Source organism: Nitrospira sp. CR1.1 (assembly GCA_014055465.1).
GTDB lineage: Bacteria > Nitrospirota > Nitrospiria > Nitrospirales > Nitrospiraceae > Nitrospira_A.
In genome coordinates, this window is the sequence record WIAF01000003.1 from 288358 (window position 1) to 403700 (window position 115343).

Consider the following 115343-nt stretch of genomic DNA (forward strand, 5'->3'; position numbering starts at 1 on the left):
CCGCGGCTCCGGAGAATTGGGCAATGTTTTCGGTCCCATCATGCTGGTCTGGTTTGCGACGCTGGCCCTGCTGGGTCTGCACAGTTTGATCCAAACCCCCGCGGTGCTGCTCGCCGCGAATCCGCTGTACGCCCTCGGCTTTCTCGTGCAGCATGCAGGCATCGGGTTTTTGGTATTGGGCAGTGTGTTTCTGGTGCTCACGGGAGCCGAAGCCCTCTATGCGGACATGGGTCATTTCGGGCGCCGCCCGATACAACTCGGCTGGTTCGCCGTGGCGCTGCCGGCGCTTCTGCTTCAGTACTTCGGCCAGGGCGCGCTCCTGATGCGGAATCCGGCGGCTCTCGCCAACCCCTTTTATCATCTGGCTCCCGAATGGATGCTCTATCCGCTGATTGCGCTGGCAACCGTGGCCACCATCATCGCGTCGCAAGCCATGCTGTCCGGCGCCTTTTCCCTCACCTTACAAGCCGTGCAACTCGGCTATCTCCCGCCGCTCCGGATTACGCACACCTCCGCGGAACAGCATGGCCAAATCTATTTCACGGTCCTAAACTGGCTGATGTTCATCGGCACCGTGGGGCTGATCCTTTCGTTCGGATCGTCGACCAACCTGGCCGCGGCCTATGGCATCGCCGTCTCCGGCTCCATGATCATCACCACGCTGCTCATGTACCGCGTGACCCGCCGGCACTTGCGGTGGAGTGCGCCGCCGGCGGTCATGGCGGTGGGGGTATTCCTGTTCATCGACCTCGCGTTTTTTCTCGCGAATGCCCAAAAGATCCCTCATGGCGGATGGTTTCCGCTGCTCCTCGGCGCGGCAATTTTCACCGTGATGAGCACCTGGGCGCGAGGCCGTGCCATCGTCGCCGAACACCTCCGTGTTCAGTTTCCTCCGTTGCGTCAATTTGTCAGCGAAGTCTTGCCGACAGTGGAATGCCGGACCGCAGGTCGCGCCGTGTTCCTCTCCCAACAACCGGACATCACTCCGCCGGCGTTACTACAAAATGTTCGCCACAACAAATCGCTCCATGAAGAAATCTACCTCCTCACAGTCCGCACAGAACATGTGCCGTTTGTTCCGGCAGGGGCGCCCTTGGAGATCACCCCCATCCAGGACAATCTCTTTCAAGTGATCGCCCGTTGCGGATTCATGGAAACCCCGGACATCCCACGCGTCCTGACGCAACTTGCCGCGCATGGGCATGCGCTCCCCATACAGGACACCACGTTTTTCCTGAGCAGGATTACGTTTTTGGCGACCCCGAAGCCGGGCATGGCGATCTGGCGGGAAAAACTGTTTGTGATGCTGTCACGAAATACCCAGCGCGCCAGCTCCTATTTCCATCTGCCGTCCGAACAGGTGGTTGAAATCGGACTGGTGCTGGAGATTTGACGATCAGGGGGATGCTGGCCAGGCACAATCCACCCGGCCCGGCGATGGCCACGGGAAGGACTCGAGGGACATCAGACGCACTGTCCGAACCCGGCCTGCCGCCACGCTTCATACAGCACAACCGCGACCGAATTGGACAGGTTGAGGCTGCGGCTGCCTGGCACCATCGGCACGCGGATGCGGTGCTGATCGGAGACGCTGCCAAGAATCTCCGCCGGGAGCCCCCGACTCTCCGGCCCGAAGACAAACACATCGTCCTCTGCGTATCGCACCAGATCATAGCGCTGCCTGCCCTTGGTCGAGACAGCAAAGAGTCGGCGATCCGCGAAGTGCGTGAGACAGGTTTGCCACGTCTCATGCACCGTGATCGTGGCAAACTCATGGTAATCGAGCCCAGCTCGCAGCAGCTGTTTGTCTTCCAACGTAAAGCCCAGTGGCTTAACGAGATGCAGTCGAGCCCCGGTATTCGCACACAGCCGGATGATGTTGCCGGTATTGGGGGGAATTTCTGGTTGATACAAAATGACATCAAACATGATGACTGAAGGATGGATTGAGGTGTGCTGTCCAGCAGCAAGCGGAGAGAGTAGCCGGCCGGTCATCCCGACAAGGCCCCCCTTCCGCCGTTCGCCGTTCAGGAACGAAAGGCCTGCACCTCGCCGGATTTGCGCAGCATCTTATTCACTTCATCGAGATGCAGTTCCTCGCCCACGATCATCTCACGAGCAAATTCCTCCAACAGGACAGACTTGCCCTCCGCCAGCTTCAGCAGTTCGTAATAGGACGCGACGGCCGCCTTTTCATGCTCCAGGCTCTCTCGCAAAATATCGCCGATGTCGTGCTTTTCGGTTTCGAGCAATGTCCCGATTTTCAGCGATGGATGTCCGCCCAGCAGCGTCACCAGTTCGCCGGCCTTGTGCGCATGGGCCAAGCTTTCATCCGCATTGCTCTTCAGCCACGACACGATCGGAATCCGATTGTACCCGTAAATCATGAGCGCATAATGCGTGTACCGCACGACCCCGGCGAGCTCAAGCTCCATGATCCGATTCAAAATCCCCACTGCGCGCTGCGTATCTTGTTCATTCATCGTCACTCTCCGATCAGGCAAAAAATTTCTACCTCATACCACTGGTCTTCGCGACAGGCTAGACGTTGAACCGGAAGTGCATGACGTCGCCGTCCCGCACGACGTACTCTTTGCCTTCCAACCGCATCTTCCCCTTTTCCTTCGCGCCCGCCTCGCCCTTGCAGGCGATGAAGTCGTCGTAGCCGATCACTTCCGCGCGAATAAACCCCTTCTCAAAATCGCCATGAATCACGCCGGCGGCCTGGGGTGCAGTGTCGCCGATGTGGATGGTCCAGGCGCGCACTTCTTTCACGCCGGCCGTAAAGTACGTTTGAAGCCCGAGCAATTGATAGGCCGCGCGGATCAGGCGATTCAATCCCGGCTCCTTCATCCCGATATCGGCCAGGAACTCCTGCTTTTCGTCGTCGGAGAGGACCGCGATTTCCGATTCCAGGGCTGCGCAAATCGCTACCACCGGCGCCCCTTCCTGTGCGGCGTACTCCTCCACACGGGTCAACAGCGGATTGTTGGTGAAGCCTTTTTCCGACACATTGGCCACATACATCACCGGTTTCATCGTCAGCAGGCACAGCGGTTTCAGCAAGGCCCGCTGCGCCGGATCCAGCTTCATCGTCCGCGCAGGCTTGCCTTCATTCAGACAGGCCGCCGCCTGCACGAGTACGTCCCCCAGCTTCACGGCATCTTTGTCGCCCGAGCGGATGAGTTTCACATTCCGCTCTTGCGCCTTTTCGACGGTGGTCAGGTCGGCCAACGCCAGCTCCGTCACAATGGTGGCGATATCGGAAATCGGATCAACCTTGCCGGCCACATGCACGACGTTGTCATCTTCGAAACAACGCACCACGTTCACAATCCCGTCGGTTTCACGAATGTTTGCGAGAAACTGATTGCCCAACCCTTCCCCCTTCGAAGCTCCCGCTACCAACCCGGCGATATCGACAAACTCGGTCGTGGCATATTGCATGCGCTGCGGTTTGACGATATCGGCCAGCGCCTGCATCCGCGCATCCGGCACTTCGACAATCCCGATATTGGGTTCGATCGTGCAGAACGGATAGTTCTCCGCCGCAATCCCTGACTTGGTCAGCGCATTAAAGAGGGTGGACTTGCCCACATTCGGCAGCCCGACGATTCCACATTTCACACTCATGACGTTCCCTTCCTAATCATGGCTCTGTTGGTTCGGTCCGCTGTCCCAATACATTCGGATTGAGAGGAACGCGTGAACCGAAGAGGCGCATTCTACGTGTTCGAGGCTGGCGCGGTCCACTCCCACGTAACAACTGGTGGAGGAGGCCTGGCCTCACCTCACATTCGAGTTTTCACTTGCCGCTATGAGGAGAAGGGAGGAGACCTTCGAGGGCGATCACACAGGTGCCGGAGCATGAGGGAGCGGATGCAGGCGCGGCAGGCTGAAGAGGCGGCACAACAAAGCTGGACCATTCAGACGAGTTGAGTCTCAGCCATAGTGCGGAGGACTCCTGCGCGTAACGCTGCGGGGTGAGCGAGGCGGTTTACCTACGTATTATACCGAGGTGAGAGCAGCTGGAATAAGCAATTCGCTTGGGAAGCGCTCCGATTCGCCCTACACTGGCATGACGAACAGACACGTCTTCGGAGAGGAGCGCCTATGAATACGGCACGAACCAACACCGTCCGATCGATTCTTCTCTCATTCACGAGTGTGATCCTGCTTCCGGCCCTGACGGGAGACTTTTCCGCTCTGGCCCTGGAAGCCGATGCTCGCACACTCGTTTCACACCCGAACGGTGAGGTAGGACTCACCATCGATCTCGCCGGCTTCACGATCGAACGGGATCAACTCAAGCCGGACGGGCGCCGCTACCTCATGGCATCACAACCGGCAACAGGCATCAATGTCGCCATCGCATTGGAGCAAGTGGCCGGACGGGCTTCAATCGGCGGATGCATCGAGCACCTCCGGCATCTCAAAAAAGGGCCGGCGGTACGCCGCGGAATAGACGTCTCCCTCTCGACCACCCGCGACATACCAACGCTCGAATATACCCTGCACCGTTTCCAGGGTGTTCGCCTCGACCAAAAAAGCATGTACGCCTGCATGGCCCACGCGAACGTCTACGCCAACATCCATGTGTCGAAAGTCCAATATACCGATGCTGATGCGTCGCGCTTTCAGCAGCTTCTGACAACCCTCCGTTTACAACCGGACCAATCAGCCCGGATCACGGCGCGCCAGCCGGAAACCACTGCACCGCTCTTTTACCTGGAGACCGTACGATACGAGCCGAAACGCGGGGATAAAACCGGCGCTCCATAATCGACGTGGATTTCTTCAGCCCCTACCTGGGCGCCGAGAGCGCGTCCTGAGCCGTATGACCGCTCAGGGATTTCTCCTGGATGTTGTGCTGGATTTCAAGGGCGATGACCATCGCCAGTTGATCCGCTGAGAGCGCCCCCATCGGCAGGCCTTGTGTCTCCCGATAATACGGATCATCCGGGGCGGCAGCTCGATAGACGTTTACCAGAATGGCAGCCGGTTGAATGCGCTGCCCCCGTTTCCCCACCACCACCGCCTTCTCCTCAGCGAGCACCCTGGTGCGGGTAGCCCAATCCCGTTGAGCGATGTTCACACAGGCGACGTTCCAGACCTTGCCGTTCAAGAGACTGCGGACGGCCTTGGGCGTCTGCTCCAGGAAATACGGTTCCCGCACGATCTTCTGCAGGGCTTCACGAATGCGGATGTCATACAGTTTCGTCGTTGAATCCGCGTGAGTGGGCGGAGTCGGCGTGCGGCTGCCGACGTCGTACAGCGGTTGTCCGGCGAGGCTCTTCTGCTCATCGACCGTTCGCAGATAGGTATCGAAGAGGTGCTGCAGGAGTCGCGCGCGTTCATCCGCAGACAGACCCGCAATCTCCTCGTCCGTGCGTATGGGCGCCGCTTGAAGATCTCGTTCCACAGCAACCGTTTTCGCTTTGGGCGCGGTATCAGCCTTGCTGACCACCCACTGAAACTCCCTCGCCAACACCGGGAGCAGAGTATCCGGGTGATTCAGATGCCCCTTGTCTTTAAGGGATGCGGCGCTGATGAGGAGGGTGACCAGACCTGGTTCTTTGGTGCGGGCCACCAAAAACGGAAAGGCTTTCCCTTCATCGTTTAGCACGACTGGTTCGATGACGACCCGCTTGAGCGCCTGTTTGGTCAGGCTTTCGTCGAAGCGCGGATACTCGGCCCGATGCTGCAACATGATGCTGAACGCGTCGACTACAGTCTGGACAGCCGCGTCGAGATCAACGGCATCCAGTCCGGCGGAACCCGCTCCGGTGCCTGTGCTCAGAAAGACGCGAAACGGCGCGCCGGAAATCTCTCGCCCCTCCCCTATCACGGCAGGGTTCTCGGGTTCCGCGTGGGTCGCGTGGCCCTGGTGATTCGCCTGCGTTTCAGGCACGAAGAGGATCACACAAACGACCAGACCTGCGCCAAGAGCCCGTACGACAGGCAACCAGAAGGTGATGAGCAGGCCTGCTTGCAAGCGATCTCTTGTGAGTCGATTCACCATCAACAATCCGCCTCAGCCCGCATACCCGTTCGGATTGTGCTGTTGCCAGCGCCAGGCATCGGCACACATCTCGTCCAGCCCGCGAGCGGCGCGCCAGCCCAACGATTTCAAGGCATACCCGGGATCGGCGTAACAGGAGGCGACGTCGCCGGGACGTCGCGGGGCAATCTTGTACGGAACCGCCTTGCCACTGGCCTTCTCGAAGGCACGAACGATCTCCAGGACGCTGTACCCGTTCCCGGTGCCGAGATTGACCGTTAAACATTCCCCCGGCCCTTCCAAGCGCGCCAGCGCATCCAACGCCTTGAGATGCCCCAGCGCTAAATCCACCACGTGAATGTAATCCCGCACCCCGGTTCCGTCAGGAGTGGAATAATCGTTGCCCCATACACTCAAATGTTCGCGCCGGCCAACCGCCACTTGGGCCACAAACGGCAGGAGATTGTTCGGCATGCCCTGGGGATCTTCCCCGATCAGGCCGCTGGCATGCGCCCCGACCGGATTAAAATATCGCAGGATGCCGATGCGCCAGGAAGCATTGCTACGCTGCAGATCACGCAAGATTTCTTCGACCATCAACTTCGTCCGTCCATAGGGATTCGTCGCGGACAGCGGATGATCCTCGGTCAGCGGCAGGCGTTGCGGATCTCCATAGACCGTGGCGGAGGAACTGAAGACGAGTGTGGTGACGCCGCACTCTCCCATGGCTTCCAGAAGACGCAGGGATCCCGCCACGTTGTTGTCGTAGTAGGACAGCGGTTTCTCCACCGATTCACCCACCGCTTTCAAGCCGGCAAAATGGATAACCGACGTCGCTCCGCTCTCCCGAAGCGCCGCGACCAGCGCCGCTCGATCCCGAAGGTCGCCGCGCACCAGGCGAAGGGATTTTCCCGTGATGCGTTGCACACGCGCCAAGGCTTCTGGATGGCTGTTGGAAAAGTTGTCGAATACCGTCACCGCCGAGCCGGCATTGAGCAGTTCCACACAGGTATGCGACCCGATATAACCGGCGCCCCCCGTCACCAAGATCATGCGCATCACCTCCGCTGAGATAAGAAAAGATCCGTGTCTCCAGGGCCTACGATACACCGCCTCGAACGCTCGCACAATGGCACGCCGGGAGGAAGCGCATCGCTCATTTCAACCTAGCAGGCTGCGGAAAAACTCATTTTTTGCACACTACGCCGCGATCAGCTCTCGTGGCGTGTTGGTATCAGGATAGTACGCAGGATGCGCAAAAAGGCCATCCAGCAAGGCCGCAGCGAGTGAGGCGGCGAATCGTACTCGTGTCGTACGTTGAGCCGCTGAACGAGGCGAGAACGCCGCTGGTGGACTTTTTCCGCATCCTGCTAGCTGTTTCCCGTCGCACTCCGCTACACTTCGGCCACGCAGGAACACACAATGCAGCACACACGCAGCACCGACTACTACGCTACCCTGGAACTTTCGTCAGACGCGACAGAGGCCGAGATCAGGCGCGCCTGGCATGAACAGATGCAGGTCTGGCATCCCGATCGCTTTGTGCATTCACCTGCGCTGCACAAGAAAGCCGAAGTCCGCACCCAACTGATCAATCAGGCCTATCAAACGCTCAGTGACCCGGCCGCCCGCGCCCGTTACGATACCGGAAGACACCATCCCTCTGCGCCGCCCCCTCCGCCGCGGCCCTCTCCGGCGGTTCGCCCGCAACCTGCCGCACGTTCGCGACAGGAGTTGCGCGGACCACAAACGATGCTGAACGTCACCCGGTTCAGTCATCCGAAAATCATGGTGCCCGCCATCCATCTCCTCGTCGATGTACGCGAAACACAGCCCTATGAATTCAAGGGGCTCGTACGGATCGCCGGAACGCGGAAACAGGCCCTGCCGGTAGGGGACTACGCCATTGCGGAAGCGCCCGAGATATTCTGCGTCGAACGCCGGCGCACGGAAGAACTGAATACCATCTTCTCGAATCCGTCAGGCAATCGTCTGGAATTTCTCCGCGAACTTGAACCGCTTCTCGCGATTCCGCATCGGTTTCTCCTCATCGAAGGCGCCCTTCAAACAAATCGAGGCGAAGGACGATTGGGACAGTATCATCGCAATGGGTTGATAGACTTTCTCGATTCCCTCACAGCGCGATTCGGGATTCAGATTGTCCAGGCAGACACTCGCGAGGAAGCCGAAGAACGGGTCGCGAATCTGGCCGCTATCCATTACGCGTACTCTCTCGCCGAGCAACAAGGCCTCGGTCGATGCCTCACGGAAAACGACGTCTAAGTTCAAAGAAACAACTGCCTTGCCAGAATATCAGGACGTAAGATATCCTTACTTCATAGCGAGGTCCTCTATGTTGGCAAAGAAGACATCGAAGAATCAGGTAACATTGCCCAAGAAGGCGTTGGAAGACATTCCCGAAACGGAGTATTTTGATGTCACGGCAAAAGGCGGGGTGCTGATACTGAGGCCGGTAACCATGGCGGAGAAGGGTTCGCGCCTCGCAGCGGTTCGCCGGAAAATCAAAGAGCTCGGGATTGAGATGAAAGACATGGACCGCGCCATTGCCTGGGCAAGAGGACGCCATCGCCGGTGATTCGAGCGGTTCTTGACACGAACGTCGTCATCTCGGCATTGCTATTCTCTGGCCCGCCATCACAACTTGTTTCTGCCTGGCAATCGGGCCGGTTTTGCCCCGTCGTATCCGCGCCTATCCTGGACGAATATCTCCGTGTTCTTGCTTATCCGAAATTCAAGCTGACAAATACCGAAATACGAGGCTTACTGGAAGAAGAGCTGATTCCCTTCATTGAAACCGCTCAATCTGGGTCAACGGACATTCCCGGCATACGCGACCCTGACGATGCCAAGTTCATCGGCTGCGCCATGGCCGCCGAGGTCCGCTGGCTCGTGAGCGGCGACGACGATCTCCTGAGCCTTCGTCACGTCGAGTCGGTCGACATCCTTTCGGTCACAGCCTTCCTTCAACAACTGAAGCGGAGGCTATAGTAGGCGAGAACTGGATTTACGAACTGATCGGAAATGGCTTGCAGCTTCGAGGCAGCACGGACTGTCGAATTCCCTATCTCCCTCGACACTCTCGCTATCATCCAGGGATGACTATCCTGGGATGACGGAACTACCTGGCTCGTCCATCTTGAGTCGCCTTCGCCACTCTTGAGGAGTATGCGTGAACGTTTTGGTAGTCCGTCCGTGAGAAATCATGATGTCGTAGCCATACGAAACCACTATGACCACTTGCCCAACATCACCCACCCCGGACGAAGACTTGAACATCGCCATTGCAATGTTATCCGCCACTCTTTCGAAATCTTCCGGCTTTATAGGCATCTCCACACGCACCTGAATCCATGAACCAGAACTCTGCACATTTGCCTGAGTCATCATCTTGGAGGTTCCACGCGCTATTGAAACATGAGCATCCGGTACCACCGACTGAGCAAGTCGTCGCGCCTCAGCAAGTGGTGGTGAAAAATCAGGCGGATCAGATGTGTAAGGCATCAGCACGACCACCAGCACCAGGGCACTGAGTGCGCCGGCAATCGCGAGATGAGGCGTCCACATCTGCAGATGAATCTCTGAAGTGCTTTCCGCATCCCTTACAAATGTTCCAACCACTATATCGTGAAGGGCTTGACCTGTTCGCCGATTGCAACAGTAGAGATAGGCCTGTGCCACACCCACACCAACGATCACAATACTGAGTACCATTCCCACAAACTGTGCATATGGTCCTGGAGGAGTGGCTGTGCCATTCAGTGCCACTGGCACGAAGAAGATCGTTGCACGGAACGCTGATCGGGGCAGGCTCATCAGCGCGCTCTTAGCATCTGTCACTCGGATGTTCGCGAGACGTTTGCCGAGAGTCTGCCCCTGACCAATGTGACTATTCAATATGGCGAAATACACCAATGCAATTGCAGCACCAATGAATCGACCCGTTCGTCCAAGTGCGGCCAGCTGATCGAACCACAGGAAACCAAGACACGCTCCAATCGCTCCAAGGATCAACGCATCCACCACTACGGCTCCGGTTCGCCGCCAGAATGGAGCAATCTGAGTTGCCTGCGCTTCATCGTCTCTGCAGGGATCTGGCACATCAGAGGTCATGCGAATTCCCTTCTAAAGATGTCTCCTATCGCGCGAGTGTTACCTGACGGAAAGCACCTGTCAATTTGATCCGCACAATACGAATACGATCACCAGTCCGCCCCACTACGTACCATCAACTCCTGGCCCTGCGCTCATGTTTCCACCGTCGTCTCAATCATCCCTTTGCTTGGTGAGCTGTGAACCTCGTGGTAGCATGACACTCCTATGGCCCTCTCCACGACCGTGCATGATCTCCGCACCTTGATCCGCTCCTCCCACCCGCTCATTGTCATCGAGACCGTGGAAGAAGACCGGGTGTTGACCCTGCTCCAATCCGTGGCCGCCCAGGAACGGATGCCGCTGTTCGAGTGGTCGATTACGAGAGGGCTCACCAGGCCAGAAGAAAGACAGAGCCTCAGCAAGTTGACCGCCACGCCCCTCGCCGTCCTTCAACATCTCCATGGATTGACGGTTGAAGGCATCTTCTGGCTCAAGGACCTCGCCCCGCACTTGCAGGATGCCGCCGTCGCGCGCCAACTGCGCGAGGTGAGCCAGCACTTCAGCCGCTCACGCGCGACCTGTCTCGTAACCGGTCATCCCATCGCCTTGCCGCTCGACCTCGATCAGATTGCGGTGCGACTCGACCTCCAACTACCCGATCGACAGGAATTACAGACCATGCTTCAGAGCGTCCTGCAATCCCTGAGAACGAGGACGTCACCCCGTCGCCCAGCATCCACCACCGTGGTGCAGAGCCTCCTCAATTCCATGACCGCGCCGAAGACGGCGAACACAGGTCCCTCCGATCAGGACTGTGACGCGATCCTTCGCGCCTTACAGGGACTGACCTTGCATCAAGCTCGACAGGTCATTACCCAATGCGTCGTCGAAGACGGGGTGCTCTCCGCCGATGATGTGCAGACAATTCTCACGCGCAAGGTCCAGGCGATCAAGGATGGCGGCTTGCTGGAGTACTACCCGCTGGAAGACAACCGGTTCGAACTCGGTGGATTCGTGAATCTGAAATCCTGGCTGGAGCGGGCGAAGGTGGGATTCACAGCCGAAGCCAAGGCGCTCAACCTGACCCCGCCGCGCGGCATTATGCTGGTGGGTGTGCCGGGATGCGGCAAATCGCTGGCGGCCAAAGCCATTGCGCGCGAATGGCGACTACCGCTGCTCAAATTGGATGCGGGCCGGCTATTCGATAAATTCATCGGCGAGTCCGAAAAAAACTTTCGCAAGGCCATCGAGATGGCAGAATCACTGTCGCCGATCGTGCTCTGGATCGATGAAATTGAAAAGGCCATGGCGGCGGGCGGTGGCAGCGGCGATGCGGATGCGGGCTTGAGCCGCCGGCTCTTCGGCGCGTTCCTCACCTGGCTGCAGGAAAAGAAGCAAGACGTCTTCGTCGTGGCCACGGCGAACAATCTCTCCGCACTCCCGCCGGAGTTATTGCGCAAGGGACGATTTGACGAGATTTTCTTCGTAGACCTGCCGGACACAGCCGAACGCACGGCCATCTGGAAGATCCATCTCAGCCTTCGCAAACAGAACAACGCGGGGTTCGATCTTCAGAAAGTCGTGGACGCCAGCGAAGGATTCAGCGGCTCGGAAATCGAGCAGGCCGTGGTCGCTGCGCTCTATCGCGCCCTGCACCGCAAACAGCCGTTGACAACGGATCTGCTCATTGAAGAAATTTCCCACACCGTGCCGCTGTCGGTGACTCGGCGGGAAGACCTCGATCAGCTGCGAGCCACCGCCCAAGGCCGTTTCGTCAACGTACGCTGAGTACAGTCCAACCCCCTCTTCCTTCTGATCACGCCGATTCTTGCGACGCCCGTCCCGCATCACGATCGGGTGAAGGGCCTTGCCTGAAGGTTCCTTCGCAGGATCAGGCATTCATACAGTAAAATGAATCCTTGCGTCTCAGCGCGCTTGAGGACACGAATCCTTCACTCTCCTCATGCCTCTAATGGTTTCGAGGAAGGCAACGGCATGGCTACAACACGAGAGACACGCACCATGATGACAGATAGACCCCTGATGGCTTCTCTTCAAGGCCGACATGTTCGCCGGAATGGTCACCCACGTGGCCTGCTGCTCATTCTTTTTCTCACGCTTGTCACGGGAGGGATTTCCAACGTCTTGGCCAGTGACACTCCGCTTCGCTCGGAGGGCCAGATTGCCCAACGTGCCAAGACCGCCTGGGAACAGGGCACGATCGATCTCGCGCTCGGTATCCTCGAACAGGGCATCCAGGACCATCCTCAGGCCCTCGCGCTCCATCAACTTCGCGGCGACATGTTCGCCACCTCCCGTCGAACCGAAGCCGCCCTTGAGGCGTACGACACCGTTCTGGCACATATTCCCGCTGCGCTTGATGTGCGATGGGCCAGGTGGAGCGTGCTGGTGCGGTCGGGACAGGTCGAAGAAGCGGTCGCCGAGCTTCAACGCATCGCCGGACTTGATCCCCACAACCCGCTCATCCACTTGCGTCTGGCGCGCGAACTGCGAAAACTCGACCGCCTGGAGGACTCCTTCGAGGCCTACAAGAAAGCCGTCGCCCTTGGGCCGGACATGCTCAATTGGCGATTGGCCATGGCCCGGGCGCGTTTCGATATTCTGGATTATGAGGGCGCTGAACGCGACGTGCACTTTGTCCTGGATCGAGTCCCGGCCGGTTCGCCGCTTCATCTGTCGGCTAGGAATCTGCTCTCGCTGTTCTTCGGCTCGACGGAACGGGGCCGCCGCTTTGCACCGGTCATGACGCCGGATGTCAGTTCACAACAACTTCGCGATTGGTCAATGATTCGTGCGGAAGGCTACCGCCTCTTCGAGGCGGGCCGGTTTCGTGAAGCTGAACCGGTCTATCGGGAACTTTTGCGCTTAAACCCGATGGATCCGCTCGCCGGCCGGCACCTCAGTCTCATCCTCATGGGGCTGGGGCGCTGCAAAGACGCGCTCGCCGTGTCTCAAACGGGGTCTGAGTTCGACCCGACCGATGAAGAACACACCACGACGGCATTTCGTATGGGTCAATGCATGGTGGAACTTGAACGCTGGGAAGACGCGTACATGCAGTTCAAGACGCTGTACGATGCGACCGTCGAGTTCGAGAAATCGACCAAGGAAGTCCAACTCCCCTCAGGCACCAGGGTATTGAATAAGGGCGCCCTGACGCAATGGTTGGACAAGATTCGTCCGCACGTGCTGGAGTTTGCGCGACAAGTCGAGGCCGAAGCGGCAGCCAACGCGGCTCAAGCCAAAGCAGCGGCGCCGGCCACCCCGCCGGAGGCGGAACTCGCGGCCAAGGCCATCGACGCCTTGAAGCCGCAGAACACGCTGGATGCTGCGGCTTCCCTCGTCGGCCGGGACGCTGATTTCGCCTGGTTCCGCTTCGTCATTCCGGCCAAAAAAGTGATGCGGGACGATTCGCCGACCGGCGCGCACGACTTTATCCCGCTGGACCCGGGAATCACCTTCCCCGCCAATCAGCAGGATATTTACCTGGTCTTCAGCCTGGTCACCGCCTCGTACGATGAGGTACCGCTGGCTGCACGCTGTTTCAAAGAGACCACCGAGTTGGCCGGAGCGCAAGCAGCCGTCGCGCAGGACCGACTCATCATGGCCACGAACGATCAGTCCGGCTATTTCGTCCTGCCCCGTCCTGCGGCTGGATGGACTTCCGGCCTCTACCGGTGCGGACTTTTTGCGGGGGAAGACACATCGGCCTATACCCAGGTCGACGAAGTGCGGTTCCGCATCATCGAGCCGACGAGGCCTTCGTAAGAGTATTCAGTCGCAGGACGTTGTCAGAGGATGCCCGCAAGAAGAGCGTCTGCTCGCTGGTTGGACCTGATCAACTCGCGCGTACTGTTACCCGGTAGGAGCCGGTGAACGTCTCGCCGGGAAGCAATCGTTTCAGCCCCCAGTCGGGGTGATTAAAGGCATCGGTCGCGCAGGTCATCGGTTCGATCGCCAAGGCACGGCGGGGGGCCTCCGCGATAGCATCCCCCGTATAAACCACAAGTGCGGAAAAGGCGCGATCCATCACCACATCAATGGCGCGACCACGTTCCTGATAGCGCAGCGACGCCGTGGCCATTCCCGCCGCATCGCGCTCCAACTCCAGATAACAATGGTTGAAGCGGCGCGGGCCGATGGTGCGAAATTCCCGATAATCCCAGTCCGTTCCCTGTGCCGCCATCACCTTGCCGGTCGGCGCCAACTGCTCGTTAAATTCCAGATACCCCGTCGCAGGAATTTTTACCTCGGCCTCATCCACACGCCCGGCGCCGACCGTGAAGTAGGGATGGAAACCCACCCCGACCGGAGCCGCCATCCCGCCGACATTCCGGACGGAAAACCCGCAGGACAATCCCTGAACATCCAGGCTGTAGGTGACACGCACGGCGACGGAAAAGGGATAGCCGCGCGAGCCATATTGGGCGGCATCCAGACTGACATCACAGGTCACGGCATGAGCGCCAGCCTGCTGCGTCAACCACGGAAGGCTTCGCACAAATCCATGGATCGCATTCGGACCTTCCTTATCATTCCGCTCAAGCTGCAGCGCCTGGCCGTCAAACGAGTACCGTCCTCCCGCCACCCGCCCCGGAAAGGGAATCAGCACGTCACCCTGCCCGCCCTTTTTCTGCGCGCCGCCGGAATATCCCCAGACGATGTCGGTTTCTCCGCCGTGGCCGTCTACGAAAAAATAGCGCCGCAAAGAGGCCCCCCAGGGCGAGACCACCGCGCGCTGGTTCTCAAAAACCAAAGAGATCTCCGTGTCAGGCGTGACAGTCGGTGTCATGGGATGTGAGCCCTTCACGCATCGTGCCCCATCAGATACTCGAACCGTTTGCGGAAATCATCGGCGGCCAATCCGGCTGCGGTCGCCAATCGAACCACGTTCTCCGGCTGACTCAAATCCTCCGGCGAGAGTCGAATCATGTACCGGCGGGCAATCGCGTAGGACTCGGACTCAACATCCACCATGCGCACACGCGTGCGGCCGGTGGCCGGGTCGAGAATGTCGCCGAACGGAATCGGGATAAATCGTCCGTTTTGAATCGATACCATGGCCGCGCTGCCGCCCTCCAGGAGAAACTGGGCCGCGCAATAGCCCAGATCCCGCGTGTATTCCATGTCGAATGAAATAGGGTCCGCGCAGCGCAATTCATACCCGATGTTTTTATCGACGATGGTGGTCTTGATCCCGAACGCGCGCAGTTCCTTCTCCACCGCCCGCTTGAGCACAAAACCGAAATTGATCTCCGCTAACCGCACATGTCCGTGCTGATCACGTTCCACATCCTCCAACCCATTCAAGTCCTGCTGGTCGAGGATTTCGACCAGGCCTTCGGCCAGGACCGCGACCCCGTCCGACCTGCCGGCACTGAGCCGCTTGATGAACGCGGCGACGAGAATATCGACCAGCGTCCGCAGACGAATGGGTTTCTGGCGAAACTCTTCCGGAATAATAGTCAAGGTGGCGCCGGCGGCCTTGCCGATCCCGAGCGCCAGGTGTCCGGCCTTGCGGCCCATCGTGACCACGAAATACCAACGCGAGGTGGTCTCTGCATCGACCATCAGACTTTTCACCAGCTCGACCCCGATATGACGGGCCGTCTGGAATCCGAAGGTGGGAATTCCGTGCGGCAGATCAAGGTCGTTGTCGATGGTCTTGGGCACATGCGCCACCTGAAGCCGGCCGCCTCCCCGTTGCTCCAATTTCAATGCGGAAAACGCCGTATCATCTCCGCCGATCGTGATCAACCTGGTCACCCCCAGCTTGTGCAGACTCGCCAGACAGGTATCGAGATGCTCGGTTTTCTGCGTGGGATTGGCGCGCGCGGTTCCCAGACAAGAACCGCCGCTGAAGTGGATGCGGCTGATGTCTTCGATCGACAAGCGCCTGACCTTGCTGGTGTTCCCTTCCATGATCCACTTGAACCCATCCTGAATGCCGATCACCTCGCATCCGCCGAGAATGCTTCGAATCGTCGCGGCCCCGATCACACTGTTGATGCCTGGCGCCGGCCCTCCGCCGACGAGAATGCCCACGACCGGTCGCGGTTCACGTATGGTCATATTCTTCCTGCTCCTATCGGGCTGAAATGATTCGATCCGTCGTATCTGCCCCAAAACGTCCCCAAGGGCATAGCCGTCCGGCTGCTACGCGAGCAGCTCATTGTGTGCGACCCTACACGGAGGCGAAATGTGGGTCAAGGATGAGCGAACGATCTCCTGGGCCTTCAAGAATATCATTCGCGAAACATCGGACATATGTTAGCCTGATACCAACGGCCTTCTGCTCCATTCGAACGAGGTGCTCCATGATTGAGATTCTCGTCGTCGATGACAACCTGCAGTTGAGAGAGATCCTGCGAACGATCTTGAATACACGACCGGGGTTTTGCGTCACCGGTGAAGCAGCCGACGGCATCGCCGCGTCTCAACTGGCTCAAACTCTTCGGCCGCACATCATCCTCATGGACGTAGGCATGGGCCGCATGGACGGGATCGAAGCGACGCGCCGGATTCGAGCCCTCTTACCGGACACAGTCGTGATTGGAATGTCCTGCCATAACAGCAGGGAGGTCGAGGGAGCGTTGCGTGCCGTCGGGGCGAATGCGTTCCTTCCCAAAGAACTGGTACCCGAGAAAATCTTTGACGTCATTGCCCAGCAACTGTCGCACGACCAGCCTCCACAGTGATGTCGGAGGAAAACCGTTTCCGCGCTCGCCCGTCAGGAAGCACCGCAACTCACATCGGCACCTTCTCCTCTCGACCCTAATGGCCCGCTGAGAGCCGCCTCGACAATCGCCCGGCACAGCTGCCCTCCGGCGCTTTCCTTGGTGAGATACCCGTACGCCCCCGCCTGTTTCATGCGAGCCACGATATCGGGGGAGTTGTGCATGGAGAGCGCGATGATTTTGATACCAGGGAATTCCTCCGTGATCCGTTTAGTGGCCGCCACGCCGTCGCAGCGAGGCATGTTGACGTCCATGACGACGACGGCCGGCTTGAAGGTGCGGGTCAGCTCGATGGCTTCCAGGCCATCGCCGGCTTCGCCGACCACCTCCAACCCGGGATGTCCGTTCACGATGGTCCGAAGGCCCTGGCGCAACATCCGGTGATCGTCTACCAACAAGACCCGGATCTTCGGCGCGGGGAGAAATGAGGCCGCTCCAGGCAGCTCCGGCAAGCCGGGCGCCGCTGGGTCGGAAACCGCGGCGCGAATCGTCTCACCCGCGCCAATTTCCTCCCCCGATGCCACACCTCTGGCGCCTGGCTGATCAAGCGGCAACTTGAGGATGGCCGTCGTTCCCTGTCCCGAAACCGATTGCATATCAAACCCTCCCCCGAGGGCCTTCATCCGCTCGCGAATACTGAAGAGACCGAAGCCCGGTTCACGCTTCGTCTTCGCTGCGCCGGCATCACAGCCGATACCTCTATCCGACACGGTAATGCGCAGGACCCCGCCGGTTTGTGTCACGGAAATCCTCGCCTCGGCAGTGCCCGCATGTTTCACGATATTCATCAGGAGTTCGCGGACCGATTGAAACAGCAGCACGGATTGCTCCTCGGAAAGGGGAAGCACGTCGTTCTCGAACTCCAACTTCACCGTGAGCTCCCGCTGCATTTGGCCAGCCAACCATCTCAATGCCATGAGGAGCCCGAACTCATTCAAGATGGGTGGGCTGAGTTGTGCCACCAAGGTCCTGGTGTACGCCAAGGCCCGGTCCATCACCTCTTGGACCTCCGTCATCGCCTGCCTCGCCGACGGCGGCACCTCTTCCAATTTAGCCTGCCCTAATTTGATCCGGCTCAGGACCAGGAGTTGCGCCAGATAATCGTGCAAATCGGTCGCGAGCTGTTTCCGGATACGATGTTCCGTCAGATTCAAATCCGTCGTCAGTGCGCGCAACTTGTCCTGCGTATCGGCCAACTCTCTCGTCCGCACCTCGACACGCTGCTCCAGATTGTCCGCGAACTGCCGCAATTGAGCTTGTGCTTCTTTCCGACTCTGAATGTCCTGGACAATGGAAATGAAATGTTGCGGGGAGCCCTGAACATCCCGCAGAAGCGAGACGGTCAGATTCCCCCAGATGAGCGACCCATCTTTCCGGATATACCGTTTCTCCATGGAGAAGGTTTCGATCTCACCGGCCAGTAGCCGGCGGATGGAAGCCCAATCTTGTTCGATGTCCTGCGGATGGGTAATCTCGGTAAACGTCTTGGTCAGCAATTCTTCGCGGGAATACCCCGTGAGGGCGCACATCGCGTCATTGCAGCGTAGCCACCGCCCGTCCAATCCAACGTGCGCAATACCGACCGCCGCGTTGTCGAACGTGGCGCGATGTTGCGCCTCGCTTTCACGCAGCGCCTCCTCTGCCATTTTGCCGTCGGTGATATCTTCGGCGAAAATCACGATCCCGCCGATGCCGCCGGCTTTGTCCCGCCACGGACGAGTCTCCCATCGGATCCAGTAGACGGTCCCATCGGAACGCTCGAACCGGTCTTCCTCCGCGCGCATCACCTCTCCAGCCAAGCCCTTTTGATACGCCGTTCGCCACTGGTCAGGAATATCAGGAACGATCTCGTAATGACTGCGCCCCAATACCTCTCCTTCGAGCGCATAGTCCGCCAGCCACCGCCGGCTCACCGCCACATACCGCATCTGCCGATCGAACATCGCGATCGCCGCCGGCGCATGTTCGATGAAGAGACGCAGACGTTCTTCACTTTCCCGCAACGCAGCTTCGGCTCGCTTGCGTTCGGTTATGTCATGAGCGACTTTGGACACTCCGACGATTCGTCCCTCGTCATTGCGGATTGCCGATACTGTCAACGCAATATCAATCAGCGTGCCGTCTTTCCGCCGCCGGACGGTTTCATATTGCTGAATAGCCTCCCCCCGCTTGATCTGCGCCAGAATGGGAGTTTCTTCTTCAAGCCGTTCCTCCGGGATGACCAGCAACACGGATTTACCGACGGCTTCCTGCCGGCTATATCCGTACAACCGCTCCGCGCCACGGTTCCAACTGGTGATGATCCCATTGAGGTCTTTACTAACGATGGCATCTTCCGACGATTCGACGATGGCCGCGAGTGTAGCGCGCGCCTGCTCCGCCTGCTTGCGGTCGGTAATATCGACGATGGCGGCAATGAACCCCGTCACGATTCCGTGTTCGTCCCATTCCGGCGCATAGGTGACCTGCAGGAGATGCCCCGTGGAGGCCGTACCCAGAAATTGCTGGTCAAACTTCACCTGCCGCCCCGCAAGCGCCTCCTGCATGAAGGGCGCGGCCTGCCGATAATCCTCTTTGCTCAACACATCACGTGGATGCAGGCCGATGAGGGCCTCAGGTGTCCGTCCAACCAAGTCGGCATATTGCCGGTTCACGAAACGATACCGGCCGTCCGTTCCACATTGAGCGATGAGGACCGGGGCATGGTCCGTCACGAACTGCATTTGACGCTCGCTGGCGCGAACCGTCTCCTCCGCTTTGCTTCTTGCCTCAATCTCAAGCCGCAATCGCTGTTCTTGGGCTCGCGCCAGAGACGCCTCCGCCTGCGCGCGAAGACGAGCCCGCGTGACGGCTTCCGATAGTGACACGATGATGACGCTGGCCGTCATGAACAATGCCAGGGCCATCTGTTGCTCATTCGCCGAGGCCTGGATGTCGAGAAAGAGTCCGATAGACAGTGCCGATGAAACCAAGATCGCCACGATGCCATGGCGCCAGCCATTGACCACCGCAATGAACATAATGGCGGGATAGTAGGTGATGAAGGTGTAGCCCGACCCCCATAACGGTGTCAGGGCCATGCGCAGGCCGGTCGCGATGGCGAGCGTGACCACCGTGAGCAGCGAAGGGTTCCATTCGGCGAGGCGAGACCACCAGGAACGTAAACCCTGCTGGCTTTCGTTCGGAGGCACGGAAACTGGAGGAGGCGGGTCGGAAACCATAGGCTCCATCGGCAAGGGCTGGATCGGCTCTCTATGCAGGTGGCGATCTGAATGATCGTGCGCGGCCTGCGCAGTCTCTTCGGCCAAGGGGCTTAGTGTACAGGAATGCATCGGGAGACACCACATCTCGCCATGGATGACTCCGATCGGCAGCCGCAAGGCCTCCCCCCCCCGGAGCCGACAACTTCCTGCAATCAGTAAGAAATGCGCTTGGAGAGATGGCGCGATAATCGGCTTGTGGATGAGTCTTGACGGCAGACGAGCGCGGCCGGACGAGCAATAAGAGCGAAGCGGGTACGTTAGTTCTCCTGGAGTGGAGTGGGCGGCGAGGCACTGTGGCGGTGACGTTTCTCAAGCCACTCGATCAGTTCCATGCGTAATGTACGGTTCAGGCGTTGCTGAGCCTCAAGAGGCATACGAACGAACTCCACGCCGAATTGATTCCCCCTCACCCATTTAATGGTCCCGAGTTCAACAGGCAACGCCGGCGGCTGATGATGGAGGAGCATACTCACTCGTACCTGGCTCCCGCAGAGCACCTCCCGATCACAGGTCACCGAACAGCCTTTTAATGAAAGGTTGGTCAGGACCCCTTCACCGACAAAGGGCGCTCCACCGAAAATAACCGGATAGTTGAGCGGAAACCTGTAGTAGGTTCGAACATACCGACGAGGTGCCATCACAACCTCCCTGTGGGCGGATCCTACCGAGGCTCATCGGTGAGGCGGTATCCTACCTTGGGAGGGGAACCCGGCAGTTAGGCTCCCGCCGATATCGGCGATCTCTGTCCCGTCTATCTCGTGCTTGTATTTCGAGAGGGACCTGGGTAGGGTTCGGCCGCATGACGCCATAGAAAGGACAGTATGCGCAAGTATGTGAACAACGTGTGTTGGATTGCGGCGATCGTGACGCTTCAAGGCTGCGTCGGGCTCGGCGCCTGGACTCTCGGCACCCGTAGCGAATCCAGCGATCACCCGCAGATCGGCCAGGCCAGGGGCGCCATCGACATACGCAAGGCAAGCACGGAAGCAGATCTCAAGACAGCCGCGGACCTGCGAACGCAATGGGGTGAGCCTGACCGCATCGAATCACGCGACGACGGAAAGGAAGAGTGGATCTATACAACCGGCGGCTTACGATGGTCCGGGATGGTGCTGTATCTCGTCGTTGTCCCCCTGCCCGCCATGATCCCCGTCGGCGCGCAATATGTCTCCGTTCTCATCCATGATGGGCACATCGAGCAAGCCACGCGTAGAGATTGGGCCTTCAAGGCCGGAGCCTACTGTGGATTTTTCGGGATGATGTACGGAGGCCTGGGGTGCGGAACCGGCACGTTTGAAGAGGAACAAGAATCGGCCCCCCAGCTCAACCGGACGCCTCTTGATTGAGCGAAGACCTCGCTTGTAAGCTGGGGGCCGCTCGGTATGACCATCGACCGCATGTGTCTTCCCGCCTCTCGAAGGAGGTGTACGATGGCCCGTCTCCTCACCATTCGGTTCGCCATCTTTCTGACGGCTTGTTACCTGCTCCACGCCCCAGTCACTGCGGCTGCCCTTTCCTCCAAATCCCTGACGCCCTATATCGAAGGCCTGGATGCACTCAACGAGGGTCGCTGGGCCGCTGCGGTGGCAGCCTTCTCGCGCGCATTGGACCAGTCCGGCGACGATCCTAACATCCTGCTCGCGCGCGGGGTGGCACAGACGTTGGCCGAAGACTTCCCGCGAGCGCAGAAGGATCTCAGCCGGGCTCAGCGACTCGGGCTGACAGGCCGCGAGGCCCAGCTCTGGATCTATGCCACAGAAGCGATGAGCGGCATCATCGTCGTCCCGGACCATGCGCTCGGCGGCGGTCCCCGAGGTGTGCCGTCAGGGCGGCCGGCAGTCGTCAGCATCCCCGGCCACATCGCCCAAGGTCAGGATGACTATACGAGCGAGTACGGTTCATTCATCGTCTATCGGCTCGCCATGGAGTATCAGAAATACCGCCTGCCGCGTGACTCCGGCGGATCCGGAAATCCCGACGGGATCAAGAGCCCCCAGATGCGGCAAGCCATGCTGAAAGCCGGTCAGCTTTTTGCCGAGAAACAGTACCGCCGTCCCGAACTGGCCTCTCTCAACGTGTCACGAGCCAAACAAGCTGCCGGCGGCACTGCGGCCGACGGACCGCTCGCCCACGTGGAGCGTGCGCTCGTCTCGAACCCCGGCGATGCCGACGCGCATTACGAAGCAGGCAAGGCCTGGCTGGATGCCGGGAGGCCGGCGAGTGCCAGAAAGGAATTCACCATCGCTCTGACGCTAAAACCGGATTTCCCCGAGGCCTATCTGGGTCGGGCGACGGCTGCCGCTCGCCTGGGCGACGTCAAACGAATGGAAGCGGATCTCTCTCTGTACAAAAAGGAAGGGTGGCTCTCGACCAGATCCACCCGCTCGAGCGTGGAAGAGGAATTGAACGGCACAAGGGTGAACGCGTCGGCCGAAGCGCTCTTGAAAGAACTACAGGAAGCCGCGCATCGCGGGAGACCGATGGATCACCTGATCGCCATCGCCGCGAAACTTCACCGCGCCATGGGACATCAGCGGCTGCGTTATGACGAGATGTATCAGGAACACCTGCGGACCCTGGACGAATCGGTGCGAGAGAATCCAAAAAATGCGGACAACCTTGTCTCCCTTGCCACCTACCTATTCGAAGAGGCGGATAACCGTGGCGAGAAGGTCGAACCGCGCCGTGAGCTTCAGCTCTACCGATTTCAAGAATCTCGCGAAAAGGACTTGCAGCGTGTGATTCAGACCGCCGACCGGGCGCTGGCCCTCAATGCCACACATGTCGGCGCCACGATGCAGAAGGCCTTGGCGCTGACGGCCCTGAAACAATACAACCAGGCCGACACATTGGCCGACCAGGCTTTGAATCTGTCCGGAAACAATCCGGATGCCTTGCGGCTCTACGCGAAGTTCCGCGCCCTGAGGGCGAATCAGCTCTCGAATGAAGCCGTCGGCCTGCGGCAGGAACGATGTTCAAGTTCATCGCACGACGACCAGAGAAGCGACGGCGTCTACCGGGTCACCACGACGACCTGCTACCCGCCCTCGCAGCAGGATTTGAACCGAGCCGCGCAACTCGATGCCATGGCAGCCGAGTTACGCCGCCGGGCGAAGACCGCGCTCCAAGCCGCCGCAAAAGTGACGAAAGGCACGGTCGATGGCTACCTCATTCTTGCGGACATCGCCCTATGGGACGGCAAGACCGGCGAGGCTCAGGGCTATCTCGAGCAGGCTGTGAAGCTCGCGCCAAAGTCATTAGAAGCTCACGATCGCCTGGTGCAGCACTATGCGCAAACGGGACAGCAGGACAAGGCAGAAGAACAACGGCTGATCGCAGCCAATCTGCTCCAGACCACCGTCGCTCCACTACTGAGGCAGGCCTGGAAGCGCATGGAGAAAACCGCCTGGCAGGGGGCGAAAGAGTATCTTGCTCGCGCCTTCCCGATTGATCCGGAAGATGCCCGCATTCCTGCCTACCTGGGCGTGATTCACGAAGGAGACGACAAATTCGATGAGGCGGCGGCCTACTACCGTGTCGCCTTAGCCTTGGAAGAGTCTCGTCTGCAACTGGACGAACTGAAGGGAGATGCCGGCTCGTCACTTGGGCGGGATGCGATGGAATTTGGCCTAGCCATTCAAGGCCGCTTCCATCTCGCCAGACTGGCCGAACAAACCGGCAGACAGGCGGAAGCCCTGGGTCACTACCAGGCGGTGCTGGGTTACGAAAAGCGGATGCAGCGAGGCTTCGAATCCCGGCAGATGTTCACGGCGATGTGGCCCGATCAGCCACCGGCCAAAGGCGCTGTGGTCATGGCGCCGAACAATGCCGCCACCCTTGTCGCCGATGCGCATTTGAAAACGGGCAAGCTGCTGGCGGCGATGGGACAGCATGACGAATCGGTGCAGCACTTCAAAACTGCAGCTCAGTATGGCCCCTTGCGAATGGCCGGCATGCCGCAGATCGGCAACGGCAGAGGCGACAGCAACTTCGGAGGTCTTGCCTCTGCGCCGGCCGCTGAAGCTCAGTTCTACTTGGCCAAGGAACTGATGGCCAAGGGCGATCTCGAAGGCGCGCAACAAGCACTCTACGAAGTGGGCCGTCATCTTCCCGACGACCTGCGAGGACAACTCAACGAACTCAACATGGCCATGGGACGCCTGCATGCACGCCGCCCACGCGATCCTTCTGCCGGGATAACCGGTGAAAAGCAGCCTTATGTGGAGACGCAGCTGCAGCAGGATCAGGAACGCTCACGCATGGCGGTCCGTCAACTGGCGCCAAGAGCCCGCATCGTGCCGGAAGTCGTGGGCAAGTGGCAGATGACGCCGAACAATCAATTTCTACCGAAAAAAACTCTCACCATCGCCAGCGACGCTCGTTATACCTTGGCCTCGACCGATGGCTCGACCTCAACCGGCAAGCTGAACATACAGATCGGCCGTGATCCGGTGCGAGGGAGGCCCGATCCCTCACGCGGTCAAATGATGCTATATGACGAGACCTCCGGACAGATCGGCACCATGTGGTATGAATTCACCGGAGAAGGCGCGATGGAAATTACCGAGATGGACAGCACGACGTACACCACGAAGCGGCAGCCGTAGACGATGACTGTCCGCACGAGGCATTTCTTCTGCGTTGCTTCGTTTCTGATCCTGCCTTTTGTCGTCCCTGCTACGTCTGAGGCTCAGCCGACATCCGATGTTTTCAGTTCGTCCGGCGAGTACGACCGCTTCGCCGTCGGCGGGGCCCATCGATGGTTCGACAATCATACGGCCGACTTTAAAACGAAGGGACGTCACTGCCTTACGATTCTCGATCAGGCGAAGATCGATCAAGATGAAGCGCTGGCGCTGTATGAGCAGACAAGACAACCGGGAGTCGGCAATGCGACGGAGTTAGTCCGGCAGGCCAATCAGAAAATTCAGCTGCGTGGAGACAAGCTGCGGGCCTTCACCGATTGCGTGAACCAGTCGAACCGCCGGCCGATGCTTCAAGGCCGGATCGAACAGGATGAGCCTTTGCCGGACCAACAACCGGACGATGACACCAAGACACGGACACCTCAAAACTCGCGCAAGCCTGCGCCACCCCCAGCCCTCAAAAGCCCGCCTCCCGGGGGGGCCGGTCCCGATGATCCGACCGCCTTCCCGGTCCCGCGGCCACCCTCGTCCCCGCCCCAGCCACCATCAGGCGCAACCTCGTCCTCCTCCCCTGGCCCTGGCCGCTATAAATTCGGCACGCCGGATCCTCCGTTCATGTTTGCCGATGGCATATCCAAGGGAATGGGTGATTGTTTTGCCGAGAATCTCCCGAGTGATCTCGCCACTGCTCCCCTGGCGGTGATCAAGCGGTTGGAACGGCTCAGAAAGGCTATCGAGATCATCGGGAAGGCGGGGTCGATTTATGCGATCTATGAAGACATCAAAGCCTATGATCCCACCGCCGATCCCTATGAAACCGGAAAATGGCTAGGCAAACTGATTTGCGACGGCAAAGATCTTCGCGAGGCGGTGAAGCAAAAGAAGAAGGGTGATGCGAAGAAACAAAAACCGACTGACACCCGACCGGATCAGCCAGCTCAAGACCCCGGCGACCAGAACCCGGCCTCCCACAAACAAGCGCCCTCAACCGATGCCGGAGGGTTCACACCCAAGACACATTTCCCTGAAGCGCCTGATCCACTCAAACGCGGCATGCCGCTCGAAGATCACAAGCAACTCCGTAGGTTTGCCGTCGATGAACACAAGATCATCGTGGTACGGGATTCAAACCCCTGGGCCATGCGATGGGTCGGCCGATCGAGACACCTCCCCAAACCCCAGGATCTCAAGGCCAAGACCATTCCCTATGACCCCGCCAAGTCGGCGAAGGAAAACCAATTTGCCGGACTGGCTTCGGCGCAAGGACTGTCGGATGCCGATCGAAAGGCGCTCCTGGCGAAAGGTTACACCATTCAAGGCGAGTCCCAACTTATCGTGGATCCGAAGGGGAATCGTCTCTACAGTGATACCGATCTGCATGGGATTTACAACGAGGATGGAACAGATGCCTGGTCGGAAGGAGTCCAGAAGAGGATGAACGACTCGTTCCTGGAACAGATGATCCAGCATGGTCCGCAGGATAATTGGCCGGTACGCAACGACCAGGCGGCGGCCGGCCCGAATGCCGGACCGAAGCCTCCCGTGACGGCCTACCTACCGGATGGTACGACGCAGCACATGCAGAGCATCGAAGAGATGAAGCAGTTCTATCAAGCTCATGGAATGAATTGGCAGTCACTCTATCCTGGCTATTAATCGGATGGAATGACCGCCGATCAGGTGGTTCACATGGTTGAGACGCATCATGGTCACTCCTACAAAAGGAGTGACGTTCACCACCTAACATTGATGCGGCAGTGACCTGCTCCGGATTTCTCCGGATGGACATCGATGACGCTACCGGCTTCATTCAACTCAGCCCGGACACGCGTGCCGTCCTTGATGGAGGACGAACGGTCCTGCTTTTCCATCGCAAATTGCTGCTCCCCTTTCGGGTGTACTTTGAGCGCCATCTTGTTTTTGCCGATGACGACCGTGACTCCGTCTCTTCCCCTGGGCAGCGCGTGGCCATGACGCTTGGCATTTTCCCCGAACATCCGCGGATTGTCTCTTCTCTGACCTGACGCGACACGTAGCCTGGGAAGCTCTCGTCAGATGCGGAATGGTGGGCGTGAACGGTGTTGACGTCGGGAAGTGCCGGCAAGTGAATGCGCCTGGGCTCCCGGTAGGCCTGCGCTACGCGTCCTTCCCTGCCGCTGCAACTCCGGTATCACCTATCCTTCTTCCGAACCATGCGCTGCCCCAGGCCAAGACACCCATCACTCCGCCGATCCCGATGATGCTGACAACGGAACCGAACGATTCCGCCACCCACCCGAAGGCGCTCATGCCCAGCATGGAGGTTGCGGTGGCCATGGCCGTGTACACCGCCATCACCCGTCCGACCATTCCGGGCGGAGCCACTTCTTGAATGATGCCCCAGGCGATGGGAGTCCACGTGCCAAGACCGATTCCAATGCAGACGACATAGGCCGACGCCATGCCAAAACTTCCGGTCCACGTCAGGCCGACCACCGCCAGACCAGCAAGCGCGCAGGACACCGCAATCGCCAGGAGCCGCCGGTGAAGATCCCAGGCGCTCAGCCGGAGCAGCCCGATCGATGAGAGAAGCAATCCCACTCCCAGCCAGGACCAGAGGTACCCGACTTCGACCGGCCCGAGACCGAGCAGTTGACGCCCAAAGACGGGAAACAGTGTGGTGAACGCGCCGCTGCCGAAGGTGTAGATGGATGCCAGGACGATCAGGAGCAGCAACGTCCGATGCGTCAGAAAGGCATAGCGCAGGCCTTCAAGCAGATGCCGGATGAACGGCCTCCAGCCCGCGCTGTGATCCGCCGCCTGTTCCGTTGTTCGCAACCGGATCGGCAACAGGCAGGCTGCAGAGGCGAAATACGTGAGCGCATTCAGGCAGAGCACATCCTGGGATCCCGAGAATGCGATACCGATTCCGCTGACAGCCGGCCCGATGATGATGCCCAGACTCGTCGTGCTCTGCAGGAGCGCGTTCGCCGCCGTGAACTGCGGACGAGCGACCATGAAAGGAACGGCGGATGACAGCGCCGGTACGAATACGGCTGTGGCCACGCCAAACAGGAAGGTCAGAACATACAATGCTTCGACGGTGAAATTCTCAATCGACACCAGGCAGGGAATGAGGCCGATCAACACCCCCCGCGCGACATCGCTCCCGATGAGAATGACTTTTTTGGGAAACCGATCAACAATGACGCCAATAAACGGGCCGAAGAGAATCGGCGGCAACGTCTGCAGAAGCCCGATGACGGTCGTCTTCAGCGGTGATCCGGTCACCGCATAGACGAACCACAACAGCGCCAGCTTGCTGATTCCTTCAGCAACCTGGGACAACACCTGACTCCACCACATGAAACTAAAATCGCGGGTCAGCAACCACCGATGGGCGTGAACCATATCACCAGTATAAAGGTTTGCAGCCGCGGCGGAATCAGAAAGCCTGAGGGGGGTGAGAGGTGTCCCGCGCATATATCCTTCCGCCGGCACAGGTGTGATCGCCCTGTCTCATTGCGTCCCTTTCAAGCGGGAAAGGCAGAGATGCTGAAATGGGAAGACGGTCATGCATGCGCGACCGGCATAGGGCAGGTTCTCCGCACGCAGGCGACAGCCACTGCTGCCGTCAGTAACAAGACGAGACCAAGCGCTATCAGGCTCGCGGCCGGCCCTGCCACATCGGCCACCCACCCGAAACCCGTCATCCCGGCCATCGCTGAGGCCATGGAGCCGACGCTGAAGGTGGTCACGACGCGACCGATCAAATGTCTTGGCGTCAACTCCTGCAAGAGCGCCCAGATAATCGGATTCAGGACGGCCGTGCTGCCCCCCACGATGATGACCATCCCTGCCGCAATCAGAGGCGTTTCCAGCAGGCTCAAACTACACACCGCCAAGCCGCCGATCGTCATGCCGCTCACGACGATGCGTAATCGTCCCCGCATATCACTCTGTTGTTTCCATGCCAACCATGTGGAGGCGGCCAACATGCCGACGCCCAAGGCCGACCACAACCAGCCCAATTGCACCGGGCCAACCTGGAGAAACTCCTTGGCATACACCGGCAAAATAAAGACGAACGCGCTCACTCCGAGGTTATAGAGCGACGAGATGATCACCAGCGTCAGCACCATGGGCTGTTGCCCGACTATGAACCGGAATCCCGCCTTGAGCTCCTGCCATACGGACCCGGAATGCGCCTTGGCCCTCGCAAAAGATGAAGTGAAACGAATCGGCATGAGGCAGAGGGCGGAAATCAGGAACGTCGCGGAATTCACGAACAACACATTTTCGGCGTTGATCAGAGCGATCATCATGCCGCTGATCGCCGGTCCAAGCAACATCCCGATATTGGTGGTGCCCTGAATGAGCGCATTTGCGGACATTAATTCGGAAGGTCGAACCAATAACGGCACAGCCGACACGAGGGCGGGACCGAATATCGTGGAGACAACCGATGTGAGGAAAATGAGGCCGTACAGTCCTGTGATCGACAGCATATCCAAGGCAAAAAGCGTCGGAATGAGTAGTGTGAGCAAGGCGCGAAGCACGTCGACCCACACCATCACAGCCTTTTTTGGCATCCGATCCAAATACACTCCGATCAGCGGACCAAACACCAACGGAGGAATGGTCTGGAGGAGGCCGACCATGGTCATCTTCATGGCCGATCCAGTCAGTTCATAGACAAACCACAGCAGGGCAACCTTGTTGAGTCCCTCCCCGACCTGAGAGGTCGTCTGCCCCCACCAGAGCAGACCGAAGTCTCTGGTCTTGATAAGAGCCCACCCGCGACTGGTATTGGAGGCTGAATCATCTGCTGACATGATGGACAATCCTCCTGGAGCTGCCGACTGTCGGAGGCGACATGTGTGTGCGCTCTCAGCGTCTGGACGTATGCTATCCATCTCCGCTCGCCAACCGCCCCTAGGAAATGCCCTGGAGGCACATCGACAAATACCCTGCAGAGATCCCGCATTTATCCAACCGCTCTCGGCCATCCGATACTGGAATTTTTCTCCGCCTTCTCTGGAATTTCTCCCTACCTTTCCGCCCGAGCAGGGTTGAGAGAGACCCAACCGTATACAGAAAGGCTCCCCCTTTCATAGCGCTTTCAAATGGTTACATGAGTACCTTCTATTCTAAGTGAGGCTAGGCACAGTTCCTGCTGTACTCACATGAGATGCCTACCTCTCCCTCCATTCTCTTGGTCGACGACAGCCCGGGCGAATGTGAATTGTTTCGCCAGGCCCTCACCCAAGCCGGCTATACAGGCCGTCTGAATATCGTCGAAGGGGGCCGCGCGGCCATGGCCTATCTGAATGACCATCAGAACGATGAGCCGGCGCTGATTCTCCTCGACCTCAAGTTGAGAGGCGAACGGGGCGTGGATGTGCTGAAGCAATTCAAACAGGAGGCGCGCTTGGCGCAGATTCCTGTCGTCATTCTGACCAGTTCAGACGACGCCACGGACGTTCGTGCTTGCTACCAAGCCGGAGCCAATGGGTACGTCGTCAAACCGGGACAGTTCGATGATCTCGTAACGCTCTCGCTTCACCTCTGGAAATTTTGGCTGGAACACAACTGCACCCGACGGATAGCCACGCCATGCTGACGCGCGCCGCGCTGAAAAATCCCTACGCCGTCTTCGCATTGTGCATGATCGCCCTGATTCTGGGCGGCGTGTCGTACCAGAAGATGCGTGTGGACATTTTTCCCGAAATTAAGCTGCCCTCGATTCTCGTCACGACGTTTTATCGTGGCCTGAGCCCGGGTGAAATGGAAGGCGCGATCACGCTTAAGATGGAGCAACGCTTCGTCGAAGCGAGCTATGTCGAACATATCGAATCACAATCGCTTGCGGGAATGAGTTACATCAAAGTCTTCTTTCAACCGGACTATGGCATTGATGCGGCACAATCCGAATTGACCAGCCTGGCCTACAGCATCATTCGCCTGTTGCCGCCAGGCGTCTACCCGCCGTCAGTCTATAAGTTTGGGGTATCGAGTCTTCCCATCGGATACTTGTCCATCTCCAGTGAGACTCTTGGTCCGAAAGAAATTCGCGATCTGGCGTACTTCAACGTGCGCAATCAGATCGCAACCATCCCCGGCATTTCCTTTGGTCCTCCCTTGGGCGGGAAGGTCAGGCAGATCACTGTCTTTCTGGATCAGCAGCGGCTGCTGGCGCGCGGCATCTCGCCTTCCGACGTCGTCAACGCACTGAACCAGCAGAGCGCCATCATCCCAGCAGGCAACATCAAGATCGGCGACCTTGACTATTACGTCTATTCCAACAGCCTCGTGGACATCGTGGACAAGATCAACGACATTCCCATCAAAGTCGTCAACGGCACGCCGGTGCTGATCCGCGACATCGGCACCGCCGCTGACAGCGCCGCCATCCAGACGTCAATCGTACGGGTGAACGGCCGCGAAGCGACCTACATTCCGATCACTAGACAGGAAGGCGCCAATACGCTGGAAGTCACCGACGGCATCCGTGCGAAGCTTCACAAGCTGACGGAGATTCCACCCGGGACGGCCATCAAGTTTATTTACGACCAGTCGCTCTACATTCGTCAGGCCATCGCCAATTTGCAGAAAGAAGGCCTCCTGGGCGCCGGTCTCGCCGGCCTCATGATTTTCGTTTTTTTGGCGAGCGTGAAGGCCGCGCTCGTGGTCGGCCTGGCCATTCCCCTCTCGCTCACCACCGCGCTGGTCGCCCTCTATCTCACGGGCCAAAGCGTGAACATCATGACGCTGGGCGGGTTGGCCCTCGTCATCGGCACCCTCCTCGACAACAACATCGTCGTGCAGGAAAACCTGCACCGGCATTTGGAAATGGGCAAAGACGGGCGCTTGGCGGCGGAAGACAGTGCGACGGAACTGACGCTCCCGATTCTCGTCGCCACGATCTGCATTCTGATCGTGTATCTGCCCATCGTGTTTTTTACCGGCATCGTGAAGTATCTGTTCGTGCCGCTGGCCATGACGGTGGCTTTTGCGATGCTGGCTGACTATGTCGTGTCTATGTCGGTCACGCCGGTCGTGCTGGCCTGGCTCTACCAGGCCGGGCATGGCAAGGGTGCCGAACATGGGGCCTCGGCCGATGAGGGCTGGTTTCGCTATGTGCTCGCGATCTATGAACCGCTCTTGCAGGGAGGCCTGCGCTTCAAAGCATTGGTGATCGTGATCGCGACGTTCGCGCTGATCGCCACCGGCGCATTCCTGGTTCCCCGCCTGCACACCGAATTCTTCCCCAAAGTCGACGCGGGCAACTTCGCGATGTCGGTCACCGCGCCGGAAGGTTCCCGGATTGAAAAGACCACGGCCATCGTGGGGCAGATCGAACAACTGGTGCACGACACGATCCCTAAAGACGACCTAGAAGAAGTCATTTCGAACACAGGGCTTTACTACGGCGATGCCGCGCGCTTTGCACCGAACACGGGTAACCATACGGCATTCGTGCTCGTCAATCTGGTCACCGCTCATAGGGGACACACAGAGGACTACATCACAGACTTGCGCAAGCGGATCAAAACCTCGTTGCCGGGAGTGGAAATCGCTTTTCAAACCGGCGGCATCATCAGCGACGTGTTGAATTTCGGCTTGAAAGCTCCGATCGATATTCAGGTGAAAGGTCCCAGCCTGGACGTGATCCGGCCTGTGGCGGAGCGGATTCAACAGCAGATCGCCCAGGTGCCTAACACCGTCGATGTCCGGATCAAGCAAGGCAAGAGTTATCCCGAACTGCACATCGATGTGGACCGCACAAAGGCCGCCTACTACGGCATCAACCAGAACCGCGTCGTCGTGGATGTTATTACCGGCATCAGCTCGAACCTCGCACTCTCACCCAACTACTGGCTTGACCCGAAAACCGCCAACGGGTATTTTCTGCTCGCCCAGTACCCGGAGCAATCGCTGACCACGACGGAAGATCTCCTGAACATACCGATCATCGGTGCGCGCACGCCCCTCCTGCCCACTTCGAGCCTCACGGGAGGCGGCATACAAGGGTCCACGCTCGCGTTGCAGAATACCCCCTTCGCGGGAAGACAGATGGAGATCGCGGGCGGCTACTACACGTCCGGCGACGACCGGCGCGGTCCGCCGGTCATGCTGCGCGATGTGGCCCAACTCAACTTCAAGACCGGTCCCGATTCGGTGGACCACTACGACCTCTCACGGTTGATCAACGTGCTCGTCACGCCCGTCGGCAACGACCTCGGCCACGTCGCAAAGGATATCGAACAGGTGTTGGCCGGCATCCAGCTGCCGAAGGACGTGACCGTGCAGCTGCGCGGAGAAGTGGCCAACATGCGCAGCGCGATTCAGAACTTTGCCTTGGCGCTCCCATTGGCCGTGGTCTTGATTTATCTGGTGATGGTGGCGCTGTTTCGCTCCTTTATCGACCCGCTGATCATTCTGGTGGCTGTCCCGCTCGGCTGGATCGGCACGGTATTGACGCTGTACGTGACCAACACGTCGGTTAACGTGGAGTCCATGATCGGGACACTCATGATGATGGGCGTTGTGGTGTCGAACAGCATTTTGCTTGTCGATTTCGCCAACCGCATGGTTCGCAACGGAGCGACCGCGGCGCATGCCGTGCTGGAAGCCGGGCGGCGGCGGATCCGGCCGATTCTCATGACGGCGCTTGCCACGATCCTCGGCCTGTTACCGCTCGCCCTAGGATTCGGCGAGGGCAACGAAACCATGGTCCCTTTGGCCCGCGCGGTGGTCGGAGGATTGGCGGTCAGCACGATCATGACACTGCTGGTCGTGCCCGTCATGCACAGTCTCGTGTTGATTCGACGAGAACGCGCGCCGGTGCCCACCACCGCTCCCGCGACTTCAGAGGGTATGTAATGGACGAATCGTCAACGACTCTCCGCCCCGTCAGGGCCACGCGCCGGAAAATTCGCTGGGTCGCGGCCGCCATTGTGCTCATGCTCGTCGTCGGCGGGCTCCTCTATTGGCGGGACATCCAGGAAGTCGGCCATCCGGCTCCCCCTGCGTCCTCCGCGGTCCCCGCCCCGCCACACCCGCCCGGCGAATCCGCTGCGGTACCGGACAGCGCGCCGGTAGATGTGCAGGTGACGAAGCCCACCCGGCGCGATCTGGTGTATACCGTCAAGCTTCCCGCCAATGTGTCTCCCCTCTATCAAACCACGCTGTACGCCAAGGTATCCGGCTATCTCAAATGGATCGGACCGGACAAGGGTGATGCAGTGAAGAAAAACGACATCGTCGCCGTCATCGACGCGCCGGAAGTCGAAGAGCAGTACCAGCAGGCGGTGTCGGATTACAAAATTAAAAGGCTGACCTACGAGCGGCTGGCCAAGGTATGGAAGGAGTCGCCGGACGTCATTGCCAAGCAGGACGTGGACGTGGCGGAAGCCGCCTATCAGGGAGCCAGGCACTTGATGGAGCAGCGGGTCGTCATGCGCGATTACACCAAAGTCCGCGCGCCGTATGATGGCATCGTGACCGCGCGATTCGCGGACCCCGGAGCCTTGATTCAAATCGCCACCTCTTCGGCGACGAACGCGATTCCCCTCTTTACGATCATGGATCTGAACACGGTTCGCATCTACGCCAACGTGCCGCAAGACGACAGCCCCTGGGTGGTGCCGGGAAAGACTCAGGCGACCGTCAAGGTGACCGAACTGCCGGACCGCTCGTTTAGCGGCGTCGTCACTCGTTCCACCATGGCGCTGGATCCAGCCACGCGCAGTCTGCTCATAGAAGTCGATTTGCCCAATCAAGACCATGCACTTCGGCCAGGAACCTTCGCCGAAGTGGCCCTCGGCCTGCGTGAAATTCCACAGGCTCTCGTGGTTCCTCCACAAGCGGTGAGCAGCACGCCTAAAGGGAAAACCCTCTTCATCGTCGAAGAAGGCAAGGCAAAACCGGTTGCGGTGCAAACCGGCATCAGCGACGGCCGTTGGATCGAGATCACATCCGGGTTACGAGGTGACGAAGATGTGGTGGCCGTGGGCAAACGCCGGCTACTCGAAGGCCTGCCGGTCGTCGCCTCGCCGTTCAACCTGCCGGATGCGAAACTGTCCCAACAAAAATTTGAGCGGCGTACGCCTGGCGGCACCCCTCCACCGCCGACCGCCGCGCCCACACCAAACAGAGCGACACAGACACAGGGAGTTCGCCCATGACGTATCGATTGCCACGCAGGACCTTCCTCATGCTGGCCGCCCTGTTATCAGCGGCAGCTGCTGCCCCCGCCACCCATGCCGCCGATACGGACCGGCCGGTCTCGTTGTCCCGAGGCAGTTTTCTCGGCGTGCAACAGGCCGTAGAGATTGCCGTAAAAAACCACCCGATGCTGATCGAGGGGCAGGCAAACTTAAAAGCCTCGGAGGCGCGCACGGAACAGGCGCGTTCCTTGTACTATCCCCAGGTTTATGCCAACGCCAACACCGTCGCCGGCGCCGGCGTGACCAATCCGCGTTTCCTGATCGGCGGAGGACTGCTGCGCGAAAATCAAACCACCTTCACCGGCGGCGTGATCGCCAATCAACGCCTCTACGATTTCGGCTATACCAGCAATCTCGTGGAGTCGAACAAACTCGCCGAACGTGCCCAAGGGCAGGATGTGAACGCGCGACGCGCCCTGGTGCTGCTGTATGTGCAGCGCGCGTACCTGAACAGTCTGAAGCGGCATCGCCTGGTGCAGATTGCCGAAGAGACGGTTCGTGAGCGCGGAATCATCGCCGGCCAGATCGAAACGCTCTATCGCCAACAACTGAAATCCAAGCTCGACTTCGACCTGGCCCATGTCGAGCTCGTGAACGCCCAATCCCTGCTGGTGCGGAGCCGCAACGATCTCAGAGCCAGTTATGCCGATCTAAACCGCACCATGGGCATTGCTGGAAGCGACGACTATGTCCTCGAAGATATTTCCGTCGCCGTTCGCCCGCAGAAGACGCTGGAGACCCTGATCAGTGAAAGCCTCTCGCACCCGGAAGTCAAACGGGCCAAGGAACACACGGCATCCGCCGATGCGCGACTGACGGCCGCCAAACGTCAATACCTTCCGACTGTTTCCGCGATCGCCAGCGGCGGCACCTTCGATCCGTTCGATCCGCGCCAGAACCAGCAAACCGGTGGGTGGTGGATGGCCGGCGCCATGGTCTCCATGCCGCTGTTCACCGGCTTCCTGATCGAGAACCAGGTCGTGGAAGCCAATGCCAATCGGCAGGCCGCCTCGGCCGCGACCAGCAATATCGAACAGGCCTTGACGCAGCAGGTGACCAATGCCTATCTCGACACCCTCACCTTCGCGCAACAAATCACGCTGGCGGAAGAACAGGTCAAGACCGCCCAAGAAGCCTTACAGCTTTCCAAACAGCGCTACAAACTCGGGTTGGGCACGGTGGTGGAAGTCACGCAATCAGAGGTCGCACTCACCGCGGCGCAAACGCGACTGGCGGATACGCAGTATGACTATAAGATCGCGGAAGTCACGCTGGCCTATACCTCGCAAGGTGACGACACGGGCCGCGTTCTTCTGATGAGCCGCGCGGCGACTGATTCCCGCCCGCCTGACACAATGCGCCAGCCAGAAGGACCGCCCCCGGCGGCATACTAGCCCGCGTTCATGAGGCATGTAGGCACGCGGCCATGATGACTCACGTTTGAGTATCCGTGCGTCAGGAGGGATGCACGTGGGGGGTTTACGGGATACGTTTCACGAATGATGGAAAGATCAGATAGTCTGGCCGGGAAAAACAATGGCGAGGTCGATGACCAATTCGTCCTTCGTGTTGGCGAGGAGCCCGTCCCAGATGCTCGTCGTTTGAGACACCAGGGCCTGATCAAGGTCAAAGAACAAATCAAACCCTTTGGAGATAATGGGGTTCATCGGGTACCGTCGATCGTAGATCATACCGTAGGCCGGAATACCGTACAGCGTCTGCCAATTTCCCAGAATAAAATGCAGTTCAGTGCCCCGGATGTACAGGCCCCCCGACGTGATCGTACGCTTCACCGACGTTTCCGGCTGACTGAGGTAGTAGGTCACCCGCTCATTTTCTCGCGCTAACCGTAACGCCTGGACCACCTGCGGCACGAGGATCATGATCTCCGCATCGCGGAACATCGGTACCCGCCGAGAGTCGCCGCCGATCCAGCGCTGCACCATGGTCCGGTGCTCCTGAACCGTAAGGCCCATCAGTACTCGCCTGACCTGCTCGTGAGAAAACTGAGCAGGATGCGTGAAATGCCCGGGCGGCCATTCCGGCAGCACATTGGCATCCAACTCCAAACGGACAAAATTGACGGGGTCTTCGTACACAGTCCGAGACGGGACCTGAGGAATGGCGCAGCCTGCAGCGAGCATGCAGGTCAGCGCGCCTCGTAAAACGTGAAACGTGAAACGTGAAAGGATGATCCGGGCATTCCCTCGCTTGCCGCTCATCTCTTACGTCTCGCACTATTCCGTAATCGTCACGGCCATTTCGACTCGTTCCAATGGATTGTCGCGCCCATCACGCTTGGCACCGACGACCTTGTCAACCACATCGAGCCCGCTCTGCACTTCCCCGAACACCGTATATTGCCAATCCAGGAAGTTGGCGTCATTCACGCAGATAAAGAACTGAGAACCGGCGCTGTCCGGATCATTGGCGCGCGCCATGGAGAGGGTTCCCCGCTTATGCGGCTTGCTGTTGAACTCCGCCTTCACGTTGTGGCCCGGACCGCCCATCCCGTGTGATGCACGGTCCGGATTCTTGCTGTTAGGATCGCCGCCCTGAATCATGAACCCGGGAATCACGCGGTGAAAGGTGGTACCGTTGTAAAAGCCTTTCTTCGCCAGGTCCGTAAAGTTTTTGACGTGATTCGGCGCGACGTCCGGGAAAAAGCGCAGCACGATCTGGCCCCAGGACTCATTCTTGGATGTCACAGTGATAATCGCTTGTGGTGAACCGGTTTGTGCCGTCATCTCATGTCCTTTCCTACTCAGTTAAACTTGAAGGGCGCGACGCTCTCGCCTTCCAACCCCTGGCTGACCGCCGTCCAGGTGAGACCATCGTCATCGCTGCGAAACACACCGGAGCTGGTTCCGGCATAAAATCCGCCCTTCTCGCCCTCGATCAACACCTGCACCGAGAGATTGCTGAGGCCCTTGTTCAAGGGCATCCATTGCCGTCCCTTGTCGACGGTCTTAAAGATTCCTCGCCCCGTGGCAACATACACACCGCGCTCGTTGCTGATCAAGCCGCGAATGGAATCGTTGGGCAAGGCCCGACTGATCGGCAACCAGGTTTTGCCGCCGTCTCCGCTGCGGAACACCCCGCCGTCGAACGTGCCAGCATACACGCCCTGTTCCTTATCGACGGCCAGCACGCGGATAAAATTCTCCACCAATCCTTCGTGGTCTTTCAGCCCCTGCTTCAGGCGCGTCCATCCGGGTGAGCGTTCCTTGTAACTATGCACGCCTTTGCCGGAAGTTCCCGCGTACAGCGTGCCATCGCTGGTTCTGACTAGCGCATGCACCAGCACTTCATCCAGCCCGGTCGTCACGACTTTCCATTGATCCTGCGCCGCATTCAACAGGTATACCCCGTCGCCGGTCCCTGCATAGAGCCCCTTGGCATCCATCAGCAATGCTTTGATTTCCAGACGCTTCAGGCCTTTGTTGATGGCCTGCCAGGTTTTGCCGGCATCGCGGGAGCGGAACACTCCGCCACGAAACGTCCCCGCATAGATGGCGCCATCTTTGCCGGTGGTGAGACAGAGCACGAAGGGATCGTTCAATCCCTCGTTGGCCGACATCCAGGTGCCGCCCCGGTCGCTGCTTCGAAAAATGCCCATGCCGAATGATCCAGCGTAAATCACGCCACCGGCGCCTGAAGCCAAGGCCTGAATACTGGTGTTTCCGATATCAGCAGGCGCGGAAGGGTCCTCCCCCGGATGTCCCTGTTCCAATTTCGGCGGCCCGCCGCCCTCGTTCCCGACTGGCAGGGATTCGCCATATCCCATTCCCTGCAGACTGCCGACCGCCAGCGCCGTCCACACCAACATGTGACGCAGCATAAGACACTCACCCTTCGAAAATTGTGAACGCCGGGTCATCGCACACGATGACCGGCGGTACCGACGGGTATATCTGGGTCGAGAGGCAAATTCATGTCTGGCGCCGGGCCCGAGGACCGCCCGAAGATCTTCGCGCCGATAATCCCGATCTCATAGAGTATCATGAGCGGAACAGCCATCAGCAACATGGTGAACAAGGTGGCGTCCGGTGTCACGATAGCTGAAATGATCAAGGCCGCCATGATCGCATGTTTGCGGTAATGCGCCAGCACCGCCGCCGAGACCACACCCACCCGGGACAAAATGGTCAGCACCAGGGGCAATTCAAACGCACAACCGAAGATCAGCAGGAATTTGACGTTGAAATCGATATAGGTGCCGACACCGAGCGCCGGCGTGATGTCGCGATCCATCCCGAAGCTGACAAAAAAGTCGATGACCAGCGGCAGGATAACAAGATTACAAAAAATCAAGCCGAGCGCGAACAGGAGCGCGGCCAGCAGGAAAATCGGAATCGCCCAGCGCTGCTCCTTGGGAAGCAACGCCGGCGCGATGAACTTCCAGAATTGATAAAACACGATCGGCAGGCTGAGAATGAGGCCCGCCAGAAACGACACCTTGATCGAGGCAAATAAGGCTTCGGTCGGTCCGTAAAAGACCAGCTGATTGGGGAACGGACGATTGAGCCAGGCGACCATCTCGGTTGAGTAGGCAAACGCCGCCGCAAACGCGACCCCCAAGGTGACCGCGATAATCAACAGCCGCTTCTTGAGCGACTGAATATGGGCGGCCAGTGGTGCGAGCATTCCCGGTCTGAACCAACGCCTGGGCCGTCCGTTCCCCCTTGCCGCTCACCCGCGAGGGGCTTGCGAGAGGTTCCCGGAAGGCCTTCCCTCCCGCCCTCGTTACCGTGAGGAGCGGATGAGTTCGGCGATCTTATCCTTCGTGGCTAGCTTCTCTTTTTGCAGTTGTTTCTTCAGGACTTCTTCCGCCGGCGTGAGCACATGCCGTCGTTGCAAATCGGCCAGCTCCGCGTCGAGGCGATGGTGAGATTCTTCAAGGGCACGGAATTCTGTGTTGGATTGCCGTAACCGCTCAGTGATCGCCGTCTCCGTCTGCATGTCGCACCTCCTGGTTGACTACATACGTTCGTGGATGACCGTCGTGTTACCCGGCTCCCGGAACTCACGCTCCAGGCCGCCTACACACCTCACTCACCTGCAGCGGCGCCATTTCCATGAGCACCGCATCCTCCTCGGGATTGACATAATACCGTGCCCGCGTCGCCGTCTGACGAAATCCCAGCCGGTAATAGAGCGTCTGCGCCTCGTGATTCGAGCCCCGCACCTCCAACATCGCCCGCGTTGCACCGCGTTCCAGCCCGGCTTGCAGAGCATTGCACACTAACCTCGTCGCCACGCCCTGCCGTCTGAACGGCGCCATCACCGCCAGGTTCATCAACCGCACTTCTTCAAAGACGATCCAAAAACAAAAATACCCCGCTACCGCAAGGGAGCCAGACTGAGGGTCGGGACACTTCGCGACCAAAAAATGTGCGAATGGGTTGCCGGACAGTTCAGCTGCCAACATTTTGCGCGTCCAGGGGGCTGAGAAGCAAGCCTGTTCGATGGCGAGCACCTCATCGAGGAGGCCGGAGGTCGCCGGTTCAATCAGGATCGAAGGTGATGTCATGTCAGAGGGAAAACTCCATGGCATGCGTTATGTGGTACGTCGTGAATCAGCGCTCTTAGGAACAGCTCGCCGTCGTCCCTGCGTCAGTTTGCTCGCCACCCGCTGGCGCCGCCGCTCCAGCGCAGACACCCCCTGCTGCTCGTCGAATTTGACTTCCGCTTCCGTGCGTTGGACATACCGAGGAACCAGTTCCTGTTCCGCAAGCTCCCCCTCATCCAGACGCTGTCGTCCGGCGAGCCCTACACTGACGGCTGAAGGATGTTGCTGCTCCGGGCTGACTTCCAGGATCTGCCCGCCGGCTGACTCAACGGCTTCCCGGATGTCCTTCCCATACGCCTGCCATCCGTCGCCAAAGCACGTGCAGGTTTTTGCCGCCTGTACGGCCCGCGCCACAGAAGCCGGAGGTCCAACTTGTTCGGCGATCAGGGTGCGCAACCCGGATTCCGGCAGCCACTCATAGGCAGCCCAGTACACTTCATTGTGCCGACTTTTCAGCACAGGCACCAGCAGGCCCTTCACGTCGCGCAGGTTCCAAGCCATGGCTTCCAAGGTCGGCACCGGTGCAATCGGTAGACCCAACACCGCACGAAACCCTAACATGGTCGCGAGCCCGACCCGGAGTCCGGTAAAAGAACCGGGCCCGATCGACACCGCCAGGCTCTGAAGTTCTTTCAGCGTGATACTCCCCTCGCGCAGCACACGATCGATAGCGCCCATGAGCGAGCGCGCATGCGACCCATCGGCGTCCTGCTCGACCAGGGCCAACACCTTGTCGCATTGAAGCAACGCCACGCTTTGCCAGGCCGTCGCAGTATCGATTGCTAACAAATAATGATCCGGCTGCGGCCTCATACACGTCCCAGTTCACCCGGCTTGATTGGCTCATTCGGAACCAATTCATGAAACGTCACCTGCAGACTGCCGGATCCCTGCCCATCAGTCATGCGGATGGTAAAGGGACGCATGATACGTGTGCCGGCCTCAGGAGTCTGTCCACTGGACGCTAGGATAGCCGGCGGCAAAGGACCAACTGGGCGATAATCGTCGAATTGCATCGTGGCTTCAACCTCGCCGGCGGAAGTCAGCCGCTCCTCCTGAATCACCAGCAAATTCCGGCGATCAAACCAGATGCGCCGACTCACCTGAGGAGCCGCGCCGTTCATCCCCGGTGCCGTTACCACATCCAACCGGTAGCGGGCGCCTTCCTCCGACAAGCGGACCTGTTCCTGCGGCCCCACAACCTGCGTACCCATAATGCCGCTCATGGCCCACACGCTCAACTGAAAGGGACGCGTGAGCTGCCCCAGTTGATCGGCCTCAGATGGACGACCGGTCACTTCACGCCCCATGGTTGGCAGACGAAGCTTGAACTGATCTTCGATCTGCACGAACTCGAAAATCTCACTTCCCACCGCCGAGAACCCGCGCAGTCTGATGGCGTTGGGGCGTTGATAAAACACCGTGCCCTGGACGCGTTGGCCGATGGGCAGGATACCGCCGGTGATCTTCGCGCTGAAGAGGCCCTTGATCGTACGCACTTCTTCCGCCCGCTCCTGCAGCAGCGCGGTCAATTGTTCCGCCGTCGCCTCTTTCAGTGGAATGGTCTCCGCGGGGCCAAACAGCGCGCAGCCGGAAACGGTGAAGACACAGAGCAGGAGGGCGCAGATCAGCCGCCGCGCTCGTTCCTCGTGTTCCTTGTTACTTCCCACGTTTCTCACGCCAGCACTGCGTCCAAGGCGTCTCCGACTTCACGAATGCCGATCATTTCGATCCCGTCAACCGGATCGAGTTTCGCCACATTCCGCTCCGGCAACAGGCAACGCTTGAAGCCCATCTTTGCGGCTTCGCGAATCCGCAATTCCGCCTGGCTGATTGCCCTCACCTCGCCGCCCAGTCCGACTTCACCCATCACCAAAGTCGTGAAATCGATCGGGCTCTCGCGCAAGCTCGACGTGACGGCGGCGACAATGCCTAAATCGATGGCCGGTTCGTCGATATGGATTCCGCCGACCACATTGACGTACACATCCTGACCCGAGAGATGCATGCCCAGGCGCTTTTCCATCACCGCCAGCAGCAACGACAAGCGATTCGGTTCCACCCCGTTGGCCATGCGCTTGGGCATGGGATAATTGGTGCTCGACACCAGCGCTTGCAATTCGACCAGAATCGGCCGCGTTCCCTCCAGACTGGACACCACCACAGAGCCGGTGCTGCGTTGCGGCCGCTCGGCGAGAAACAACTCGGAGGGATTGCTGACCTCTTCCAGTCCGCCGTCTTTCATCTCGAAGACGCCAATTTCGTTCGTGGACCCGAACCGGTTTTTCACGGCGCGCAAAATGCGGAAACTGTGGCTCTTGTCGCCTTCGAAGTACAACACCGTATCGACGATATGTTCCAGCAACCGGGGGCCGGCAATCGCCCCTTCCTTTGTGACATGCCCGATGATGAACACGGGGACATGGTTGCGCTTCGCGAACCACATCAACTGCCCGGCCACTTCCTGCACCTGGCTGATACTGCCCGGCGCCGATGTCAGTTGCTCGGTATAGACGGTCTGAATCGAGTCCACAACGACCGCCGCCGGCTTGATTTCCTGAATGGCTTTGAGAATTTGTTCGAGGGAGGTTTCTCCGAGAATGAGGAGGTGCTTGCCGCCGATGCCAAGCCGTTCGCCCCGCATCTTGATCTGCCGGGGAGACTCCTCCCCGGAGACATACAACACCTGCTCGCCCGCTCCCGCCAGCAGGGGCAACGCCTGCAACAATAACGTCGTTTTGCCAATGCCCGGGTCGCCGCCGATCAACATCACAGAGCCGGGCACCACGCCGCCGCCCAGAACCCGGTCGAACTCGCTCATTCCCGTGCTGTGCCGGGGCTCGCCCACGATTTCGATGTCGGAGATGGGCATGGCAACCGCCATTGGCGAGGCTGGCATCCCCTGGCGACCTTTGGGAGCGGCCGGCAGACGCTCTTCCTTGAGCGTATTCCAGCCGCCGCAGTCGGGGCAACGTCCGAGCCAGCGCGGCGCCTGATGGCCGCATGCCTGACAATGAAACGTCGTCTTCGCCTTCATTCGAGTTCGCCTCGGATTGCAACCCCTGCTTTACGGCATCGTAAAGGAAACGGGAGAGAAAAAGGAAGGAGGCGCAGTACGCGATGCCCGGCAATACTGGGGAACGTTACAACAGGAGTCGCCCAGATGATCGGCAGGGCACTGCAGACCGATGCACTCACCCGTGAGCGGCTTCGGTCGACAGTCCGGCGAAGTGGAACAGGGTAATGGCGGCGGCGGTCGCGGCGTTCAGGGATTCAACCCCGGGTTTCAGTGGGATGGTGAATCGGACTGTGGCGGCCTCAAGAATAGCGTCAGACAACCCCCGACTCTCACTGCCAATTGCAACGATGGTGCGAGCCGGAATAGTCTGAATGGATCGAATGGGGACGCTGTGCGAATGATTCCCGACATCGGCCGCCATAATGGTGCAGCCGAAACTGAGCAGGTCTTCCAAACTCGTGCGGGAAAAGATCGGGAGTTGAAAGAGGGTGCCGGCGGTTGCTCGCACGACTTTCGGATTAAACACATCGACGGAATGAGGCGCAATCCATAAGGCACTCACGCCCAGCCCCGCCGCCGTTCGAATAATGGTCCCAATGTTCGCCGGATCTTGCAGCATGTCGCCGTACAGGCCGAAGATTCTGGGCTGCGCCAGAATGGTGGCCTGATCCCAGGTGGGTTGATGCACGATGGCGAGGACGCCGCTCGACGTTTCGACATCAGACAATTGAGCCAACTGATGCTCGGGACACGTGTGCACGGTACAACCGCTGCGAACAATCTCCTGCACCACCTCCGGTGACTGACGTTCGAGAAATGTGGGAGCGATGACGAGACAGACGATCTGGTGAGGCGCCGACCGCACCAATTCAAGGATGGGTTTGGCGCCTTCGAGCACAAAGACCCGCTCGCGGTCGCGCGTACGTTTTGTCTTGGCGACATCCCTGATATGGGAAAGAAAGTTGCGAGAGACAGTGCGGGATGAGAAGGTCAACAGGTACCTGGCGGTCGCGGCACTACTGCGAGGAGGGGTGCTGACTAGCACCACCTCCCCGCTATCAATCTATTTGCGTTTCTTCCCTGAAGCAGCTTCAGCGGCACGGATCCGTTGGGCGCGCACCTTGGCTCGTTTGAGAGCCGACAGCTTGCCGCGTGTGCGGTCACGTTCAGCCTTCAATCGCTCCAATTGAGCACGGAGATGAACGCGTTCCTCTTTATAGATACTGGCACATTCGGCGGGAGATAAGTTCGTCCAGTCTCCGGTTCCACGTGCCCGCTTGATCCGGGCTTCCAGGGATTCACGTAGCAGCCTCTCGCGCATCGACATCAACGACTGCAAGGCTTCCTGCCGCCGCTGGACTTCTTCCTCTTCGGCCATAATGCCGCGAATGTCGGTTCCTAACATCGGCTGATCCTCCTCGCTGGGGATATCAATAAGAACGCCTCATTCTACCCGATTTGGATGCCTTTGTTCTACCTAGGAGAATGGGACGTAACATATTGATGTTACAGACAAGTATTGAACAGCGCCGAAAAAGTCACGTTGCAGGGCCGGAAAGGGATGCAGTATGATCGGCGCCATGCCACACATCGGAACCCTGGTTCGCGCTTGGCGGGTGTCTCAAAAATGTTCTGAGCAGGCTTTTGCTCAACGAGCCGGGATCGCCCCGACTCTCTTGGAGTCGTTGGAGTCGGAACAACTCGATCCCACCGCCTCGACCCTGGAAGCCTTGGCGGATGCATTGAAAATTCCCCTCCCCTGGCTCTTCATCCACCCGACAGAATTCGACCTTCTCTGCAAAGACGACGAAGAAGAGCCGGCTCCTCTGTCCACATTAACCGGAACAGACCCGGTGCTGGAAAGACTGCTGCTGGCAGCCGGGCACGATCGAACGCTCTTCGTGCTCCTCACCGCACTCATGCAGAGTGGAGACCCGAAACTGCTCCGCGCCGCCGAAGTGAGCCTGCGTAGTCTCGTGAAACAATCCAAACAGGCCACGGTCCCCTGGCAATCCCGGCCGCCGGGCCATTTTGAACCACCCAGCGATTAACGCCCTACCTCATTCACGCCGCATCATGTTTTGCTATGGGTTGCGTGAACATGTTCGGAGTCTCCTTTGGCTTGAGCCGCCCGCACCAGGAAGAAACCGACCAACGACAATGCGACAAGCCCCGGCCAGCCGCCTAACGGCGGATCGGCGAATAACTGGAACGGATCTCCTCCCAACGACGGCCAGACAGAACTCATGGCGATCGGAAGCGCCAGCAGGATACCAACCATCGCTTCACCGGTCACGAGCCCGGCGGCGCATAGAAGCCCTCGATCGGACGAAGATGTCTCAGGAGCCAGTCTCCCCCTCCGCACATACTCTGCCAGCAGCCCGCCAAACAAGATCGCAGCCGACAATTTGAGAGGCAGGTACATACCAAGCGCCACGGCTAGCACCGGAAAACGAAGCAGGGCCTGCCGTCGCGCCTGCCATTCGTCCGCTCCGATAATGACCACACCGATCACCATCCCGATCCCGACCAAGTTCCAGGGTAACGATCCGCCGAACACTCCCTTGGCAAGGTTGGCCATTAACGTCGCCTGCGGCGCGCTGAGGGGGTGGGCATGTTCGACAGTCGCCGCTCCAATGCCGTATTTCACCTGTAGCAGCGACAGCACCGGCACGATGACGGCCGCACCTGTCGCCACCCCGATGACCTGCATCACCTGCTGCTTCCAAGGCGTCGCCCCGACCAGGTGTCCGGTTTTTAGATCTTGCAGATTGTCGCCACCCATGGCGGCGGCGCAACAGACGACCGCCCCCACTAGCAAAGCTGCCGCCGGACCAGCCGGATGTTCACGCCCCAGAATGCTTAATAGCAGCAGCGCCGCGAGCATGATCGTCGCGATGGTCACGCCAGACACCGGGTTGCTCGAACTCCCGACCAGGCCCGCCATATACCCGGCCACGGCAGAAAAGAGAAAGGCCGTCACCACCATCAGTACCGTTAATCCAGCGCCAGCGACAACACGTTGATCCAGCAGGTGGGAGTACAGGAACAGCATGGGCGCCAGCGAGGCCACGGTCAGACCGAGTAACCAGAACACGCCGGCATCCCGATCAGTGCGCAGCGCCGAACCGGCACGATTGTCCCCACGAGCCGTATAGAGCGAGACCAACTGCCGGAGACTCTGCAGGATCGGGCCTCGAACCTGAATCAGGGTCCAGACTCCTCCCACCAGCATGGCGCCGATGCCGATGTAGCGAATCTGCCCGCTCCAGATGGTCTTCGCCGCCGCCACACCAGTCAGGCCGTCCGGCGCCCCCACGAGCGCCTGATACAAGGGCAGGAGCACCAACCAACCGAGCGCCCCGCCGAGAAACACAACCAGCGCCGTATTGAGACCGATGATGTAGCCGACCGCCACGAGCGCCGGCGAAAGGTTGAGTCCCCCATAGAAGGTCACGCGGCCAAACTCAAGCGCCCCTTCGAGCGCTTCGCTCCAGAGCTTCAACCCGCCTTCGGCAAACTTCAACCCGCCTCCCAAAGCCGTTGCGCGTAATAACAAGCGAACCCGGCCGCCGGCATGTCCACCTGAGACAGCGCCGATCTTCAGCACCTCGGCCGTGGCGACCCCCTCGGGAAAACGAAGGCGGGCATGAATGATCAAGGCGCGGCGCAATGGAATCGTGAACAACACCCCCAGCACCCCGCCAACCAGCGACACAGTGAAGGTTTGCCAATAATCGAAGCTCGTCCAATAGCCGATGAGGACCAGACCCGGAATGGTAAAAATCACACCCGCCGCCAACGCTTCACCCGATGAGGCGGCGGTTTGCACGATATTGTTTTCAAGAATATTGGACTGACGAAAGAGCCGCAGCACCGCCATGGACACGACGGCAGCGGGAATGGAGGCGGAGACGGTCATCCCCGCAAACAGACCCAAATAGGCATTGGCGCCCGCCAAGACGGCGGCCAGCAGGACCGAGAGGACGACCGCTTTGGGGGTGATTTCCGGCAGCGACACAGAGGCTGGCACGAGCGGCGCATCCACAGGCTCCCCAGGCCCCTCATGCTCGCGCATCATCGCCTCACAGCACCTGGACGATGAAACATTTCAGGTACCGCGTTTCCGGCATCCCCGCGAGCACCGGATGGTCCGGCCCCTGCCCGCGCTGTTCGAGCAAACGGATCTGACGATTGGCATCCCGCGCGGCCGACTGAAGCATCTTCCAGAAATCGTCATCGCTCACCGGCTGCGAGCAGGAACAACTCACCAGGACGCCCCCCGGTTGAAGAAGACGAAGACCTCGCAGATTGACGTCTTTATAGCCGGCCAGCGCATGGGGCACGGCCTTTTTGCTCCGGGCAAAAGCAGGCGGATCGAGAATGACCAGACCATACCGTTGCTGGTTCCGTTCAAGCACTCGCAATTCTTCGAAGGCATCGGCCTGCCGATAGTCGCAGATGGAGACAAGATGGTTCTGCTCGGCATGCGCCTTGGCCAAAGCGACCGCCGCCGCGCTGACATCCAACCCTTCGACCGATTGCGCCCCCGCCAAGGCCGCTTGCACACCGAAAGCGCCGGTATGGCAAAAGGCTTCCAACACGCGCTGCCCCTTGGCATAGGCGGCCGCCGCCAGCCGGTTTTCGCGTTGGTCACAAAACCATCCGGTTTTTTGTCCCTCCGCAATGTCGACCGTAAACTGGGCCTTGCCTTCGTAGATGTGTACCCTCGTCAGTCCTCCGCCGCGCAGGAATCCTTTCGACAGGGGCAGCCCCTCCAGCGTCCGGCTCTTGGCATCATTTCGCAGGTACACGGTCTTCACCCCCGCCTCCTGCACCAAGAGGTCGCCCAATAATTCCTTTCGCAGATCCATGCCGTATCCAAGAGCCTGCATCACCGCCACATCGGCAAACCGGTCCACCACCAGCCCCGGCAGCAGATCGCTCTCGCCATGAACCAGACGACAGGCATTGGCATGGGGCGTGACGGTGTGACGAAGCGCGGCCGCAGCGCGGAGACGCCTGGCAAAAAACGCCTCGTCGATCGGTTCCTCGTGAAAGGTCAGGAGACGAATGCGGATTTTGGAATGGGGGTTGTACCACCCGCGGCCGAAGAATCGCTTCTGATGGGTGTACACGTCGACGAGATCTCCCGCCGCCGGCGTGCCGAACACTTCGGCCACATTGTTGTCGAATACCCAGAGATGACCGTAATAACGCGATCCTCCTCGCTCGGCGGTCAGGCGGACTCTCGCAGTGGAACCGGTGACGGGCTGTGTCATGAGAGGGATATATCCAGAGTACAGGTGTTCAATGCCATGTTGCCGAAGTGGCAAACGGCTCACGAGGGTGCCTGAAATCACGCCACGAAGCAACCGTGCGCGATGATTGTGTCCACGCTTGACCTTACCAGGCGCCTATGGTTTGCTGCGAGAAGCACGCGCAGCAACTCTCCACCCCCTTTACGGAGCGGCTGACACCTATGACCACACACACGATCGGCACCGCCGTCCTGGATCGGCTTCATCGCCTTGGCGTCCGCCATATGTTCGGCATTCCCGGCGACTATGTGCTGGGCCTCTATAAATTGATGGAATCCTCGCCGATTCAACACGTGGCCACGACACGAGAGGATTGCGCCGGTTTCGCCGCCGACGCCTATGCTCGGATCAACGGCATCGGCGCCCTCTGTGTCACATACTGTGTCGGAGGACTCAATACGGTCAACGCCATTGCGTGTGCCTATGCGGAGCGCTCGCCGGTCGTGTTGTTGACGGGGTCGCCAGGACTATCCGAACGCGCCCGCAACCCCTACCTTCACCACATGGTGCGCGAGTTCTCGACCCAGCGTGAGGTGTTTGAAAAAATGACGGTGGCGGCCGTCAGCCTGGAAGACCCGGTCACAGCCGAGCGTGAGATGGATCGCGCGTTCGCGGCCCTGCTGCGGTATCGACGCCCCATCTATCTCGAAATCCCGCGCGACATGGTCCATGTGCCGCTGGCCTACACATCCCATACAACCAGCATCGTGGACGAGCCGACCGACAAAGCCGCCTTGAGCGAGGCTCTGGCCGAAGTGCGCGCGATGTTGGAGTCGGCCAAACGTCCGGTAATTTTAGCCGGCGCTGAAGTGGGACGGTTCGGGCTCCACGACGAGCTGACGACACTCGTGGAACGATTGAATGTGCCGATCGCCTCCACCCTGCTCGGGAAATCCATCATCCGTGAAGATCATCCGCTGTACGCGGGCGTCTATAGCGGGTTGGTGGCCCGCGATGAGGTGAAGGAATTCGTGAACCAAACCGATTGCCTGCTCATTCTCGGATCGATTCTGTCGGACGTTGAGGATTTGGACGCCCGCAGTGCCCTATTTTCCGACGGCCACACCATCCATGCCACCGCGGATCGTATCGCCATCAAACACCATCGATACGATTCCATCCGGTTCGAAGATTTCGTCAAAGGACTCGCCAACGCCTCGCTGCCCTCATTCCCCAAACCGCAGTTGCCGACGCCGCCTGTTCCCGAAGAGCCGATGCCCCCGGCGCAAGCCTCGGTCAGCCTGCATGGGGTATTCCGGCACCTGGATACGGTACTGGAAGAACAAACCCTGGTCATCGCCGATGTGGGCGAATCGCTGTTTGCTTCCGTGGATCTGCACGTCCACCGGCGTTTTGAGTTTTTGTCGCCAGCCTACTATACGTCGATGGGCTTCGCCGTCCCTGCGGCGATCGGCGCGTCGTTCGCCGACCCGTCCTTGCGACCGATTGTCCTGGTGGGAGACGGCGCCTTCCAGATGACCGGCTCCGAACTATCCACCGCCGTACGATACCGGCAGGCCCCCGTCGTGATTGTCCTGAATAACCATGGATATTCCACCGAACGCGAAATCCTGGAAGGCCCGTTTAACGACATTCAAGAATGGCGTTACGAACGGATCTGCGAACTCATCGGCGGGGGACAGGGCTCGCGCGTCGCCACCCACGGAGAATTCGTCGAAACCCTGGCCAAAGCGCTGGCCGACCCCAGCCAGCCGTATGTCATCAACGTCCTGCTCGATCCATCGGACCGTTCTCCAGCCATGATGCGCCTCGCCAGACGGCTGGCCAAACGACTCTCCACCGACCGCCCGTGACGACTCTTCCCACCCTCTTGGCTAGCCCCGAAGCGAGAGAAGTGGACAGACGCAGTCAGACATCTCCCCCACAGGATGCGCAAAACGATCGTCCAGCAAGGCCGCAGCGAGGTCCACGGCGCGAAGCATAATGACCGCCACGTTTGTGGACGCCGGCGAGATGGTGCGCCGGCGGTCTTCTAGAGGCGAATCGTACCGTCCTTGTGCGGTGAGCCTCTGCCTCCGAATGAAGCGAGAACGCCGCTGGCGGTCTTTTTCCGCATCCTGGCCAGCCCTGTTTCACGCTGATACAGTGCGGGGTTGAGCCCCATCCCCCCATTGACCCTTCATGGACAAATGTGGTCTCCTAAGACCGGACTTGTCGAATTGTCATTTGCTGAGGAATTCGCCACTATGTCGACTAAGATGCCGGACGGAAGGACGATTCGAGACGGTCAGACTGCTTCCGCACGACTCAACAATGTCGTGACCACAGAGCGGGAATTCGACGACCTGGTCACGAAGTCGCTGCCGGAATTGTTGGACCGCGCCACCAGTCAGACCAAGCGGTTCCTCCGTGAAACGAATCAATGGGGCGACGACATCACCCACGAAAAACTGGCGCTTCGCTGGGGCTATGAATTGGTGGAACGGTTTGTCGTCTTCGGCCGCACCGAAGTACCCTGCAGGCCATTTTTTCTTCTGGACAGCCTGATCGCCAAATCCTTCAGTCAGCCGGACCCCTTGTGCTACCACAAAGAGCTGCTGACACCGGTAGGAAGGTTCCTCGATGGCTTGGCCTCTCGCGCCGTCGTCAGCCGCGATGCCCTGATCGCGCTGTTCTACCACTTTTACGGGTTCAGTCAGGCCCATGTCGTAAAGCTGCTGGGCTTCGGACAGGCAGAAAGCCAGCGGGTTTATAAGAACTTTGAGCGGTGGCGCCAATCGGGCTGGCAACGCACCATGAACGAAACCGGGTTGAGCGGCCCGGACATCGACGTACTGGAACAGGAATTACGCACCAGGCCAGACCACCTCAATCACGAAGTGGATCGTCTGATGCCCGTTTTGCAGTCGCATTATCGAAAGAGCGAACCGGAACACTATCCCTGCTTGTCGGAACAGAAGTGGGGACAACTATTTCACGATGACTACGGCCACGACTACCGCGTTTGGCATCTGGCGTTTTGCCGCGATTGTTTTCTGGAAGTCGCGGATCGCCGGCAAGCCGAGGTCAGCAACGGGTTGAAGCCGCAAGTTAATCTCCATATACATCCGCTCAAAAAGGGAGGCGTCCTGGCTCTCTTTGGAGGCGATCGGGGGGGACGGCACCATGGAAGCACCAGAGCTCAACGACTATCGCACACATCTGCTTGACGCGCTGGATGACCAGCCGCGCCGCGCGGCGGAAGAACGCCCCGGGTTTCTCCAGGTCCTGGTCAATCACGAGCGCGTCGGCACGTTGAATTGCGCGCAGACCGATCCATCCTTCGCCTACACGGCACGCGAACGCAGCATTCAACATCTCGAACTCCGGAGCGAGTCCGGTGTGCTGATCGGAGGCTGCGTGGCTCCCGAAGCCGGTCAAAAGAGCGTGCGTGTTCCCGTCGGCAAAGGGAGCCTCACCCTCTCTGTTCAAAACCATTTCGATGGCGGTTCGCTGCGAGTACAGTACGAGGTCGCCCCCGGATGGTGGTCTCACCTGGCAACGGCGATCGGCCTGCAACCGGGCGCTGCCTCAGGTTCGAGACAGAGCAGCCCGGTGTGGACCGTGACGACGGCCTTCGCGCAAATCGTTCTGGCCGTGGGCGTTGTCGTACTGCTGGCTGAACGCATTCCGGCGTGGGTGGGCTCAGAGGATCGTGCGCATCAGCTGGAAGAAGAGCAGGCCGCGCGGCAATCCACGCAGGACCAGATCGATCAGGTCCACCACCAGTTGGCGCAGCTCGTCGAATCGCAAACGGCGGCGGTGGCCGTCTCGCGCGCCGAGCAGGATCGACTTGCGCAATTGAATACCCTTATCGATACCGTCGCTCATACCCAGCAGCGCCTCAACGCCCAAGTCGTCGCCGTACAGGAAGACCTCAAGACCGTGAAAACCGATGTCGCGCAGGAAGTGCAAACCGGCATGCGCGTGGCCGTGAGTGCGGTCGAAGCTGACCGCGAACTGGTGCGCCAGGATCTCCAGTCGGTGAAGTCGGTGAATGAAACGCTGGTGAAACAGGTCGCATTGCTGGAAAGCCGCAATCGAGAGTTACATGCCCGTCTGGCCGTGACCTCCCTTGAAGTCGCCAAAGCCAATGCGTCGTCCAAACCGGTGGTCGTGGCCAAAAACGACCCGCCGAAAGAGACACTTGCGCCGGCCGTGCTCCCGGTGTCGGATACTCTCCGCGAGGCTGACCGCCAGGCCTTCATGTTCTGGGTTGCCTTTCAAGATGGCACCACGGAAAAAAGCATTGAAGATTTGGTGCAGGAACTCAACGGGATCAAGAAAGGGCCGATGAAGTCGGGATGGTATTCCGTTGAAGTGAATCTGCCCAATCCTGAACCACCGGACCGCTTTCTGGAGTCTGTGAAACGAGCCAAGATCGTAAAGTCGGTTGTGACAAGCAAAGCCATGCCTCCGGCGCAGTAACCACGATCTCCTCTCAGCACCGTTACCTGCCCGGCACGGTCGGCGCCCGCCTTCCAGCGATGGAATCGCTCCCTGCCTCCCGGGGCTGTGCTATCACTCATCGTCTCCGGACCCTGTACAGGAGGAATCATGTCGGATTTTCATCAGAATGGTCTCGTGACCGTCTTGCACCGCCTCGGCGACCCCAATCTTGAACAACTGGAAAAAGAACTCGAGCGGCATGCGGCGTCAAACCCGATCGCCCTCGTCCTCCCCTCGCTCTATTCCGAACTTGAAAACCCCGCGCTGAAACATATCGTCCAGGTGCTGAAAGACATCCGTTACGTGAACGAAATCGTCATTTCGCTGGATCGCGCCTCGGCACTGGAGTTCCGGCTGGCCAAACAGTTTTTTTCCGTGCTGCCGCAGAGGGTGCGAATCGTTTGGAACGACGGGTCCGGGATTCAGGACATCCTCAAACTTCTGGCCCATGCGGAACTCGACACCGGACTGCAGGGAAAAGGCCGGGGCTGCTGGATGGCTTTCGGATATGTCCTGGCCCGTGGAGAAAGCAACGTGATCGCGCTGCACGACTGCGACATTCTCAGTTACAACCGCGAATATATCGCCAGACTCTGCTACCCGATCGTCAACACCAATCTCGGTTACGAATTCTGCAAGGGCTACTACAGCCGGGTCACGAATCGCCTTCACGGCCGCGTCACGCGGCTGTATTTCACCCCCCTGATTCGAAGCCTCCAACAGATCGCCGGCGCCCATCCGCTCCTGACCTTCCTCGACAGCTTCCGGTATCCGCTGGCGGGAGAATTCGCGATGGTGCGGGACCTCGCCTGGATCAACCGCGTGCCCGGCGACTGGGGACTGGAGGTGGGTGTCCTGTCCGAGATCTATCGTAACTGCGCGCTCAGGCGGATTTGCCAGGCCGATATCGCCGACGCTTACGAACACAAGCATCAAGGATTGTCGGCGGATAATGCCGAGCAGGGACTTCAGAAAATGTGCGTGGACATCACGAAATCGTTGTTCAGGAACCTCGCGAGTGAAGGCGTCGTGTTATCGGAAGCGGTGCTCAAGACGTTGCGGGCGACCTACCTGCAGGCCGCTCAAGAAGCCATCACCCGCTATCAGAATGATGCCGCCATCAACAGTCTGCAGTTTGACCGGCACGCGGAACGGATGGCGGTCGAAGTGTTTTTGAAGGGCATGAAAATCGCCACCGAGGCGTTTCTGGAAGATCCGTTGGGCGTTCCGATGATCTCCAACTGGAGCCGGGTGACCGGCGCGATCCCGGATATCTTCGAACGTCTCATCAGCGCCGTCGAGCGGGACCACGAATGGGACCCGATCGGAGACCGGGTGTAACCATATCGGGGCTTGCTCTTCCGGCCGTCGTTCACCACATGTCCGCCTGACCATCACTTTTCAAGAGATCCACGGCGTTTTTCGGCATGAGTCACGACTCGACTGACGCATGCGCGGCTCGGCGATGACCGGCAGGGATTTTTTCTCCCACCTACCGCTTCGTCCGCAGGCCGAGAGGCGGGAGCCGTCCGCATTACGCGTCACCATATCGATGCCATGCAACGGCTGATGGAGAAACGATTCGCCGTTTCAGCGCCGAACCGTCCTTCTGACGCTCACCATGTCCGCGAACCCGTTAAACTGAAAAGACCCCACCGCTACATTCGTTACAAGCGCAATTCCCCCACCCGCATGCACCGCAATTCGCCGAACCGCTTGCAGCTAGACGGGAATCACGTCTGCCGTCCGCTTGACTCCCAACACCAATAACACCAGTGAGCGATCCGTGAGGAGGTACTGCGTTCCCATCTTAAAGGTCTGGTCCTGAGGGCGTTCCGGCAGATTGGTATCAAGCAGGAGTGACCATTCGGACGCACCAACGCAGGTGGGCAATGTAAACTGAACAGGCTCATGGTGGCCGTTGACGAGAACCAGTACCGTCATCTCCTTCCCCGGCTGACGGCGCCCGGTTGTCGGCGCCCGCCCATCGAGCAGCATCCCAAAACAATGGATCGTCGGGTCGGTCCAGTGATGCTCTTCCATCGGCCCGCCATTGGCGTTAATCCAGGTCACATCCCGAACGTCGGAGTCCTCGACAGACCGCCCGGTCAAAAAAAGATTGCGCCGTAAAATCGGATAGCGGTGACGGAAGGCGATCAGTTGTTGCACGAATTGAAAGAGGGATGACCGGGTCTCGAGCAGCGTCCAATCCACCCAGCTGGTCTCGTTGTCCTGACAATAGGCGTTGTTGTTGCCCTGTTGCGTGCGCCCGAATTCATCGCCCGCCAGCACCATGGGCGTCCCCTGAGAGAGCAGCAAGGTCGCCATGAGGTTGCGCATTTGGCGGTCGCGCAACGCGTTGACCGCGGCATCCTCCGTCGGCCCTTCGACGCCGCAATTCCACGAGCGATTGTTGGAGGAGCCGTCCTGATTGTCCTCCCCATTCGCCTCGTTATGCTTTTCGTTAAACGACACCATATCCTGCAGCGTAAAGCCATCGTGGGCCGTGATAAAGTTGACGCACGACCAGGGCCGCCTGCCTTGATGATTAAAGACCGACGCCGAGGCGCAGAGTCGATCCGCGAGGGCGGTGGCAGCCAGTTCGCCGCGCCAGAAATCGCGCACATCATCCCGAAACTTGTCGTTCCACTCGCCCCATCCGGGAGGAAAACCTCCCACTTGATACCCACCCGGGCCACAGTCCCAGGGCTCGGCGATCAGTTTCACCGTGGCCAGCACGGGGTCCTGCCGACACACTTTCAAAAACCCGCTTTGATTGTCAAAGCCATTCGGCTCACGTGCGAGAATGGTCCCGAGATCGAATCGGAACCCGTCCACGTGCATCTGTTGCACGGCGTAGCGCAAGCTATCGGCCACCAGCTGAATGACGCGGGGGTGGCTCAGGTTCAAAGTGTTTCCGGTCCCCGTATCGTTAATATAATAGCGTGGTTGCTCGGGCTGAAGACGATAATAACTGGCATTGTCGATGCCCTTGAAGCAGAGCGTGGGGCCGAGTTCATTCCCTTCGGCGGTGTGGTTGTACACCACGTCCAAGATGACCTCCAAGCCGGCGTCGTGCAGCCGGGCAATCATTTCCTTGCATTCCCGAACGCTCTCCGGTCGATTCGCGGCATACCGCGGATCCGGCGCAAAAAAACCAATACTGTTATAGCCCCAATAATTCGTCAGCCCTTTTTCCAGCAGGTAACTGTCATTGACAAAGGTATGGATCGGGAGCAGCTCAATGGAGGTGACCCCCAACGATTGCAGATACGTCAGCACCTCCTTGGTCGCCAGCCCCTCATAGGTGCCCTGGAGAGCTGGCGGCACCGCCGGATGACGCTTCGTAAAACCTCGCACATGCATTTCATAAATGATGGTGTCGTCCCACGGAACGGCCTTCCGATCTCGAGGCCCTGACCAATCGAAGTTCTGATCGACCACGGTGCACTTGGGCATGAACGGCGCACTGTCACGCTCATCAAACGTCCGATCATCGCCGGACTCCATCTGATAGCCGAACAGCGCCGGATTCCACTGCAACTCGCCCATATGGGCATAGGCATACGGATCGAGCAGCAGCTTATTCGGATTAAAGCGATGCCCGGTTTCAGGGTCGTAGGGGCCGTGGACTCGATACCCATAGGGCGTCCCCGGATGGATGCCGGGCAGATACCCATGCCAGATCTGATCGGTATATTCAGGCAGAGTCACTCGTTCGATTTCTTTTTCCCCGGTCGCGTCGAAGATGCAGACCTCCACTTTCGTCGCGTGGGCGGAGAACAGGCTGAAATTGGTTCCCTGCCCGTCCCATGTGGCACCCCGTGGCGTAGAACGACCTTCAAGCGCTTCCGTCATGTTTGTATACTCCTTGTGCAAGGTACTCGAACGATCATGCAGCGGACTTGGCCAATACAGCGGGAGCCCCTGTCAGCATCTCCAACGACGCGGATCGTCACCGCGAAGATACCATATTACTTAGCCCCCAATGCCTGTCTGTACGCCAGTGACACCCTTTGCTCGATTCACCCGGATGTCCGCCATCGATCCCCAACGCCTACGGATATTTTAACGACACAGCGAGCCTCCCGCTCACCTCTGCCGGATACGTGCGAGTGACAGCGCAGAATCAGGCATCACACGCGCGCCCGCCAGTCACATGATGAGAATGACCAGCCTGATATCAGGCATGGCGCTCTCCTTCTCGAGAACTGTGTCCCAAGATACAAGAAAACCAAGGGGGACAAAGACTGGGGATTTCCCTTGTAGAGACGTTACTACGCCCAGCGGAACATCCGAGATTGTCGCGCGAGACGGTTTCATGCTGGTGAGTTACTCCTATGCGGCAGCAATCGGCTGACCGATGTGGCTTGAAGGAGAACCCAGGAATACTGAGGCGACAACGACCAGACTAATTGCCTTGTTGGGAATGACAGACGTTCACGGCGCGAAGCGGAAATAGTTGAGGAGAACCGGCAGTCAAAATTCGGCGCCACCCAGGCCAATGAAGCCGCCCAAGGTTCCAATAACTGCTCCCCGTCCAATCGCGGGGAGGACTAAGGCCTGCCCGCTTCATCCTTACCGAAAGTTTGCACGGGCATTCGGGGGGATCACCTTAACCACAGAGTGTTCGTCAAGCAGGTATCTGACGCGACGAGTCATTGTGCCAAGGCGGGTACGGTGTTCGGAAGCAGAGTTGGACTACTGGTTTGTGAAGGAGTGAGACTGCTCCACCGTCTGTATCCCGGTCGAACAATTCAATATGCGTTGCTGCGGCATGCGAGTACGAACGGCTAGGCCAGCGTATCTGCCAATCCTTGTAATTTGCCTGAATGAGTGGCGTAATCTTTGGGCACATGCACTATCGCATATTTCTCCGGAGCGATGGCGGCGCATGCTGCCGCAGTGTTATCCCAAGTACACAACGGTGCATCGCCTATCCCAGCGGGGTGCGAACGCGAGATGTTGCGGGAGATTCTCACACAGTCGGCGAATACGCCGCGTGAAGACGGCGCGATTGATGACCGGGAACGCTTTTCGACACGGCGTCGAGGTTTTGCGTCCGTGCCGGAACAACAAGAACCCAGCGACGAGGCGCAGCAGCGTATAGACCAGTGGCTGAAACAATCGCATGAATGTCGGCATCTCTGTCCCTTCCAGCAGGTTGGTGGCGTGTGCGCCATCCTGATGCCTGTCGCGATCATTCATTATTCCCGACTGTCGGGTTTGCGTCAACTCACAGATCCTTGGCGCCGCTATCCTGAGTTCAAGCGTGTCATCTGTTTGCCACCGGCCGCCCGACACATCATCGTCGGCCAGCCGGACGGTGGATTTCCCGCAGTTCCTACTTCTTGAGGCAGGATTTTTCTGTGGCGCATTCGTCATTCAGGACCGCCATGCCTTGGATTTCGATCTTCATACCCGGAATGGCGAAGTTCGAGATGGTCAACGCTTGACTGGCCGGGTAGTTGCCGTCGGGAAATACTTCCTTGCGCACCTTAAAAAACTTGTCGCCGTACCGCGGATCATTCATGGTGACCGTCATCAGCACAAGGTTTTTCTGGAGCGTGCCGCCGAGCTTACGGAGGGTCTCGTCCATCAATTTGAAAACTTGTCTCGCTTGCGCTTCAACATCCTCTGCAATCGAGTTGCCCTGGTCGTCCTTCAAGGCGAATTGCCCGCCCATCCAAACGATGGTACCGCCTTTAGTCAGCACGGCCGGCGAGTAGCCGAAGTGCTGGCCCGCCTCGTCTTTGAGATATTCCAACGCCTGAGCTGGACGCGCAATGCCGATGGCGCACAGGACGCCGATGATGACGCTCACGATCGTAGGTTTCAGCATGGTGGCCCTCCTTTGCGATTGAACATTCCTTTGCGTTGTGGATGCACATGGTTTCTGGAAAGTCCGCGGCCCGATTCCAGCCGTCCTGCACGGTGAACGCTGGCCTTCGCCCGGCATGTGGTCTGAATTCCGGCTCGGCTCACGGCGCACCTGCGTGCGCGCAGTGAGGTCCCGCATGAGCGGGGAAGCTCAGCACCCTCATCATTAAGAGCGGTGGATGCTATATGATCACTATCCAAAGTACAAGTTAGGAGGTTATTGAGACGGTTCGTCGTGGTGAAATGAGTACATTCTAGAGGGGAATCGTGAACACATTGCGGAATCTCTAGAAATATTCTGGTGGATATCATGGGCCTCGCGCATGGGCGACCTTGCTGAATTCCGCAATTCGATTGCGAGATAGCTGCCAGTCAGCTGGTCAATCTGTGGGCCTATCAACATCAGGTGGAGATCGATGTCTCACGACCCGGGAAGCCAACGGACAATGCCCACGTGAAATCCTTCAATGCCACGTTGCGATGGGAGCGCCTCAATACGCACTGGTTCGAGTCCCTGTCCGATGCCAAACACGCCTCGAGGCCGGGCGGTGAGCGCAGAACGAGAGCCGCCCTCACCGGGCGCTCTAGGATCGAACACCAGCACAAGCGGTCGATAAGCTGGATACATAAAAGTCAGTTCGGGCACCGTGACCAACGCTCATGAAAATTCCTAAGCCTTGGATTTTTGAGCGAAGACCGTGGCATCGCAGGCGATGTACTTAATCTGCTTCATCGGCACAATGATGACCTCCTTGGCCGAATCCACTTCGAGCACTTCCATATCTTCGCTGATCGTATGACGAATCGCATCTTTCACCAGCAGTTCCTGATTGTCGGCAAACACGACTTTCACCCAATATTGCACGAGACTCGCTCCTTGTTAGAGATGATGGCTCTCCGCCTTGCCCAATTCCTGTGATCGTCGCGTGGCCGCTTCCACGGCCGAGATCAGGGTCGCCCGCAACCGCCCCTGCTCCAGTTGAGACAACCCGGTAATTGTGGTCCCACCCGGCGAGGCGACTCGATCTTTCAACAGAGCCGGATGCTCGCCCTGCTCCAGCACCATGCGCGCTGCGCCGGCCACCGTTTTCGCCGCCAGCTGTTGCGCGGCCGATCGAGGTAGACCGGCCAAGACTCCGCCGTCTGCAAGTGCTTCAATCATGGCGAACACATAGGCTGGGCCGCTTCCACTCAAGCCGGTCACGGCATCCAGCAGTCGTTCCTCTACTATGACCACCTTGCCCACGGATTCGAACAGACATCTTGCCCAGTCCTGATCCCCGGACGACAATCCCGGCGCGAGACTCATCGCCGTCACGCCCTGGCCGATTGTGGACGGCGTATTCGGCATGGCCCGGACTAATCTGGTCGCAGTAGTGAGACGATCACGCATGCGAGACAAGGGATAGCCGGCAGCGACTGAGATCAACAGGGGGTGCGCTTCAAGCGAAGACGCGAGTTCGGCAAGCACGTCATCGAGCACTTGCGGTTCGACACAGAGCACCACGATGTCAGCCCCCCGGACTGCTGTCTGATTGTCGGCCGTCACCACGACGCCAAAGTTACGACCCAACAGTTCGCGCCTGGAAGCAAGCGGATCGCTGACAACAAGGCAGCCCGGCGTGGTCAGGCCCTCTCGCAACAATCCCGCCAACAATGCCTCGGCCATATTGCCGCCGCCGACAAACGCGATCCGCCGTCCAGTCAACATGGCGCGATTATACGGACGCCGTTCAAGCCGGCGCAACTTGCAACCGCCGGGAGGGGTTGTTATAGAGTGATCTATAGTATTGCGATCATCGTCCTTTTCAGCAGAACGGAGCCGACATGAGATGCATCCTCTCGCTTGTCATCCTGGGGGTCCTGCTGCTTTTCGGCGATCCAAGCTGGGCCCGCCGCGAAGCCCTGACCGCCGACCAAAAGAGTCAGATGGAACGAATCGACCGTGTGTTGATCACAGTCATTGCGCTTTCGGACAAGGGCGCGATCGATGCCGGCCCGCTCATCGAGGTCGCAGCCACTCGCATGAAGGAATTCGGCTATACCCCGGTGACAGACCCGACGCAGCCGCACGATGTCGAGCTGAAGATCAAATGCGAGCAAAAAAAGACCTGGGAAGGGACGACCACGATGGGGAGCGATGCCGATCTTCCTGATGCCCCGTCGCGCATTTGGAAAGGGCCGGCCTGCCAATTCGGGTATCTGCTCAACGGAAAAAAAATGGCCTGGCGCAAGGAGGTTCGCACAGACTTCGATGATGCCCAGGCTGCGGCGACACTCGCGAAGGCCGGCGATCCCACCGCCTTTGCCATGACCAAGTTACAAGCCCGCCTTGAAGAGTACGATTTCCCAGCCCTCATTACGGCTGAATGGGGACAGGAAGCACGCCTGCTCCGTCTCTACGACGATCCGAACACGCCGGTGGCCCGCAAGGTCAAATTGGTGGCTTTGTTCGGCGACCTCTTCTCCGTGAATGCCATCCCGCGCCTGCTCGACGGACTCAACGGGCCTGATCGCAGCATCGCCAAAGCCTCGGCACTGGCCCTGGGCAATATCGGCCAGAAAGACACGATTCCCGTTCTCATCAAGACGATGAAACACGGCGCGCCGGATCTACGAGCGCCGGCGGCAAAAGCCCTGGGAATCGTCGGAGCCCTCCATGGAGACTTCACCATCGTGGATCCCTTGCTTGAAACCCTGAATACCGACGATGTCGCCGTCAAAACCGAAGTCGCCTGGGCATTAGGGAAGTTGCCGGACATGCGGGCTTACGAACCGCTCTTCGCCCTCCAGAAATCGCTGTACCACGTCCATGAAAACGATACCGATCCAAACCTTGTCAAATTGAAGGAAGCCGTCAATTGGAGCATCAAGCAAATCGATACCTGGGAACACGTACAGTGAGGAATGGCATACACATCGGCCGGTACGAGCATTGCCTCGCCGCATCAATCCTCAGCTTCTCCATGCTGGTGGCCGCGGCCGGAATCGGACAGGCTCAAGTGGTCGGTGAAGAGGCGGAGCTCGACCGGCTGCGAGCCAAAGCTGAAGAGGCGATGGGGAATGACGATGCCGAAGGCGCAGCCATGAACATGGGGCGCGCGGCATTGATGGCGGCCCAACTCGGGAAACGTCAGACTGAACCGGCGTTGCGGCGGGCGTTCAAGGCTACGGAACACCTCTATCGATCGCAGGAGCATGGCTATCGGGGGCTCGCCCTGTTTAGGCGGGCCGGTGGAGAGCTTCCCGCGTCAGCCGGCGTGTGCGGAAGCCTTCAGCTGGCACAGCTCGAACTCCAGCATGCCCAGGAAACCCTTGTTGAGTCGACGTCTACAAACCGATCTGACACTGCCTCCCCTCGGCTGCCAGCCATCCGGCAAACGACAGACGATTGGACGATCGTGTTGTCATCGATGATGGGCGAGTTTCGCTGCCCCAACTAGCTGGTTGTTGAAAAAGACCGCCAGCTTCGTTCTCGCATCGCTCCGACGCTCATCCGCATGAGCACCCTGCGAGAGCAATCATTTCGCCCGCAGGATGCGCAAACAGCCTGTCCGGCAAGGCCGCAGCAATGCGAGGAAGCGAGGCGTACCCTTGCGGTACGTTGAGCTCTCTGAGCGATGCGAGAACGCCACCGGCGGGCTGTTTCCGCGTTCTGCATCCACTAGTCGTCTTCCGGATTGATGATGTGTAGCCCGGCGGGACGGCAGGCGGCCAAAAGCTGCTTGTCTGCGCTGACGACCGTCAGCCGAAGCGGTTTCAGTTCCAGGGCTAAGGCCAGATGCAGGAGCTGCGGCGACCGCAGCGCCGGGTAGTCCAAAATCAATTCCTTCGCCGCCAGATGGGTCTCCATGGTGGGCGCAATAAATTGGAAGAGCCCTTGCGAGGCTTCCATCTCGAACTTGTACAAGACTGAATAACAATCGTCCCGCGTAATTTCTCCCTGCTGCGCGCGAACGGATAACGCCGAATAAAAATCCGTGACGCTCCACATGGGGAGAATGGCGACTTTTCCACGCTTCACCATCAGCTTGTTGACGATGCGCGTCCCTCGCTCCATGCTGTAGCGCTTGACCAGCGCCGTGGAATCGAAATAGTAATACGGCATGCTACCCCCTCCCCTTCAACAGACTGTCGGCCAGCGGCGACTGGAGCTTGGAGAGGCGATCCTGCAACTCATCCAGCGGTAATTCCTCATAGTAGCCCTGTTTGCGAAAGATGCTCACGATGTCGCTCTTCAGCACCTGCTGGGTATCGGCGGTCAGCCGTTCACGCAAATGTTTTTTCATCGCCTGACTGGACATCCGGCGTCCGCCGCCGGCTTCTTCTCCCGCCTTCCGGGTCCCTGTCTTTCCCATTCCCTCTCCTCTCTCCTATGGTGAATTCGCAGCCGTTAACGACTGAGCGGCGGCTGAGTCGCCTCTTTCGGACAACCCGACGGCGCAGCAGATGACACTGATAACTCCCTCTCTCCGTAAATATGCGCGGCCACCGCATGGGCCAGATCTAACGAAAACTCCTGCTGCATGACACGAACGGCTTTGGCCGCAGCCTCGCGTTCCGTCACATGTCCTTCTTTGCCGCCTTTGGACACTGCGCCGATGACCCGGCGGGTCGAGACTTCTTCGATCACGGCATCCGTACACCACCGCACATAGCGGAACTGCGGGTCAGGGACTTCGATCGGCCACATCCGCACGGTTCCTTTGATCAGCAATTCTGCCGTACCCGCTCCTGTTCCATGACCGACGACGGAGAAGCCTTCCTGCGTGAGGCCCTCTACGAGCGCCCGTTCGAGCGGTTCCGCCTGCTCGCCCGAAACGTCCACAGCCATCTCCAAATTCGCGGCGAGAAACTGTTCCAATTCAGCGGTCAATTCGGCCACACGATAGGCGGCCTGATGCCCCTGTCCATTCGAGCGGATCGTGCGCAGGTCGGTGTTGTAGGCTTCGCGGAGGACCAGATTCCTGGTAGCCCGCTTCAGATTGCGCACGTGTGAGAGCTTATCCTGAGACTGATGCGCTTCCGTGACTTCCGTGTGAATCGACCGATCGAGGTCTGCCAGACGTTCCAGCATCGCCGATTCGGCCTGCGCCCGGTTCATGCCTGCCAGAGCATAGTACTGTCGCGCCTTTTGGTCAAACCAGGTATCGAGGACCTGGACATTCTCCAGCACCTTGGCCGTCGTGACCCGCGTGACATGGTCCAGAATCAGCTTGCGTTCTGTGTTCGTCTGCCCGCGGGATTCCACCACCAGGTACGATTCCCAATCCTTCGCCTGCGCGGTAATTTCCGCTTTGAAAATCCGCGACACGGCCGCATAGGCCTGTTCAGTCGCTTGTGGACGCGAATCGGCCTGGCCGACGCCAACCAGATACTGCGTGGAAGGAAACTGACTGCTGCTGCCGTCGATCCAGGAAGGACGGGAAGCTCCGCCGACCCACCCGCATCCGGAGCACAGGAGCACCGCCAGCATTGCCAGGGCGATCCGTCTGCCTCGATCCCATCCCATGCCTCTCACTGCCCTCATAACATCACTCGTTCAATCACGAAGAGTGTTTGTCCCGCCCGCAGGACGAGAGGACGCGGCCCTTCGACCTGCGGCGTTCCGCCACCTCGAGTCACGGCTTGAATCCGGCTGTCGTATTCGCCGGGCGGCACCCAGAGGCGGGAAATCTGAATCTCGTCCGGCAAGGTGCGCCAACTTCTGGTATCCGCGACTTCCGAGGCCACTGCCAGCCCATGCGCGAGAACCCCCACCAGTAATCCGACCCACGGCGCGTCGCCCTTACTGACCGCATGCTGTGATCCGCGTGTGGCGGCTTCGGCTGCGGCAAATTTCACGGCCGCCCGGGCAAGCGCCTTCGTCGTGATTCCAGGGAGGCGATCAGAAAGGGACCGCTCAGCCAGCGCCGTGCCATTGTAGACCAATTCGGATGACGCGGAAATCGGCGTTCCCTCTCGAGGCGTCAAGGTCACCGTCTCATGCACCACCTGCGTTTTCTGCGGTATGAGTTTGGGCAAGGCCACCCGTACGACGCGGCCATTCAATCCGTACAACACACTGTCCGCGACCCGACGCTCCTGACGATTCGACGCATGGATGACACCCCGATTCAACAGCACCAACTGGAGCGCGCTCAGGCTGATAGGAATGTCCAGAAACGCGTCTTCCTTGCGCGGCGCGCGGCCATTATAGCCGATCACGACGACCTGGGCGAGGTTCTGGCGCTCGGGTCGTGGCATCCAATGCGTCTCAGGAAACAGGCGCTTGTATTCCTCGAACTCGGTCGTCATATGCAGAGCATCGGTGGTCCGGAGCAGATCCTCGCGCAGCATCGGCGGTACAGGCGTTCGCGCCCAACTCTTCGTCGCTTCATAAATGTCATAGGCTTTCCGGTAGGCGATGAAGGCATTATTGAGATCGCCGGTCGATTCATACAACACGCCCGTCAGATAGCGGGCAAAGGCATCCTCACGGTATCCGTCCTTTTCCTTGGCAGTATCGGACAAGACATTCAGCCGATGGTCGATCTGCCGAGCCTCAACGACAGCTTCCGTCAGCTGCCCCATCGCCGCGTAATTCAGCGCCTTGATACTGTTGATCATCACATGTTCGTAGGGATCGCCTTCATACGGTAGCACGTTGTCGTTGGTCAGGAAGGCGGAGGTCTCCGTCCTGATCGTCCTTGTATACAAGCGTTCGACTTCCTGCGCCGCCGATTCAAGCTGCGCATTGCTCTGCACGTATTCGCCGGCGAGGTGCAGCGTCATTCCCCGGTCCATGCTGTAGAGGAGACGATTGCGCGGTCCATAGTCGGACTCAGTCTGCACCATGATGGCATCCGCCCCTCGAGTGTCATGCGCCGCCAGGCGTTGATCGATGAGAAGATAATGGTTGGATGACAGGCCGCAGCCGGATAACACACACACCAGGCCCCAACACATCGCGGATAACAAGGGCCAAGAAATGAAACGGCCTCCCCGAAGGGAGGCCGTAGTCGATGGGAAGTGGAATCTCAACTGAATCCGTCTGGCTAAAAAATCGTGCGTTTCTTTTCGATGACTTTCTTGATCTTCTTCTGTCCAAACCAGGATTTGACATTGTTCTCCAAATCGACCATTTCCAGATCGACCTGATAGAAGACCGCTTTGGCTCCGTCCTGCTCGTCGAGAATCGTGGCGATACTCCCCCGCATCATATAGTCCGCGCCGATTTCCTTGCCGGGTGCTTTTTGCGTGTCCTCGCGGGCGTGGACAGCCTGTTCGCGGCGTTCTTCCCGCACCTCATCACGCTCCCCTTTGGCGGCAACGAAGGTGACTTTCTGCGAATTGGTCAACTCACGCTCCAGATCATTCACGAACGTCTGCACGTTGATATGCTCATGGCTCTTGTTGAGCACCGTCCCTACGATGACGACAGGCTGACGATTCTTTCCCTTGGTAAAGTTGCCAAGCCAGGGATTCGCAAGGGCTTCCTTCACCATGGCCTCGGCGACCATTTGGGAGTCCGTATCGTTCCAACGCCCGCTGAGGTCGGTCACGGTGCCTGTATCGACACGTGTTACTTTGGTCTCGTGCCCGCACCCGCTGACCACGGCAGCACATCCCACTAGCAGTACCACGGCACATGCCCGCAACCCTGAACGCTCCCGCCACTCGATCATGCTCACTCCTCCCGGCCACAGGCCCAGAACGCGCCTCGACTATTTCGTCGCCCGCTTGTCTTCTTCCTTCTCCAGACGATCGAACAACCGGTCGGCATTTTTGCGCACGAAGTCACGGACCTGGCTATTGAGTTCCTTGGCCTGCTCCAGATTATTCTTCATATCTTCGAGGCTGAGCTTGGTGAGGACATAATACGTTCCGGACTTCTCATCCTTGTACCGATCCATGGGCTTGACGCCGTTCAGCGTAACCGCGGAGAAGGTCTTCACCGCCCGCTCGATATTCTGTTCTTCACTGTTACGGGAAAAATCACCCGCCGTCGTGGAGGCCGCGTAATCGCGCATCAGATAGGCGGTATAGGTTTCAAAGGTCTTGGCGATTTCCGCCCGGCTGCGGTTCTCCGCCGTATCCCAGGCTAACGGTTCATTGCGCACACCCACCACCGAGCCCACACCGTAGAAGGATTTATCGCTTTTTTCATTGAACGCACCGGACCCTTTCTTGACCCAGTTCGGCGGACCACCGCAGGCCGTCAGCCCGATGAGGAGTACCAGCGCCAGCGCGCTCCCGGTGAACTTCGAAAAAGCTCCCTCTACTCTGCTCATACGCTTCCTCCTTGGTGTGGCACCTGTAAGATCCGGCGGCTCGGTTATATGCGGCAAGACGATGGAAGATCGACGTGTGTGGTTCACTGGGCGACGAGAGACGATGGCGCGAAAAAACGAGTTTTTATGCTAACATGCACCCCCAGGACTGTCAACGCGGAACCGGTCTTGCGGTTGACCGGCCGCACCCCCAAAAAGAACATTGTACGTAGCGTGCTCGAAGGAGATGACACAGATGGCCGACGTTCAAATTGAAGACGGTATCATTCGGGTGGTTCAACTTGATATCCAGGATCCGAAGGCCGCCGCTGTGCTGGCAGAATATCCGCAGGTGCGTTGGCCGGAGATTACACGCCGGGCGTTGAAGATCGGACTGGGATATCTGAAAGGCGGAGGCAAAGACTAGCCGTGGATTGAAAAACGGCGGAGCGCAACACTACCCCTGACTGGGCGAAACAGTTCATCGGATCTGAGATGGTGCAGGCTGGCCAGGAGTTCCGCTACGGAGCGGGTTTCTCACCCGGAGCGCGATCGCCATGGACGGCGCGGGTGGCACGCTCACTCTGGCCGCCCAATTCCAGATAGCGGCGAAACGCGTCGATCGACTTCTGCGGTTCATTCAGGTGATCGGCGTACAAGGCCCCCAGCGAAAAATAGACGTCGGTGTAGGCGGGATTAACGGCCAGTGTCTGCAGCATCGCTCGCTCGGCCTCCTGGTGCTGGCCTTTCTTTTCGAGGGCCAGCGCCAATGAGTAATGGGAGTCCGGATTCTGCGGCGCGTGCTGGACCGCCGCTTGCGCCGCCGCCAATGACTCTTCGAGATTGGGCAGCACCTCCAGGCGGATATAACTCTTCAACACATAGGCGTCTCCGAAGGATGGATCGTAGGTAATCGCCCGGTTGAGCCGTTCCAAAGCTTCCTCTGCAGACTGCTGCTGCTGCAGCAGGGCGAAGGCCTGTTCATACTGTACGCGAGCCTCCTTCATCCGGTCCGCTTCGGTGCTCGGTTCCTTCCCGACCGAAAACATTTCCTTCCGGCCCTCGACGAGGATGACATCGCCGTTTCCCTCGAGTTGAAGGAACTGCGGATGTTGCGCGCCCTTGGTCTCACGCTCGACGTCCTGCTTCACCTGGGCAGCGAGTTCACTCGCCATGACCCACCCGTTGTTATTGAGATCCGCCGCACCCTTCAATCCGGCGACCAGCGCCGTCACGAAAGAACTCTGCCCCGGAACGCGGCCGACGGATTCTTCCTTCCCAGCCGCCGTGAGCACTTGAACGGAACGTTTCTCGGTGTCGTCCTCCGGTGACACACGCCCTTCCAACGAGAGCGGTTGCGGAGCCGTGACATCCCAGCCGCGCAGGTTGGCATCGAACAGCATGAGGATGTGTTTTGAGGCCGATCGCCGGCTAAACTCCTTGAGCTGATCCAAGGTAATGGCTTTGGCGGGATTGTTCAGCTGCGCGTCCCAGGGAACCACATAGCCCAGATCAGTCGATTGAGAATCCTGTGTCACTCCGGCATGTCCGGTAAAAAAGAAGACGACACGATCCTGCCGTCCTACTTTGCGCGGAAGGTAGTCGTTGAGGATTTGGAGCAGGCGTCTAGAGCTGGCCTCCTTGTCCTGCAGTTCGATCACCTCATCAAACCCGAGCCCTCGCAACGCGACAGCCACCGCATGCGAACTCTCCAGCGCACCAGGCACCTTCGGCGCGACGAGATAATTTTCGACCCCGACCACCACAGCCCACGACTTGTAATAGAGCGCGTCCGGCTTTCCGACCTGGGCAACCGAGCGCTCGGTCGCGATTCCCGCGACGCACAAGGCCGTTAGGCAGGTGATCATCCGGGGGAAACTGAGTGATCTCGGCGAACGCATCAGGAGGATGATCCAGTGAAAGGCAACGGGCTCAGCCTACCCTCGCGTCGTCCTGACTGTCAAGAAAGGCGCGCCGCGTCGGCCCTTGTCCCATGCGGCCATTCTTTGCTTTCCGGCCGGACCTCTCCGCGGCGCGAGGGTTGCAGTTCCTTTGCCCCATCCGCATAATGCCGTAGACGATTGAACCGCGCACCGGACAGGCCCGCGCTTTGTGGAGGGATGACTCTCATGAGCGAGAAGATCGATACGCTATTGAAAGAAGGACGTGTCATTCAGCCGTCCGCCAGGACAAAAGCGGCGGCGCATATTCAGGATTATGACCAGGCCTACAAGGCCTCGATTGCCGATCCGGAAGCCTTCTGGGGCGGCGTGGCTCAGGAACTGGATTGGTTCTCGCCGTGGAGCCGGGTTCTCGAGTGGAACTACCCCTGGGCGAAATGGTTCGTCGGCGCGACCTGCAATATCGCCCACAACTGTCTCGATCGCCACGCCAACGGTTGGCGCCGGAATAAAGTCGCCATTATCTGGGTGGGCGAGAACGGTGAGGAACGCATCTTCACCTATGGGGAGCTGCTACGCCAGGTCAACCGCTGCGCCAATGCGCTCAAGGCACTGGGACTCAAGCAAGGCGACCGCGTCACGATTTATCTCCCGAAAATTCCCGAGCAGGTCGTGGCCATGCTGGCCTGCGCGCGGATCGGCGTGATTCACAGTGTGGTGTATTCCGGGTTCAGCGCGCCGGCGCTTGCAAGCCGCATTCAGGATGCCGAGGCGCGTCTCGTCATCACCGCCGACGTCGGCTACGACCGCGGGAAAACGATTCCGCTCAAACCCGTGGTGGACGCTGCCGTGCAGGCCTGTCCCTCCGTGGAGAAAGTCGTGATGGTGCGGCGCGATGCCCTCAGCGTCGCGCTGACCGCGCCGAAAGAAATCGATTGGGCCGACTGGTTGAATGAACAGAGCGCCGTCTGCGCGGCGGAACCGCTCGATGCCGAAACGCCGCTGTACATACTCTACACCTCCGGCACCACCGGCAAACCCAAAGGCGTCGTGCACGTCCATGGCGGCTACATGGTCGGCACCTATATCACCACGAAATATGTCTTTGATCTGAAGGAAGACGACGTCTATTTCTGTGTCGCCGACCCGGGCTGGGTGACGGGGCACAGTTACATCGTCTATGGGCCGCTCCTGAACGGCGCAACCATCCTCATGGCCGAGGGCAAGCCCGATTACCCCAACCCCGGCCGCTGGTGGGATCTCATCGCGCGGTATGGCGTCTCCATTTTCTACACGACACCGACGGCCGTGCGGTTGTTGATGAAGTACGGCGAAGACTGGCCGAAGAAATACGATCTCTCCACGTTGCGCATTCTCGGAAGCGTCGGCGAGCCCATCAATCCCGAAGCCTGGGAGTGGTTCTATCGCGTGACCGGCAGCGACAAACCCATCATGGACACCTGGTGGCAGACGGAAACCGGCGCGATCCTGGTCACTCCCCTGCCTTCGGTTCCCCTCAAGCCCGGTTCGGCGACGCGACCGTTTCTTGGGATTGAAGCCGACGTGGTGGATAAAGAAGGACACAGTCTGCCGAGTAATGCCGGCGGCTTCGCCGTGATCAAGAAACCCTGGCCGGCGATGATGCGCACCATTTACAAGGACCCTGATCGGTACAAGGTCTACTGGAACACCATCCCCAATTGTTATACCGCAGGCGACGTCTGCCGCAAGGATCAGGACGGCTATATGTGGTTCATGGGCCGCGCAGACGACGTCATCAAGGTCGCAGGCAACCGCATCGGGACGGCCGAAGTTGAAAGCGCGCTCGTGAGTCACGATGCCGTAGCGGAAGCCGCGGTCATCGGCAAGCCGCATCGCACGGCCGGAGAAGCGATCAAGGCCTTTGTCATTCTGAAGCAGGGCTACCAGGATTCAAAGGAGCTGGTGCAATCGCTTAAGGACCATGTGCTGAAGGAACTGGGAAAAATCGCGGTGCCGCAGGAAATCGATATCGTGCCGTCATTGCCAAAAACGCGCTCCGGCAAAATCATGCGGCGGGTGCTCAAAGCGAAGGAGTTGGGACAGGACGTGGGCGATATTTCCACGATTGAAGACTAAGTCGAGCCGCAGTTAGTCGAGCATCTTCTTTCACGATAGGCATGGCGGCCGGTCATGCCCGATAGTTCCAACGAGGAATGCGTAAAATCGGTCGAGAACAGTGGGGAGTTGCTGCTTAATGAGATAGATGCGGATATTGGTATCGAACATGACCTTCAGGAAAATGGACGCGTACGTTTCTGCGCCGCCGGTTGTTTACGGCCCTTCTCCATGAAACCCTTCGTAAATTTTCCCAAGCTGTCAGCCAGGAGAGACCACGATTTCTTTTTTGGACGTCGCACAAGCGTAGCGCCCTTATGCTCTAGTTCGATTTCATCTCCTTCGACATGAAATTCTCTGGGGATTCTGACTGCCTGGCTGTTTCCGCTGAACAACACACGTGTTGTTTTTCTATCACGACAATTCCCTTCCGCTGAAGTAGATACGCCAGGACAGAGGGAGAGACCTGGGCTGTCAGTCTTCACCGAAGCCGGCGCCTAAGATTTAACAGGATGCGGAAAAAGTCCACCAGCGGCGTTCTCGCATCGTTCAGCGGCTCAACGTACGACAAGAGTACGATTCGCCGCTTCACTCGCTGCGGCCTTGCTGGATGGCCTTGTTGCGCATCCTGCCTACTATCCTGATACCAACACGCCACGTGAGCTGATCGCGGCGTAGCGTGCAAAAAACGAGCTTTTCCGCAGCCTGTTAGATCAATCCGCGGCGCTGCAGATAATCTTTGTCGATGATCGGTGTGGGTTTTGGCGGGAGAAGTCCGCGGTCCTGCAGAAGTCGTTCGACATATTTTCCGATCAGGTCGGACTCGAGATTGACCTGGTCGCCCACCTGTTTCAATCCGAGTGTCGTGACCTTCGCCGTATGGGGGATGATGGCGACCAGAAACGACCGTTCGGTCACCTCGTTGATGGTCAGGCTGATACCGTCCACCGTGATGGAGCCCTTCTGAACGCAGAGGCGCAGAATGTCTTTGGGCGCTTCAATTTCCAGGACCAGGGCATTGCCGTCCTGATGCCGGCTGCGAATGGCGCCGATGCCATCGACATGACCGGAGACCATGTGCCCGCCGATCCGCTCGTTCAATTTCATTGCCCGCTCCAAGTTGACGGGTGAACCGGTAGTAAGACTGCCCAGCGTCGTGACGGTGAGAGTTTCCGGCGAGACATCGACCGAGAAATCATGATCGGTCCTGGCGACGGCCGTCAGACAGGCGCCGTTCACACTCACACTGGCGCCGAGTGTCAGGTCGCTCATGATCGTCGAGGCCATGATGGTGAGTCGGGTGCCGGCCAAACCTTTATTCAGGATGGACACCGCGCCCATCTCTTCCACGATGCCGCTGAACATGGCCTACGCCCCCTTGTGCGTCTTCAGGAGATAGAGACAAAAACCGAGCAATCCAATCCCGCCCACGATGGCAATCCCGCGCTGAAGCGTTTCAATAAAATCCGTATCCATCCTTTGCGGCTTCCTTGTAAAAAAAAAATTATACCGTCTCGCGTCCAGATCATGCGGCGGCATTATACACTACCGAGAAATGGTTCTCATCGTGGCCCAGAACGCGACGGCTGCCAAGATCTGAAGCCCAGCGATCACTGCAAAGGCCTCTTGATAGCTGGCATGGGCAATCAAAAACCCGGCTAGGAGAGGACCACTGGCATGACCGATATCCATCACCGTTCCCTGCATCCCCATCCCCGCCCCCAGCCGCTTGAACTCGGAACTGTCGGCAACCAACGCCGCAGACGACGACGAGACCACCGCCTCTCCAAACCCAAACCCGGATGACAACAGCAGCAGCACGGCAAACGAGCTCACATGGGGCATGCTGATGAAGGTGACGGCACAGATCACCAGACCGAGCACAATCAACGGCTGTCGTCCCACCCGATCTGAGATCCGCCCCATCACCGGCTTGGATAAAAACGACGTCACCGCCTGCACGCTAAAGAGCAAACCCACTTCACCGGCGTTCAAGCCGACCGAGAGGCCGTAGAGCGGCAGAAACGCCATCAGCGCGCCGTTGGCCACCATCTTGGCGGCATCGGTGGAACTGGTGATCAACACTTTCCGATTCCGGGCGACGGCGAGAAACCCTTTTCCCATCTCGGCCAAAACCGGTGCCAGTCCCTTCTCACGGACTCGTGGCGGCGGCTCATCCAAGTGGAGGCTGAAAAAGATCAGGATCGCGACGCATCCGAAAATCCCCGCCGTGACGAAGGCGGTGGGAAACCCGGCCGCATGAGCCAACCATCCGCCGAGAAACGGGCCCAGGAGGGAACCGGACTGGGTGCAGGCGGTATACGTTCCCATCGCCGCCCCGCGCCGCTCCTTATAGAGATCGGCCACGGTGGCCAGGGCGCTCGGCGCGAAGATGGCCGTCGCCAGGCCATGGACAAATCGCAACGCCGTCAACGCATTGAGGTCCGAAATGAACGGGTAGATGAACGGCGGCACCCCGAACGCCACCACACCGATACGCAGCAGCATCTTCCGCCCATAGATGTCGGACAGGGCGCCAGACGGCAGTTTCAACAACACCCCGGTAATCGTCGACACCGAGACAATCAATCCGATCCGCTCCGGTCCGGCCCCCAAAGATTCCGCGAAGAGGGACAGGACCGGCATGCGGACGAGGTTGTAACTGATGAAGCAAAACACGCCGAGCGCGCAGAGGTAGAAAAAACTGCGGGAGGTCGTCATGAAGGTCTCATTGCGGCGCCAAGTTCCTTCTGGTTCGTAGACACTGACAAACACATTGCAAATTTCCGTCGGAGCCTGTCATCGAATCTTCTTGGCTATAAAGTATGCATGTCTCTCGGGATACTGATCGTATTCGAGGTGTTGAACCGCGCAGCCACATTGCCAGAGAAGCCGGGCGAACTCCGGCACACCCAACGAACTATATTCGAATCGTTTTCCGCCAAATTCCCCGTGAATAGTCCCCGCCTCTTCGACTCCGCCACAAGTCAACAACAACACTCCGTCCTTGGATAATCCCTCGCATAACTTCAGGAGGACGGGCTCATGACTTTCCAGAGAAAGATGAAACGTACTGTCCCAGGCAGTGATCAAGTCGTATTGGTGCGGAAGCTGCCAGGTGCAAATATCGCCCACCGCAAACGCGACCTCCGGATATCGCTTCTGCGCCGTCGCGATCATTTCTTTGGAAATATCCAATCCGGTGCACTGAAATCCCCGTTCCATCAGAACTCTCAGAAACCGGCCTTCGCAACCGCAGCCGACATCCAATACGCGGCGGCCACCCTGCTCGACAAACCTCAGGGCACGCTCCAATGCCGGAACGCCGTACGTCGATCCCTTCATCTGCTCAAGCCACCACGATGCCAGGGCATCATATTGTTGTCCGGTTTGTCTTGGGTCCATCGATCGATCACAAAGGGGCTAGGGTTTGAGCCGAGACGGTACGGCTGGACCATGCAGGTTTGCAATCGCCTCTTTCAAGAAGGCGACCTGCTCATCCGGCAAGCCTGGCGGGTCCGTCGCCTCGAACAGCACGTGATCCGGCCGGTCGCGCATGGCCCCGGCCAAACGACGGGCGGCATCAAACGCCTTCACGACCTGCCGATTGACCACCGTGCCGATCAGCGGACGGAGCAGCGACAGCAGCCCGGAGTACAACCGGTTATCGAGCCGCAGGTAGGACACCATCGTATTGTCGATCGATTCCACCCCCTGCCCATCTGTCACCGCTTGCAATTTGAACAACACCAGGGCTTTGCCGCTGACTCGCGGCAAGAACCGTCCATCATGGGTCCCTTCGAGATAATAGATGCGCGTGTTCCGATCCTGATAGAGCGCATGCACGATGCCTTCCGTGCCTTCACCATCGGTCGCCCAAAATTCATCAGGACCGCGCAACTCTGCTTTGTACAACCCAAGATCGAGCCGGTTGACAAGGGCCGCAGCCATGACCGGATGCTCTAACAGATACACATAGACGTGCTCGGGTAGCATGGTGCGGACCGGTCCCACCTTATTCGCCGTCGTGTAATGCGCGATGATCGGTTCGATCCGGCAGGCCCAGGCTGCCTCAATGTGATCGAGAGGAAACACCATGCCGACATGGTGCGAAGGGAGGGGGCATCGCTCAGGTTCAGCTCGCCCGGAGGAATCGGATAGGGCCAACGCGACGGTGAGCAGAGTAGCCACGGAGCCGATTCGCCGGACGATCTCGCCGGCCCCAGTCATGAAACCCGTTGGGGCACGGATAGCGTGACCTGGGAGGGAAAGAGCTGCGCAGGGTCGTGCCTAAGACGGGCCTGCCGCAACAGGGTTTCGACATGCGGGGTCAGAAGGCCTTCGAACGAAGGCTGACCGTCGGTGGTGATGACGACCGGCTTGGACAGATCGACGAGGTCGTCATTGAGATACAAGGTGTACTGCCGGACACGGTCTGTCCGCACGTCGATCCGATTCGGACCGGTCACCTGCGCGGTCAACCGGGCATAGGACCGCTGCCGGATGCTGTCATCGCGCTTGTCGATCAGATCTTCAGAGAAGGAGGCAATCTGATCCGTCGCATCGATGCGCACCCAGCCGAACGGCAGGAGATGGCTCGCATCGCGCACGACGGTCATGGTCTTCGGAACCGGCGTCCGGCGCTGGTTGTCGAACCACTTCACCAGATCAGGGAGCTCTTCGCGCGGGAAAAAATGGCCGCCCGCCATCGCGTGGGTACGATCATGTTCGCGATAGATGAAGGGGTAGTCGAGATGCTTCAGCTCGGCGGCCAGCTTCCGGCTCAATTCCACGGGCATCACCTGGTCCTGAGACCCATGAATGATGTAGACCGGCGTGGTGCGCAGGTTTTCTAAAAACGGAAACAACACATCGTCGATGCCGCTGGCCATCGGCGCAAGTCCCGCAAACAAGGGGGCGTGATGCATGCCGATCAACCAGGCGCCAATGCCGCCGTTGGACATCCCACTGAGGAAAATCCGACGAGGATCGATGCGATACCGTTGCTGCACAAGCTGCACGGTCGCCAGCACCAGGTCTTCGGCCCGCCTCGTAAACCAGGCGCCGGCTGGATAGGTCGGACAGGCCAGGATGTATTGTTCCCCCAACCGCGACTTCCACCGATCTAAGTAGGCCTCGCCCGTGAACCCCGCGCCGTGGAGACAGACCACGAGCGCATAGTCCCTGGTCGGCTCGTAACTTTGTGGAATGGATAAACTCACCCGATACGGCCGATCGCGCACCACGACCTGTTCATCCGCCAGGATGCCGACCGGCTGAAGGCCGTGAGGTTGGCCCTTGCGAAGAATATCCTGCACCACCTGAATGGTCGCATCCGGGCGTCGCGTGATTGAAGTCAGCGTTGAATTCGCCTGCTCGCTATCCTGGGTGGTGAGGTATTGCCAGATCTGCGCGGCAAGATCAGTGATGGGTGGTTCTTCTGCCGCAAGAGTGACAGGAGCCCACCACAAAACCACCCACATGGAGGCGAGAGACAGGAGCCGTAGACCGTGGCGTCGTGGATAAACCATGTGAGCAGGCCGAAAGGACGATCGCACAATGCTCCTATCGAGTCGGGATATCAGCCTGGATCAGCATATCACGCCCGACCGGCGCTATGCGTAGATTCTTGAGCGGCACGGCGTCACGCAGGCGGCGCGGCGATAGGCCGCCAAACACCCCCTTCGCATCTTGCCCGCCCAATACGAGTGGCGCGACAAAACACATGAGCCGTTGGGCGAGGCCGGCTCTCAGCACGGCGGCATTGACCTCGCTTCCCCCCTCGACCAGCAGGCTCGTCATCCCAAGTTGGCCAAGCCGCGTCCATAACGCCTGCAGATCGGTATGGCCGCCGGCCTTCGGAAGGACCAGCACATCAACACCACGCCCCTTCAAGGTGGCAATCTTACGCGGTGAAGCCACACTCGTGGTGACGAGCACCGTGTGAGCCTCTTGCGGCAATGCGAGCACCGCGGCCTTGAGGGGAATCCGTAAGCGGCTGTCCACGATGATTCGCAGGGGCTGGCGCACTGACGACTCGCCGTCGGGCCTGGCCGTCAACCGGGGATCGTCTCGCAACACCGTGCCGATCCCGACGAGCACGGCATCTACGTCGGCCCGCAGCCGATGGACCTGCAGCCGCGCCGCTTCATCGGTCATCCACTGCGATTCGCCGCTGGCGGTCGCGATCTGCCCGTCTACCGTCATGCCGGCCTTCAGAATGGTAAAGGGCCGGCCGGTCTGCACCCAATGAATATAGGCTTCGTTCAGTTGTCGGGCTTCTGCTTCGAGGCAGCCGACGTCGACCCGTATCCCTGCCCGTTTGAGTTGAGTCACGCCCCGTCCCTTCACCCGCGGATTCGGATCCACCATGGCCACGACGACGCGGCGGATTCCGGAGCTGATGACCAGCGGAACACAAGGAGGCGTGCGCTTTTTGAGATGACTGCAGGGCTCGAGGGTGAGGTAGAGGGTGCCGCCTTTGGCCCGTGACCCGGCCTGACTCAAGGCGATGACTTCGGCATGCGGACCGCCGGCTTTGCGATGGGAACCCTGACCGACGATGTCTCCCCGGCGCACGACCACCGCGCCGACCATGGGATTGGGACTGGTATGACCCCGGCCCTTCGCGGCGAGGCGAAGGGCCAGAGCCATGAATTCACGATCGCGGGAAGATGATTTCACCTGGCCGTACGCTTGGAGCGGCGCACCAGGCGTTTCGCAGCCGGTCGTTTTTTCGCCTGCGCAGGTTTCGCGGACTTCTTGGCAGACTTGACGGCGCTCGGCTTCGCGGCCTTCGGCTTGCTCTTCGCCGGCTTCGGCTTCTCTTTCTCGGCTTCCGCCAACGCCGCCTGTGCCGCAGCCAATCGCGCAATTCCCACTCGATACGGAGAACAGCTCACATAGTCCAACCCCAATTGGTGGCAGAACTCCACGGAACTGGGATCGCCCCCATGCTCACCGCAGATTCCCAACTTGATGGTCGGACGGGTCTTGCGTCCACCGGTGATCGCCGTGCGCATGAGCGAGCCGACACCGTCACGGTCCAACACCGCAAACGGATCGCTCTCCAGAATATTGGCGGTCTTGTAGAAGTCGATGAACTTCGCCGCATCGTCGCGCGAGAAGCCAAACGTCGTCTGGGTCAGATCGTTCGTGCCGAACGAGAAAAATTCCGCTTCTTCCGCGATACCATCGGCCGTCACGGCCGCGCGCGGCAACTCAATCATGGTGCCGACGAGGTACGAGAGCTTGACCCCGTATCGCTTCATCGTGTCAGCCGCCACTTCGCGGACGAGATCCTTTTGGGCTTTCATTTCCGACACCATACCGACGAGCGGAATCATGATCTCCGGCACGATCTTGGTGCCTTCTTTCGCCAGCTCACAGGCTGCTTCAATGATGGCGCGCGCCTGCATCTTAGTAATTTCCGGCATCGTAATGCCAAGGCGGCAGCCGCGCAGACCCAGCATGGGATTGAATTCATGCAGTTCTTCGACTCGCGTCAATAGCCGCTTCTTTTCCTCCAGCACCGTCTGGGATCCGCTGGTGAGTTCGAGCTGGGCGATTTCGACCATGAGGTCCTCACGCTTCGGCAGAAATTCGTGCAGCGGCGGATCGAGCAAACGAATCGTGACGGGGAACCCTTTCATCTCGCGGTACAGCCCGATGAAGTCCTGCTTCTGCAAGGGCAGCAGCTGATCCAGATACATTTCCCGCTCTTCGCGTTTCCGGGCGAGAATCATTTTCTGCATGATCTGGATGCGATCTTCGGCAAAGAACATATGTTCCGTGCGGCAGAGGCCGATACCTTCTGCGCCGAAGCTCCGCGCGATACGGGCCTGATCCGGCACATCGGCATTCGCCCGAACCTTCAGCTTGCGAATCCCGTCGGCCCACTTCAGCACGGATTCGAACAACTGATACTTCTCCGATGCGGAGGCCTCCATTTTCCCCTGCAATACCTGGATGACTTCGGACTCCACCACGGGAATATCCCCGCCGTACACATTGCCGGTCGAGCCGTTGACGGAGAGATATTCCCCTTCACGGAAAACTTGGGCGCCGATCCGTACGGTCTGATTGTCCACGACTTCAATGGCATCACAGCCGGCCACACAGACCTTACCCATTTGCCTGGCGACGACAGCCGCATGGGAGGTCATGCCGCCTCGGGCCGTCAAAAAGCCCAAGGCCGCATTCATGCCGTGGATATCATCGGGGCTGGTTTCCTGGCGGACCAACACGACGCGATTGCCGGCGGCTTTCATTTCCACCGCCCGGTCTGCCGTTAACGCGATTTTTCCCGCCGCGGCGCCGGGCCCCGCCGGTAACCCTTTACCCAGCGGCGTGCAGTGCGCTTCTTCCTTCGCGTCGAAAATCGGATAGAGATATTGAGCAAGTTGATCCGGGCCGATCCGTTCAAGGGCTTCCTTTTTCGAAATCAGCCCTTCCTTGACCATATCGACCGCGATCCGCACCGCTGCTACGCCGGTGCGTTTGCCGACGCGGGTCTGCAACATGTACAACTTGCCCTCCTGGATGGTGAACTCCAGGTCGAGCATGTCGCGATAGTGCCGCTCCAATCTCTTATAGGTCGTCTCCAAATCCTTGTAGGCTTGCGGCATGAACTTTTCGAGTTGGTTCACCGGCAAGGGCGTCCGGATACCGGCGACGACATCTTCGCCTTGCGCGTTCGTCAAACATTCGCCGAAGAACTGCCGTTGACCGGTGGCCGGATCGCGCGTGAAGGCCACGCCGGTCCCGCTGGTCTCTCCCATGTTGCCGAACACCATCGCCACGACATTCACGGCAGTGCCCCAGGTTTCAGGGATGTTGTACAAACGCCGGTAGGTGACGGCCCGCGCGCCGTACCACGAGGAGAACACGGCATTGATCGCCATACGCAATTGTTCAAGCGGGTCATCCGGAAAATCCCGTTTGGTTTCTTCTTTGACGAGATCCTTGAAACTGACGACGAGATCCTTGAGCGCCTTCGCATCGAGATGGGTATCTTGCGTGACCCCGAGATCACGCTTTTTATGTTTGAGAATGTCCTCGAAATGCTCGCGGTTGATGCCCATGACGATGCTGCCGAACATGCCGATGAAGCGGCGATAACTGTCCTGCGCAAACCGTTCGTTCTTGGTCTTGAGCGCCAGGCCATGCACGGTCCTGGTGGTCAATCCCACGTTCAGCACCGTATCCATCATGCCGGGCATGGAGGCGCGGGCGCCTGACCGGACGGAGACCAATAAGGGACTGTCGGGATCGCCAAAGCCGGCCTTCATCGATCGCTCGATTTTCTTGAGGGCCACCAGGGCCTCCTCCATCATGCCGGGAGGGTAGGCCTTGCCGCGCTTGTAGTATTCGACGCAGGCCTCGGTGGAGATCGTGAATCCGGGAGGCACGGACACTTTGAGATTGGTCATCTCGGCCAATCCCGCGCCCTTGCCGCCGAGCAGTTCTTTCATGTTGCCGGTGCCTTCGGCTTTTCCATCTCCAAAGTAATAGACATATTTCTTGGCCACGCGACGCTCTCCTTCTGCTATGAGGTCAATGAGTCGGAACCGAATGGCGGGCGGCGGCTTCCAGCCGCATACGATAGCGGTTGACGACGTGCCTCGTCACGCGAATGCCACACGCGATAATCCCCACCACGAACGCGCCGACCGCAAACAGCCGGTAGTCCACGAACGGTCCATAGTCGAAATAGAACGTTCCGTCTGCGCCCTGCTTGAGTTGTGCGTCTTTCTGAAACGTATGGGTTTTTCCGGTTGGATCGGCGAGGTTGAGCCACTCCGAACAGAACTGCACGGGGTTTTCCGAGCCCGGAACATGTTGGTAGGCCAGTCGCAAGCAAATGTCTTGTCTGGAATCATAGATATCCGGTGTCCGCACCAGCCGTTCAAAATTGAGGCCGGTCACCCAGATGCCGAACAGGAAGACCGCGTTGCACACCACCATCATCACGACGCTGAGGCCGGACGCAAATCGCCGGACCTTGGTCGCTCTTACTTTGGCCGCGGCACTCGCCTCGGGTGACTCAGGGAGGCTCTCTGAAGTTGCGTCCACACGCTCACCATCCGCTACGTCCCTTGTACCATAATCTGGGAGAAATCAGCGAATGACATGAACAAATCATCGACCTCTTTCAAGAGCGACAACCGGTTTCCGCGTATCGCCGGATCGTCGGCGTTGACCATGACCGCATTGAAAAAGTCGTCGATCGGACCCTTCATCCGGACCAGCACGTCCAGAGCCTGCCCGTACTCTCCGCTGCGCATCGCCGCCGCATAGGCTGCATGACTACTCTGTACGGTCTCATGTAAGGCGGACTCGGCAGCTTCCCGAAATAACGCGGATTCCACCGGCTTGCGATCCCACTGCTCTTTTTCGGTCAGCCGGTGCGCGCGTTTGAATCCGACGATGAGCGGATCGAACTCCGCCCGCACGGTAATCTGCTGCAGCGACTGCATCTTGTCGAAGAGATCGGTGAGATCGATGGACTGACGATCGGCCGACTTCAACACGGCCTCCATCACATCGTCCCGCAATTGGTGCGCGCTCTTGCCGTAAAAGCGGACCCGCTCAAACAGAAAACCGATGACGTCCGGCGCCCCGCCTTTGCCCGTCTGTGGCGCAGCCGTCACATTCTGACCGGCCAACACGTCTTGCGCCGTTCGTACGGCTTGCGCGAGATTCAGCCGCAGCTTGCTCTCGATCACGATACGCACGATGGCCGTGGCGTGGCGCCTCAGGGCAAAGGGATCCTCGGAACCGCTCGGGATCAGGCCGACCAGGAAAAATCCGGCAATGCTATCCAATCGATCAGCGAGGGACAGCACCTTCCCGGACAATGACTCCGGTAATTCCCCTTCCATCGCCCGCGGCAGATATTGCTCTCTGATCGCCGCGCTGACGGCCGCCGGCTCCCCGTCGTGTTTCGCATACTCGCCACCCATGATTCCTTGGAGCGCCGGAAACTCGCCCACAATTCCCGTCAACAGATCAGCCTTGCTGAGTTCCGCCGCGCGCCGGCAATCGTGCATCAACCGGTCGTCGCCGAGCTGCCCGGCTACATGCGCCGCCATCGCCACCACGCGCTGCGTCTTCTGATGCAGGCTGCCAAGCTTCTGGTGGAAGGTGACCGCAAGCTGCTTCGCCACTCGATCCGCCAACGAGGTCTTGCGATCCTCATCGAAGAAAAATTTTGCATCGGCCAGCCGCGCTGCCAATACGCGTTCGTTGCCCTCGCGGATCAACTGCATGTTCGCGAGTTTCATATTCGTGACGGCCAGGAAATTCGGCAGCAAGGCGCCGTGCGAGTCCACGAGGGAGAAATATCCTTGATGCTCTTTCATGGAGGTCATCAAAATTTCTTTCGGCAACGCAAGATAGTGAGGCTTAAAGGAACCCAGAATCGTCAGCGGACATTCCACCATATATATAGCCTGTTCCAGCAATTCGTCGTCCTGGTGCAGATGCCCGCGCGCAGACTTGGCCAGCGAGGCCAATTGGTCGAGGATCATGGCTCGCCGCCGATCCTGATCCACGATGACGCTGTGGCGTTCGATCTCCTTCAAATAGTGCGCGATGGACTTGACGGCAAAACCCTTCGGACCGGACACCCTGGCGCCCAGCACCCGATGTCCCTGACTGAAACTGCCGGCCTTGATCGTCGCGAACTGAATCGGCAGGACTTTCCCACCGCAGAGGGCCACCAGCCATCGCATCGGCCTGGCAAAACGCACGCCGGTCTGGTTCCACTGCATGGCCTTGGGAAACGATAACTTGGCGAGCAACTGCGGCAACGCCTGCGTCAGTACCGCGGCAACCGCCTGCCCCTTCTCCTGCTTCACCGCAAACAGATACTCGCCCTTCGGCGTCTGTCGAACCTGCAGATCTTCAACGGGAATGCCCTGCCCCGCGGCAAAACCAACGGCCGCTCTGGTGGGCTGCCCGTTTTGATCGAACGCCACCGACTTGGAAGGCCCCATGGCTTCTTTGACTGCTGACGCCTGCTGTGTTGCCAACCCTTCGACGAGCAGCACAAGCCGCCGCGGCGTACCCATCGTACGGACGGCGCCATAGGTCAGACGCAGGTCTTTCAGCAACGTCTCCGCTCCCTGCTGCAAGGCGCGCATGGCCGGAGCGACGAACTGATAGGGCAACTCTTCCGTTCCGATTTCCACCAGCAGTTCTGTGGTGGCTGGAGCCTTGGGAGCTTTGACAACCTTGGAGCGTGGGGCAGTCTTGGTCGTGGTCTTTTTGGATGGCATCGTCAGCTACTGCCTGCGGATCACTTGGTTGGAACGGGTGAATGAGCGCCGGCTCGCTTGCCGATCTGAGCCGATTGCTTGATCAAGGGATAGCCCATCGCTTCGCGATCGGCCAGATACGATTCGGCGCAACGCCGCGCTAGCGCCCGCACCCTGGCGATATACGATGTCCGTTCGGTCACGCTGATCGCCCCGCGCGCATCCAGCAAATTAAACATGTGCGAGGTCTTGATGCAGTAGTCGTAGGCCGGCAGCGTCAACTTCTTGTCCAGCAACCGCTGGCACTCGCCCTCGAAGGCTTGGAACGTGGCCATGAGCATGGGCACCTCCCCCTCTTCGAAGTTGTACCGGGAAAACTCGACCTCACTGCGGTGATGCACGTCGCCGTAGGTCACGCCGTCGGTCCATTGGAGGTCGTAGACGTTATCGACCTGCTGCAGATACATGGCGATGCGTTCCGTGCCATACGTGATTTCGCCGGTAATGGGATTGAGCGGGATCCCGCCGATCTCTTGAAAATAAGTGAACTGAGTGATCTCCATGCCGTCGAGGCGCACTTCCCAACCCAGCCCCCAGGCGCCGAGCGTCGGCGATTCCCAATCATCCTGGACGAACCGAATATCGTGTTTCCTGGGATCGATGCCTAGCTGTTTGAGACTCTCCAGATAGAGGCCCTGAATATTGTCCGGGGCAGGTTTCAGCACCACCTGGTACTGATAGTAATGCTGCATGCGGTTGGGATTTTCGCCGTACCGTCCGTCGGTCGGGCGGCGGCAGGCCTGCGGATAGGCGGCGCGCCAGGGCTCCGGGCCGAGGGAACGGAGAAATGTGGCGGGATGGAATGTCCCTGCACCCATTTCCAGGTCATAAGGTTGGTGAATAACACACCCGCGATCGGCCCAAAAACGATGTAGGGTCAAAATGAGGTCTTGGAAATTCACCGGATGTCCAGATCTAGCCGCAGGCTGCTCGTGGTAACGGATGAAAATCACGCTGAAGCTAGCAAGAACCGTCACAGGGTGTCAAGAAACTGAGCGTCCGATTTCAATAGGTTGCATAGGCGATGCTGTGATAAGGACCGCGCGGTTCGATTCTGTGGCCTCCGCCCCAAGGTGCTTGATTCATCAGGGCCAAGTGGTCTCAGCAATCTCTTCGTGGCGAGGGCGTTCTAGAACGCCCAGGTGAACGCACTGTTGCCTGTACGCTCCATGACAGTCACCATCCGGTTCACCCGCCTTCGTCCCACAGGGCCGCCCCTTAACCATACGTAGATGGATGCTCGTCACCTGCTCAACAGCTCCCGTGCGCTGTCCCCATTGTAGCCAATCGCGTTGAGTCCTTCGCACCTATAACGGTATTATGCGGGACTGTACAGCACGCTACCCCTGCGTTGGGGATAGAGTTGATACGTCAATGAATCAACACATGAATTGTGCGACAGCCGGCACGTAGTATCCGCGAACAATGCCGGCCAATATATTCAAGCGTTAGATCTCTTGGAACGTTAGGATTCGAATGGATGCGAGCACCGACAATTTGGCTTTTTCGCCGCACCCCATTGAGGCCGTCGGCCTGAGAGCGGGTGAAGGGCCAGCGGTACAAGTTGCAATGGCAATCGTTCAGAGAACTACTGCACTGCGCGCTTACAACACCTTCTCAAGTGGCCGCGATTGGATGGAAAAACTATCGAGCGCTTACGTCGTTGCACTCGCCACGCGTTCGGCAGACACGTATCTGATGCAGCAGATTCAAAGTTGTATCGTCGAGGATGCCGCAATTGCCTGCGCGAAGTGTCGAAAGATAACCTTGAACATTAACGTGATCCGCTCACGGTTGTTTCCCAAATTAGCGATGCTGCGGGAATACGCAAACGCACTAATCCACCACTTGGATCACCCGAGGAACCGGGGCATCGCGGAGTTGAACGTTCAGGGTGTTTTCGATTACTGTTACCATCTGTTTCAAGCGAACGCTGAACTATTGTTCGGTCGTATTCCAGAAGGTTCATTTCCGTATATGAAATGCAAGGAATGCGGAGCGAAAAACGCGGACTGCCAATGAAAGTATCCGTTCCAGCCTTTACCTCATGGTCAACAGGACCGCTGGCTCGCGTCGCTCGCCGAGGCCGACCACCAGGAACGATAGGCAAAGGGATTTGAATCTGTTCGGTGCTGAGGTATACTGAGCTCATGTCGTTCAATCTCCCACTTAAAGCCATGAGCCTTCAAGAGAAGCTTGCTGCGATGGAGTCTCTATGGGAAGACCTTGCCCGTACCCCAGAGGCTATTGAGTCCCCTGCCTGGCACAAGGACATCCTCGATGAACGCCGCCAGCGGCTCGCCGAGGGGCAATCTCGATTCATTGATTGGGAGGCCGCCAAAGCGGACATCCGAAACAAGCTCTCGTGAGAATCGAGCTTCTGGACGAAGCCCAGGATGATTTGATCCAGGGTTTCCACTTTTATGAAGACCGGGAAGCCGGTCTTGGGACCTACTTCCTAGACTGCTTATTCTCAGACATTGATTCCCTTCTCGTTTACGCCGGAATTCATCAAGTCATATACGGTCATCGCCGTTGCCTCTCCAAGTGCTTCCCTTTTGCCATCTATTACAGTGTGGAGGGAAATAATGTGGTTCGTGTGCATGCCGTATTGGATTGCCGGAGGAATCCGTTATGGATCAGGAAACGATTGAAAAGAGATGGTTAACCAGCCGCTCCCGCTCGCCGCCTGAAGCCGTGCCTAAGCTTGGATGTTAAGCACGCCATTCTCTCCTCGCTGACACTTCCACGCGATTCACGGTAATCCGATTCCACACCGACTCCGCGCTCTCCACCTCCGGAAGATCCTGATTCAATTGATCGGTGAGTGCGAGCGGGACTTCGATCGGGAGCCGTAGAAAATTCACCAAGGTGTTCTTGAATCGTGACACTCGCCTTGTGCTGCGGCAACCTGCTGCAATTCATTGCCCTGTTCAACTGAAACTATATTGGCTAAGAAAAGAGACTCCACAAGGCGCTTGAATCAGGATATCCGCAAGGTTTATTCTTCCAGTTCTTGAGCAACTCACTAGACAACTATCTAGGCCATGAAGTTCTCCAAGAAGAGTGAATATGGACTCCGCGCGCTGCTCGAGCTCTGCGAGACCTACGGAGGCCGCGTGCTTCAGCGCCATGAGATTGCCGAGCGGCAGAACATTCCCGTGGAATTTCTCGAACAAATCCTGCTCGCCCTCAAACGCGCCGGGCTGCTGGCGAGCCGGCGCGGCATTCGTGGCGGCTATTCGCTGATCAAGTCCCCGGAAGAGATCACGCTGGGCCAGGTCATCCGTATCCTGGACGGCCCTCTGGCCCCGATCAGCTGTGTCAGCAAAACCGCCTATCAAAAATGTTCCGACTGCCCCTATGCCGCCAAACCGTCCTGCCCATTACAGCAGGCCATGGGGGAAGTGCGCGATGCGATTGCCAATATTCTCGACCATTACACGTTGAGTCGATTCGCCCATAACAACCTGGTGAAAGGATCTTAATGCGTACCATCAACCACGCGGTGACGAGCTTGTTGGTCGCTGTCATGACGTATGGAGCCTGGCTGACCGTCTCCGCCCCGGCACAGGCGGCAGAAACGCGCGATCTGATTTTGGCGGCCTATAGCGTGCCCAAAGAAGCCTACGAACGACGCATCATTCCCGCCTTCCAACGTTTTTGGAAACAGAAGACCGGGCAGGATGTCCGCGTGCGCAGCTCCTATGGCGCCTCGGGCGCTCAGGCCCGCGCTATCATCGGCGGATTCGATGCGGATGTCGCCGTGCTCTCGCTGGAGGGCGATGTCGATCAAGTCGTCAAAGCCGGCCTGATCACGCACGACTGGAGAAAGGCGCCGCATGGGGGCATGATCTCCGCCTCGGTCGTGGCCCTCGGCGTCCGGAAGGGCAATCCCAAAGGCGTGAAGGGCTGGGAAGACGCGGCGCGACCCGGCATCGAAGTCTTGTATCCGAATCCGAAAACGTCCGGCGGCGCCATGTGGGATGTGATCGCGATTTATGGCGCGGGGCTGAAACTCGCCGAACAACGAGCGGGAAAACCGGTTGCTCCGGACGCGGCTGCGACGCAGGCAGTCGACCTGCTCACGCGCATCCAGCGCAACGTGAAAGTCATGGACAAAAGCGGGCGAGAATCGGTAACGACCTTCGAGCGCGGCGTCGGCGATGTGATTGTGACCTATGAAAACGAATTGTTGCCGCGCGTAAAAAGCGGCCGCCCCTACGAAATCATCGTGCCGGACGAAACCGTCTGGATCGAAAACCCGGCGGCGGTGGTCGATACCTACGCCGATCGTCATAAGGCCAAGGATCTGGCCGACGCGTTCGTTGCCTTTCTCCACGGACCGGAGGCGCAAGCCGCCTTTATTGAACTGGGGTTCCGCCCGTTGGACCGGGGCACAGCGGCCCCTGCATCGGCTTCCACACTGCCGCAACCGGCGCACCTGTTCACCATTGCAGAGCTCGGCGGATGGGAGTCAGTGAGCACCACACTCTTCGGCGCACAAGGTGTCTGGACGAAGATTGTCGAAGATGTGTCGAAACGGTAGGACGAGGAACGATCGTTGACCTCTCATCTGTTAATCAGCCTGGCACTACGGTCTGCGGCCGTTGGCTATGTGCTGCTCCTGATCTTTCTCCCTCTGGCGGCCCTCGCGCAACAGTCTGTCGCGGCGGGATGGGATCGCTTCATCCAGGATTTATCGGCGCCCCAAGCGGCGGCGGCGCTGTGGTTGACCATTGAAACCGCGGCAATCGCCACCGCCATCAATGCCGTCTTCGGCACCATCTCGGCGCTCGTCTTGGTACGCTACGAATTTCCCGGCCGCTGGCTCTTGAACGCGTTGGTCGATCTGCCATTCGCCATCCCCACCCTTGTCGCCGGATTGATGATTGCGGCGATTTATGGCCCGACGAGCGTCCTGGGTACCTGGCTCCAACAGGGTGGGCTGACGGTGCTGTATAACCAGCCCGGCATCATTCTGGCGATGCTCTTTGTCACCATGCCCTTTACGATTCGCTCCCTGCAGCCGGTGTTGATGGGATTGGAGCGCGATCAGGAGGAAGCGGCGTTCACCCTCGGAGCCAGCCCCTGGACCACCTTTTGGAAGGTCACGGTGCCGTCGGTCCTGCCCGGCCTGCTGACCGGCGTGTTCCTCACCTTTGTGCGAGCGCTGGGCGAATTTGGTTCCATCGTCATCGTCGCGGGCAATATCCCGATGAAGACACAGGTGGCCTCGGTCTATGTCTACGGAGAAATCGAGAGCTACAACCCGCAGGCAGCCACGTCCGTCTCAGTATTGATTCTGCTCATATCGTTTGTAGTGCTGTTGCTGCTGGAACGGCTGACCCGGCGTCCGGGTGAACGGTTACCCAACCTGTTTCTCTGGTCGAGGCAAGATGACCAGCCGAGCCACGATTCCGCGCTGCCGACTGCTGCGCACTGAAGGGTGAACTGGGCTTGAAACCGTGGTGAACATAACGGGAGTGCGGGCATGCGTTGGCTGTTGATCGGGATCGTCTGGGTCTACTTTCTGGTCCTTCTGGTGGGCCCGATCCTCTACATGGCCAGCCAGAGTTTCAGCGAGGGGCTGGCGGCGTTCTGGACGGAAATCTCGCGGCCGGAAGCGCTGCACGGATTCACGCTCACCGCTGAAATCACGCTGATCGTGCTCGTGCTGAACCTTATTTTCGGGACGATGACGGCGCTGGTGCTGGCGCGCCAACAATTCTGGGGCCGCAGTGTGGTGAGCGGCGTGATCGATTTGCCCTTTGCCGTCTCGCCCGTGATCTCAGGGTTCATGCTAATCCTGCTGTTCGGACCGGACACCATGCTGGGCGCATGGTTCGGCCAGGCTCATATCAAGGTGTTGTTCGCGTTGCCTGCGATGATTCTCGCCACGCTCTTCGTCACGTTTCCATTCATGGTGCGGGAACTCACGCCACTGCTGCAAACACTGGGGACCGAAGAAGAAGAGGCTGCACGGACGTTAGGGGCCGGCGAGTGGCAGGTGTTTCTCAAGGTGACGCTGCCCGCATTGCGCTGGGGCCTGGTCTATGGCGCCACCCTCACGGTCGCGCGCGCGATCGGCGAATTCGGGGCCGTGCTCGTGGTCTCCGGCAATATCCTGTTGCTGACACAGACCGCCACCTTGCATATTTACCAAAGCTATGTCGATTTCAACTATGTGGCGGCCAATGCCGTGGCATTGACCCTGCTCGCCGTTTCCTTCGCAATTCTCACGGTACTGGAAATTGCCAAGGCCCGGGCAGAAACAACCGTCGCGGAAGCGGGAGCGCAGTAAGCCGGTGAAAATAGAAGTGCGCGAACTCACAAAATCATTCGGTTCCGCCAGGGCGGTGGGCGGCGTCTCCTTCGTGGTGAACGAAGGCGAACTGCTCGGGTTGCTAGGCCCCAGCGGCAGCGGCAAAACCACCGTGTTACGGTTGATTGCCGGCCTGGAAGCGCCGACCTCGGGCGAGATCTTCATCGACGGCAAGCGGGTCAATGACCTCACCGTGCAGGAGCGAAACATCGGCTTCGTCTTCCAACATTACGCCCTCTTCAAACACCTGACAGTGTTCGACAACATCGCCTTCGGCCTCAAGATCAAAAAATGGAACCGGCGGGATATCGAACAGCGTGTCCTGGAACTCCTGGCCTTGATGAGCCTGGATGGACTCGGCGGCCGCTACCCCCACCAGCTCTCCGGCGGGCAACGGCAGCGTGTCGCTATCGCCCGCGCCCTGGCCCCACGCCCGTCCGTGCTGCTGATGGATGAACCGTTCGGCGCGGTCGATGCGAAGGTCCGGCAGGAGTTGCGCGAGTGGCTGATTCGCCTCCACACGGATTTGAACGTGACCAGCCTGTTCGTGACGCACGATCAGGAGGAAGCCATGGAGGTGTCCGGGCGTATTATTGTGTTTTCCAAAGGCAAGCTGGAACAAGCCGGCTCCCCCGCGGATGTATATGAAGAGCCAGCCACCGAGTTCGTGGCGCGGTTTATCGGCTCGATGAATATCGTGGAAGGCGTGGTGCGGCGCAATCAAATCCAGGTCGGTTCGCTCGAATTTCCCGCCCCCGGGTTTTCAGACGGCCAGAAGTTGCAGGTCGGGTTCCGCCCCTATTACGTCAAGGTCGCGGAAGATCCCACGCGCTACCGTCAGCAGGCCAAGTTACGGCATATCTATTTTTTAGGCGTCGCCTACCGGCTTGAGATTGAGACCCCGGACGGACTGATTCTCCGCTCGCGCATGAACAAGGAAGAATTTCGCCGCTGCAATTTTACGGTCGGGCAAGCGGTCTCTTTTGCCGTCACCCATTTTCGCATCCTGCCGCAAGAAGGCGCTGGACCCTCGATCGAGGCCAAACCCGGAAGCCCGGTCACCGGACCGCTGACGCCCTAGCACCGATCGTTCCAACTCCTCCTATCGTGGCCTTACATTGTCACGGCAGTGTCTTAACGCTGCCTAGTTGCTGAGTGATCTTTGAGCGCAACATCGTGACACTTCAGCCGCATCACGCTGTCGAAATTCTCGCCTGCGGACAGGATGCCCTCAGTCGCTTCCTTCAGAATCAGGCGCTGCAAAATCAGCACAGCGGATGATCGCAGACGTATGTGAGGCTGGCCGCCGAAATCACCATCGGCTTGTACGCACTCGCGATGGGATCGATCGAACAGGGCTGTGCTCTAGACGTTGCAGGCTGCCGACATTGCAGAAATTCACACCTTGGTGACCCATGCCAAAGATAAGGTGCGAGATCGTTTTACGCGCGTGTTTGTTGTCTCCCCTCGCCGACCGATCCGTTGCATCTTGTTCTCCTGCTGAAAGATGTTCGAGAAATCGTTTTCTCGATTTATCTCAGATCCCGGCTCTCCCGTTTTGATGAACACGCCTAGTCTATCTTCCTGAGATACAGCAGCCCGCCGCCCGGGAAGGGTACGGTGAGCATGCGCTCGCCGCCGCCAATGAGGAGGTCCTCCTGGTTCGTGCGTCCGGTTTCGAACTCCATCCACTCCACGGTGAAGGGGCCGCTTGCGCCGCTTAAATTGATGGTCACCGGTCGGGTCCCCGTCCCATCGCCAGATTCCGCTGTCACGCCGCCAGCCGGGACATAAATCAAATATTCGCGCCCCCGATCAGCAAGACAGTACCCGGTCGAGGCCAGTTCGCCTTGCGGAGTCACACGCCTCAGGTCCAGTCGTTCGGCCCACCGGCGCGCCTGTCCCATCGCCACGCGCGCGCGCTCGTGCTGCGGCTCATTCAAAACCGGCTCGCCGATCGTGAGCCCGTGCACCGCCTCGAGCGGATCCATATAAATGGGGTTGTATCCCCGAAAGAAACTTTCCCACACATAGTCCCGATCGCCGCCGATGCCGTGGATGTGGTCGGTGTCGAGGAGCATCACTTTGCTTCCGTCCGCGGCAGGAGGGTGACGGGCATACTTCGTGTAACCGCCCGGAGAGATCCAGTCGGCCTCACTCTCGAACAGGAAGCGGTTTTCACCACCGCCGAATTCTCCGAGTTGAAAGAAGGTCATGCCGACCGGATGCGGCATGAAGCCGCGTTCACGCTCATAACGTTTGATGACGCGAATGAGGTGATATTGCCAGGCGACCGACTCGGGGGTCGCTTCATTCACCACCTCGTAGAGCACATTGTCCAGGTCATGAAGCGTTTCCAGCACCTGCTTCACATAGGCCTCCTGGACCTGCGATACCTGAACCCCTGGCGATCGATGAACTTCCATACCCAGCCCATCGCCGTTGGCATCGCCGTCAATGCCGTTCACATTGTTGCTGCCGTTCAACGGATGCGCCTTCCACGCGTCCGGCGTCACCACACTGAAGCCTTGAAAGAACATCACGGAGACATACATACCGCGTTGTCCCGCTTGTATGACTCTGGAGCGAAGCCGATCAAAATAGGCAGGGTTGAAGCGGGACAAATCGAGTCGTGGCCGGCCGTCCAGAGCAAGGCCCGGTCCCGTTCGCAGATACAGAAGTGGCTCGACATCATTTTCATTGGCCGGAGGATTCGCGAGCCATCCTCCCTCCAAACGAATCAATTCAGTCACCCACAAGCGAATGAAATTATGATGCAGGGACGCCAGCCGATCGAGGTAGGCCGGATAGGCGAACGTCTGCGTAATATCCTGAAAGTTTTCCCACGAGTGGGAACCGGTCAGATACACGATCCGGTTGCCGGCATCGACAAAGTAGCGTGGATTGTCACGGGACTGTCGCAGAGGGCCGCGGGTCTGCAGCGGCGGCGGATCATCCCCCGCCCGGAGATCCGCTTGGCCCGCTAGGCAGAGCAGTAGGACGGCCATGATATATTTCAACACCGTTTTCCACTCCTTCGAATACTGCACAGCTTCCTCCGCCGGACACCGCGCCTTGCGCAATCGAAAGCCGAGGCACAGATACAATAGGCACGAACAACGGTGATTCCCTCGCGAGGGCAGGCCCTGTCTTGGCGTGGTGGAACGGACGCCTTAGTAGTAGGTGATCCGGCGCTCGCGGACATGGGATTGTTTGATCCGAACTTCTTTATCACGCACCTCCCACCACTGAAACGTCTCGGTGATCCAGTTCCCCGCCGTATCGTAGTCATAGCGGTACGTCTTCCGGTCCGTGAGCCGTCTGCCGGCATCATAGATGCGTTCCTCGATCTGGCTGCCCCGCTCATCGTAGCGAAACTCCGAATGGCCATGCCTTCGCCCGCGCAGATCCGACACGACTTTTTCCCGCACCTGTCCGCGATCGTCGTAGATGATCGTCACGTCGTGCCCCACATCGAACCGATCGCTTGTTACCACCTGATGACCGGCCGCGTCATACCGATAATTCCGTTCGAATCGCTCCTGTACGAGACGCCCGGCGGCATCATACGCATAGAGGTTCCGGTTGACGACCTGCACCGCATTGTAATGCAGGCCACGCCTGAGCCGGTGAGAGTCGTCGTATACATACAGGGACACGTTTTCGAACGTCCCGTCGCCCCATGCCGCCAACTCGGCGGAGCGATTGCCCCGCGCATCATAGACCGCACGGGTCTCCTTCACGAGTTCGCCTCGCGCATCACGCACAACTTCGGCCAGACGGTTTCCGTCGTGATCGTAGACATAGGTAAATCGCAGCGGCCACAAACCTTGTGACGCATCCTTCCCACCCTGAATCCGTTCGAGAATACGGCCCTGCGGATCATACCGGTCAGTTTGCGTCAGGAGGCTGTCTGTTGTGTCAACGGATTGCACGGCTCCAATCAACCCGTCTTCTTCCCTGGCCGAGAGTTGGGCTGAGACGACAGGCAGCGGCAGGCCCGCCGTCATGAGGATGACCAGGCAGAGGAGAAGAACGAGCGGACAAAGAAACGCCACATTCCGCCGAGGCCGCACCTCGAGCGATCTGGAGACGACGCACAGCAGGGCTCGTGCGGACAGGGCTTCCGGTTTCCTACTCGGCGGACGCCAGGGAGCCGAGAATATGGTATCCCCCATCGACGTAGATCACCTCGCCGGTGATGCCGCGGCCTAATGGACTCACGAGGAACAGCGCCGTATCGCCGACTTCGCCCTGTTCGGTCGCCCGTCGAAGCGGCGCGAATGCACGGTGGTGGTCCACCATTTTGCTGATCCCGGACACGCCGCGAGCCGCCAATGTTTTGATTGGTCCGGCGGAGACGGCATTCACCCGAATATTCTTCGGCCCGAGATCGTGGGCAAGGTACCGCACCGTCGCTTCAAGCGCGGCTTTGGCAACGCCCATGACATTATAATGCGGGACGACTCGCTCGCTGCCGAGATAGGTCAGCGTGACGACTGAACCGCCTTCCGTCATCAACGGCATCGCCGCACGCGTGACGGCGACGAGCGAATAGGCGCTCACGTCGAGGGCCGTCGCAAATCCCTGGCGGGTGGTGTTCACAAATTCTCCGGTCAGTTCCTCACGCGGAGCAAAGGCGAGCGAATGGACGACAAAATCCAATCGACCCAGTTTCCCGGCGGCCTGTTTCATCATCGCGTCGATCTGACTGTCATCTCCGACATCACAGACGCAGGCTGAAGCGCCCGGAAGGGTCTGGACTAATTCTTCGACGTTTTCGCGCAACCGTTCGTTCTGATAACTGAACAGCATCTGCGCGCCTTCCCGCGCGGCGGCCTGCGCGATGGCCCAGGCGATACTATGCTTATTGGCCACACCGATGATCAGACCCTTTTTACCTTCTAGCAACATACCGGCTTGTGCTCCTTCGATGAGATGACACCCGATTGGGCGCTGAACATACCATGATTCGACCGCGGAGTGAATTGCGCTTCCTCTCCAAGGTGAGCAGGATGGAGCTCCGTTTCAATTACGCCCCATTCTTACCCACCCAACCCCGGCTCGCGGAGCGAGGCCTTTGCCCATGCGAGGGCTTTCTGAAACCGCGCGTTGCGCGAGCAGGAAAGGGACCCTCCATCCTGCTCACAACTTCTTTCTCACCTCTTTCCAATCCTTCGCACCCCTGGCTTTGCGGGGCAATTCGCCCTTGGGCAATTCCGGCACCACCACCACCTCCATGCGATGCTGCAGCAGCATGTCCGCAAATGCTCTCGTGCGGCCGATGCCGGATTTCATGGCCGTCCAGCCATCGTTCTTCAAGGCATCGAGTGTTGCGCTCAGTCCTCCCGGCATCGGTGGCGCCACGAACCCGGTCGGAAACTGATGCGCCTTCAGCCACCGGCGCACCTGTCCAATGGATGCGTTCCCCATCGGCCCCTGTTCGTCGCCCGACACATAGACCACGTTGTAATAATACTGGGTCAGCCGGGATAATTCCTCGGCGGCTTCGGGAAAAGGCATTGGCGCCGTGGCATCCGCTGACCCGGTAACAGACGAGGCTGCCGCTGCCGACGACGTGGGTGCCGGTTGAACAAGCGCGGCTAGTTCCACGACCAGAATCGGCCGCCGGCGTTCCCACACGCACAGCGTCGCGTCGACGTTCTCCGCCGCGATGGGAGCTTCCGCATCGACCGACACGCTGATCACATTCATGCCCCGCATCTTCGCCAGATAGTCGAATGAAACCTGGCCGGTCTCATTGGTCTTGCCAATGGCAACTTCCCTGCCGTCGATCTGCAGATGCAGCACTACCCCGCCCAACGGCGGACTTGCGGCCCCCGTCTTCGCGGCGACCTGCGCCTCTATTCGAACCGCATGATTCGGCAAGGTCAGCACATCGCGCACCGTGAGCGTGCCGGGCAGCTTCTCGGCCGCTTCGCCCGTTGTCACAGCGGACACGATAGCAAACAGAACCAAGCAAATGGCGCGCAACCCCGGACGAACAAAATCTGACATGGTGCGGTTGGCCTTCTCTGCTGAACAGCACATGCGTGCTTAGGAAAAGAGTCCGCGGTCGCGGCTGACGATCAGATAGGTATCTCCCATGCAGAACAACACGAGGCCGAGCAATGGCACGAGGGCAAAGGAGAACCAGCTCGTCCACATGATAGTCAGCAGCCCACCCGCGACGAGCAGCGGCCCGCCTCGCTTTTCGCCGATATAGAGATGGCCGAGCCCGGGGATGAGAGACAAGGCCGCGGCACGGAGAGCATGGGATGGTTTTTCGAGGGGATCCATAGGAGCCAACGAGGAGTCACCGGCGCAACCACTCCGCGATCCGGAGCGCAACTACGCCTTCAGCGCTGCCAACACCTCATCCACATGACCCGGCACCTTGACTTTCCGGAAGGCGGCTTTGATCCGGCCCGTTGCGTCGATCACAAACGTACTGCGCTCAATACCCAGGTATTTGCGGCCGTACATGCTTTTTTCTTTGTAGACCTCATACGCCGTGCTCACTGCCGCATCTTCGTCGCTCAACAGCGCAAACGGCAAGCCGTACTTGGCGATAAACTTCTGATGGGAGGCCTTCCCGTCCTTGCTGACTCCCAGCACGACCGCCCCGGCCTTCTTAATCGGCGCCAGTGAATCCCGAAAATCGCAGGCCTCTTTCGTACAACCGGAGGTATCGTCTTTGGGATAAAAATAGAGCACCACCTGTTTGCCCTTCAAGCTTTTGAGCGTCACGACAGTGCCGTCCTGATCCGGAAGGGAAAATTCCGGCGCCTTTGCCCCCACTGCTACTCCAATTGCCATGTCGCGTGTCTCTCCTTCTCAACTATCCTTCGTCGCCGTTACCGTGGTCCGCTGCCGATCGTGGGCCGGTTCGTTCCATAAGGATGTTCCCTTGCCGGCCCCTTTGGGGCCTCGGGGTTCCCGAACGGGCGCAATGCCGGGGAGTCCCAGATGACCTTGTCGCCGGGAGCCAGGTTCGCCGCCTCGATGAATTCCTGCCGGGCCTGATCGGTTTGCCCCAAGGCGTTCAACGCTAACCCGTAGTTGTAATGCGCCTGCCCGGAATCCGGTGCGGCTTTGATGGCCTGTCCGAAGAACTCTTTGGCCTCAGCCATTTGGCCGGCCAGAAATGCCTGCCGCCCCTGGTTGTTCAGCGCGTTCGCATCGGCCTTGGCACCGTACGCCAGGTCGAGAGGCACGAGCGGTTTCGGCTTCTCATGGGCACAGGCCGGAAACGACAGTACAACCACGGCTAGGGCTATCCACAGACTCGCTCTCATCACACCACCTCGTTGATCTCGTTCGCCAGCGCGTCATGGCCTGGCGCGTTTTTTCTGTTCTTCCTCGGACGTTTTTCGATACATCACGTCCCATTCCGGACTGCCTTCCACAATCTGCTTCGAATAGGAGGCCAGTTTCGCCCGCACCTTCTTATCAATGTCCGCGTCCAGGGCGAGTTCCGCAGCGACCACTCGCTTGATCTCGCGCAAGATCTTCCCGTCCTCCTCAGTCAGCCTGCATTGAGCGCTTTTCTTCAACGCGCCAAGTATCAGATGGGCAAGATGGCTGGCTTTGTCGTCACTGATCACGGGTATGGCTCCAGTCCCGAGTGGTGCAGCCACTCATAAAATGATCCCGCGTTCGCGCACCAGCTTCTGCTTGATCATCGTGAACATCTTTTGATAGTCGACCTGCCCTTGCTCGATTTGCCGTTCGTAAGGCTGCATCATCCTACGCACCTCAGCATTGAGCCGGTCTTCCACCATCAGCTCCTCCGTCATCGTGTGTTCCAACGACTCCCGAAGCGCCTTTCGATCTCCGGTGACCTCGAGATAGCTCAACTCATGCAAACGAGCGATCACCGAATCTGCCATATGATGAACCCGTTCCTTCGCCAGTCTCATGGCAATCGCTCCCCTGCTCGGTTCGCCGCAAAAGACCCTACGCCGTCGGCTCTATTCTCTCCACCCGAATGGTGCTCGCGTTCATGGCCTGCCGAAGTGTCGCCGCGTCACCCAGAACCCGTCCGATGACGTTCACACGGTCGGCAGGCACAGGGTCAGCCCCCATGCTCATCGGCGTGCGTCCAAAGAAAATCGCCAAGACCTGGCCGGCTCCCCAGAATGCCACGTCACCGATTTTGACTTGCGTCGTCGCTGTCTCTCGGTGATCTTTCACGCCAGGAATTTTAAAATAGAACTCTTCGCCCCACACATTCAACGGCCCCTCCGCCGGCAAGGCCCGATACAATTCTTCGGCTGTTCTCGTCCCCTTCAACTCGGCATCCAGCTTGACGCCGCCGACCGTGATTCGAATTCGTTTCACCGTGCCGTTCGTGGTCATGACCCCTCATCTGTGCCGTGGTAGTCTCCGCCACACCATAATGACGAAACTCCGCACCAGTCGCGGACTCTAACTTGTTTATCCCTTGAAATCAAGGTTACAATCCTGTCTGAAAAATTCGCGCCCGCGCTTATGCTGACGTCCACGTTTGTCCATCTGAAAGGTATCGGCCCCTCGACTGAGCGGCGTCTGTGGGAAAACGGCATTGCCGATTGGTCGGCCTTTCGGCGTGAATCGCACCTGACCGGCATCGCCCCCGCGCGTAAAGCCGTCTACGATACAGAGCTGGCCCTTGCGCAGACCCACCTCGACCTCCATAACCCTCGCTATTTCGCAGACTGCCTGCACACCCGCGACCATTGGCGGCTATTTGAGACCTTCGGTGCGCGGGCTCTCTACCTCGACATTGAAACCACAGGGCTATCGGCCCGCGAGGGGCAAGTGACCATCGTCGGACTTCATCGCCAGGGGCGCATGCGCACCTTAATCCAAGGCCAATCGCTCACACAGGAAGCCATTCAAGATGAACTTGATCAGGCCGACCTGCTCGTCACATTTTTCGGGACGGTCTTCGATCTGCCATACCTGCAAACCTGCTTTAAAGGCTTGCGAGTGTCGATCCCTCATTTCGATCTCTGTTTTGCCGCCCGACGCGTCGGCTTGCAGGGAGGGTTGAAGTCCATCGAACGGGAGTTGGACATTGCACGGGAATCAGATCTGCTCCAGCTCGACGGATTGGAGGCGGTTCGGTTGTGGCAACGCTACCGCGCAGGCAACGACGCCGCCCTGGACCAGCTCGTTCGCTACAATGCGGCCGACACTCAAAACCTCGAGCCCCTCGCGGCCCGCCTCTACGATCGGCTGGTCTTGCAATACGGGCCGCAGTCGCTCGGTCTGGTCGGTTAACGTGGCAACACCTCATGGCAGGTGGGAATGGACCGGATACGGGCAAACCGACCGCGGACTGGTCCGCTCCAGCAATCAGGATGCATTCCTCGTCGACAACCGACGCCGGTTGTGGGCCGTAGCCGACGGCATGGGAGGACATCCCGGAGGAGACGTGGCCAGCCGGATCGTCATGGACACCCTCGCTGACTTTTCGCCCAGCCTCATTCGCGGCTCTGTGAACCCCAGCGACGACCAAGCCGGGCATCAATCCTTTCTCCTCACGACCATGGCGGAACAGGCCCATGCAGCCGTCCGCGCCTATGCCGATCGTCACCCGCCCTTCTACGGCATGGGAACCACATTGGTCATGGCACACCTGCTGCCTGAGCCCACCCCGCAGCTCCTGGTTCTCAATGTCGGCGACAGCCGGGCGTATCTGGTCAGAGCAGGACACATCACGCAAGTCACGCGAGACCACACCCTTATTGCTGACTATGTCCGCGACGGTACTCTCACTCCAGAGCAGGCTGCCCGCCATCCGGACCGGCACGTCCTAACCAGGGCGATAGGGCTTGACGTCACCGTGGACAGCGATCTCTTTACGCTCGAACTCCGCACCGGCGATCTGCTGCTGCTCTGTTCCGACGGCCTCAGCAACATGTTGCCTGACGAGCGCCTCTTGGAGATCGCGCACTCGCACAGAGACAATCCCCCCCTCACAACCCATGCCCTGATCCAAGCCGCAATTGATACGGGCGGCATCGACAACATTACCGTGGTTGCCTGCACCGTGACCGGCACACCTGATCAGGGAAATATCCATTGACACTGCCTCAAGGCACCAGGTAGCCTCAAGCCAGTGGCACCCGCAGAGAGAGGCCTCCAAGGCCTTCACATGTTCACTTCTATGAACGCGCAACCGACTCACTATCGTCCATTCAGTATAGGCCTCCGAACGTGGCTTCTGGTCGGTCCGCTCATGGGAATGTTATGCATTCCTACAGCACGAGCCGAGGAGCCGCGTGATCCGGAGGCCACCCTGCGGACGCTCGTTCAGGCCAATGCCGAACGGGATCTTGCCACCATGTCGAAATACATGTCACATGACATGGATGCCACTGGGTATACGATTGACGGACGCAAGTACATCGGATGGCCGGATCTGGCCGCCGATATGCGCAGCGAGTTTGACTCGGTGGTCAAACTTGAAATTCCAATCACCAGCCTCCGCATGTGGACGAAAGGCGATGATATCGCCTGGTTCGCGATGGAATTGAACTATATTCGGTACAGCAACCCGGACGACCTTACCCAACGGATGGTCCTTCCCCTTCGAGAAACAGGCGTACTGGAGCGACGAAACGGCCGATGGATCCTCGTGGCCTGGCATGAATCGACACGCCATCATGACAGCGGAACGGAACAGACGGCGGCCAACCGCACGGCGCTGCTCCATCGCGCCTCGGATACGCAGCCGGCTGTCCAGAACGGCGTCGACTTGAGCGGCGAATGGGAAGTGACGGAAATCGAGGATAATAAGAAATACGTTGCTACGTTGAATGCCCAGGGTAACGGTCCCTACACGTGGCAAGGCGGACAATTTTCCACCACCAGCTTTGACGATCGACGTTGGCAGGGCACGTGGAAACAACCGGGAAATGATCGCGAAGGCGCCTTTGAAGTCATTCTCTCGGAAGATGGCACCGAAGCAAGAGGCATTTGGTGGTATGTGCGTGTCGGCACCAGAGACAATATCCCGCCGCGGCAGCATGGCGGCAGCTACCTGTGGAAACGACTCACCCCGCCTCCGACGGCTCCTTAACGGACGGGCGGTAACTCCCGACGGAGCTTCACACACACACCCATGGACGGCCGGTCTGTTACAACGAGGAGGGGCCTATGAATCGTGCGCTTCTATTGGCAGTCATGTTATTGAGCCTCACGAGTATGGTGTATGCCGACGGCGGACATGATCACCACGCCATTCCAACCATGCCGAGTTTAGGCGAGACGAGACTGACCATCGACGACCAGACCGTCACGCTCACATTCGGCCCTGTCGATCTCCCGACCGGTCACGACGGCGATCTGGCCTCCAGCATGCCGAAGAAGGTGTTCCAATTGCCGGAGGACACCTATATGGTCGGCTACAAGTCCGAAGTCTTCACCAAGGATGGCAAGCCGCTCCCGAAGAATTACTTGCATCACATTCTGATGTTGAACAATGACAAGCCAAGCGTCTCGTGCGATGGAGAACCGTTATTTTTTGCCGGGGCCGGCCTGGAGATGACGGAAGCCCGTTTCCCGGACGGATACGGGGTGAAGTTGGGCAAAGGCCAAAACCTCATGTCCGTAGTTGCGTTTTACCACAAGGCACCGCCGACGAAAGACGTGATGGCACGCTTCACGATGTATGTCGCCCCGAAGGGCACGAAGGTCCAGGAGATGGACGTCTACCAGGTGGGCGTGAACATCGTCTGCTACAGCAAATTCGCGCAACGAGGTTCAGACCAGACAGATGAAGGCATTGAGATTAAGCCCGGTGTCTCGGTGCTTTCCGCGCCCCTGAAATTCAACATGGATGGCTGCGTCAAGTTCGCCTATCCCCACGGGCATGACGAGCTACTCATGGTCGCGCTTGAGAATACGACTTCAAAGGAAACGCTCCTCCGCACCGTTCCCGAGGTAGATGCCGACGGCACGTTCCGGGACTTCCGTCCCCATCAGGTCTACCGGGATGGTAAAGGATTTCCGGTGACGAAGCAGGACGACTACGAGATGGTGATGGTTCACCATCACCTTCTGCAAAACCCCAATATTCAACATGGCATGGGGAACTATCTGCTTTATATGACGCCTGGCGCTTGTCAGCAGGCATCGACCACGGCCTCGGCGCACTAATCGGAACCGTTGAGCGCCCACCACAGGACGATTGCTGTGGTGGGCCAGGCCCAACCAGACATCAGTCCTGGCAGACTAGACACACCAGGCCTGGCTCCAATCTGAACACTTTCCTCACCTTCACGCCACGCCGGCCCACTTCAGTTTTGACGCTCGAATCAAATTTCCCCTACAGAAGTGGAACCGCCCCCTCGGGCGGCGGACTGGGATTATCAGGAAGGTGTATGATATTGAACCAGTCATGCAGTGCACTCAGTTCGGGAAGGACAGATTTGTTCGCCTGAGAGGGAGGGTATGCTCAGCACTGTACGGTGGCGCGTTTCCCGTGGCGCAGATAGCTACCGGGCATATTGAACGCGCCCCTGCATGAAGACCATGAGATCTTCCATGTCCTTGCCCGAACCCTCGCTTCATATCCTCCTCATCAATGAGAATCCAGACGAAATCAAGTTGGTGACAACCAGCTTGAGAAGCTTTTTCGCCGGCTGTCGCATCGAAGCCGGATACTCGTCCGAAGAAGCCCTCGCATTCAGCCGTCAGGGCGACTGGCATATCATCCTTATTGATCAGGATCTGAGTCCGGAACGGGGCCTGGACCTACTTGCTCGCCTCCGTCGCAATGCTCCCTACGCCGCGATCCTACTCCAGACCAACGAGAATGACTCACAAACTGCCGTCCACGCACTGCAGCACGGCGCCGACTTTTTGCTGTTCAAACGATCTCCCGGCTTTATCACTGAACTCCTTTTTTCGGTACAGGAAGCCCTTGAAAAACGTGACTTGCAAATGAAGCTGGACCACACGTTTCAACGGCATTTGCGTGTGATCGAAACACTGAGCGATTTATCATACGAACTCGACGCGGACGGCCGCTTTGTGTATGTGAGTCCGACTGTCACGGCTATGCTTGGGTATACCGCGGATGAACTCGCCGGTCGACACTACTCCCTCTTGCTTCCTCCTCACCAGGAACCAACCGCACGGTTCCGATTGAATGAGCGCCGGGCAGGCAGCCGTTCAATTCGCCGAATGGAATGCACGTTGTACCGGAAATCCCTTCCGGATACGCCGCCGGAACCCATCACCGTAGAAATCACAGCAAAAGGACTCTTCGATTCCACCAACCGCTACCTGGGAACCGTCGGCTTGCTACGCGATCTGTCTCAACAGAAAGCTCAACAGAACCGCCTGGCTGAACTGGAATCGCGCCTTCAGGAGACCAACCGCCAACTCGCCCTCTCGCGTGAGGCGGCCCGGGTCTCCCGCCAATTGCAACAGCCCCTCACCTCTTTGCTGCAAGACTCACAACGATTGCTAACATCGATCCAACACAGCCGGATCGAGCAACATGTTGAAACGATGATCGCTCAGGCTTCGCAAGCAAGCCAACTTGGCCAGCAGTTGGCAGCAGCGATTCACGCCCGCCCCATGGAATTTGTTCCTCTCGACCTGAACGACGTACTTCAGACGGTTGTCCAGACTGCACAAGATGAGACAGAAGACACACGCGTACGGCTCACCACTTATTATGCAGGCAATCTTCCAGTCATACTTGGTTCGCGTCCGGCATTAGAAAACCTCGCGCACATCTTGCTCGCCTATGCGCGTCAATACACCTTTCACAACTTGCCCCCCAGGCTTATCCTGAAAACCACCGCACTGGCCATGGAAAGCCGTGGGGCTGCTTCACAGGAAGCGGCATCGCACCCGCGGCATGTCCCTACATATGCAAGCTTTACCATTCGAGGGATGGTCGGCGATCTACGCCAGCCTCCGGATAACAGACTAGGCCAGGATCGTTCGGCGGAAGGATTTTTTCAAGCACACCAGATTGTTCAGGCACATCGAGGCGCCATCGAGGTCGAACATACGCCCGACAGCGGTTTGGCGATCACGGTTCGCATCCCTGCTTCGGAGGACTTTTCGCTCGCGCCGCAGCCTCGTGAATCACCGGCCCCGACCACCTCGTCTACCCGGTTTGATGGTCACAATCCCGCCCGATCCATCCCAGGACAACGTCCTGAACGTCGCCGATCAGAACGCAAGCCATTCTCCTTACCCGTTCAATTGTCGATCGGGGGCACAACCCTTCGCGGGCTATTGCGCAATATGAGTACCGAAGGGGCGCTCCTGACTATCCAGGGATTGGAGGCGTCCATCCACCTGCAGCCGGCCTATGTCGTCATTAAGACCCCAGTGAGCTTCCTGGAACTTCAAGGCGTGGTGCATGAACGACCGTCCGCGGATTTGCCTCTGCCAACTATCAAAGACTTCGTGATTTCTTTTTTCCCCGCCGCCGAACATGAGCTCAATGTCCTCAGATCGCTGCTTGATGGCCTAAAGGACGGCTCGACACAGATCACCTTCGAAGGATTGATTCTTCCTTCGCCTCCAGCAACCGTGAGCCGCCAAACCGGTCTCATTTCATCCATGCCCATGCCGGAAGACCGGCGCGAAGCCGTTCGACTGAACGTGTCCTGTCTCGTTCACGTGACTGAATCCCAGGCCTCCTCATCGCACTCGTCCGGCCGGATCCTCAATCTAAGCCTGAACGGAGCCTGCATTGATCTGCCTGGAGAGGCCATCTTATCCGGAAATCCGCAGGTCATCCGCCTGACTCTTGATGAATCGATTGAGATGGTATCCGTAACGGGCGCCCATCAAGCGCAGAAGGCCAACCAACCATTAACGGCGCAGATCATCTGGAAACGTCCGGCGCAACTGATGCCGACAACCAGCCGTGCAGCATCAGGAGAACAACGGCAACAAATCGGGATACGCTTTGACGGTCTGTCCTCCCCGCACGAATACAAACTTCGTGGCATCATGGAACCCGGGTTCCGCGCGGGTCAGAATTTCGCCGAACGGCAGGCTGACGCTCCCGTACTCACGGACTCACACAGCCTGCGAAACCGTGAAGGGCACACGATTGCGTTACAGCATGATTTCCCCACACTCGGCGGCGGAGAGCATGATCCGCTGGTGCTGCTCTGCCCGGAGTACGGCACAACGCAGCACGCCTACGTAGCCCTGGCGTATACATTGGCCGGCCGCGGGTTTCATGTGCTGCGATACGATCACAGCCGCCATATCGGGCTTAGTGACGGCGACCCGTCGCAAACCACGTTCACTTCGCTGGAAGACGACCTTGATGCCGTGCTGACCTTCGCCCAGGAAAATTGGCCCCAAAGGCCTCTGACCCTCCTGGCATCGGACCTCCTCGGTCGTATCGCGCTGCGAAGAGGTGATTGGCACAGACGGCTTCGTCGCCTGATTCTTCTCAATCCGACACTCGACCTCGGACAGTGCCTGATAACCCTGCACCATCGAGATTTGTTACGCGAACATCTGGACGGCGCGCGCCTGGGACTGGGCAATCTGCTCGGTATTCCGCTCGACATTGACCATTTTCTGGCCGACGCGGTGGCCGCACAATATACCGATGTGACTGTGCTACGAGATGAACTCGCGCAGTGCGGAACGGACGTGGTCGTCATAACCGGCGGGCAAGATGGCACTGACTGTTCGATTCCGGCCCCTGCCCCAAATCTTTTGAACGAGGTGCTCTCTCAGCTGGGGGCAAACGGCAGGAAAGTGATGCTACCGTCGTCCGTCCTGACTGCTGGACGGATTCCATCGTCGACTCTGCGCGCAAGTTGGCAGCAACTTTCACACCTCTGCCACGCGGGGCAGGCGATTCACGAACCTAGTCCCACAATGCTTCCGGCGCTCTCACGCGCAACGTCCACTCGTGCCCGATTCGAACGCGATCAACTCCACCACAAACAGGCCATTGGTACCGCGAGCAACGAACGACTCTGGTCAGCGCTCACCGATCTCACATGTGCCATGGATGAGCTGCCGGCACATTGGCACTCGATCGATCAGCTCTACCAACTCCTGCAACCACTCGATGGAAACCTCGGGCTTCTGGATATCGGCTGCGGGATGCATTCTTTCGCCCGGTTGCTCCTCCTGAACCTTTCGTATCGCCTACGCGCCCAAACGTGGCCCCATGCCAAACCCCTCCGGTATGTCGGCATCGACTTCTCCTCCACCGCGTTGCATGCGGCGCGGATCTCAGCACAGGAGGCCAGACAGCACCTGGATAAGCTGTTTTCGGAGCGCCTCTCCATACCGGCACCCATCACCCAGCAATGGGTGCTCGGCCGATCGTCAGAAGCACTGCCTTTTCCCGACCATTCATTTGACCGTGTGGTGGCAAATCTCTCGCCAAGTTTTGCGCGGTCACCGATGCACACGCTGCGAGAACTCTTCCGCGTGCTTCGCCCCGGCGGAAAACTTATTTTGAACGTCTTCACCCCTGCCACTGATTTAGCCCGCCTCTACAGGCCTGCCGTACATGAACTTGGCCTAGACGCATTTTCGGGAGCGCCCCGCCTGGCCTTACACCGCATGGCACAGTGCCGTGTTGCACTACGTACAGGACAAGTGCATACGTTCGAAGAAGAGAGCCTGACCATTCAGCTCTCCCGCTTCACACCTATTACACCGCGACTCGTTCGCGCTCTCTCCGGGCAGATGTTGCTCGCCGCCGCTGAAAAACCGGATTCCTCTGGCTGAAACAATAGGGCGCATATATACTTCTCTCACTAGCGCAATACGCGCAGTGGGTCAGTCGACACCACGGTAAACCCGGTGTCTGGATTGGTATTCCTCCCACGGGACTATGACGCTCCACCCCAACAGCCGGCACACGCCCGTTCTTTCAGGGTCCATGGAAATCATTCGACTGGTCGGTGACTTTGCTGAAACCCTGGGAGCCGCGCGGGACCTCTCACGTCTCGGGAACCCGATTGTGAGGACACTCTCGCAACATACTCGCCTGCAAGAAGCGGCAGTATGGATACGAGAGTCCGAAGACGGCCAGTATCGTCTCCTCGCATCCCATGGACACAGCGATTTCTCATCACTACCGCCGGCGTTGACCAGCGATCACCCCCTCGTCACAGGTCTTTCAGGGAAGCCATATATGTTTCATGACGACCACAAACCGTCTTCTCCGGTTGGCCTGGCCATGACGGCGGTCCGTGCAACCCTCTGTCTCGCGTTACGGAACAAGGGACGGCTCCTCGGGCTGTGCACCCTGGGGCCAGTCAACACGGATACGCGCCTCGATGAAGACGCCATGGTCCTCGGCGAAACGATCGCGCGTATCGCAGGCAACAGCCTCGATCACCTCCTGACACAAAACGACCTCCGTCGCTCCTCCACCTTGATGAGACGGACAGACCGACTACGTTCTTTGGAAATCATGGCCGGCGGGTTTGCTCATGAAATCCGCAATCCGCTCACCTCCATCAAGACTTTTGTCCAACTGGCCCCCCAGCGGCAGCAGGATCCGGTCTTCATCAACGAGTTCAGCAAACTGGCCCTAGAAGACATTCACCGCATCGAACGCCTGCTCCATGAGATTCTCGACTATGCCAGCTACATGACCCCTCACCCCACTGAAGTCGACCTGAACGAACTCGTCGCCTCCTGCATCGGCTTCGTCTCGTCGAGCGCGGCGCACCGTGGCATTCAATTACAGACTCACCTGGCGCCTCAGCTCCCTCCACTCTCGCTTGATCGACAACAAATCAAGCAAGTCCTGTTGAATCTGCTGCTGAATGCCCTGGATGCGATGCCGAACGGCCACGGGATCATTCAAATCCATACGCATCTTCTGTCGCAAGCCGGCAACCCACCGTGGGTGCAATTGCAGGTCAAGGACGAAGGATGCGGTATCCCGCCCGATCACCTGGAACATATTTTTGATCCTTTTTTCAGCACGAAACATTCCAATAGCGCCAGTGACGGAGCCGGACTCGGGCTGACTACCGCACATCAGATTGTCCGGGAACATGGCGGCGCCATCACGGTTGAAAGCCGCGTGGGAGCGGGCTCCACATTCTCCGTGAATCTTCCGGTTCAGGATACATGCCCCACAGTGTCAGCAGCACGGGAGTAACATGAAAAAACGAGTACTACTTGTCGATGATGAGCCGCGTGTCCGGGCCTCGCTGAGAACGGTGCTGGAACCAACGTACGAGATCCTCGAAGCGGCGGATGCGGCCGAGGGCCTCAGACGTTTCAAACACGATGCCCCCGATCTGGTTCTCCTGGATGTCATCCTCCCGGGAACGGACGGGCTATCCGCCCTCCAGACGATGCGAACCGAGAATCGAGCCGTCCCGGTGATTATGTTGACAGGGACCAAAGCCGTTAAAACAGCCGTCGATGCGATGAAGCTCGGGGCCGCCGACTATCTGTCCAAACCGTTCGACGTCGACGAACTTCAAATTGTCATCGAACGAACGCTGGGCAAGCAGGAGTTGGAGCAGGAAGTCCGTCAATTGCGCGCCCAGGTTGTGCAACGGTATGCCTTCCATAACCTCATCGGCAAAAGCCCCTCCATGCAGGAAATTTACGCCAAAATCGAACAGGTGGCCGATAGTCGCACCACCGTGCTGGTCACCGGCGAGAGCGGAACCGGAAAAGAACTGGTCGCCAAAGCGATTCACTACAACAGCGCCAGGCGGGAACGCCCATTCATCGCACTCAATTGCGCAGCCTTGCCTGAAACGCTCATCGAAAGCGAGTTGTTCGGCCATGAGAAAGGGTCGTTCACCGATGCCACGGCACGACGAGTGGGCCAGTTCGAATTGGCGCACACGGGCACGCTGTTTCTGGACGAAATCGGCGACCTTAGTCCGGCCACGCAGGCGAAGCTCTTGCGGGTGTTGCAGGAACGGGAATTTACGAGGGTCGGCGGAGTGCAATCCATCAAGGTCGATGTCCGGATCGTCGCTGCGACCAACAAAAACCTCGATGAGATGGTCAGAAAAAATCTGTTCCGCGAGGACCTGTATTACCGTATCAACGTCATTGCGCTCTACCTCCCGCCGTTGCGCGAACGAGGGGAAGACATTGCGCTTCTGGCCAAGCACTTTCTCTCAAAACGCATCGAAGAAGAAAAACGTCCGTCCCAGGAATTCACCAAAGACGCGCTCGAATTGATTTCACATTATCCGTGGCCTGGGAACGTGCGCGAGATGGAAAACATCATCGAACAGGCATTCATCTGGTCGAAAGGCTCCCCGGTCATCACACCCGAGCATTTGCCGAACATCTTGCGAACGGATACCCGCTCGTCGTCGCTCCGGGATGACACACTCGCGGGGCGATTATCGCTGGAAAAGGCCGTCATGGAGTTCGAACGCGAAATCATTCTGGATGCGCTCAAGCGAACGACATACGTACAAACTCATGCGGCCGCCATGCTGGGCATCAGCCGTCGCATGCTGAAGTATCGCATGGACACATTGGGAATCAGCAGGCCGGACACCGGAGGACAGGCCGAGACTCAAATGCCTCAGGAATGACACACCCTGACACACAAGCCTCTGCACATGTCTCATATTTTTTTGAGTACGAGCCCCACGCATCAAACTTCTTGTGGCCTGAAGTAGAGAGACCTGCTATAAATTGCCAAGTGATGTATCCGTACGCGGCACAGGTTTTGCGTTTCGTCTTTCCTGAAGTTCGCAATGCACCCGGGAGCGCTCTGGATGGGAACTCAGGCATCAGCTGAACAGATCAGCGTAAAACCGTCGGTCCTCGTCGTCGATGATGAAACAGGCCCGCGAGACGCGCTGAAAGTTATTCTTCGCCCCTTCTTCACCATCCACTCCGCTGACACCGCCAAATCCGCCCTCCGGGTTCTGAAGGACCAGCACATCGACCTCATCACGCTGGATCAGAAATTACCCGACCGCCAGGGTATCGACCTGCTGCAGGACATCAAGCAGGATTACGCAGACATCGAAGTCATCATCATTACGGGATACGGCAGCCTGAAGTCTGCCATGGAAGGCATCCGGCACGGGGCGGCCGGCTATCTGCTCAAGCCCTTCAACGTCACCGAACTCATCACGCTGATCAACCAGACCTTGGAGAAAAAGCAGCGGCTCGACTATTTGCGATCGTTTTTAAAAACTTCGACCGCCTTGTGGGGCAACGAACAGGAAGCAGCGCAAGCGTGGAAGGATCTGCAATCGAACTATTTCGCGATCGGCAATGCCTCAACTGAAGCACAGAGAAGTGCGGCGGACGTCACGGCGCTCATTCCATTATTATCCGATTTGCTCGAAGCCAAGGACCGGCAACTCCTCAACCATTGCAGCCGAGTCAGTTTCTATGCGTCGCTTCTGGCCAACCAGCTGACACTCCCGCTGCCGGACCAGAAGGCCTTGGCGCTGGGAGCCTTTCTCCATGATATCGGCAAGATCAGCCTCGCCAATTACAAGTATTCGGCGGATGACGATGAAAGCCTGAAAGCCAGCACTCATGCGAGAGACTGTTTCGAAGCGGGAGCCCGGATGCTGTTACCGCTCGGGTTTCAAGCGGAGGTCGGGCAAATCGTGGTCTATCATCAGGAACGCTTCGACGGTGTGGGCAATCCACACGGCCTCGAAGGCGAAGGCATCCCGCTTCTGGCACGTATCGTCGCCATCGCCCAGGCATTCGACAACCTGACGGTAGACATGCCTGGACACCAGCCGACATCCATCGATGAGGCGATTCGACAGATCCTTCTGCAAGCCGATACCCACTTCGACCCCAGACTGACAGAGCTCTTTGCCCAAGTGGTGCGGGAGTGCAAGTCTTCTCTGCCGGCCCTGGCGATCGCCAAAACCTCGCCCACAAACTGACCCTGCCGTTACCGCCGATCCTTCGCGCTCGCAATCATTTCAGCCGCCGCCGCGCGCGCATTCTTGGTCACCGTGACTCCGGCCAACATCCGCGCAACTTCTTGTTCCTGTTCGTCCAGGCTCAGCTGGCGAACCTGCGTGACTGTTCGATTGTGCCGAACCTGCTTTTCCACCAGATAATGCGCATGCGCCTGAGACCCCACCTGCGGAAGATGCGTGACGCACAACACCTGATGGTGCCGGCTGAGATCCCTGAGCCGCGCGCCCATCACCTCGGCAACCGCTCCCCCGACACCGGCATCCACTTCATCAAAAATCAGGACAGGCACTCGATCGCTCTCAGCCAAAATGGTTTTCAACGCCAGCATGACCCGCGAAAGTTCTCCCCCCGAGGCCACCCGAGCCAGCGGCCTGAGCGGCTCTCCGGGATTTGCTGAAAACATAAACTCGACCGTATCCTGCCCCGTCTGACCAAAGGGCGCATCACCAGACAGGCGCGAGACCTCCACCGCAAAGCGCGTCCGCTCCATCCGGAGCGCCGACAATTCCTTCATCACCTGAGCCATGAATTTCTTGGCGGCCTCAAGCCGCTTGCGAGACAGACGCCCGGCAATGTCGAGCAGGCTGGATCGTCCCTGCTCGACCGCGCGCGTCAGCTGCTGCAGGCGAGTTTCCGCATCGTCCAATTGAGAGAGTTGAGCGCGCAGGGAATCCTGCAAGGTCAGCACGGCATCGAGCGAACCGCCATACTTCTTGATGAGGCGATGCAACCGGTCCAGCCGCTGTTCGATCTCCAACAACCGGCCAGGATTGGCCTCCACGCGATCACGGTAGCGGCGAACTTGTTCAGCCAGGTCCCTCAAAGGGACGACCGCTTCATCCACAGTCCTGGCCCATTCGAGCGTCGTGGCGTCGATCGACTCCATTTTTGATGCGAGCTTCCGCGCACCAGCCAGTAGACTCAAGACTCCTTGGTCGCCGGCATAGAGCATCTCATGGAGTTGGTCCGACAATTCTCCGAGTTGCTGGCTGTGCATCAACCGCGGACGCTCCTGCTCGAGCCGCGCATCTTCACCCGCCTCGATCCCCGCATCTGCAATCTCCTGGAATTGAAACCGCAGGAGATCCTCCCGCTCCCGCCGCTGCGCGATGTGTGCGGTCAGCGTCTCTAGTTCGGCCACCCGGTCCTGCCACTGCCGATAGGCACGCTGATATTCCTGCCGAAGCACGTGAAGTTTTCCGAATGCGTCCAACGCGTCCATCTGAGCTGACGGCGACAACAGCGACTGCTGTTCGTGTTGTCCGTGCACGTCGACCAATGCGCCGCCCAGTTCCTCCAAAAGATGGACAGGGCAGAGACTGCCGTTCAGATACGTCCTGTTGCGGCCCGTACGTGAGATGACTCGTCGAATGAGAATGTCCGTCTCGCCGGCGCGCGCAAATCCTTTGTTGTGCAACAACTCAAGGAGAGGATGATTCGGCGTTAGCAAAAATGCCGCTTCAAGCTCGGCTTCTTCGGCCTGGGCACGAACGTGATCGGCAGACGCGCGTCCTCCGACGAGGAGAGTGACGGCATCGATGAGGAGGGATTTTCCGGCGCCGGTTTCACCGGTAAACACCATGAAACCGGCGCCAAAGGTAACGGCTAGCTGCTCGATGACACCAAAATTCGAGATGCGCAGCTCGGTCAGCATGCTGCTGAGAATGTGGCGCTAGGCAGCGCCGGAATGTTGAGCAAGGAGCGTATCGATGATCTCTTTAAACTGGCGCTTGGGACGCGCGCCGACCAGCCGTTCTACGGCCTGACCATTCTTGAAAAACAGAATGGTTGGAATGCTCATCACTTGATAACGACCGGCGATTTCCGGGTTTTCATCAGTATTGAGTTTACGAACCTTCACTTTGCCCGCATATTCCGTTGCAAGTTCATCAACGATCGGAGCGACCATCTGACAGGGGCCGCACCACACCGCCCAAAAATCCACCATGACCAGTTCGGACGCCTTCATGACATCCTCATCCCACGTTGCATCAGTCGCTTTCAACGCATCGCCTCCCACAATATCCTCCTTCTCTCCACACGTACGGCTGGCTTGTCCACTCCTGAAGCGGCTTCAGGCACAGTTGGTCATCCTATAACATGGTTTTGCGGAGAGTCAAATCACGGCCTCGCCCATTGCCATTGAGGAGGAGCCGCCGACCACCAATCATCCGGTCTTGCCTGCCGCCATGCCGTCTGCACCTGCCACAGCTGTTTGACCAGTGGCTCGTCCAGGCGCGCGGCCATGGCGGCGGTCACGTCGGCCTGTCGCTGCACGGCCTGCTGGATCACCTCTTTGGCAATCCGCGCCAGAACATCCGGCGGATCAAGCAGATCCTCGACTCGCCCCGTGGACAAATTCAGATACAGCTGCTCAACTCGAACCCATTGATCGGTGTTCGCCAAATGTTGCAGATAGCCGTCGAGAGCATGGTACGCATAGGTCAGATAAACATAACTTCGAGCGGACGGCGCATCCTTTACTTCCGCCTGACAGGCCTCCAGCGCCTGGCGGTAGTCCCCGGCCCGGAGGAACACGGCTGCCCGTTCTAAGTGCACTGTCTGTTCTGTGGCGGACAGAGCGGGCGGCCAGATCTCCTGTCCGGCAATCGCCAACAACAGAAGGCCGGTTGCGAGAACAGGACGCCGGCTGCGCCGGATCACGATTACGTGCTTCATTCCGGTCATTCGGGCGAATCTCCTGACGGGTTCCCGGTGGAGATTTCCACCTGAGAGGGTACCTAATAACGACCCATCGGCATCGACTGCACAGGAAGCGCATTTTGCACTCGGCCGTAAGGACCGCCCGGCGCAGCCCATGGCAACCCGCGATCACCCACCAGCAACGGACCCAGGATGGTCCTCGCCACGATCGTTCCGAAGTTTTCCGTCCAGCCGATCCCCGTCATACTGAACATGAAGGAATAACTCTGCCGATCCGGGAATTGCAGGTAGTACAACCCGAGCGACCAGCACTTGCACGGGTTTTGATAGAGCGCCACCACATCGAATTCCGGGCTGCGCCCGCCTTTGACATCGTAATACCCCTTCGCGCCAATGGTCCAGCCCCAGGGCGTCCGGAATCCTCCGCCGGCCGTGGCGAACTGAATTTCCTTGGTGGGCGCATACACCTCGTTGAAGGAAACCGGATTCCAGATATCGCCGCGTCGCACTCGATTCCCGTCATGGCTGAATCGTTGTCCGACCTCAATGTACCAATAATTCGATTGCTGGACCCGGAGGTCCGTATTCCACTGACTGAACGTCCCTCGGTACGGATCCAGAAAGGCATCCACCGACAGATAGGAATTGGTCGGCGGCAACATTTGGCCCGACGTCAGATTCTTTCCAAGCCCCTCGTTGATCCCGGGAGGCCGGAAAAATTCCGGCGCCGTATTGCCGATCACCGCGCGCATCCAGACATCAGACATTTTGCGCCCCTGCACGTCTACCGTCGCAGGCTGCAAGGGCTGTGTCAAGGAACCCAGGAACGGCAACACGCCGGGGGTAAACTCCCGCGCGCGGGTCTGCACCGCCCCCACATGATAGCTTTGCGCGACGGTCAGATCCAGCCAGTTGAAGCTTTGCCCGTTGAGCTGTTGTTCCAATAACTTCGTGCGGAGCGCGTAGGTCAGCAAATTTTTCTTAGGGATGTCATCGATTTGATCAATCTGCGCGATCTTGCTCTGATCGCTTCCCGGCACGTATTCATACATGACGCTCGGTTCGATCGTGTGAAGAAAACTCCCGCCCTCTCCGCCAGTATACCGGCGGCTTAACTTTGACGAAGCATCCAATGCGGCCCAGAACGTCTCGCGATGCAGCGGGCTGGCCTCCTGAATCCCACGCGTGTAATAGAGTTCCTTGAATTTGAAGTGCGGCGTCAGGCCGACCACGTGCCCGATATCCATCACATCAGTGGTCACTCCCGGCATGAAATCCATCCGATTCACCGCAAACCCCTGTTCGCGGTAAAAGTTCACGAAGTTCGTGTCAAGGTTCAGGAGGAACGGCATCCCGAACGGCGACGTGTTCGGCAACACATACCCCACCTCGGGAAGCCGCTGGAACGTGTCGGGGCCGCCGGAGTTCAACGGCTGCAGATACTGGCCCAAGAAATAGGCGCTCCCGTATGGAAGCCGCTGGGTCGCGAGGAGGGAGGATTCACCGCTGGGGGACGCGCGCTGGGTACCGGAGTTACTGAGTTGCTGTAGATACTGCCGGTCCGAGACAAAGGACGCTTGTCCTCTGACCAGTAACGAGTCCGTCACCTGCTGGACATGTTGGCCGCTGATCAACCCGCGCAAA

General features: G+C 58.8%; 101 protein-coding genes and 3 pseudogenes (2 of these 104 only partly in view). 42 read left to right on the forward strand and 62 right to left on the reverse strand.

Translation table 11 applies throughout. From position 1 onward, the window contains the following. On the forward strand, positions 1-1393 hold the 3' portion of the coding sequence (gene trkD, locus GDA65_08080; GenBank protein ID MBA5862651.1) for a potassium transporter Kup. 491 nt of this gene lie to the left of the window's left edge; only the last 1393 of its 1884 coding nucleotides appear in the window; its start codon lies off the left edge, out of view; the stop codon is at positions 1391-1393. Between the two features lie 71 nt (positions 1394-1464). Here trkD and trmL read toward each other — a convergent pair whose 3' ends face one another. The 3 genes from trmL to ychF all read right to left on the reverse strand — a co-directional run bounded on the left by trmL (position 1465) and on the right by ychF (position 3633). After that, positions 1465-1929: a tRNA (uridine(34)/cytosine(34)/5-carboxymethylaminomethyluridine(34)-2'-O)-methyltransferase TrmL gene (gene trmL / locus GDA65_08085; protein MBA5862652.1), complete on the reverse strand. Its 465-nt coding sequence runs from the start codon at positions 1927-1929 to the stop codon at positions 1465-1467. Positions 1930-2027: 98 nt separating this feature from the next. Next, positions 2028-2483, reverse strand: a complete 456-nt coding sequence (locus tag GDA65_08090) for a bacterioferritin (protein MBA5862653.1) — start codon at positions 2481-2483, stop codon at positions 2028-2030. Between the two features lie 58 nt (positions 2484-2541). Further along, positions 2542-3633: a redox-regulated ATPase YchF gene (gene ychF / locus GDA65_08095; protein MBA5862654.1), complete on the reverse strand. Its 1092-nt coding sequence runs from the start codon at positions 3631-3633 to the stop codon at positions 2542-2544. A 480-nt stretch (positions 3634-4113) separates the two neighbouring features. Here ychF and GDA65_08100 point away from each other — a divergent pair, with 480 nt between their 5' ends. After that, positions 4114-4782: a hypothetical protein gene (locus GDA65_08100; protein MBA5862655.1), complete on the forward strand. Its 669-nt coding sequence runs from the start codon at positions 4114-4116 to the stop codon at positions 4780-4782. A 22-nt stretch (positions 4783-4804) separates the two neighbouring features. Here GDA65_08100 and GDA65_08105 read toward each other — a convergent pair whose 3' ends face one another. Both GDA65_08105 and galE read right to left on the reverse strand, forming a co-directional pair. Beyond that, a complete protein-coding gene (locus tag GDA65_08105; protein MBA5862656.1) occupies positions 4805-6022 on the reverse strand; it encodes a hypothetical protein in 1218 nt (405 codons plus the stop codon). Positions 6023-6034: 12 nt separating this feature from the next. Beyond that, positions 6035-7054, reverse strand: coding sequence for a UDP-glucose 4-epimerase GalE (gene galE / locus GDA65_08110; protein MBA5862657.1), 1020 nt, complete (start codon positions 7052-7054; stop codon positions 6035-6037). A gap of 369 nt (positions 7055-7423) precedes the next feature. Here galE and GDA65_08115 point away from each other — a divergent pair, with 369 nt between their 5' ends. From GDA65_08115 to GDA65_08125, 3 genes are all read left to right on the forward strand, one after another. Further along, positions 7424-8284, forward strand: a complete 861-nt coding sequence (locus GDA65_08115; protein ID MBA5862658.1) for a DnaJ domain-containing protein — start codon at positions 7424-7426, stop codon at positions 8282-8284. A 70-nt stretch (positions 8285-8354) separates the two neighbouring features. Further along, entirely contained in the window at positions 8355-8597 is a 243-nt protein-coding gene (locus GDA65_08120) for an AbrB/MazE/SpoVT family DNA-binding domain-containing protein (GenBank protein MBA5862659.1), read from the forward strand. Beyond that, positions 8570-9010 (forward strand): putative toxin-antitoxin system toxin component, PIN family, encoded by a 441-nt coding sequence (locus GDA65_08125; GenBank protein MBA5862660.1) that lies wholly within the window; start codon positions 8570-8572, stop codon positions 9008-9010. Before GDA65_08120 ends, GDA65_08125 begins: the two co-directional genes overlap by 28 nt. A gap of 111 nt (positions 9011-9121) precedes the next feature. Here GDA65_08125 and GDA65_08130 read toward each other — a convergent pair whose 3' ends face one another. Continuing rightward, positions 9122-10132: a hypothetical protein gene (locus tag GDA65_08130; GenBank protein MBA5862661.1), complete on the reverse strand. Its 1011-nt coding sequence runs from the start codon at positions 10130-10132 to the stop codon at positions 9122-9124. A 207-nt stretch (positions 10133-10339) separates the two neighbouring features. Between GDA65_08130 and GDA65_08135 the strand changes: the two genes are divergently transcribed. Further along, positions 10340-11902 carry an AAA family ATPase gene (locus tag GDA65_08135; protein ID MBA5862662.1) on the forward strand — a complete coding sequence of 521 codons (1563 nt, stop codon included), beginning with the start codon at positions 10340-10342 and terminating at the stop codon, positions 11900-11902. Between the two features lie 123 nt (positions 11903-12025). Then, the gene (locus GDA65_08140) at positions 12026-13903 is read left to right on the forward strand and encodes a tetratricopeptide repeat protein (protein MBA5862663.1); all 1878 of its coding nucleotides are present in this window, start codon (positions 12026-12028) and stop codon (positions 13901-13903) included. Between the two features lie 70 nt (positions 13904-13973). On the opposite strand, the gene GDA65_08145 is transcribed toward GDA65_08140, so the two are convergent. Both GDA65_08145 and GDA65_08150 read right to left on the reverse strand, forming a co-directional pair. Next, positions 13974-14927: a hypothetical protein gene (locus GDA65_08145; protein MBA5862664.1), complete on the reverse strand. Its 954-nt coding sequence runs from the start codon at positions 14925-14927 to the stop codon at positions 13974-13976. A 14-nt stretch (positions 14928-14941) separates the two neighbouring features. Then, entirely contained in the window at positions 14942-16207 is a 1266-nt protein-coding gene (locus GDA65_08150; GenBank protein MBA5862665.1) for a 6-phosphofructokinase, read from the reverse strand. Between the two features lie 26 nt (positions 16208-16233). Between GDA65_08150 and GDA65_08155 the strand changes: the two genes are divergently transcribed. After that, positions 16234-16833: a response regulator gene (locus GDA65_08155; GenBank protein MBA5862666.1), complete on the forward strand. Its 600-nt coding sequence runs from the start codon at positions 16234-16236 to the stop codon at positions 16831-16833. A gap of 32 nt (positions 16834-16865) precedes the next feature. On the opposite strand, the gene GDA65_08160 is transcribed toward GDA65_08155, so the two are convergent. Then, on the reverse strand, positions 16866-20252 hold the full coding sequence (locus GDA65_08160; protein ID MBA5862667.1) for a PAS domain S-box protein: 3387 nt from the start codon (positions 20250-20252) through the stop codon (positions 16866-16868). A gap of 140 nt (positions 20253-20392) precedes the next feature. Beyond that, positions 20393-20773, reverse strand: a complete 381-nt coding sequence (locus GDA65_08165) for a hypothetical protein (GenBank protein ID MBA5862668.1) — start codon at positions 20771-20773, stop codon at positions 20393-20395. Positions 20774-20956: 183 nt separating this feature from the next. Here GDA65_08165 and GDA65_08170 point away from each other — a divergent pair, with 183 nt between their 5' ends. The 3 genes from GDA65_08170 to GDA65_08180 are packed head-to-tail and all read left to right on the forward strand — an operon-like array spanning position 20957 to position 26437. Beyond that, positions 20957-21481, forward strand: a complete 525-nt coding sequence (locus GDA65_08170; GenBank protein MBA5862669.1) for a hypothetical protein — start codon at positions 20957-20959, stop codon at positions 21479-21481. Positions 21482-21517: 36 nt separating this feature from the next. Next, entirely contained in the window at positions 21518-24742 is a 3225-nt protein-coding gene (locus GDA65_08175) for a tetratricopeptide repeat protein (GenBank protein ID MBA5862670.1), read from the forward strand. A gap of 3 nt (positions 24743-24745) precedes the next feature. Next, positions 24746-26437 (forward strand): hypothetical protein, encoded by a 1692-nt coding sequence (locus tag GDA65_08180; GenBank protein ID MBA5862671.1) that lies wholly within the window; start codon positions 24746-24748, stop codon positions 26435-26437. 77 nt (positions 26438-26514) lie between these two features. Here GDA65_08180 and GDA65_08185 read toward each other — a convergent pair whose 3' ends face one another. The 3 genes from GDA65_08185 to GDA65_08195 all read right to left on the reverse strand — a co-directional run bounded on the left by GDA65_08185 (position 26515) and on the right by GDA65_08195 (position 29595). After that, a complete protein-coding gene (locus tag GDA65_08185; protein ID MBA5862672.1) occupies positions 26515-26778 on the reverse strand; it encodes a hypothetical protein in 264 nt (87 codons plus the stop codon). 139 nt (positions 26779-26917) lie between these two features. Then, positions 26918-28171 carry an MFS transporter gene (locus GDA65_08190; protein MBA5862673.1) on the reverse strand — a complete coding sequence of 418 codons (1254 nt, stop codon included), beginning with the start codon at positions 28169-28171 and terminating at the stop codon, positions 26918-26920. 161 nt (positions 28172-28332) lie between these two features. Beyond that, on the reverse strand, positions 28333-29595 hold the full coding sequence (locus GDA65_08195) for an MFS transporter (protein MBA5862674.1): 1263 nt from the start codon (positions 29593-29595) through the stop codon (positions 28333-28335). Positions 29596-29951: 356 nt separating this feature from the next. Here GDA65_08195 and GDA65_08200 point away from each other — a divergent pair, with 356 nt between their 5' ends. From GDA65_08200 to GDA65_08215, 4 genes are read left to right on the forward strand one after another with little or no spacing between them, the layout of a single operon-like run. Beyond that, the gene (locus GDA65_08200; GenBank protein ID MBA5862675.1) at positions 29952-30383 is read left to right on the forward strand and encodes a response regulator; all 432 of its coding nucleotides are present in this window, start codon (positions 29952-29954) and stop codon (positions 30381-30383) included. Next, positions 30377-33646: a hypothetical protein gene (locus GDA65_08205; protein ID MBA5862676.1), complete on the forward strand. Its 3270-nt coding sequence runs from the start codon at positions 30377-30379 to the stop codon at positions 33644-33646. The genes GDA65_08200 and GDA65_08205 overlap by 7 nt, the downstream gene beginning before the upstream one ends. Then, on the forward strand, positions 33646-34950 hold the full coding sequence (locus GDA65_08210; protein MBA5862677.1) for an efflux RND transporter periplasmic adaptor subunit: 1305 nt from the start codon (positions 33646-33648) through the stop codon (positions 34948-34950). Before GDA65_08205 ends, GDA65_08210 begins: the two co-directional genes overlap by 1 nt. After that, a complete protein-coding gene (locus tag GDA65_08215; GenBank protein ID MBA5862678.1) occupies positions 34947-36386 on the forward strand; it encodes a hypothetical protein in 1440 nt (479 codons plus the stop codon). The genes GDA65_08210 and GDA65_08215 overlap by 4 nt, the downstream gene beginning before the upstream one ends. A 117-nt stretch (positions 36387-36503) precedes the next feature. On the opposite strand, the gene GDA65_08220 is transcribed toward GDA65_08215, so the two are convergent. The 11 genes from GDA65_08220 to GDA65_08270 form a co-directional block, all read right to left on the reverse strand. After that, a complete protein-coding gene (locus tag GDA65_08220) occupies positions 36504-37214 on the reverse strand; it encodes a hypothetical protein (GenBank protein ID MBA5862679.1) in 711 nt (236 codons plus the stop codon). Positions 37215-37229: 15 nt separating this feature from the next. Continuing rightward, positions 37230-37739 carry a peptidylprolyl isomerase gene (locus GDA65_08225; GenBank protein MBA5862680.1) on the reverse strand — a complete coding sequence of 170 codons (510 nt, stop codon included), beginning with the start codon at positions 37737-37739 and terminating at the stop codon, positions 37230-37232. A gap of 17 nt (positions 37740-37756) precedes the next feature. After that, a complete protein-coding gene (locus tag GDA65_08230) occupies positions 37757-38833 on the reverse strand; it encodes a hypothetical protein (protein ID MBA5862681.1) in 1077 nt (358 codons plus the stop codon). Between the two features lie 35 nt (positions 38834-38868). After that, a complete protein-coding gene (gene tatC / locus GDA65_08235; GenBank protein MBA5862682.1) occupies positions 38869-39639 on the reverse strand; it encodes a twin-arginine translocase subunit TatC in 771 nt (256 codons plus the stop codon). A gap of 99 nt (positions 39640-39738) precedes the next feature. Next, positions 39739-39954, reverse strand: coding sequence for a DUF465 domain-containing protein (locus GDA65_08240; GenBank protein ID MBA5862683.1), 216 nt, complete (start codon positions 39952-39954; stop codon positions 39739-39741). A 64-nt stretch (positions 39955-40018) separates the two neighbouring features. Continuing rightward, positions 40019-40549 carry a ribosomal-protein-alanine N-acetyltransferase gene (gene rimI, locus GDA65_08245; protein ID MBA5862684.1) on the reverse strand — a complete coding sequence of 177 codons (531 nt, stop codon included), beginning with the start codon at positions 40547-40549 and terminating at the stop codon, positions 40019-40021. Between the two features lie 3 nt (positions 40550-40552). Further along, on the reverse strand, positions 40553-41377 hold the full coding sequence (tsaB, locus tag GDA65_08250; GenBank protein ID MBA5862685.1) for a tRNA (adenosine(37)-N6)-threonylcarbamoyltransferase complex dimerization subunit type 1 TsaB: 825 nt from the start codon (positions 41375-41377) through the stop codon (positions 40553-40555). Beyond that, complete coding sequence (locus tag GDA65_08255) at positions 41374-42243, reverse strand: hypothetical protein (protein ID MBA5862686.1); 870 nt, start codon at positions 42241-42243, stop codon at positions 41374-41376. Before GDA65_08255 ends, tsaB begins: the two co-directional genes overlap by 4 nt. Beyond that, positions 42240-43601: a DNA repair protein RadA gene (gene radA, locus GDA65_08260; GenBank protein MBA5862687.1), complete on the reverse strand. Its 1362-nt coding sequence runs from the start codon at positions 43599-43601 to the stop codon at positions 42240-42242. Before radA ends, GDA65_08255 begins: the two co-directional genes overlap by 4 nt. Positions 43602-43758: 157 nt before the next feature. Further along, the gene (locus GDA65_08265; GenBank protein MBA5862688.1) at positions 43759-44628 is read right to left on the reverse strand and encodes a hypothetical protein; all 870 of its coding nucleotides are present in this window, start codon (positions 44626-44628) and stop codon (positions 43759-43761) included. Positions 44629-44646: 18 nt separating this feature from the next. After that, positions 44647-44988, reverse strand: coding sequence for a hypothetical protein (locus GDA65_08270; protein MBA5862689.1), 342 nt, complete (start codon positions 44986-44988; stop codon positions 44647-44649). Positions 44989-45163: 175 nt separating this feature from the next. Here GDA65_08270 and GDA65_08275 point away from each other — a divergent pair, with 175 nt between their 5' ends. Beyond that, positions 45164-45634: a helix-turn-helix domain-containing protein gene (locus GDA65_08275; GenBank protein ID MBA5862690.1), complete on the forward strand. Its 471-nt coding sequence runs from the start codon at positions 45164-45166 to the stop codon at positions 45632-45634. Between the two features lie 23 nt (positions 45635-45657). Here the strand turns inward: GDA65_08275 and GDA65_08280 are convergent, their stop codons facing one another. Together GDA65_08280 and GDA65_08285 are read right to left on the reverse strand one after the other, a co-directional pair. Then, positions 45658-47661 carry an oligopeptide transporter, OPT family gene (locus GDA65_08280; GenBank protein ID MBA5862691.1) on the reverse strand — a complete coding sequence of 668 codons (2004 nt, stop codon included), beginning with the start codon at positions 47659-47661 and terminating at the stop codon, positions 45658-45660. A 7-nt stretch (positions 47662-47668) separates the two neighbouring features. Continuing rightward, on the reverse strand, positions 47669-48865 hold the full coding sequence (locus GDA65_08285) for a methyltransferase domain-containing protein (GenBank protein ID MBA5862692.1): 1197 nt from the start codon (positions 48863-48865) through the stop codon (positions 47669-47671). 200 nt (positions 48866-49065) lie between these two features. On the opposite strand from GDA65_08285, the gene GDA65_08290 reads away from it, so the two are divergent. From GDA65_08290 to GDA65_08305, 4 genes are all read left to right on the forward strand, one after another. Beyond that, a complete protein-coding gene (locus GDA65_08290; protein ID MBA5862693.1) occupies positions 49066-50718 on the forward strand; it encodes an alpha-keto acid decarboxylase family protein in 1653 nt (550 codons plus the stop codon). A gap of 393 nt (positions 50719-51111) precedes the next feature. Next, on the forward strand, positions 51112-52074 hold the full coding sequence (locus GDA65_08295) for a hypothetical protein (protein ID MBA5862694.1): 963 nt from the start codon (positions 51112-51114) through the stop codon (positions 52072-52074). Next, positions 52031-53332 carry a hypothetical protein gene (locus GDA65_08300; GenBank protein MBA5862695.1) on the forward strand — a complete coding sequence of 434 codons (1302 nt, stop codon included), beginning with the start codon at positions 52031-52033 and terminating at the stop codon, positions 53330-53332. The genes GDA65_08295 and GDA65_08300 overlap by 44 nt, the downstream gene beginning before the upstream one ends. A gap of 129 nt (positions 53333-53461) precedes the next feature. Then, a complete protein-coding gene (locus GDA65_08305; GenBank protein MBA5862696.1) occupies positions 53462-54694 on the forward strand; it encodes a glycosyl transferase in 1233 nt (410 codons plus the stop codon). Between the two features lie 381 nt (positions 54695-55075). Here the strand turns inward: GDA65_08305 and glgX are convergent, their stop codons facing one another. Further along, entirely contained in the window at positions 55076-57211 is a 2136-nt protein-coding gene (glgX, locus tag GDA65_08310) for a glycogen debranching protein GlgX (GenBank protein ID MBA5862697.1), read from the reverse strand. A gap of 585 nt (positions 57212-57796) precedes the next feature. Beyond that, positions 57797-57898: pseudogene (locus GDA65_08315) on the reverse strand (sulfite exporter TauE/SafE family protein). 417 nt (positions 57899-58315) lie between these two features. On the opposite strand from GDA65_08315, the gene GDA65_08320 reads away from it, so the two are divergent. Next, a complete protein-coding gene (locus GDA65_08320) occupies positions 58316-58708 on the forward strand; it encodes a hypothetical protein (protein ID MBA5862698.1) in 393 nt (130 codons plus the stop codon). On the opposite strand, the gene GDA65_08325 is transcribed toward GDA65_08320, so the two are convergent. Then, positions 58698-59195 carry a RidA family protein gene (locus GDA65_08325; protein MBA5862699.1) on the reverse strand — a complete coding sequence of 166 codons (498 nt, stop codon included), beginning with the start codon at positions 59193-59195 and terminating at the stop codon, positions 58698-58700. The genes GDA65_08320 and GDA65_08325 overlap by 11 nt on opposite strands. Before the next feature lie 378 nt (positions 59196-59573). Here GDA65_08325 and GDA65_08330 point away from each other — a divergent pair, with 378 nt between their 5' ends. Continuing rightward, positions 59574-59897, forward strand: a complete 324-nt coding sequence (locus tag GDA65_08330) for a transposase (GenBank protein ID MBA5862700.1) — start codon at positions 59574-59576, stop codon at positions 59895-59897. A 6-nt stretch (positions 59898-59903) separates the two neighbouring features. Here GDA65_08330 and GDA65_08335 read toward each other — a convergent pair whose 3' ends face one another. After that, positions 59904-60098 (reverse strand): hypothetical protein, encoded by a 195-nt coding sequence (locus GDA65_08335; GenBank protein MBA5862701.1) that lies wholly within the window; start codon positions 60096-60098, stop codon positions 59904-59906. A 15-nt stretch (positions 60099-60113) separates the two neighbouring features. Then, positions 60114-60944: a pyrroline-5-carboxylate reductase gene (proC, locus tag GDA65_08340; protein MBA5862702.1), complete on the reverse strand. Its 831-nt coding sequence runs from the start codon at positions 60942-60944 to the stop codon at positions 60114-60116. A 116-nt stretch (positions 60945-61060) separates the two neighbouring features. On the opposite strand from proC, the gene GDA65_08345 reads away from it, so the two are divergent. Continuing rightward, positions 61061-62137 carry a HEAT repeat domain-containing protein gene (locus GDA65_08345; protein MBA5862703.1) on the forward strand — a complete coding sequence of 359 codons (1077 nt, stop codon included), beginning with the start codon at positions 61061-61063 and terminating at the stop codon, positions 62135-62137. Next, positions 62134-62676: a hypothetical protein gene (locus GDA65_08350; protein MBA5862704.1), complete on the forward strand. Its 543-nt coding sequence runs from the start codon at positions 62134-62136 to the stop codon at positions 62674-62676. Before GDA65_08345 ends, GDA65_08350 begins: the two co-directional genes overlap by 4 nt. A gap of 221 nt (positions 62677-62897) precedes the next feature. Here GDA65_08350 and GDA65_08355 read toward each other — a convergent pair whose 3' ends face one another. The 7 genes from GDA65_08355 to GDA65_08385 all read right to left on the reverse strand — a co-directional run bounded on the left by GDA65_08355 (position 62898) and on the right by GDA65_08385 (position 69386). Then, the gene (locus GDA65_08355; GenBank protein ID MBA5862705.1) at positions 62898-63341 is read right to left on the reverse strand and encodes a hypothetical protein; all 444 of its coding nucleotides are present in this window, start codon (positions 63339-63341) and stop codon (positions 62898-62900) included. 1 nt (position 63342) lies between these two features. Beyond that, the gene (locus GDA65_08360) at positions 63343-63591 is read right to left on the reverse strand and encodes a hypothetical protein (protein ID MBA5862706.1); all 249 of its coding nucleotides are present in this window, start codon (positions 63589-63591) and stop codon (positions 63343-63345) included. Between the two features lie 35 nt (positions 63592-63626). Next, positions 63627-64763 carry a hypothetical protein gene (locus GDA65_08365; protein ID MBA5862707.1) on the reverse strand — a complete coding sequence of 379 codons (1137 nt, stop codon included), beginning with the start codon at positions 64761-64763 and terminating at the stop codon, positions 63627-63629. Next, on the reverse strand, positions 64760-66166 hold the full coding sequence (locus GDA65_08370; GenBank protein MBA5862708.1) for a hypothetical protein: 1407 nt from the start codon (positions 66164-66166) through the stop codon (positions 64760-64762). The genes GDA65_08365 and GDA65_08370 overlap by 4 nt, the downstream gene beginning before the upstream one ends. Before the next feature lie 104 nt (positions 66167-66270). Continuing rightward, positions 66271-66900, reverse strand: a complete 630-nt coding sequence (locus GDA65_08375) for a penicillin-binding protein activator LpoB (GenBank protein MBA5862709.1) — start codon at positions 66898-66900, stop codon at positions 66271-66273. 39 nt (positions 66901-66939) lie between these two features. Continuing rightward, positions 66940-67506 carry a hypothetical protein gene (locus GDA65_08380; protein ID MBA5862710.1) on the reverse strand — a complete coding sequence of 189 codons (567 nt, stop codon included), beginning with the start codon at positions 67504-67506 and terminating at the stop codon, positions 66940-66942. Between the two features lie 500 nt (positions 67507-68006). Continuing rightward, positions 68007-69386 (reverse strand): tetratricopeptide repeat protein, encoded by a 1380-nt coding sequence (locus tag GDA65_08385; GenBank protein ID MBA5862711.1) that lies wholly within the window; start codon positions 69384-69386, stop codon positions 68007-68009. A gap of 228 nt (positions 69387-69614) precedes the next feature. Between GDA65_08385 and acs the strand changes: the two genes are divergently transcribed. Next, positions 69615-71504, forward strand: coding sequence for an acetate--CoA ligase (acs, locus tag GDA65_08390; protein ID MBA5862712.1), 1890 nt, complete (start codon positions 69615-69617; stop codon positions 71502-71504). Between the two features lie 687 nt (positions 71505-72191). On the opposite strand, the gene GDA65_08395 is transcribed toward acs, so the two are convergent. The 10 genes and pseudogenes from GDA65_08395 to GDA65_08440 form a co-directional block, all read right to left on the reverse strand. After that, complete coding sequence (locus GDA65_08395) at positions 72192-72848, reverse strand: riboflavin synthase (GenBank protein ID MBA5862713.1); 657 nt, start codon at positions 72846-72848, stop codon at positions 72192-72194. Positions 72849-73028: 180 nt separating this feature from the next. Continuing rightward, positions 73029-74204, reverse strand: coding sequence for an MFS transporter (locus GDA65_08400; GenBank protein ID MBA5862714.1), 1176 nt, complete (start codon positions 74202-74204; stop codon positions 73029-73031). A gap of 78 nt (positions 74205-74282) precedes the next feature. Further along, positions 74283-74888: a methyltransferase domain-containing protein gene (locus tag GDA65_08405; GenBank protein ID MBA5862715.1), complete on the reverse strand. Its 606-nt coding sequence runs from the start codon at positions 74886-74888 to the stop codon at positions 74283-74285. An 18-nt stretch (positions 74889-74906) separates the two neighbouring features. Then, positions 74907-75713, reverse strand: a complete 807-nt coding sequence (locus GDA65_08410; protein MBA5862716.1) for a hypothetical protein — start codon at positions 75711-75713, stop codon at positions 74907-74909. After that, positions 75710-76936, reverse strand: a pseudogene (locus tag GDA65_08415) (hypothetical protein). The gene GDA65_08410 and the pseudogene GDA65_08415 overlap by 4 nt, the downstream one beginning before the upstream one ends. 112 nt (positions 76937-77048) lie before the next feature. Next, positions 77049-78137 carry a bifunctional diaminohydroxyphosphoribosylaminopyrimidine deaminase/5-amino-6-(5-phosphoribosylamino)uracil reductase RibD gene (gene ribD / locus GDA65_08420; GenBank protein MBA5862717.1) on the reverse strand — a complete coding sequence of 363 codons (1089 nt, stop codon included), beginning with the start codon at positions 78135-78137 and terminating at the stop codon, positions 77049-77051. Positions 78138-78163: 26 nt separating this feature from the next. After that, a complete protein-coding gene (locus GDA65_08425) occupies positions 78164-81013 on the reverse strand; it encodes a pyruvate, phosphate dikinase (GenBank protein MBA5862718.1) in 2850 nt (949 codons plus the stop codon). A 25-nt stretch (positions 81014-81038) separates the two neighbouring features. Then, a complete protein-coding gene (locus tag GDA65_08430; GenBank protein MBA5862719.1) occupies positions 81039-81557 on the reverse strand; it encodes a hypothetical protein in 519 nt (172 codons plus the stop codon). Between the two features lie 14 nt (positions 81558-81571). Beyond that, the gene (locus GDA65_08435) at positions 81572-83764 is read right to left on the reverse strand and encodes a glycine--tRNA ligase subunit beta (protein MBA5862720.1); all 2193 of its coding nucleotides are present in this window, start codon (positions 83762-83764) and stop codon (positions 81572-81574) included. Between the two features lie 20 nt (positions 83765-83784). Then, positions 83785-84705 carry a glycine--tRNA ligase subunit alpha gene (locus GDA65_08440; GenBank protein ID MBA5862721.1) on the reverse strand — a complete coding sequence of 307 codons (921 nt, stop codon included), beginning with the start codon at positions 84703-84705 and terminating at the stop codon, positions 83785-83787. Between the two features lie 574 nt (positions 84706-85279). Between GDA65_08440 and GDA65_08445 the strand changes: the two genes are divergently transcribed. The 9 genes and pseudogenes from GDA65_08445 (at position 85280) to GDA65_08485 (ending at position 91703) form a co-directional block, all read left to right on the forward strand. Next, positions 85280-85825, forward strand: coding sequence for a hypothetical protein (locus GDA65_08445; GenBank protein ID MBA5862722.1), 546 nt, complete (start codon positions 85280-85282; stop codon positions 85823-85825). Positions 85826-85953: 128 nt separating this feature from the next. Further along, positions 85954-86172 (forward strand): acyl-protein synthetase, encoded by a 219-nt coding sequence (locus tag GDA65_08450; protein MBA5862723.1) that lies wholly within the window; start codon positions 85954-85956, stop codon positions 86170-86172. Continuing rightward, the gene (locus GDA65_08455) at positions 86169-86471 is read left to right on the forward strand and encodes a type II toxin-antitoxin system RelE/ParE family toxin (GenBank protein ID MBA5862724.1); all 303 of its coding nucleotides are present in this window, start codon (positions 86169-86171) and stop codon (positions 86469-86471) included. Before GDA65_08450 ends, GDA65_08455 begins: the two co-directional genes overlap by 4 nt. 379 nt (positions 86472-86850) lie before the next feature. Further along, on the forward strand, positions 86851-87291 hold the full coding sequence (locus GDA65_08460) for an Rrf2 family transcriptional regulator (GenBank protein MBA5862725.1): 441 nt from the start codon (positions 86851-86853) through the stop codon (positions 87289-87291). Positions 87292-87335: 44 nt separating this feature from the next. Beyond that, complete coding sequence (locus GDA65_08465; GenBank protein MBA5862726.1) at positions 87336-88352, forward strand: sulfate ABC transporter substrate-binding protein; 1017 nt, start codon at positions 87336-87338, stop codon at positions 88350-88352. Positions 88353-88367: 15 nt separating this feature from the next. Continuing rightward, positions 88368-89249 (forward strand): sulfate ABC transporter permease subunit CysT, encoded by an 882-nt coding sequence (cysT, locus tag GDA65_08470; GenBank protein MBA5862727.1) that lies wholly within the window; start codon positions 88368-88370, stop codon positions 89247-89249. Between the two features lie 48 nt (positions 89250-89297). Next, positions 89298-90107, forward strand: coding sequence for a sulfate ABC transporter permease subunit (locus tag GDA65_08475; protein ID MBA5862728.1), 810 nt, complete (start codon positions 89298-89300; stop codon positions 90105-90107). 4 nt (positions 90108-90111) lie between these two features. Further along, entirely contained in the window at positions 90112-91209 is a 1098-nt protein-coding gene (gene cysA / locus GDA65_08480; protein ID MBA5862729.1) for a sulfate ABC transporter ATP-binding protein, read from the forward strand. Positions 91210-91286: 77 nt separating this feature from the next. Further along, positions 91287-91703 (forward strand): annotated as a pseudogene (locus tag GDA65_08485) (hypothetical protein). On the opposite strand, the gene GDA65_08490 reads toward GDA65_08485, so the two are convergent. The 10 genes from GDA65_08490 to GDA65_08535 all read right to left on the reverse strand — a co-directional run bounded on the left by GDA65_08490 (position 91700) and on the right by GDA65_08535 (position 98489). After that, entirely contained in the window at positions 91700-93151 is a 1452-nt protein-coding gene (locus GDA65_08490; protein ID MBA5862730.1) for a hypothetical protein, read from the reverse strand. The pseudogene GDA65_08485 and the gene GDA65_08490 overlap by 4 nt on opposite strands. Before the next feature lie 150 nt (positions 93152-93301). After that, positions 93302-94186 (reverse strand): hypothetical protein, encoded by an 885-nt coding sequence (locus GDA65_08495; protein ID MBA5862731.1) that lies wholly within the window; start codon positions 94184-94186, stop codon positions 93302-93304. 76 nt (positions 94187-94262) lie between these two features. Then, entirely contained in the window at positions 94263-95042 is a 780-nt protein-coding gene (locus tag GDA65_08500; GenBank protein ID MBA5862732.1) for an SDR family oxidoreductase, read from the reverse strand. A gap of 231 nt (positions 95043-95273) precedes the next feature. Continuing rightward, entirely contained in the window at positions 95274-96146 is an 873-nt protein-coding gene (locus GDA65_08505) for a hypothetical protein (GenBank protein MBA5862733.1), read from the reverse strand. Positions 96147-96185: 39 nt separating this feature from the next. Beyond that, positions 96186-96428, reverse strand: a complete 243-nt coding sequence (locus tag GDA65_08510; GenBank protein ID MBA5862734.1) for a hypothetical protein — start codon at positions 96426-96428, stop codon at positions 96186-96188. Between the two features lie 51 nt (positions 96429-96479). Next, on the reverse strand, positions 96480-96947 hold the full coding sequence (locus GDA65_08515) for a thioredoxin-dependent thiol peroxidase (protein MBA5862735.1): 468 nt from the start codon (positions 96945-96947) through the stop codon (positions 96480-96482). 38 nt (positions 96948-96985) lie between these two features. Continuing rightward, the gene (locus GDA65_08520) at positions 96986-97429 is read right to left on the reverse strand and encodes a tetratricopeptide repeat protein (GenBank protein MBA5862736.1); all 444 of its coding nucleotides are present in this window, start codon (positions 97427-97429) and stop codon (positions 96986-96988) included. 30 nt (positions 97430-97459) lie between these two features. Further along, complete coding sequence (locus tag GDA65_08525) at positions 97460-97768, reverse strand: DUF507 family protein (protein MBA5862737.1); 309 nt, start codon at positions 97766-97768, stop codon at positions 97460-97462. Next, complete coding sequence (locus GDA65_08530) at positions 97769-98050, reverse strand: DUF507 family protein (protein MBA5862738.1); 282 nt, start codon at positions 98048-98050, stop codon at positions 97769-97771. 37 nt (positions 98051-98087) lie between these two features. Beyond that, positions 98088-98489, reverse strand: coding sequence for a hypothetical protein (locus tag GDA65_08535; GenBank protein MBA5862739.1), 402 nt, complete (start codon positions 98487-98489; stop codon positions 98088-98090). A 132-nt stretch (positions 98490-98621) separates the two neighbouring features. On the opposite strand from GDA65_08535, the gene GDA65_08540 reads away from it, so the two are divergent. The 8 genes from GDA65_08540 to GDA65_08575 all read left to right on the forward strand — a co-directional run bounded on the left by GDA65_08540 (position 98622) and on the right by GDA65_08575 (position 110995). Further along, positions 98622-99395: an exonuclease gene (locus tag GDA65_08540; GenBank protein ID MBA5862740.1), complete on the forward strand. Its 774-nt coding sequence runs from the start codon at positions 98622-98624 to the stop codon at positions 99393-99395. Continuing rightward, positions 99298-100203 (forward strand): SpoIIE family protein phosphatase, encoded by a 906-nt coding sequence (locus GDA65_08545; protein ID MBA5862741.1) that lies wholly within the window; start codon positions 99298-99300, stop codon positions 100201-100203. Before GDA65_08540 ends, GDA65_08545 begins: the two co-directional genes overlap by 98 nt. Before the next feature lie 69 nt (positions 100204-100272). Further along, positions 100273-101199, forward strand: a complete 927-nt coding sequence (locus GDA65_08550; protein ID MBA5862742.1) for a hypothetical protein — start codon at positions 100273-100275, stop codon at positions 101197-101199. Between the two features lie 77 nt (positions 101200-101276). Beyond that, positions 101277-102278, forward strand: coding sequence for a hypothetical protein (locus GDA65_08555; protein MBA5862743.1), 1002 nt, complete (start codon positions 101277-101279; stop codon positions 102276-102278). A 366-nt stretch (positions 102279-102644) separates the two neighbouring features. After that, positions 102645-106862 carry a methyltransferase domain-containing protein gene (locus tag GDA65_08560; GenBank protein MBA5862744.1) on the forward strand — a complete coding sequence of 1406 codons (4218 nt, stop codon included), beginning with the start codon at positions 102645-102647 and terminating at the stop codon, positions 106860-106862. A gap of 106 nt (positions 106863-106968) precedes the next feature. Then, positions 106969-108252: a GAF domain-containing protein gene (locus GDA65_08565; protein ID MBA5862745.1), complete on the forward strand. Its 1284-nt coding sequence runs from the start codon at positions 106969-106971 to the stop codon at positions 108250-108252. A gap of 1 nt (position 108253) precedes the next feature. After that, on the forward strand, positions 108254-109666 hold the full coding sequence (locus GDA65_08570; GenBank protein ID MBA5862746.1) for a response regulator: 1413 nt from the start codon (positions 108254-108256) through the stop codon (positions 109664-109666). A gap of 165 nt (positions 109667-109831) precedes the next feature. Further along, positions 109832-110995 (forward strand): response regulator, encoded by a 1164-nt coding sequence (locus GDA65_08575; protein ID MBA5862747.1) that lies wholly within the window; start codon positions 109832-109834, stop codon positions 110993-110995. A gap of 8 nt (positions 110996-111003) precedes the next feature. Here the strand turns inward: GDA65_08575 and recN are convergent, their stop codons facing one another. From recN to lptD, 4 genes are all read right to left on the reverse strand, one after another. Continuing rightward, complete coding sequence (gene recN / locus GDA65_08580) at positions 111004-112689, reverse strand: DNA repair protein RecN (protein ID MBA5862748.1); 1686 nt, start codon at positions 112687-112689, stop codon at positions 111004-111006. Between the two features lie 18 nt (positions 112690-112707). Next, positions 112708-113055 (reverse strand): thioredoxin, encoded by a 348-nt coding sequence (gene trxA, locus GDA65_08585; protein MBA5862749.1) that lies wholly within the window; start codon positions 113053-113055, stop codon positions 112708-112710. Between the two features lie 101 nt (positions 113056-113156). Next, positions 113157-113714, reverse strand: coding sequence for a hypothetical protein (locus GDA65_08590; GenBank protein ID MBA5862750.1), 558 nt, complete (start codon positions 113712-113714; stop codon positions 113157-113159). A 62-nt stretch (positions 113715-113776) separates the two neighbouring features. Further along, positions 113777-115343 carry the 3' portion of an LPS assembly protein LptD gene (gene lptD, locus GDA65_08595; GenBank protein ID MBA5862751.1) on the reverse strand. It continues 920 nt past the right edge of the window, so only the last 1567 of its 2487 coding nucleotides appear in the window; the start codon falls outside the window, past its right edge; it ends in the stop codon at positions 113777-113779.

What these genes read in the sequence shown, in the direction of transcription:
- trmL (MBA5862652.1), bottom strand. Translation starts at nt 1,929, where the DNA reads ATGTTTGATGTCATTTTGTATCAACCAGAAATTCCCCCCAATACCGGC.
- GDA65_08090 (MBA5862653.1), bottom strand. Translation starts at nt 2,483, where the DNA reads ATGAATGAACAAGATACGCAGCGCGCAGTGGGGATTTTGAATCGGATC.
- ychF (MBA5862654.1), bottom strand. Translation starts at nt 3,633, where the DNA reads ATGAGTGTGAAATGTGGAATCGTCGGGCTGCCGAATGTGGGCAAGTCC.
- GDA65_08100 (MBA5862655.1), top strand. Translation starts at nt 4,114, where the DNA reads ATGAATACGGCACGAACCAACACCGTCCGATCGATTCTTCTCTCATTC.
- GDA65_08105 (MBA5862656.1), bottom strand. Translation starts at nt 6,022, where the DNA reads ATGGTGAATCGACTCACAAGAGATCGCTTGCAAGCAGGCCTGCTCATC.
- galE (MBA5862657.1), bottom strand. Translation starts at nt 7,054, where the DNA reads ATGATCTTGGTGACGGGGGGCGCCGGTTATATCGGGTCGCATACCTGT.
- GDA65_08115 (MBA5862658.1), top strand. Translation starts at nt 7,424, where the DNA reads ATGCAGCACACACGCAGCACCGACTACTACGCTACCCTGGAACTTTCG.
- GDA65_08120 (MBA5862659.1), top strand. Translation starts at nt 8,355, where the DNA reads ATGTTGGCAAAGAAGACATCGAAGAATCAGGTAACATTGCCCAAGAAG.
- GDA65_08130 (MBA5862661.1), bottom strand. Translation starts at nt 10,132, where the DNA reads ATGACCTCTGATGTGCCAGATCCCTGCAGAGACGATGAAGCGCAGGCA.
- GDA65_08135 (MBA5862662.1), top strand. Translation starts at nt 10,340, where the DNA reads ATGGCCCTCTCCACGACCGTGCATGATCTCCGCACCTTGATCCGCTCC.
- GDA65_08140 (MBA5862663.1), top strand. Translation starts at nt 12,026, where the DNA reads ATGAATCCTTGCGTCTCAGCGCGCTTGAGGACACGAATCCTTCACTCT.
- GDA65_08145 (MBA5862664.1), bottom strand. Translation starts at nt 14,927, where the DNA reads ATGACACCGACTGTCACGCCTGACACGGAGATCTCTTTGGTTTTTGAG.
- GDA65_08150 (MBA5862665.1), bottom strand. Translation starts at nt 16,207, where the DNA reads ATGACCATACGTGAACCGCGACCGGTCGTGGGCATTCTCGTCGGCGGA.
- GDA65_08155 (MBA5862666.1), top strand. Translation starts at nt 16,234, where the DNA reads ATGATTCGATCCGTCGTATCTGCCCCAAAACGTCCCCAAGGGCATAGC.
- GDA65_08165 (MBA5862668.1), bottom strand. Translation starts at nt 20,773, where the DNA reads ATGGCACCTCGTCGGTATGTTCGAACCTACTACAGGTTTCCGCTCAAC.
- GDA65_08170 (MBA5862669.1), top strand. Translation starts at nt 20,957, where the DNA reads ATGCGCAAGTATGTGAACAACGTGTGTTGGATTGCGGCGATCGTGACG.
- GDA65_08175 (MBA5862670.1), top strand. Translation starts at nt 21,518, where the DNA reads ATGACCATCGACCGCATGTGTCTTCCCGCCTCTCGAAGGAGGTGTACG.
- GDA65_08180 (MBA5862671.1), top strand. Translation starts at nt 24,746, where the DNA reads ATGACTGTCCGCACGAGGCATTTCTTCTGCGTTGCTTCGTTTCTGATC.
- GDA65_08185 (MBA5862672.1), bottom strand. Translation starts at nt 26,778, where the DNA reads ATGTTCGGGGAAAATGCCAAGCGTCATGGCCACGCGCTGCCCAGGGGA.
- GDA65_08190 (MBA5862673.1), bottom strand. Translation starts at nt 28,171, where the DNA reads ATGGTTCACGCCCATCGGTGGTTGCTGACCCGCGATTTTAGTTTCATG.
- GDA65_08195 (MBA5862674.1), bottom strand. Translation starts at nt 29,595, where the DNA reads ATGTCAGCAGATGATTCAGCCTCCAATACCAGTCGCGGGTGGGCTCTT.
- GDA65_08200 (MBA5862675.1), top strand. Translation starts at nt 29,952, where the DNA reads ATGCCTACCTCTCCCTCCATTCTCTTGGTCGACGACAGCCCGGGCGAA.
- GDA65_08205 (MBA5862676.1), top strand. Translation starts at nt 30,377, where the DNA reads ATGCTGACGCGCGCCGCGCTGAAAAATCCCTACGCCGTCTTCGCATTG.
- GDA65_08210 (MBA5862677.1), top strand. Translation starts at nt 33,646, where the DNA reads ATGGACGAATCGTCAACGACTCTCCGCCCCGTCAGGGCCACGCGCCGG.
- GDA65_08215 (MBA5862678.1), top strand. Translation starts at nt 34,947, where the DNA reads ATGACGTATCGATTGCCACGCAGGACCTTCCTCATGCTGGCCGCCCTG.
- GDA65_08220 (MBA5862679.1), bottom strand. Translation starts at nt 37,214, where the DNA reads ATGAGCGGCAAGCGAGGGAATGCCCGGATCATCCTTTCACGTTTCACG.
- GDA65_08225 (MBA5862680.1), bottom strand. Translation starts at nt 37,739, where the DNA reads ATGACGGCACAAACCGGTTCACCACAAGCGATTATCACTGTGACATCC.
- GDA65_08230 (MBA5862681.1), bottom strand. Translation starts at nt 38,833, where the DNA reads ATGCTGCGTCACATGTTGGTGTGGACGGCGCTGGCGGTCGGCAGTCTG.
- tatC (MBA5862682.1), bottom strand. Translation starts at nt 39,639, where the DNA reads ATGCTCGCACCACTGGCCGCCCATATTCAGTCGCTCAAGAAGCGGCTG.
- GDA65_08240 (MBA5862683.1), bottom strand. Translation starts at nt 39,954, where the DNA reads ATGCAGACGGAGACGGCGATCACTGAGCGGTTACGGCAATCCAACACA.
- rimI (MBA5862684.1), bottom strand. Translation starts at nt 40,549, where the DNA reads ATGCCATGGAGTTTTCCCTCTGACATGACATCACCTTCGATCCTGATT.
- tsaB (MBA5862685.1), bottom strand. Translation starts at nt 41,377, where the DNA reads ATGAGGCCGCAGCCGGATCATTATTTGTTAGCAATCGATACTGCGACG.
- radA (MBA5862687.1), bottom strand. Translation starts at nt 43,601, where the DNA reads ATGAAGGCGAAGACGACGTTTCATTGTCAGGCATGCGGCCATCAGGCG.
- GDA65_08270 (MBA5862689.1), bottom strand. Translation starts at nt 44,988, where the DNA reads ATGTTAGGAACCGACATTCGCGGCATTATGGCCGAAGAGGAAGAAGTC.
- GDA65_08275 (MBA5862690.1), top strand. Translation starts at nt 45,164, where the DNA reads ATGCCACACATCGGAACCCTGGTTCGCGCTTGGCGGGTGTCTCAAAAA.
- GDA65_08280 (MBA5862691.1), bottom strand. Translation starts at nt 47,661, where the DNA reads ATGCGCGAGCATGAGGGGCCTGGGGAGCCTGTGGATGCGCCGCTCGTG.
- GDA65_08285 (MBA5862692.1), bottom strand. Translation starts at nt 48,865, where the DNA reads ATGACACAGCCCGTCACCGGTTCCACTGCGAGAGTCCGCCTGACCGCC.
- GDA65_08290 (MBA5862693.1), top strand. Translation starts at nt 49,066, where the DNA reads ATGACCACACACACGATCGGCACCGCCGTCCTGGATCGGCTTCATCGC.
- GDA65_08295 (MBA5862694.1), top strand. Translation starts at nt 51,112, where the DNA reads ATGTCGACTAAGATGCCGGACGGAAGGACGATTCGAGACGGTCAGACT.
- GDA65_08300 (MBA5862695.1), top strand. Translation starts at nt 52,031, where the DNA reads ATGGAAGCACCAGAGCTCAACGACTATCGCACACATCTGCTTGACGCG.
- GDA65_08305 (MBA5862696.1), top strand. Translation starts at nt 53,462, where the DNA reads ATGTCGGATTTTCATCAGAATGGTCTCGTGACCGTCTTGCACCGCCTC.
- glgX (MBA5862697.1), bottom strand. Translation starts at nt 57,211, where the DNA reads ATGACGGAAGCGCTTGAAGGTCGTTCTACGCCACGGGGTGCCACATGG.
- GDA65_08320 (MBA5862698.1), top strand. Translation starts at nt 58,316, where the DNA reads ATGTTGCGGGAGATTCTCACACAGTCGGCGAATACGCCGCGTGAAGAC.
- GDA65_08325 (MBA5862699.1), bottom strand. Translation starts at nt 59,195, where the DNA reads ATGCTGAAACCTACGATCGTGAGCGTCATCATCGGCGTCCTGTGCGCC.
- proC (MBA5862702.1), bottom strand. Translation starts at nt 60,944, where the DNA reads ATGTTGACTGGACGGCGGATCGCGTTTGTCGGCGGCGGCAATATGGCC.
- GDA65_08345 (MBA5862703.1), top strand. Translation starts at nt 61,061, where the DNA reads ATGAGATGCATCCTCTCGCTTGTCATCCTGGGGGTCCTGCTGCTTTTC.
- GDA65_08355 (MBA5862705.1), bottom strand. Translation starts at nt 63,341, where the DNA reads ATGCCGTATTACTATTTCGATTCCACGGCGCTGGTCAAGCGCTACAGC.
- GDA65_08360 (MBA5862706.1), bottom strand. Translation starts at nt 63,591, where the DNA reads ATGGGAAAGACAGGGACCCGGAAGGCGGGAGAAGAAGCCGGCGGCGGA.
- GDA65_08365 (MBA5862707.1), bottom strand. Translation starts at nt 64,763, where the DNA reads ATGAGGGCAGTGAGAGGCATGGGATGGGATCGAGGCAGACGGATCGCC.
- GDA65_08375 (MBA5862709.1), bottom strand. Translation starts at nt 66,900, where the DNA reads ATGATCGAGTGGCGGGAGCGTTCAGGGTTGCGGGCATGTGCCGTGGTA.
- GDA65_08380 (MBA5862710.1), bottom strand. Translation starts at nt 67,506, where the DNA reads ATGAGCAGAGTAGAGGGAGCTTTTTCGAAGTTCACCGGGAGCGCGCTG.
- GDA65_08385 (MBA5862711.1), bottom strand. Translation starts at nt 69,386, where the DNA reads ATGCGTTCGCCGAGATCACTCAGTTTCCCCCGGATGATCACCTGCCTA.
- acs (MBA5862712.1), top strand. Translation starts at nt 69,615, where the DNA reads ATGAGCGAGAAGATCGATACGCTATTGAAAGAAGGACGTGTCATTCAG.
- GDA65_08395 (MBA5862713.1), bottom strand. Translation starts at nt 72,848, where the DNA reads ATGTTCAGCGGCATCGTGGAAGAGATGGGCGCGGTGTCCATCCTGAAT.
- GDA65_08400 (MBA5862714.1), bottom strand. Translation starts at nt 74,204, where the DNA reads ATGACGACCTCCCGCAGTTTTTTCTACCTCTGCGCGCTCGGCGTGTTT.
- GDA65_08405 (MBA5862715.1), bottom strand. Translation starts at nt 74,888, where the DNA reads ATGGACCCAAGACAAACCGGACAACAATATGATGCCCTGGCATCGTGG.
- GDA65_08410 (MBA5862716.1), bottom strand. Translation starts at nt 75,713, where the DNA reads ATGACTGGGGCCGGCGAGATCGTCCGGCGAATCGGCTCCGTGGCTACT.
- ribD (MBA5862717.1), bottom strand. Translation starts at nt 78,137, where the DNA reads ATGGCTCTGGCCCTTCGCCTCGCCGCGAAGGGCCGGGGTCATACCAGT.
- GDA65_08435 (MBA5862720.1), bottom strand. Translation starts at nt 83,764, where the DNA reads ATGCCATCCAAAAAGACCACGACCAAGACTGCCCCACGCTCCAAGGTT.
- GDA65_08445 (MBA5862722.1), top strand. Translation starts at nt 85,280, where the DNA reads ATGGATGCGAGCACCGACAATTTGGCTTTTTCGCCGCACCCCATTGAG.
- GDA65_08450 (MBA5862723.1), top strand. Translation starts at nt 85,954, where the DNA reads ATGTCGTTCAATCTCCCACTTAAAGCCATGAGCCTTCAAGAGAAGCTT.
- GDA65_08460 (MBA5862725.1), top strand. Translation starts at nt 86,851, where the DNA reads ATGAAGTTCTCCAAGAAGAGTGAATATGGACTCCGCGCGCTGCTCGAG.
- GDA65_08465 (MBA5862726.1), top strand. Translation starts at nt 87,336, where the DNA reads ATGACGTATGGAGCCTGGCTGACCGTCTCCGCCCCGGCACAGGCGGCA.
- GDA65_08475 (MBA5862728.1), top strand. Translation starts at nt 89,298, where the DNA reads ATGCGTTGGCTGTTGATCGGGATCGTCTGGGTCTACTTTCTGGTCCTT.
- GDA65_08500 (MBA5862732.1), bottom strand. Translation starts at nt 95,042, where the DNA reads ATGTTGCTAGAAGGTAAAAAGGGTCTGATCATCGGTGTGGCCAATAAG.
- GDA65_08505 (MBA5862733.1), bottom strand. Translation starts at nt 96,146, where the DNA reads ATGTCAGATTTTGTTCGTCCGGGGTTGCGCGCCATTTGCTTGGTTCTG.
- GDA65_08510 (MBA5862734.1), bottom strand. Translation starts at nt 96,428, where the DNA reads ATGGATCCCCTCGAAAAACCATCCCATGCTCTCCGTGCCGCGGCCTTG.
- GDA65_08515 (MBA5862735.1), bottom strand. Translation starts at nt 96,947, where the DNA reads ATGGCAATTGGAGTAGCAGTGGGGGCAAAGGCGCCGGAATTTTCCCTT.
- GDA65_08530 (MBA5862738.1), bottom strand. Translation starts at nt 98,050, where the DNA reads ATGAGACTGGCGAAGGAACGGGTTCATCATATGGCAGATTCGGTGATC.
- GDA65_08535 (MBA5862739.1), bottom strand. Translation starts at nt 98,489, where the DNA reads ATGACCACGAACGGCACGGTGAAACGAATTCGAATCACGGTCGGCGGC.
- GDA65_08540 (MBA5862740.1), top strand. Translation starts at nt 98,622, where the DNA reads ATGCTGACGTCCACGTTTGTCCATCTGAAAGGTATCGGCCCCTCGACT.
- GDA65_08545 (MBA5862741.1), top strand. Translation starts at nt 99,298, where the DNA reads ATGCGGCCGACACTCAAAACCTCGAGCCCCTCGCGGCCCGCCTCTACG.
- GDA65_08550 (MBA5862742.1), top strand. Translation starts at nt 100,273, where the DNA reads ATGTTCACTTCTATGAACGCGCAACCGACTCACTATCGTCCATTCAGT.
- GDA65_08555 (MBA5862743.1), top strand. Translation starts at nt 101,277, where the DNA reads ATGAATCGTGCGCTTCTATTGGCAGTCATGTTATTGAGCCTCACGAGT.
- GDA65_08560 (MBA5862744.1), top strand. Translation starts at nt 102,645, where the DNA reads ATGAAGACCATGAGATCTTCCATGTCCTTGCCCGAACCCTCGCTTCAT.
- GDA65_08565 (MBA5862745.1), top strand. Translation starts at nt 106,969, where the DNA reads ATGACGCTCCACCCCAACAGCCGGCACACGCCCGTTCTTTCAGGGTCC.
- GDA65_08570 (MBA5862746.1), top strand. Translation starts at nt 108,254, where the DNA reads ATGAAAAAACGAGTACTACTTGTCGATGATGAGCCGCGTGTCCGGGCC.
- GDA65_08575 (MBA5862747.1), top strand. Translation starts at nt 109,832, where the DNA reads ATGCACCCGGGAGCGCTCTGGATGGGAACTCAGGCATCAGCTGAACAG.
- recN (MBA5862748.1), bottom strand. Translation starts at nt 112,689, where the DNA reads ATGCTGACCGAGCTGCGCATCTCGAATTTTGGTGTCATCGAGCAGCTA.
- GDA65_08590 (MBA5862750.1), bottom strand. Translation starts at nt 113,714, where the DNA reads ATGAAGCACGTAATCGTGATCCGGCGCAGCCGGCGTCCTGTTCTCGCA.